This window comes from Rhizobium sp. CG4, assembly GCF_023701965.1.
Classification (GTDB): Bacteria; Pseudomonadota; Alphaproteobacteria; order Rhizobiales; family Rhizobiaceae; genus Agrobacterium.
Window position 1 is genome coordinate 1 of record NZ_JABAEG010000008.1, and the last position, 115,343, is coordinate 115,343.

Consider the following 115,343-nt stretch of genomic DNA (forward strand, 5'->3'; position numbering starts at 1 on the left):
CAGAGACGATCGTGCTTGAGGTTACCAACCAAGAAATTCGCTCCCTGTGTGATCGACTAAATAACACGCCACGCAAATGCCTGGGGTTTCAGACGCCAAAAGAGATGTTCAGCCGACATATATTGGCACTTGAACGGAACGGGGTGTAGATTTCCGACCAACGTTGCATTCAATCTGGAACCAACACGCCCATTTAGTAATGCGACAGTTGGGCCGGATAGAAATGCGACACTCTCCTCGCATGACGACGCTGGTCAATATCAACGTCGGGAGCAAGGATGCGACGATGTTCAGCCTGACTACGGTCAGAAGCGTTCGGAGTTGCCATGTCCTTTTTGATCACCATGTCGCAGAAAGAATTGCATCGCCTCGAAGTCATCCAAAAGATTCATGATCAACGCCTAAGCGTCGTCCAGGCCGCTAGTGTTCTGGGCATCAGCCGAAGCCAGATGCACCGGCTGTTAAAATCATATGAGACAGACGGCACACCTGGACTTGTTTCAAAAAAACGCCAACGCCCAAGCAACCGGCGTCACAACGAGGATCTTCGCAATGCAGTTCTTGATCTAGTCAGAGAACGATATGTTGATTTCGGTCCCACGCTGGCGCGCGAGAAGCTGATTGAGCTGCACCAACTGGCGATAGGTAAGGAAACGTTGCGCCAATGGATGACCGAGGCCGGCATCTGGATTTCTCGGAAAGAAGGCAAGAAGCGCGTCTTCCAACCACGCGGCCGACGCGACTGCTTTGGCGAGCTGGTGCAGATCGATGGATCGCACCACTGGTGGTTCGAGAACCGAGGACCAAAATGCGCCCTTCTCGTCTACATCGATGACGCCACCGGTAAGCTGCTGCATCTGCGTTTTGCCGGATCTGAGAACACATTCGACTATCTGCATGCGACAAAAGCGTATTTGCAGCAATGGGGTAAGCCGCTGGCATTTTACAGCGACAAGCACGGCGTGTTTCGTTCTACGCATGCGTCGCAGAAAGATCGAACGAGTGGGCTGACGCAGTTTGGACGCGCACTCTATGAGCTGAACATCGACATCATTTGTGCCAACACCCCGCAGGCCAAAGGCCGGGTGGAGCGTGCCAATCAGACGCTGCAGGATCGGTTGGTGAAAGAGATGCGGCTTCGTGGCATCGACACGATCGAGGCTGCTAATGCCTATGCACCTCAGTTCATTGCGGATTTCAACGCGCGTTTCGGCAAGCAACCACGCAATCCGAAGGACATGCATCGTCCCCTCGCCGCACATGAGAACCTCGACGGCGCCATGTGCCGCAAAGAAGTCCGCACGCTGTCTCAGTCTCTGACGCTGCGCTATGACAAGGTGATATTCATCCTAGATCCAACAGAACGGGCAACGTCGCTCGCAGGCCAGAAAGTCATTGTATGCGATTATCCCGACGGCCGGCTCGAGATCATGCACGAGAGTTTCACCCTGCCCTACAGGACATTTGACACGCTACGGTCGGTTCACCGCTCGCCTGTGGTTGAGAACAAGCAACTGGATGACATGCTGTCACTCGTTGCTCAGATGCAGGAAGGCCGCGATCTACAGCGGAGCAAACGTGGTCCACGCCGAACCGGACAGACCAACAGTATGTTCGAGATACCCGATGGTAGCCAGAGCAACGGTTATCAGAAGCGCGGGCGCAAGCCTGGGAGGCGGACGGATTTCATGAATGATCCGGAGGTTATCGCGAGACGACAGAGGGCGCTCGCTCGAATGGAGGCGGCTGAATAAGGCCGCTTTTGGCCCAAAGCGGACAAGCCAGGGTGTGCAAGCTGTCCGATTCATGCGGCGACTGTCGTCCTCATGATGCGATATACGCTTGCAGGTGGCAGGTTTGCATAGGTGGTGCTGATGCGAATAGCCTTGAGCCCCAGCCGCTGGAGTAAAGTATTAGCAATCCTCCACTAAGCAGGCGGCTGCATTAGCTCTATGGTGATACCATCCGGGCCGGAGATGTACGCGACCATTGTTCCGCATCGGGGGCCGGCTGGTATCGGCTGCGGCGAACCGTTCACTGCCCACCCCGCCGTCTCAACCCGCGCGATCGCCGTGCGGATATCCTTAACCGTGAAGGCGATATGAGCGGCTCCGATCGCACCCGCGCTACGAGGTGTCTGGCCCAGCGTACGGCCTGTCGAATACTCGAGAAGCTCGATAGGGTAGCCATTTGGAGCCGTCACCAGCGCCATTCGGCAACGGGGGTCGTCAACCCCCGTAGCCTCCCGTAGAAACTCCCCACCCATCTCTCCTCGGCGAGCAAGGTCGAAACCCATCGCCTCAGTCCAGAACTGGATCGCCTCCTCCAACGAGGCGACGGAGAATCCCGTGTGGTCCACAGCTATTACGCCGGCATCTTCGGCCATCTTTAATCCTCACATATCTACCAGTTACGTCTGCCCGATCTAGCGATCGTCTCGATAGCCTTACGAACTTTCTTTCGTCTCTCGACACCGTTCGGAGCATCACTTCACGTCAAATAATTCAGCAAAATGAAGATAATAAGTCGCATGTTCCGCCTACCATCGAAATGAGAATTAACCCATCCAGCAAAAGCAGGGACGGAGTATCCACCGGAGGGCTTTGGCCGGAATTCGTTATGCCAGGCCAAAAAACTACTCCCTTTGTCCTTCAGCAGGTCCAAATTTCTTTCTTCGATGAAAGGCAGAAAATATCGTTCTTTTTGAAGAGCGAAACTCTGATGTTCCCGCTCAGCCTTGTGCAGGCACCATCGCATCAGTGGTGGCTTTCTCTTTCCTCTGCTGCGTATCCAAACACAAGAACACACGACTATCTGTGCGACGACCTTCCAAATTAATGAATATCGAACGGTCCCGTGGAGCCGACGGCTTATTGCGAATGTCTCCTTTTGGCGCACAGCAGTCGTGACGACTGAGGAAGCTAAAGCCGAAGTGGTGTTCCTTAACCCGCCCCCTCCCTACCCTTGCAACCCGGGCCAGCCGGTCCGGTCGGGGGCTGATTGTTGGAGCCGGTGTCGCATTTCTAACGGGCCAGCGGCGTCGCATCTCTAATCAGTTTTGACAATGCATGTAGCCGGGGTACATTCTATTTCCAAGTGCGACATGCAATAAAGAACAGCAGGTACGCCATGATCCAATGCAGCGCCCGGCTGATCAATCCGTAACGGTGGCTTGAATCCAGCCAGATGTTTTCAGTCTTGAGGCGTGCTGTTTCGTTTATGCATTTTGTTCTTCTTAAGTTTGTAAGGCGGCTTGCTAGTATCGGAGAGACGAAACCTGTCATGCTCCAATCAATAAGAACGTCAGTTACACTCAACGTCCGAAGCCCAAAGAAGACTAACGAGAAACGAGTTTAAAGCGCGCCTTATTCGTTGATGTCGCACGACTGTCTTGTCGTCTCCGCCAGATCGCGATCAAGAGAGCTTACGGCGGTCATCACCAAGCTGTGCAGCCTCTCGGAGATCGCTGATCGATATTAGGCCGGTAGCCGTGTATTGAAAATTGCCTCGTGAATATCGACATTCAGGATAACCTGGAGGTCGAAATGTTCTACGTTATCGTTGCGATTTGCGCACTGGTCACAACATTCTTTGTCTGTCGCTACTACGCCGCCAAGACCCTCGTTGCCGAAAAGGATATCGAGAAGGTCATCGCAAGCAAATTTGCCTCGAGTGGCAAAGCTATTGAACTTGCAAAAATCCGTGAGGAAAACGCTGTGATGCGAAACCTGTTACTGGACCTTTTGGAGAACGAAGCGGTGTTACCGATGCATCAGTCCTCCGTATCGAAGGATGATCTAATCAGAATGAAAACGACCAAGATTCAGAGATATCGCGAGATACTGGCCGAAAGTCACCATGTCTTGCAACGTCGGGAAGCCAGCCATGTTTTGGCGGGCTCCAGTTCAACTGGCGTCGACAGGCGCGGAGCCTGAGGTTTTAAAGAGCCAAGTTGTGCCGAACGCCCTGTCGGCACTCACTTGCTCTCTGGTCCAGTTAGTCAGGCATGCATATGAAGCGCTTGCGCCGCATCCACTCACTTTGCGGTAAATCGCTTCAGAACGTCCTGATAATGTCACCAACTTTCGCGGTGAAATCTTCCAGCACCTTGCGTTGTTCGATCCGTTGACCCTCGATGGCAGTCAATTTGTCCTCCAGCACGTTGAGCTGTTTGTCGAAGCGGTTTTTCGTATCGCCATCGCCGACGGCCTGCAGATTCTCACGCACCCTCGCCTGTTCGTCTGACGTGCGGCTATAATCCTCATCAAGCACCTGCAGCTTCAATTGCGCGTCATTCTGGCTGCGGCGAGCATCGGCAAGTTCGATCAGTTTGGCCTTTGTCTCGTCATCTGCGGCAGCCTCCTGCCAAGCAACCAGCGTAAAGGCGTCAGCATCAATCAGTGAGACTGTCTCGTCATTGACCAACTCATAGCGGGTTTCGACCGTCTTTTTTTCCCCGGCCTTCAGGCTGGTTTTGATGCGGTAGTCACTGGCTGTCGCTTCGTCCTGTCCCTCAGCGCTAAACGTCCAGCCGCTGCGTTTTGGAACCTCGACCACGACTATGCGCTCACCGTCTTGCGCACCTGTTATGTCGTAGGTCGCTACCTCAACAGTCGAGGACTTAGTGTGGATCATGCCATCGACAACTTTCAGGCTGACAATGTTCTGGCTTGTTTTCACCGCAGTACCGATATTGACCTTCTGGTCCACGGCAAAGCTGACCGATTGCTTCTGGTCGCGTGGGAGGCCATTGATTTGGGCGTCCCCAACATAACCGACACTGTCGTCATAAACCGTCATGATGCCGGGCGGCAGGCTGATGCCGGCATTGTTTTCAATCAGTGCCGCTGCCACCGGATGTTCACCGGCCATGCTGGCCCGGTAAAGCGAAACCATTTCTGCCTTCACGCCCTGATCAAGGATCGGCACAGAGATCGTGTCGCCATTCTTGATGTCATAGCTGCCTTGCAGCGAGAAAGTCGATGTTACATCCTGCTCGGCAGCACTGGCCTCTTGGCCGCTTGCCATGGCAAACGGTGCCGGCGCTTCAGCAGCCATTGCCTCTGCCATGGGGGCGGATGCCAGAAAATCTGCACCGCCCATGCTGTTTCGCGCCACCGTGGGTTTTGCCATCGAACCCGCTGGCAGGCCAGCTGCGGCAGTATCAACCGGCACCTCTATGCGCTCACGCATGAAGTGCTGATGGAGCGCCTGTTTGAGAGTGACCGGCTTGCCGGACGACAGCGTGACGCCAACACTGTTCCAGTCCTCTCCAGAGGCATTTTCAAAAACCGCCCACGCCTGTAGGCGCACCTCACCTTCCTTGCTGGTGACAAGGCGATAAGATGTCTTCCAGATGGGCGCTGGCACGACATAGGAGATATCAACCTCCCTTTGGGCTGCGCCATCCAGTTTCAGGGTCACGGTTCGCGCGCCATCCGTTTTGCCCTTGGCAATCACATCCATTGCGGTCTTGAGTTTGTCTTTGACGGCAGCATCGAGAATTTCAACCTTGGTGCCGGGTATCGCCGCCATGGCGATTTCGCCGTCATCGGTCATCAGTGATAGTTGCCAGCTCTTTGCCGTCTTTTCATTTTCACTTGCCGTGACTCCAAGAACAACGCCGTGTTTGTCGCCCGCCTTCACCCGCGTTCCCTTGATGGCATCCAAAAGCTTCGGCATGGAGGAGAGATCGGATGCCTTGAACGGCAATGTGCGGAATGTCTCTTCCAGCGGGTTTGGGCCAGCCAGCGACAGGTTCTTGACCCTGCCCTCCTTGTCCCGAACCACAAGGCTTTTGAGAACATCATCGATCTGGTCGAGCGGCACCTCAATGGTGATCTCAGAATCCTGCCCCACCTCTGCGGACCGGACAATTTCCGCCAGTCCCCCGGACGACAGCGTCACTGACTTGACGGGTCCATTGACTGCAGCAAAGGCTGTGGTTGAAACAAGTGCGAAAAAGACGGCTGGAAGAACGCGTTTGGTGGTGATCATAAAAACTCCCCGACTGTGACTATGGCAAAAAGCCACGCAGCTCCCAGCTGCATTCATCGCATATGATTTTAGGTTTTGGCGCAATTTGAGGCAAATAAAACCGCAAACAGCTGTCATCGACCTGTTTTGATAACAAAGCATTGGTGCTCCTGCGCAAACAACGCTGCAGCTGTACAACCGGTGGAACAAATTGGTCGAAATTGCCGTTCTGTTTGGCGATAATTCCTTTGGAGACATCAGATGAAACTGAAGCTTGTTTTAAGCGTGGTATTGGGTGTTGGCTTTTCGGCAGCAGCGGCGCAGGCGCACAACAACTGGCATCTCTACGGTGCTGTTCCGGTGGCGGGTGATACCGTGCTTGAGGCCGCCTACCGCGCCGCCCTCGACCACTGCAGCTATGAGGGATATTACGGACACCAACGGGTTGGTTTTTATGGTGGAGACTATGGTTCTGCCGAAATACGCCGGTGCATGTCGCGCAAGGGCTTTATTTTGCAAGATGGCCAGCCCCACGCCTACCCCGCAAGTAAGGCAGCCTACCACGTGAGGTAAAAAAAACACGTAATTCGTGGTTTTGCATCTTCAGGGCATGTCACACTTGTCCAAATGGTTAGGCCACGTTTGGGCAGCAATAGTGTGCACACGACGGGGTCGTTGCGCGCATTTATAGACTCGTCAAATAGCTGGAGTATGATGACGCTGTTCGATCTCCATAAGTCGGGCGACCTTCTTAAGGGAATGGAATTTCAGATATTTTTGCGTTTCTGGTAGGGCATTGATAAAGTTTTAGCTTTTAGGTATGTTATTCCTACCACGTGTATATTCTGAAATTTTTGGGCGGCACGATGATAAAGTTACAGACGGCTGTTAGCAGGGCAGCTTTATGCCTTTCGACAGCAATGCTGCTTTCTGCATGCACGAGCGCACAGACCGTTTCTGTGGACACCAGTCACCAGTCGACCAAGCTGCCCGTTGAGGGTCAAAAGACGGTTTACAGCTATACGAACAAAGATCGTGAATGTTTGAAGCGCGCGATGTACTTCGAGTCGAAACGGTCAAGCGAGAACGGGTTCCTTGCTGTCGGTAGCGTCATTATGAACCGGCTCACTTCCGGCATCTATCCTGAGAGCATCTGTGGCGTTGTCAGCCAGAAGAATCAGTTTGCACCTGGTGTGATGACACGCAAAATGGATGAGTCCACCGCACCCAGCCTCAACATTGCTGCAGATGCTGTTCTTAAGGGCGCCCGCCATCCTGACGTGAAGAATGCCATGTTCTTCCATACCGAGGGGTACACTTTCCCCTATAACAACATGCATTACGTTGCTGCAGCAGGCGGTAATGTATTCTACGAGAAGCGAGACGAAGACGGCAATCTGCAAACCGTGGCGCCCAAGCCTGCCAACAGCTACATACTTGCCTACTCGTCCAATGATCCAGAGCAGAACCCTGCCCTATCTTCATCGATCATTGCAGAGGCGGCAGCTGGAGCGACGACAGGGACAGAAGTGGCCAGTGCGTCGCCGATACAGACACAGACACAGGCTGTGACATCATTGGAAAACAATGCTTCCGCTGATGCTGTGCAGGTTGCTTCTGCAGCACCGAATCCAGCGGCGGCGCCAGTCATTACCGAAGAAATTATACGTTCAGGCATAGAAGAGACTTTTGCGACCGATCACGCAGTGCCGCAGAATTCCTCCTATAATTCAGGTGGTCTTCGGCAGGTCAGCCTACAGAGCGGAGCTCGCGTTCCATTGCCGGCAGCACGCCCGGATGCGCAGAACCGGCCAGTTGCGGGAAGCGCAGCGGTAAATGGTTCACCACGCCTTAGTCAGGCAAATTGGGCTTTACGCACAAGCAACAGCTGGCAATAGAGTCACACCGTCTTCTATCGTGGCATGAAGGTGTCTTTGTCGTTGTGCTTCAAGACTGACGTGTTCTGTCAGGACGGTCAGTCCTGAACTACAGCTTGAAATTCTTACGGTCGTATGCGTGTCGAAATCCAATTTTTCTCAGGTTTTCGTAGGAAATGTTGGGTCTGCCGATTGATGGCGCCTCTGTTTCAACCACAAACGTAGACACGCCATTCGCGATACCCTTGTTAATGCGAGCCGCGATGAGCGCCTTTTGAGCGCCGCGATTTCGAAACTCAGGCACTGTCGTACCTCCTCCCAACCATGCATATGAACCTGACACATAGATGGCGCCGGTGCCGACAGGCGTTTCACCGTCCAGGGCAAAAAAACACAACCATCCTTCTTTCCCGACGATGGCCGACCAAAAGGCCGACAAAGTCGGTGGAAAGCTGAACCCGCTACACATCATTGATCCGAACTGCGGAGCTTCGGCGGCGCGCACCGTTCGGGTGCTGACACGAACTGGCATATCGATGCTGTGTAATGACGCGTCTAGGGTAAGCTTCGACCAGCCGGGACCATGTTCATGAAGTCCCTTTGTGCTCATCCAGCTTCTCACATCATCCGCAACGGCTTCAAGGTTCAATTGCAGATACCTGTTGCCGGCCCTGCCCTGCATCCAGTCATATGCCTTATCCAGATCATTGACCGTACCCAAGCCGAGAATACGATTGAGACCTATTGCAGGGGCATTTGGCAGAGAGATTGCGCATCCGCCGTTGATGGTGATGCAGTCAAAAACTTCCCTGGCACGGAAACTGTTCGGTGAGAGCTTGTGCAGGCTCAAGAAGGCCGCGGCCTCGATAGCCTCTTCAGCCGTTGGGACAAAGCTTTCTGAAGACTGAAAATTCAAGACAGGCTCCTTAAGCCGTAACGATTGGGGTCATATGAGCGTTAGCAGGGTACTTCGATTAAAAGCCAAGTTCACTGAGACTGGGATGGTCATCGGGTCTTCGGCCCAGTGGCCAGTGAAACCTGCGGTTCTGGATGCTGATCGGCAGGTCGTTGATGCTGGCATAGCGCTTTCGCATCAGGCCACGATCATCGAATTCCCAGTTCTCGTTGCCGAATGATCGGAACCAGTTGCCACTGTCGTCATGCCACTCGTACGCAAATCTAACCGCGATACGATTATTGTCGAAAGACCAGAGTTCCTTGATCAATCTGTAATCAAGCTCTCTCCGCCACTTCGCCGCTAAAAACGTCTGGATTGCATCCCGGCCAGTCACAAACTCCGCACGGTTCCGCCACCGGCAGTCTACGGTATAAGCCAGTGAGACCCTGATAGGGTCTCTGCTGTTCCAACCGTCTTCAGCCAACCTGACTTTCTGGGCCGCACTCTCTGAAGTAAAAGGAGGGACAGGTGGTCGTTCAACGTCGCTCATCTCAAAGGTCCTCCAGACGTGCCCGCAAGGCGGCGTTCTCCGCTTCCAGTTGCTGCAGTCGGTCGCGAAGTGGAGCGACGGCTTGTCCGACCTCGTGCTCGGTGTAGCGCGGGGTGATGTGCTGCGGGCAGTTCCAATCAAACGCCTCAAGTCGCAGCTTGAAGATACGCTCTGCCCTACCCCTGTAATCCGGATCGGACACAAGTTTTGTGAGTTGCTGGTCCGCATCCAGTTCCACTTGCTCCACATAGGCATAAATTTTGAGCCGGGCTTTCCGGACATAGTCCATTAGAAACAGGCAGGTGCGATCATTGGCTGCAAAATTGCCAGCACTGATGTACTGGCGATTTCCGCGATAGTCTGCGAATGCCATGGTCTGCTGGTCGACGACCTTTAGGAAACCAGCTTTGCCTCCTCGATGCTGAACATATGGCCAGCCCGTTTCGGAGACGGATGCCATATAGAAGCTGTCTCGTGTCGCGATGAAAGCGATTTCGGCGTCTGTCAGGATATCTGAAGGGCGGTCATGAGACCCCAGCCAGATCTGATCCGCGCCCATGTCAGCCTGAACTGCCCTGACACTCGGTGTCACGGCAACCTCAAGGAAATGATATGGCATGCCTGATCTCCCTGTTCAGCCAGGCACATATCGATTTAGAACGATTCGTGCCTGGATATGTCTTTCGGCAACCCCTTTCGTCAGGTACTTTCTGTCCTCCGAGGCTCCGAAAACAAAGATTACTCCTGCAAGGCCCAGTCTGCTACCTCCCAACGCATCTCCCCACGATCAGCCACGACGCGACCGAGACCGGGAAAAGGCATGTGGGTGGCGGCGATAAGCGCACCCTCCGATGCCGCAAGCGGAAAGAAACGATCGCGCATGGCTTTTGCTGCGACACGGTCCTGCTCAAACAGGAAGAACACATCGGTAGCGGCGGGATGTACAACCGGGAAAATCATGTCTGAAACCATGATCAGGCTCCTGCCGCCATCTTCGATCCGCACGCCGATGTGGCCCGGCGTGTGGCCGGTCAGGTCAACAATCGAAACGCCCGGTGTGATCTCGCGCTCTCCATCTATTGCCTGGAGTTTCGGATATAGCCGCACCACTTCTTCTGCCATGTTGAAACTTGGCTGCAGAAAATCAGGAGCACCGTTTTTCTTGGCTGGGTCGGTCCAGTGGGTAACGTCGCGACGATCTATAAAGAGTTCGGCGTCAGGGTAGTTGTTCTTGCCTGCCAGTACCAACCCGCCCATATGATCCTGGTGCATATGCGTCACGATGATTGCGTCGATCTGATCGGGTCGAAGACCATAGTTGGCGAGTGCTTGTGGCAGTTTTCCTGTCTGGCCGATAGAGCCTGCCGCACCGGCGTCAATCAGGATGCGGCGCTCACCATCCTCGACGAGATATTGATTGAACAGGAAACGTACGCCACTTGGCCTGGCGGTAAATTGTGCGCTTGCCGCCTTCTCGACCTCCGGGGCTGATCGTCCCGGGAAGTAGTCATAGGGCATGTCGGCATATCCATCCGTCAGCGCTGTAACAGTGAAGCGACCGATCCGTATCTGTGCGAATGGGGTTATTGCAACAGGAGTTTTGTCGGCTGCCTGCGTCGCGGCTTGCACAGATGAAGCACTAACCAATCCCCCGCTGAGGAGACTTCCTCCAACGAGGCCAAGAGGCAAGGCACTGGCAAATGCACGGCGTGAAAGTTGCGGCATGGCGTCTTCCTTCATATCGATTAAATGATGTCGTGGCGTCGGCAAATGTGCCGGTATATTGGCTGCTATTGGCAAACTGGTTTTCGCCCAAGCCGTCATTGTTCGGCGCCAGGTTCAACCATCCTTTTTTATGAATAGGTCGGTTCAAGCCCGCCCTCAATTGCGATCTAGGTCCCAGCAAACTAGACCAAGGCAGTGCGAAAATAGACCATCGTCTATCAATCTCGCCTAACACGGCGGCCAGAAACAGCGTAACCTGAGATGGGGCGTTTACGCTCAGCGAAATGGTAGGGGACCAAGTTGGACAAGCATAAGGACACCGATGCGATCATCGACCTTATCCCGGCAATGGCGTGGTCGACGACGTCTGACGGCATGCTCGATTTTGCCAATCAGCATTTTCTCGAATATGTCGGTTTGCCGCTTGCAGACATTGCTGGTGAAAATTTTTACCGGCTATTCCACCCCGATGACACAACTCGGCTTGCTTCCGAGTGGCGCGCTATCATGATCTCCAAAATAGGGAGGGAAGTCGAAGGCAGGTTGAGGCGTGCCGACGGCGAATATCGCTGGTGTTCGCTTCGGCAAAAACCCCGGTTCGATTCTGACGGAGGTGTCATCAAATGGTACGGTGTCGTTCTCGATATAGAAGATCGGAAACAGGCTGAAGACTCTCTCCGAGAGACCAAATCTGCGCTTGCTGCAAGTGAAGAGAACCTGAGGCTTATCATCAATTCGCTTCCAGTCCTTGTCTGGTCCGCACGCCCGGATGGAAGTGCGGATTTCGTGAACCAGAATTGGCTTGATTATGCCGGATTACCAGCCGCCGAAATTCTCGAATGGGGCTTTCTGGACCTCTATCATCCCGACGATATTCCAGAGATGGTGGAAATCTGGAAACGAGACCTCGAACATTCAGATCATACCCGATTGAAAGGTCGCATTCGTGGGGCAGATGGAACCTATCGCTGGTTTTATTTTGCGGGAAGAAAGCTGATAGATGCAAACGGTGTCGTGCGCTGGTTTGGTGTCAATATTGACATTGAAAACCTGCAATGCGCCGAAGATGCCCTTCGAAAAAGCGAAGCGGCGCTTAGGGAAAGTGAACATAAGCTCAGCCTCATCATCAACACCATTCCTGCCATGGCCTGGTCCTGTACGCCGGATGGCCGACTTGAATACTGGAACCAGAATCTGATCGATTTTGTGGGCCTGCCATTCGAAGAGATTGTCGGATTCGGTTTCTACCGCATGTTTCATCCCGATGATGTCGAACGGATGCGTGAGAGTTGGGAAGAGGTTGTCACGACAAAAAAACCCAAACCTGTTGACGCCCGGATCAGAAGATTCGACGGCCAGTACAGGTGGTTTAATCTGCGACAAAGCCCACTTCTGGATACTCACGGCAACGTCGTTCGCTGGTATGGCATCGTTGTCGACATTGAAGACCGCAAACGTGCAGAGGACTCGCTTCGTCAGAGTCAAAGTCAACTCGCACATGTTACCAGAGTGACGACGATCGGAGAGCTTGCCGTATCGATTGCTCATGAGATCAATCAGCCGCTCATGGCAATTGTAACGAATGCAGGCACCTGTCTCAGATGGCTTCAGGAGGGACACACCGATCTTGAACAAGCGCGATTGGCCGCCGGACGGATCGTTCATGACGGTCATCGTGCCGGCGAAATCGTAACAAGCATTCGCTCCATGGCGCAGAAGACGCCAGCACAAATACAACGCACGGATTTCAGCCTCGCGCTAAGGGATGTTTTGGATCTCTTACACGGCGAATTGCGGTCGCGTGGCTTGGGCGTCATTGTAGAACTGCCGGCTGAACCTATTGAGGTTCTCGGCGATCGTACTCAGCTTCAGCAGGTCCTGGTAAATTTGATCATGAACGGCGCTGAGGCGACATCACAACGTCCGGAAGCTGTTATCAAAATCAGTTGTAACGTGGGCCAGATCGGTGACGTTGAGGTCAGTGTTTCTGATTTCGGCAATGGAATACCTACTGACGAACTCGATAGAATATTCGAGCCGTTTTATACGACAAAATCCGATGGGATTGGGATGGGCCTTTCCATCTGCCGCTCAATAGTTGAAGCGCATGGAGGACGTATCTGGGCAACCCCTAACGATCCGTGTGGAAGCACGTTCACCTTCACGCTCTCTCATTTTAAGGAAACACCCGTTGATCGATGACCGGAAGAACCGGCAACCCACCGTCATCATCATCGATGACGATCAAAGCGTACGCGAAGCGCTGAAAGGGCTGTTCGAATCCGTGGGGCTTGCTGCCGAGACGCATGGTTCCGTCACGGAGTTCATGGCGGCAGATGATCCTGAAAAAGCCGGTTGTATCGTTCTCGACATCCGGCTTCCCGGGCAAAGCGGCCTGGAATTTCAGGAAGCGTTGGCGAAGAGCAACCTTCCGCGGTCGATCGTCCTGATTAGCGCCCATGTTGATGTGCCCATGGCAGTGCGGGCCATGAAAGCTGGCGCCATAGACGTTCTCAGTAAGCCGGTTCGAGAACAGGATCTTTTGGAGGCGGTAAACCGTGCGATCGCCAACGATGCTGCGCGCCGCGACGAAAGAAAAGCAAAAGCTTTGACCCATTCAAGATATATGACGCTGACGGAACGTGAGCGCCAGATCATGACATTTGTCATTGCCGGTAAGCTGAACAAGCAGATCGCGGCGGAGCTGGAGCTCGCCGAGCCTACGGTGAAACTTCACCGAGGGCACATGATGCGGAAGATGAAAGCGACATCGGTGGCACAACTGGTCAAAATTGCCGATGGGCTTGTATAGACCTAATAGGGGGCTGTCATGGGCTCCGGTGAAATCTAGCTTACAGCGGAAAGTACGGGGTCGACTACGGCGCCTCAGCGCCGACAATCGTTACTTCATGGTCGCAAACTCGTTCGCCAGGATACCGCTGGAGAAGGTGGCGAACCTCAGGCTCCTCGACCGACCACGCGTGACGGTTGATTTTCACCCCAGTGGGAAAGCAACTCACTCAGCGTGTCGATAAGAAAACCTACGTCGTAAGGTTTTGGAATAAATTTCACACCGTTTGGCAGCTCGTCAGCGCCGATAGATCGGCCACCCGAAGTCACGATAACGGATATGCTGGCTTTGGTGGACCTTATATGTCGGGCGAGATCGACGCCATTGATGCCGCAGGGCATTTCTACATCAGTAATAACAGCATCGACTTGGCGCGCTTCAAGGGCGACGATCGCTTCAAGAGCGTTTTTGGCTTGGATTACTTGGTAGCCCTCGTCTTCGAGGACTTCAGTGAGCATTATTCTAATCAGAGGCTCGTCATCGACGATAAGCACGGTACGCAGAAACATGGGTCGGCTCCATTGTGATCACGCATACAACGTGCGTGTTCAGATTAAGATCGCCCCCATGAGGTAGTCTTTGGGAACAAACTTAATAAAATACGAACAATCTCATCGTTTGTCCGTTATCCACAGCCGGCACCCTATTATTGCTTTCAAATATTTTGGTGGATTGACCCCTGCTCCACATTTCTCACGGATTATTGGCCAAGAACGTTATAACCAGACGAGATCAGCTGAGGATACGTTCGATCTGTGGCTCACCCATCAGCCCGAACTCAAGCCTGAAATTCTTCCTCGGCACGGCCCTCGCCCGAGATGTAATAATATCTGGTGCTTTGGATCATGATAGCTGGTCCATCAAGGCGGTGAAGCTCGCCATTCAAGTACCATTGTTGATCACCGTTAGGCCACTCTATTGCAGGCCCGTCCTTGCGATGGCGTTTTCCATCAAGCCACCATTCACAATAGCCATTTGGAGAAGATAGGGCTGGACCATCAACACGGTGATGTCGGCCGTTTACCAGCCATTCCTGTTTGCCATTATTGTAACTGATGGCAGGCCCATTCTCGTTATGGATCTGGCCATCTGCATTATACCATTCCGTTCGGTTCTGAAAAATCTTTCTGTTCAACCTGTTTCCTCTCCACGGATCCGCTTTACCGCGGTGTTTTAGAGATGAGTATGAATGGCCCGGAAACATTTGCAAGGCACGGATCATCTCAATCGGTCTCGGTACGTCAAAGGACAATCGACTGGCAGTATGCCAAGAATTGAGGGGAATGCCGCAATCGCGGCAATTGGCTGCGATCATCCTTATGCTTTACGCCGGGCGCTCGTAACGTGGCCTCCACCCGCGAACCATTCCATGGCTCATGACCTTAGAGGCTCGATATAATTGATCGCGCAAGAAGTCGGCATCTGCCATAAGGTTTCTGATTGCAGACAGCGCATCGCCGTCATGGGCCGCCAGCACGGCTGCAGCTAGATCGACTTCGCCGGAGACGGGCCTGGTGACGTCATCAGGATAGATATTAAAAGCGAGTTGTTGAGACATGGTGAACTCCCGAGAATAACTTCCGCGAATGTTCTCATTTTGTTCTATTTTCACGCAAAGTCAAGCCGGAGCAACTGGACGCCGATGAAGGGCAGGCAGCCGAAGCGGTCACCATCGACTTCGAATGTCACAAAGTAGTACCTCGGGGCGCAGTATTGACATTCGACAACCCAAACCTGTCAATGCTAGGCCTTTTAATTCGACAAATTATGGAAGTGCCTTAAGCACCGACAGCCTGTTACCCGGTAAAAAGGCAAGGACTTTATCTTGTTCGAGTGCATTCAGGACAGCCGTAATTTCGTCGTCGGTGAACCCATCGGCCTTTAATGGCTCAGCAATATCAGGCCGATTGAGCGTTTTGTCAGGCTTTGCCTTCAGTGCTTTAAGTCGCTGGGAAATGGCGATCTCAGTATCTTCAAACCGGCTCATAATTGGCTGTTGCCTTGTCGATTGTCCTGTTGTCGAGACAAGCTGATAATCTCGTTGTTGATATTGGATTCAAGGGATGCACTGTGGCTTTGATCTCTCATTACACACAATAGTGCAATACACGCCGATATAGATATAGCCACCCGCACAAGCTTATCTGCGGGTGGCTATACCATTGTGGCGGTGTTGAAAGATGATTAGCAACGATCGATGTAACGATTTCCGTTGCGGTCGCGGTAGTAGCACTGGCCTGGCTGGTCCGCGACGCTACCGATCAATGCGCCCGAAACACCGCCGACTGCCGCACCGACAGCCGCACCGCGCAGATTGCCAGTTGCTGCGCCACCTATAATGGCTCCGCCTGCTGCGCCGACGGTTGCACCGCGTTCAGTTGAGGAACATGCTGCCAGCGACAGAGCAACAAGAACTGGAATAATGATTTTTTGCATTGTGGTCTCCTTCTCTCAAAAACCAAACCATGCCAGCGGCGTTTTGTTCCGATTATTTTAGGTTTGGACTCGAAAGCAGCAGCCGATCATCTTCAAAAAAAATTTCAAAAACAAGGAAGTAGCGATATTCAAGACGTCTGGAAGTTTTCTCAACTTTGCCAGTTTAACCTGCTTGTAAGCAGCCATTCTCTCTTTTGTCGCAAGGCATGCGACTGGTTATCCTGTAATATTGAGATTTGCATGTGATCACTGATCGGAAGAGGGAACGATTTTGCTATTCTCCCGTTCACATCGCGGTCGTACGCGCGTGGGGTATTCACGCACGGAAGGTCTCTAATCGAGATTGAAGTCGAAGTGTCATTCCGGTCGTGACGAGCAGTTTATGTGTTAGCATTTTAAAAAGGTGGCAAAGTGTCGATTTTGGTGGCTGGCGAAACATGTTGGCGCTTGGATAAGGCAGATCGCGCTTCGGTGATCGTCGATGCGGACAAATTCTTCAGGCATGCACGCAATGCGATGCTGAAAGCCAAACGCAACATCATGTTGATCGGTTGGGATTTCGATACCCGGATCGAGCTTGCACATGACGGCAAGGATGATGAAGCGCCTGTGAAAGTAGGGCCGTTGCTGGATTGGCTGGCGGCGCGCAATTCCGATCTCGAAATACGGATTCTGAAGTGGGACCTCGGCGTGATCAATTCGCTGGCCCGAGGAGAGACGCCCTTCTACGTTTTGAAATGGATGTTTTCCAATCAGATCCACCTGAAGCTCGACGGTGCGCATCCCGCAATGTCGGCTCATCACATGAAACTTCTTGTCATTGACGATGAGCTCGCATTTTGTGGCGGGATCGATATGACTGTTGGGCGTTGGGACACAACTGACCACCGCGATAATGAACCTCGACGTCGATCACCCATGGGCTTCGCGCAAGGTCCTTGGCATGACGCCACGACGTGCGTGTCAGGCCCGGCGGCGGCAGCGCTGGGTGAATTGGCTCGAACTCGTTGGTATTATGCGACAGGTGAAAAGCTTTCGAAAAGCGAAGGTGCAGATCAAATCTGGCCGGATGGTCTCGATGTTGACTTGCGTGGTGTCGAGATCGCCATTTCCAGAACCGCGCCGCAGTACGAAAGCAGACCGCAGATCAGCGAAGTTGAGACAGTCAAACTTGCAATGATCGCGTCGGCGAGAAAATCTCTGTACATCGAAAGCCAGTATTTTGCATCGAGGCGCATAGCAGAGGCGATTGCTGCGCGTCTGGGAGAGCAAGACGGCCCGGAGGTACTGGTCATCAATCCTGAAGGCGCAGGAGGTTGGCTCGAGGCAAAAACGATGGATTCTGCTCGCGTTCGGTTGATGAAGCTTGTTACGGATGCCGATATTTTCGACCGCTTCCGGGTGTTGTACCCGGTGAATGAAAATCGCTCGCCGATCTACGTCCATGCAAAGATCATGATTGCCGATGAGAATATTCTGAAACTTGGTTCAGCCAATCTCAACAATCGTTCAATGGGTTTTGATACGGAATGTGACATCGCGATTGAAGCAAATGATCTCGCAACGCGTGCAACAATCTCCAGAATAAGAGACACGCTTATTGCCGAACACCTCGGATGCGCGGTTGAAAGGGTGTCTGAGGAGATCAAAGCCTCAGGCTCATTGATCAAGGCTGTCGAGACCCTCAATCAGCCTGCAGGCCGCGGCCTGATCCCTGTGCCTATCCGAGAACTCACCGCTGCCGATGAGGTGTTTGCTGAATCAGAATTTGCGGATCCGGAAAGACCTGCGGGAGTGCGGTACAAGACGGCAAGTTTTCTGCAACAACGTTTCCGTCGTCCTACACCGCTGCCGCTCAGTTAAGGTCGAGCGAAAAAAAAGAGGCACGTCCTGTTGAAAGACGTGCCGAGGTCGCATCGAGTGCCAAACCCCGGGGGGAAGACGAGGTTTGGCTGTGTCCAAACTTTCGTTTCGACATTTTGTTCCATGCGTTCCCAGGCGGATTTTTATCAAATCCTGGCATGATTAGTCTGCGGAGGACTGCGATGCGCTTTCAATGTAAGCGATGAGATTGTCGAGGTCTGCCGGTTTGCTCACCCCGGCTGAAGACATTTTGTTGCCAGGTATTTTCTTTTTGGGAGCGCTGAGAAACGCCTTCAATTCTTCCGAGGTCCAGATCTGGCCTTCTTCACCCGCCTTTTTCATGGCGTTGGAATAATTGAAGTCCGGCAAGCTGCCAGCAGTACGGCCAATGATAGCATTGAGTTGGGGGCCAACTTTGTTTTTGGCGCCCTCCCCGATGGCATGACAGGCGGAACAGCGTTTGAATACTGTTTCACCCTTGGCAACATCGCCCTCGGATCGCGCCGGCATAGCGCTCGCAGCCATCAACACCGCTGCCAACAATATTGAAATACGCATTTTTTCATCCTTGTCTTGCAAATAAAAAGTCCCGCACGCGGGGGCGCGCGGGACGAACGGACATAAACTCAGGTTGTGCCCCAGGCGGGCGTACCCTTTTTATAAGGGACGCAGGTTTCGTATTCTCCCGGGATTTCGTCATAGACAAGAACTTCGGTTGCACCGATTTTCGATGTGAAAAAGCCGAACAATGTCAGCTGTTTGACGAGGGTGAATGCCTGTGGATTGGTTGGGGTCTGTTCTGCCCTGGCCTTTTTGTCCAAAGCCAGAATGACATCCTCCCGCTCTTTAGCTGTCAGGCTGAGGAATGGCTTTTTATGTTTTTCCTGGCTGCTGCCTTCAATCTGGGAAATTGCAGAATGGAAGAGCTTCTTTTGGTCTTCCGTATAACAATCGGCAGCATAAACAGCCATGAAGGCGCCGACCTCGGCGTCTTTCGCGCCGGGGGTGGATGTCCGAGGAATGATGGTTTCAGCAACCTCATCCAGAAAACGGATGTCTTCCGGAGTAAACAGTTGGTCGGGCTTTGCCGCAGCGGCTTTATCCAGACTGAAGGCGACATCAGCGCCGACCAGGGAGATGCCTGTCGCAACCGTGATAAGTCTTAGCAGTTCACGTCTGTTCATTACAGATTTCCCTTCTTGAGCTCTGACACCGCAAAATCGGCAGCACGTGCCGTCAGTGCCATGTAGGTGAGAGACGGATTTACACAGGCGGCAGACGTCATGCAGGCACCATCCGTCACGAACACGTTAGGGGCATCCCACACCTGGTTGTTGCCATTCAGAACCGACGACTTTGCATCGCGGCCCATGCGCGCCGTTCCCATTTCGTGAATACCCATACCGGGTGCGTAGCTGCCTCGGGTCGGTTTGACGTTCTTGATGCCGACGGCCTCAAACATTTCGACAGCGTCATTCACCATGTCTTCACGCATATCGAGTTCGTTTTGTTTCAACTCGACATTCATTGAAAGGACCGGCAGCCCCCATTTATCCTTTTTGTTTTGATCAAGCTTCACGCGATTTTCGTGGTAGGGCAGCATCTCGCCAAAGGCTGTCATGCCGATTGTCCAGCCGCCTGGTTCGGTCAATGCGTCTTTATAATCTGCTCCAATATTCATCTCGGCGATTTCGCGCTCCCAGCGGGAGCGGCTTGCCGAACCCTGATAACCAAAACCACGCAGATATTTACGCTTTTCATCGCCGATGTTACGGAAGCGAGGAATGTAGAAACCTGCCGGGCGGCGTCCCTTGAAATAGAACTCGTCAAATCCTTCGACTTCACCCGTCGCACCCATGCGGAAATGATGGTCCATGACATTGTGGCCGAGTTCGCCGGAACTGCTTCCCAATCCCCCTTCCCACACGTCGGTGGCTGAGTTCATCAGGACCCAGGTCGAATTCAACGTCGAGGCATTCAGGAAGATAATGTCTGCGGTATATTCATAGGTCATGTTGGTTTCGGCATCGATGATCTCGACACCGCGGGCCTTCTTCTTGTCCTTGTCGTAAAGGATCTCCTTGACGATTGAGAACGGCCGCAGGGTGAGATTGCCGGTCGCGACGGCCGCAGGCAGGGTTGATGATTGTGTGCTGAAATAACCGCCGAACGGACAGCCCAACCGACACTTGTTTCTGAACTGACAGCGTGTGCGATCCTGGTCAGGAAGTTCCTGTGTGATGTTGGCGCAGCGGGAATTGATCAGGTGACGCGTGCCCTTGAACCTGTCCTTCAGACGACGCGCCACATCTTCTTCGACGCAGTTCAAAGGGATTGGTGGAAGGAATTCACCATCAGGAAGGATATCGAGCCCTTCTTTGCTGCCGGAAATGCCAGCAAACCGTTCAACGTAGTCGTACCATGGCGCAACATCCTGGTAACGAATAGGCCAATCAACAGCGATGCCTTCTTTTGCATTGGCCTCAAAATCGGTCTGTGACCAACGATAGGTTTGACGGCCCCAAAGGAGAGAACGACCACCCACGTGGTACCCACGGAACCAATCGAAACGTTTTTCTTCGACGTAAGGCGTTTCTTGTTCGTCAGCCCACATGCCGAGTGTGGCTTCTTCCAACAGATAATCGCGGCTCAGAACCGGATACTTTGCCTTCATTTCCTGCGTGGCACGATTGCGGTGAGGGTAGTCCCACGCTTCCTTGTCTGCATTCTGGTAATCGGTGATGTGTTCAATGTTTCTGCCACGTTCAAGAAGAAGAACTTTTAGACCCTTTTGTGTGAGTTCTTTTGCGGCCCAGCCTCCGCTGATCCCCGAACCGACAACAATCGCGTCGTAATGATTGTTAGCCATGATAATCCCTCTAACTGTTGTTTGGAAAAAAGGCGCAACTCACCGGTCCGGCCGAGATATCGACGGGAAACATTATGTTGATCAAAAGCGCCTGTTATTCCCCGGCAGTGTCACCACCGGGGAATGGTTGTTGCATTACTGAATTGTTGGCAGGTGTTCGTTGAGGAAGGCATTGCCCTTGGTCAGGACGGCTTCGGCATCAAGCGGCATGTCATGCTCAAGGATGAACCATTTCGCGCCGGCCTTTTTGGCCGCTGGCAAGATTGTTTTCCAATCCAGGACGCCGGTGCCGAGGGTGGCAAAACCACGCTCATTTTCCGCGGTCCCCGCAGGTGCATTATCCTTTGCATGGATCGCAAATACTCGGCCATTCAACGTGCCGAGAAACTCTGCCGGATCCGTGCCGCTACGTGCTACCCAGGCGACATCAAGCTCGCTCTGCAGCTTTGGACCGGCAGCATCGAGCAGAAGCTCAAGTGCTGTCTTGCCGTCAAACTTGACCAGTTCAAAGTCATGATTGTGGTAGGACATGGCCAAACCGGCAGCAGCCAACTTGTCTGCGTAACCGCCAAGCTCCTTGCCAAATGCCGTCCATGCAGCAGCATCAGTCGGGCGATCTTCTGGTTTGAGGAAAGGCACGGTCACAACCGGGTTACCAACGGCCTTCTGCTCGGCAATGACGTCGTCCAGATTGCCGCGCAGCTTGTCGATCGGCACATGTGACGAGATCACCTTGATCTTGTGTTTCTCAAGCAGTGCAGACAGTTCTTCTGCGCTGACCTTCTGCATGTCGACGGTTTCCACAGCTGAGACACCGGCGCGATTGAGAATGGCAAACTGCTCTTCGAGCGTGCCTGCGTCGCGCAATGTGTACATCTGCGCTGCGATTGGCAGGGTTTTATTGTCTTCAGCCAGAACAGGGTTTGCGATACCTGCCGCCATTGCTGCGACCAGTGCCATACCTGTGAATGTTGATTTCAAGGATTTCAAACGCGTAACTCCCTTTTCGTTTGAGCGATAAACGACACGCAAGCGCCACCCTCCCCGGCCCTGCAGCCGGAGGTGCAAAAGCAGCCTCGAATGTGTGGTGTCGTCTGTTTCAGATAGACTCCGGGTTAGATGTCGATCCCGACCCAAGACGTGGTCTGGCTGGATCGTACTGCCGCATCAATGAACAAACGTCTGCCCCAGCTGCCATTACATCGAGGACGAAATGGAAGAAGTTGGGACAACAATGTCAAAAGCGGACGTTAGTCTGCACAAACTTTCGTTGCAGCAAACCTCAAGTGAATAGACATGAAAATTTTGCTCCTCCAAGCAACGGATTTTCCAATGAAACCGTTTACATCAATAAATGTAACCGGTTTCATACATGTGTCAATCTACAAATTTTGGTTTATCAGTTCTTGGCTCATAGACCGGGAGCCGACGTTGTACAGAAAATCGGCTCTACACACTGAGTTTCAAGGGATAATCATTAAGATGGCTTGAGCACATTTTTTGGTCGCTCGTTGCTCAAAGTTGCATTCCAGTGGGCCACGGTTGCTCCCAATTTTCAATGCGCCGACCTATTTTGAGCTGTGCCAGATGATCACATAATTGCCTATGTCGCTAATGCGGATCTAAAGTCGTTAAAAGACCGCGCCAACGTCAGTTGTCACGGTTTTCCTTCTGGCGATGGGTGTTTGGACTGTTATATTTTTTCGGGATTTGACGCCTGATGCATCAAGAGATTGCCTTTCTCACCCCGGCAGAAATCGATTCAGACACAACCACGGTGGCAAGAATGACGACAAAGATCGTTATGACTTGTGGCCATGCCAGCATATTCAGTGATGACTGCAGCTTTAGACCGAGACATAGGTCTGAATGACAACTTCTGGGGATCAAAGCCAACCGCGTCTGAGGGTGAATAGGCCAACAGCCGCGCCGAGCGAACAAAAGACAAGGAAAACCCAGCCAGAGACAGCGCCTGCCTGAATGCCGGAAAGCAGAACGCCGATTGTGCAACCCAGTCCGGTCATCGCCCCCCAACCCATCAGCACCCCACCAATGAGCCGACGCGCCAAGCCCTTTGCATCCGGCCAGGACGGTTGGAACTGTCTGGCATTTACTGCGCTTGCAAAAGCACCGATGACCAGACCGATGACAAACACGCCATTGGGAGACAGGAGTGTGCTTTTAACGGCCGAAACACAGCCTCGTAATGTATCGAGACCGCTGAGTGTTTCCGGCACGAAACCGGCAGGTGTTGCGGCTGTGCGGACCAGGCTGCCGAGTTCTGCGGTGACGCCGATAGGCGCAATTCTGAGATAGGCGAACGCGCCGATTGCGGCAACGAGGATGCCTGTCAGGACCGGCGGCCATCGGCGTGAGAAGACCGCCTGTCCTGCTAATGACACGTAGTTTTTGTTGTCATCGGAAGGAGGCTCTGGTTGCCGTTTGCCAATCCACAAGGTGATGATGATGAGTGCAACCACGCCGATAAGTCCGGCGATGAGTGCGCCGCCATGCCCGAATATATGGGGTAGCCACAGAGGAGGATCATCATACACCGCCAATGTGAACAGACTGTTCCATGTCAGGAAGCCGATCAGAAAACCCAAGGCAGCGCCAAGGATGGCAATAATGGAGCCGAAAGCACCCTCGCCAATCCGGTAGAGATGTCCTGACAGGCAAGAGCCTGACAATCCTGCGCCGAAACCAAAGGCAGTAGACGCAAGTGCCATAACCCAGCCAACCGGACTGATGTGGGCGTTAGGAGGTAGACGATCTGGCTGAGGCACAGGCACCCAGGCCATGATGATCACAGTGTAAAAAACGATGCCAAAACCGAGGGCGATCAGAATGGATAGAACACCATCTATTTTACGGCGCTCGATAAAGTCTCTGAAATTGCAGAGAAAGCAGAAACGTCCGCGCTGAAGGACGATGCCAAAAAGCAAGCCAAGAATAAGAGACAGCGAGAGTATTCGGCCAGTGGCATCTGTTGCAAGAGAAATGGACCACCAACTGACCATAGCGATCAGCAACAGAGAAATGGCCGCCCGGCCGATTGATGGGCTCATAAACACTCTCATTATGCTTTCAGAGCCACTTTACTGCATCAGGTCCGCGTAGACCGCTCTGATCAATCGAATTTACACATTGACGAGCGGCGCAGAGATCACTCCGCTCGTCGTATTGAAACGTCCGTAAAAAGCTCAGGCCGAAATGTGTTTATTTGCCAGTCCAGACGGTGCCGGATGGATTGCTGATGGGAACGCCAACGGCATTGCCATATTCCGTCCAGGAGCCGTCGTAGTTTTTGACGTCGTAACCGAGGATCTTTTTCAGCGCGAACCATGTGTGGCTGGAACGCTCACCAATGCGGCAATAGGTAATGATGGGCGCACTGCCATCAACACCTTTGTCTGCGTAAATCTTTTTGATTTCATCAATGCTTTTGAAGGTGCCGTCCTGATTGACGATGCTGCCCCAAGGCACGTTGACCGCGCCGGGAATATGACCGGCACGTACGGACAACTCTTTAACGCCTTCGGGGGCGAAAATCTTCCCGGAATACTCATCCGCCGAGCGGATATCGATGAGCTTGATGTCGTGCTTTCCTTCGGCCACGGCGACGACGTCTGTAAAGCGGGCACGAATTGCGGTGTCACGCTCCGGCAGTGCCAATGTCGTTGGTGTCTGTTCCGTCGCTGCAGTATCTAGAGGCAGGCCCTTGGCTTCCCAGAGTTTGCGACCACCATCGAGCAATTTTACCTGCTGACCAAGACCGTAGGTTTCGAATATCCATGCGCCCCAGGCTGCAAACCAATTGTTGTTGTCGCCGTAGAGGATGATCGTTGTGTCCTTGTCGACCCCGGATGCTTGCAGAAGCTTTTCAAAGTCCTCTTTCTTGGCGATGTCACGACGTTCCTTGTCGACCAAATCTGTATGCCAATTGATATTCAAAGCACCGGGGATGTGACCACGTTCATAAACGCCGGTATCAACACTTACTTCGAAGACACGCACCTTTGGATTGTCGAGGTTTTTCTGTAGCCAGTCGGCGTCAACCAGTGCGTCTGATGCGGAAGCCTGTCCAGCCAGCAAGAGCGCGGCAAGAGTTGTCGTTGCGATGATGCTCGGCTTCGTAATTGTTGTCATGGTGTCTCCTCAATGTGCGTGGTGTGATTGGTCAGTCCTCCAAAGCATCGATGAAACATGGTGCAGGTTGAAGTTATAAAATTCTATAGTTTGTATCGATTTTGAACATTCATGATGCACAAGTGACGTTTTGCGGAAAAACACGCAATGATAGCAAAAGTGACAAAAAGTTTGATCGGTACGATATATGGCTTACGAATTACAACTTATTCTTGATTTCCTGATGGACTGTTAGCTGCACAGGGTGATGGCAAAGAACATACCTTGCCCGTTCTGGGCACCGTGACAAACTGCCCTCTTGTCTGGTCATCAAGGCCAATTTTCCAATCGATATACGTTTGCAACTTGACAGTTCGTCAGGTTCGAATAATTAAATGTAACGTTATAACATTTTAGCGAGATAGCCGATGCCCACAGCAAATATCATTGATCGCAGACTGCCGGTGACAGTGCTCTCCGGCTTTCTTGGTGCGGGAAAGACGACACTGCTTAATCACATTCTCAACAACCGTGAAGGAAAGCGCGTTGCGGTTATTGTGAATGATATGAGTGAGGTAAACATCGACGCTGAACTGGTTCGTGAAGGCGGTGGCAACCTGTCGCGTTCGGAAGAAAAGCTGGTCGAGATGACGAATGGCTGCATCTGTTGCACATTGCGTGACGATTTGCTTGTTGAAGTTCGTCGCTTGTCAGAGGAAAAACGTTTCGACTATCTTCTAATCGAAGGGACAGGGATTGCAGAGCCTTTGCCGGTTGCTGCAACCTTTTCATTCCGCGACGAAAATGACTCCAGCCTATCGGATATTGCGCGGCTGGACACCATGGTTACGGTTGTTGATGCGATCAACCTGCTGAAAGACTACGGATCGAATGATTTTCTGCGCGAACGCGGTGAATCCAACGGCGATGCTGATGAACGGACGATTGTGGATTTGCTGGTTGAGCAAATCGAATTTGCCGATGTTATCGTCCTCAACAAAGTTTCCGATATCAGCGAAGAGCAACGCGATGTCGTGCGCAAGATCATCATGGCCCTTAATGCTGATGCACGGATTATTGAAACCGACTTCAGCAAAGTCGCATTGAGCGACGTTCTCGACACCGGCTTGTTCAACGAGGAAAAGGCCGAGACACATCCTTTGTGGTTCAAGGAGCTGTATGGCTTTGCCGATCATGTGCCTGAGACTGAAGAATATGGCATTCAGAGTTTCGTCTATCGTGCACAACAGCCCTTTCACCCGGAGAAATTTCAAGAATTTGTCGACAAGACATGGCCCGGTTTGATCCGTGCCAAAGGACATTTCTGGCTGGCGACCCGCCCGGAATGGGCTGGCGACTTTTCGTTGGCCGGCGCCATTGCCCGCGTGTCGCCCATGGGGCGTTGGTGGGTGTCGGTGCCAAAAAACCGCTGGCCGGACCATCCCGATTTTCTCGATGCAATGGAGAAGCGCTGGCATCCGGTTTGGGGTGATCGCCGACAGGAATTGGTATTTATTGGTTCGGGTATGGATGAACAGGCCATTCGTGCTGCGCTTGACGCCTGCCTTGTCGGAACGGATCTGCAGCATTTTGAAGCCGAGATGTATCGCGACCTGCCCGACCCGTTCCCGATCTGGGGGCGTCCGCAGGCTGCGTGAGCCTGCGGTTACCTGAAATTTCAGGCGTCAAACGGCTCCGGTCACCGCAACATAAACCGAATAAAGCGATTTGGTTGCGGTGATGAACAGGCGGTTCTTGCGGGGGCCGCCGAAAGTGACATTGGCAACCGTCTGCGGCACCAAAACCTTGCCGAGCAGTTTTCCTTCTGGCGAGAAGCAGTGCACGCCATCGGCAGCGCTCGTCCAGACATTGCCGAGCGTATCGAGGCGGAACCCGTCTGGCAGACCATTGTCCAGTGCGCAGAATTCCCGGCCATTCGCCAGGGTCTTGCCGTCAACAACGTCAAAGACGCGGATATGGCGCGGGCGAGTGATGTCGTGGCTGGATGATGAATCCGCGACATAAAGCTTTGTTTCATCTGGCGAGAAGGCCAGGCCGTTCGGCTGGCCAAAGTCATCCACCACGATGGTGATTTCACCGGACGCCGGGTCGAGGCGGTAGACATTACGTGTCTGCTGTTCGGGTTCTGCCTTGTAACCCTCGTAGTCGGAGAGGATGCCGTAGGTCGGATCGGTAAACCAGATCGTGTCATCTGAGCGGACGACGACGTCGTTGGGTGAGTTGAGCCGCTTGCCGTTATAGCTATCAGCCAGAACGGTAATCGATCCGTCTATTTCGGTGCGTGTGACACGTCGGCCGCCATGTTCGCAGGATACGAGCCTGCCCTGGCGATCACGGGTGTTGCCGTTGGTGAAATTGGACGGCTGGCGGAAAACCGAGACATGTCCATCTGGAACCCAGCGCAGAATGCGCTGGTTGGGAATATCGCTCCACAACAGGCAATCCATGTCGGCAAACCAGACAGGGCCTTCTGCCCAGCGGCAGCCGGAGTAGAGTTCTTCCAGTCCGGCATTTCCAACAATGTACTGGCGGAAACGCTCGTCACGGATGTCATAGGGGAACGAAGGGTCGAATTGCATGGCTTTATCCATATTGTCTTTCGCAGTCAGTCGCGCAGGGTCGCCTGATCAGCGGTTAGGTTTGGGCCCGCCGGCCAGCAGGATGACGGAGATGATGATGAGACCTGTCAGAATGAGGCGTATGCCAGCCCCGAAACCATAGGTGTTGAGCATCGAGACCACGAGGAACATAAACAGCGAGGCTCCCCAGATGCCCGGCACGTTGGAATCTCCACCTGCCACGGCAGTGCCACCAATCACCACGACGGCAATCGACATCAGCAGATATTCCGAGCCCATATTGAGGGCCGCGCCACCGGAAAAGCTGGCAAGCAGGTAACCGGCGACAGCGGCCAGAACGGCGCAAAGCACATAGGTGACAAAACGTGCGCCATCGACGGGAATGCCGGTCATGCGCGCTGCAAAGGTGCTTTGACCAATGGCAGAAATCCAGCGGCCATAGAAGCTGCGATCTAGCAACAGCCACGCAATGATGGAAAGCAGAAGCGCAACAAGCGCGACATTCGGAATGGCAATCGTGCTTCCTGTTGCAAAGCTGGCAAGGCTTTCCGGCGGCTTGATGCGAAGGCCCCGGTTTGACCAGATGGCAATCGACTGCACGATAAAGCTCATGGACAGTGTCGCAATGATTGGCGGAATGCGCAGCGCCTTGATGAGCAGGTAGTTGCCAATGCCAACGCCGATGCCGATCAGCACGGCGATCAGCAGACCTGGGAGGATCAGACTGTCGGAAACATCCATGAATTTCAGGGCAAGCGTGCCTGACAGTGTCATAGTCGCGGGCACGCAGAGGTCGATATTGCCGGGACCGAGCGTGATAACAAACATCTGGCCAATACCGACAATCACCGAAAATGCAGCAAATGTCAGAGCCGCGTGCGACAGGCCGAATGAACTAGCACCGCCAGTGAACATGACCGTTGCCAGCCAAACCACGATTGTTGCCGCAAAAGACCAGATCCAGGGTTTGCGTGAGATGGTTTGAAAAGCACTCATTGATTTTTCTCCCGCTTTTCAAGCCGGTTGAGCAGAATACGCAGCGCCAGGACAACGATCAGGATGGCGCCCTGTGCACCGATCTGCCAGTCCGGCGAAATGCGCATGAAGGACAGGAAGGAGCCGGCAAGTGTCAGGGTCAGCGCGCCAATAACCGCACCAACCGGCGACACGCGGCCGCCCACAAATTCACCGCCTCCGAGGATCACACCGGCAATCGACAACAGCGTATAACGAAGTGCGATATTGGCATCGGCCGACGTCGTCAGACCGACAAGTGCGATACCGGCCAACACTGCGAAAAAACCGGCAAGCGCGAAGGTTGCAGCGCGAATACCAACCACGGACCAACCTGCCCGTTCCACCGAGCGGAAATTGCCGCCCACACCGCGCATCAGCACGCCGAAGGACGATCGGCTGACGATCAGATGGGCAATGATGGCGATCAGAATACTGGCAACCATCGCCACTGGAATGAGCGGTGGCTTTGACGTCATCAGCCAGCGGATCCAGCCCGGTGCCGTGCCGCCGGGAGACGGGAGGATAAGAACAGCAAGGCCACCCCAGACGAAACTCATACCGAGTGTCACCACGATGGATGGCAGCGAGCGTATGTGAATGATGGCGCCGATTGCCGCGTAAACCGCGATTGCGCCTGCGAAAATCAGAATGCCGACCACAGGTGATGTTTGCAAAAAGGTCGCGGTGACGCAGGCGCAGAAGCTGACAAATGTGCCCATCGACAAATCAAGGTCATTAACCGACATGATCAGCATCTGGGCGATGGTCGCCAGAATGATTGGAACGGCCAGATTGAACAGCAGGTTCAGGCCTGTGTAGCTCATGGCCCGCGGCTGCATGTAAAAGACTGCGGCCAGCAGCACGGCAAGGGATGCCGCCGGAATGACAAGACGCATGGTATTGGCAGAAATTTTCATCAGTGGCCTTCCCCTGCAAAGGACGCTGCAAGCACGTTCTGTTCAGTGATGTCGTCACCGACGAGTTCCGCGTGGATGACGCCGTCGCGGAAGACGTAGACGCGATCACAAAGCCGGATTTCGTCCATCTCGGTCGAGTACCAGACGAAGGTACGGCCATGGCGCGCTTCGGTACGCAGGATTTCATAGACTTCCTGTTTGGTGCCGATATCGACACCACGCATCGGGTCATCCATCAAAACGGTTTCGGCTGTCGTGGCTAGCGCGCGGGCAAAGAGCACTTTCTGCTGGTTGCCGCCGGACAGCGACAGGATCTTGTTGCCCATGTTGGGCGTGCGAATTTCGATGCGCTTTTTCCAGTTGTCGCCAAGTTCGTCCTCACGCTTGTGGTTGACGAGACTGAGACTGGAGAGGTCGCGTAGCGATGCAATGCTAAGGTTTTTCAGAATGCTCCACAGCGGGAACGTGCCATTCAGGCTGCGATCGCCGGCAACAAAGGCAATGTCCTGCTGTCTGGTCGGAAACCAGTTGCTGTTGCGCGACAAATAAAGATCGAGCAGTGCTTCGGTCTGGCCGTGGCCGCCCAATCCTGCGAGACCAATGATTTCACCTCTATAGGCTTCGAACATATGCCCCTCTCCCTTGCGGGCAGGCATGGATAGAACAGGTTGTCCGGTTCTTTGAATTGTCGATCGCTCCCAGCCGCTTTCCTTCACCACGCTGCCCATGGTTTCGACAAGGCTGCGGGTGCTGAATTCTGGTGCTGGACGATCGGCAACGACCTTGCCGTCCTTCATCACAACGATGCGGGTGGCGGTTGAGAGGATTTCTCCAAGGATATGGGAGATCAGCAGAACAGAGCCGCCGGAGCGCACAAAACGACGGACATAATCCATAAGCTGTTCTGCAAGGCCGGCATCAAGTGACGAGGTCGGTTCATCGAGAATGACCAGCCTTGGCTTGTTTTCGACACCTGCGAAATTGATGGCGATTTCGACCATCTGCCGTTCGGCAATGGAAAGTTCGCTAATGGTTGCCGTGCAGTCAATGCCGCTGCCGGGGAAAATATCGTCGAGTTGCTGCTGAATGAGGTTGGTCGCGCGACCGCGCCATCTGCTGCCTTTCATATCGGCATGCATGATGCGGACATTCTCGCCAATCGTCAGATTGGGACAAAGAGACAATTCCTGAAACACGCAGCGTACGCCATTGGCTCGTGCCACGGCGATACCGTGTTCTCCCTGACCACCACGATAAGACAGGGTGCCTTCATGAGGCGTAAGATTGCCGTTGATGACGTTGACGATGGTGGACTTGCCGGCACCGTTGTGACCGACGAGACCAAGACATTCGCCAGAATGAATAACGAGGTCGGCACCATCCAGTGCCTTTACGGCACCAAAGGTCACCTTGACGCCACGTGCGGCGACAACCTCTTCTCTCGACAGGATTTCGTTCATCAGCACGACACAGATTTATTGGGATAGGCGGTACACGGCGCCTTCAAGCGGCGCCGTGCGGTGATATCGCGGTATCGAAAAAGTTATTGAGCGATAACTTTCTGGGCGTCTTCCTGCGAATATTCGATGTTGGAAACGCCGCCCTTTTCGGTCTTTGCCAGACCGTCTTCAAGGTTTGCCTGATCGATCCGCAGAACCGGAACAACCAGATCCTTCTTCACGTCCTTGCCGTCGAGGATTTGCTGTGCAACCCAGAAAGCAAGTGTGGAAACGCCCGGTGCGATCGAAACGGACATGGTTTCATAACCGCTGGCATCCTTCTGCTGTTTCCACCAGACCAGCTCGTCTTCACGGTTACCCATGACGATGGTTGGTGTCGGGCGTTTTGCTGCTGCAAATGCCTGTGCTGCACCGTAACCATCACCACCCTGTGTCACCACAGCGGTGATTTCCGGCAGGCTTGGCAGAATGCCAGCAACGGCACGCTGTGCAACGTCCTGCGCCCAGTCACCGTTTACAGAACCGGCAATTTTGAAGTTTGGATGCTTGGCAATGCCGGCCTGGATACCTGCGTGGATTTCATCGTCCACGAACACCCCGGCCAGACCGCGGATTTCGAGGAGGTTACCGCCATTAGGGTACTTTTTTGCCAGGAAGTCGACCTGGCTTTCGCCCATGGACTTGAAGTCAACGGCGATGCGCCATGCGCAAGGCTCGGTCACCACACCGTCAAAGGAAACGACGGTAATGCCGGCATCACAGGCTTCTTTTACGGCACCGTTGAGCGCAGTTGGCGAAGCCGCGTTGATGACGATTGCGTCATAGCCCTGAAGAATAAGGTTCTGAATTTGCGCGGCCTGTTCGGTCGCCTGGTTTTCAGCTGTTGTGAAAGCGTCTGCAGCAGCAACCGTTCCCTTGGATACAGCCTCTTTGGTGATCTTGTCCCAGCTGGTCAACATGGCCTGACGCCAGGAGTTGCCGGCGTAGTTGTTGGACAGTGCGATTTTCTTGGCGGATGTGTCCGCCTGTGCCACCATCGGCAAGGCAGCGCATACAAGCGTGACTGAAGCCACAAGCATTTTTTTGATAGCCATTGATTTCCTCCCTGATGGCTCACAAAACTATAACCGGGGCATAGAGATCCCTCCGCAAAAGTCGCGGATTTTCAACGGATTTTTATGGCCCTGAGGCTCCTCCCCCAGTAAACGCCAGCATGACCAACAAAGGCGCAGTTGTATAGGCTGATCTTGGCAAACCATTTGCGGGAACCCGCACATAATGTGCGCAAAAATGCAGGACGAGGCTCGTTACAAGGCGCACAATGACGGATAGAAGCATGGTTCTTCGCATGTGTTGAAAACTGTGCCGCAGGTGCTTGGGAGGGCGCCGAGAATGCTTAATTCCCTACGTAGTTCGTTATTCGAGCATTATCTCGGTATTTCCCGTTTGCTGGCGGGGCAGTTGGAGTTCAACTCCATCATTCAGGCTGTTGCGACGGAAATATCCCATATCATTCCGCATGATCATCTCGACGTCTGTATCAAGCTGGTCGATGATAAATATCACATTGCCTATGAAAGCGGTCTGGAAAGCGACTGGAGCAAACATCCGCCCGCGCTGTTGACCGGGAGTCCAATCCGTTCGTTGCTGGCTGGCGAGGTAGAGTTTCTGCTGAGTGGCAATGCTTGTGTCGATCCGCGCTTTCATTTCGAAGGAGCGTTTTCCAGCCCGATCATTACGCTGTCGCTGCACAGCCGATTGCATGTTCCCTTGAAAGTGCATGGCGACATCATCGGTGCGTTGAGTTGTTCGTCTCACACGACAGACGCTTACACGATGGATGATGTGTTTAACGCCCGTGCGGTGGCAGACCTGTTGGCGCCCTATTTCTTTGCAATTCGCGCTGCCGAACAGGCAAAACGGTCTGCCATTGAAGAGGCAGAAGCGACCGCACGTGAAGAAGGACTGCGCTCCGGTGCCTTGAAACTTACCCAGGCATTGGAAGCGGAAAGGCAGCGCATCGGCATGGATTTGCATGACCAGACGCTGGCGGATTTGACACGGCTCACCCGGCGTGTCGAGCGCATGACCCATCTGCCTGAAGTAAGCGGTGAAATGCTGGAGCCGCTGGCGCGCAGTCTGCAATTTTGCATGCATGATCTGCGTCAGATCATCGAAGAGGCAAAACCTTCGATCTTGCAACTTTTTGGAATGGTCCAGGCGATAGAAACATATTTGGATCGCTCCGTCCGCGATAGCGGTGCGTCAATCCATTGGGAAATTGTCGATGACAGCAAGGGCATGGTGGATGAGCTGGAGCAAGGTGTCGCGACCTCATTGTTCCGGATCGTGCAGGAAGCCATCAATAATGCCATACGACATGGGCAGCCGGATCGTATTGTGGTGACGCTTCGCCGTCGCGAGGACTGGCTGACGGTTGAGATAAACGATGACGGAGCCGGTCTAGATGCATCTGGCAACTCAACTGGCCATGGCATTGGCAACATGAAAACCCGAGCGAGGCTGATATCGGCCCGTTTCGGGATTGGAAAGAATCGCAATGGCCCGGGGACTTGCGTCAGTGTCAGCGTAAAACCTGGTTTGGCGGGAAAAACGGCGGAGGAGAGTTAAATGGACGTGCTGATCGTTGAGGATGATGTTCTGCACCGTGCTTACTTGAATGAAGTCGTGCGCAATGCCCTGCCGGAATGCGCCAGGGTGCTGGAGGCGGAGAACGGTAAGGTGGGCGAAAAACTGGCGCGGGAAAACCGTACAGCCCATATTGTCATGGATTTGCAGATGAATGAACGCAATGGGATCGAAGCTGCCCGCACAATCTGGAAGGAACGCCCCGATACCCGCATCCTGTTCTGGTCGAACTATGCCGATGAGGCCTATGTTCGCGGCGTCTCCCGTATCGTTCCGGAAGGTGCGGCTTACGGATATGTTCTTAAATCCGCATCTGACGAACGTTTACGTTTGGCATTGCGCGGTATCTTCATCGAAGCACAATGTGTCATCGACCGTGAGGTGCGTGGCCTGCAGGAAAAGAGCCTTGGCAAGGTCAATGGCGTCAGTGATTCCGAATATGAAATTCTGATCGATATCGCGCTGGGTCTGACCGACAAGACGATAGCGCGGCGGCGTAATCTCTCGCTTCGCAGTGTGCAGAACCGTCTTCAGGCGCTGTATGAGAAGTTGAACGTCTATCAGGCAACCGGTGAGGATGAGCCCGACGGTCGCTATAATTTGCGCACACGTGCTGTCACCATCGCAATCCTGCGCAAGCTGTTGAATTACAACGCCTTGGAAAAAGCAGAAAAAGAACTGGCGGAATGGGTCAGCCATCACTGATGGCGTGAATATCCGCCATCTTCTATGAAATCATGATGATGAGAGGCATAAAGCCCCCACTCCAACTCCAGCCATATTGCCCAACATGGCTGGATATGCCCCTCATCACCTTCCCGCCCCCCTTAAGTGGCAGGAATTCCATACATACCTTCAATCACCGCGATTGAAAGTGTTTTTTACAACTTAACGTGCCATCCACCCGCCATCAACGGCAAGAATTTGGCCTGTGACGTAGCTGCTTGCTGGTGCAGCAAAGAACAACAGTGCAGTATCGAGATCAGAAGGGGTGCCCCAACGTGCGGCGGGGATACGCTCCATGATGCTGCGGTTTCTGTCAGGGTCGTTACGCAGTGCTTCCGTGTTGTCTGTTTCCATATAACCCGGTGCAATGGCGTTGACGGTGATGCCTTTGACAGCCAGTTCGTTGGCCATCAGGCGTGTAAGACCGGCAACCGCATGTTTGCTCGATGTGTAGGAGGCGACTCGAATGCCGCCCTGAAATGACAGCAGCGAAGCAATGTTGACGATACGGCCAGCAATTTTCTGATCCGTCATATGACGCACGACCGCCTGCGAGAGCATGAAGATGCTTTTGAGATTGATGTTCATCACATCATCCCAATCCTGTTCGGAAAATTCCGTAAAGTCGGCGCGGCGGATTTGGCCTGCATTGTTGACCAGGATGTCGATATTGCGGCCGTCCGTGGTGAGAGATGTGACCACATCCGCCAGTCCCGACGGGTTCGTGAGGTCGTAAACGACCTCCTCAAACTTGCGCCCGAGTGCCTCAACTTTTTTACGGGTTTCAGGCATTTCCTGTGAGCCAAGCGCAATGATGTCAGCGCCAGCTGAAGCCAGGGCAAGAGCCAAGCCCTGGCCCAATCCCTTGCGCGCGCCCGTCACAAGCGCACGCTTTCCGGTGAAATCAAACAGGGTCATTCGACGCTCCTTACTTTAGGTCGCCCATGGGCACGAAGTCCATGTCCTTGAAGGACTGGTTGTCACCGGCCATGCTCCAAATGAAGGCGTAAGAGCCGGTGCCGGCGCCACAATGGATGGACCAGGACGGAGAAACGACAGCCTGCTCACTGCGAACGATCAGGTGGTTGGTCGCCTGTGGGCGCCCCATCAGATGTACAACAAACGATTCTTTCGGAATTTCGAAATAGAGATAGGCTTCCATGCGGCGGTCGTGCAGGTGGGCTGGCATTGTGTTCCAGACGCTACCACCTTCAAGACGTGTCAGACCCATCAGCAATTGGCAGGTTGGGAGAACATCCGGGTGCAAGTACTGGTAAAGTTTGCGCTTATTGGATGTCGCGCTATCGCCGAGATTGTTTTCGATGGCTTCCGTTACGCTGACGGTCCGCGATGGATACGTTGCATGGGCTGGTGCGCTGTTGATGTAGAACTTTGCGGGTGCTGCTGCGTCAACGCTTTCGAAGCTGATTTCCTTGGTGCCCATGCCCAGATAAAGCGCATCCTGGAAACCGATATCGTAGGTCTTTCCGTCGGCAATCACGCGGCCTGCGCCACCGATGTTGATTAGGCCAAGCTCACGGCGTTCGAGCAGGAACGAGGTGCCAACCGTTTTGGCAATCTCTTCGCCAAAGCTCAAGGACGAGGCAAGCGGAATGACACCAGCCAACAGAAGGCGGTCGTAATGGGTGTAGACGGCATTGACTTCACCGGCGACAAACAGGCTTTCCATCAGGAAGTTTTCGCGTAGTTCGCCGCTCGTCATGCGTTCCGACTGGGTGTAGTGAACGGCGTGAAGTGTTTCGATTTTCGTTGTCATGGGTTTTGAACCTCCCTTGGTTTACTCAAAAAGATCAGGATGTTTTGCTTCCAGCCTTGGCAGGTCACGAAGCAGTTCGGAAAGGTGGGCTGTCATCGCTTTTTCTGCAGCCATTTCGTCTCGCGCATCAATTGCGGTGAGAATGGCGCGATGTTCGCCGATGAGCCGCGTGAAGGAGGACGCATCGTGGATCGACAGGCTGCAGGCCCGGTCGATATGTGCCTTCAAATCCTCGACGACCGGCCAGGCCATTGGAATACCGGCGCCCTCGGCTAGAATTTTGTGAAACAGATCGTCGTATCGGCGAAATTCGACATGGTCGCCAATCTCGGCCGCCCTTTCTTGCTCCCGCAGACAGTCTTCGATTCGTGAACGGGCATGGAAGTGAAAGGTACGGCTGGCGGTCTTTGCGACGGCTGTCTCTATCGTTTCGCGAATGAAGGCGGCTTGCATCAGCTTGGCGACCGAGATTTTCGCGATAACAGCGCCACGCTGCGGCAAAACCTCGACCAAGCGGCTTTTGGTAAGTGCAATCAGCGCTTCACGCCCCGGTTGGCGTGAGGAGCCGTACCGCTCGCCGATTTCCTGTTCGGAAATACGGGAGCCCGGCGGCAGGGCAAGCGAAAGAATATCTCCACGCAATTGCCGCTCCACCTTGTGAGCCATGCTTTCTGACGCTGTTTTTCCGCTCATGGCGTTCGCTTTCGATGAGGCCATCAATAATTGACGACACTTCCATACAATGAACGACAATACCATGCAACTGCGGTTGAACGCATTTTGCACGGCCCGCCGCTTTCGGCGTGCGTGCCCAGTCTCGAGCACCTTTGCCTTTGGGATTTCAATCGTGACTAAATTTATCGGCCATTTGCAAATCCTGTAGCGATGGCTGTGTTCGATTTATTTTGGGGTAATTGACCTGCCCATCTTCTTCGCCGCGCGGGAACTGTCCGTCCCTGTTGCGTCGTTCTGCGGCCTTGTAGCCGGCTGGACTGACACCGATATATTGGCGGAACATGCGTGAGAAATAATAGCTATCGCTATAGCCAACCAGTTCTGCGGTTTTTTTGACCGAACTGCCACCCGCCAGAAGCCCCATGGCACGTTCCATGCGCTTGAATTCCTGATATTTTGCCGGCGTTAGCCCTACTTGTTTCCTGAACATTCGGCGGAAATAGTCGGGATTGTATGGCGTTGCCGTCAGCGATTTTTCCACGATCTCATCGTCGAGTGGCTCAGCTGCGATCTGGCTGGCAGCCACCATGATCGCCAGTGACAATGCATCCGGATTGTCTACGGGAGCCTGTTTCTGCTGTCGCCAGCCGGTAAATGCTGTTTCGAGAAAGTCGATCAGAAAAACCATAAACTGGTGATGCTGAACAAGTGTGGTCGATGACAGTGGAACGGTTTCGCGAAAGTGCCGGACCAGCGGTTCCAGCATGTGCCAGCGTGGCATCATCACCCAGCGGCGCTTTTCCATCTGTGAAATCATATCGATGCGGCCAAACACATCCAGCGTGAAATGCTGCGCGACGCCGGTGTACAATTCCCGCGACAAGGTTTGACCGACGAAACGGGTATTGGCCTCAATCAACATGGCGCAGCCGGGCTCCATCACCACTCTTTCGCCCTCGATTTCATACTCCGCACGACCGGTCAGGCAGATGACAAGGTCATGAACACTATTGGTTTTATCGATCCGCCAGCTTGATGAGTGCTCCATCTTGATGGCGGAGCGCGTCAGGGAAAGGCTGAGCGCCTGAACAGGAATGCTGCCGAGAATGCCTTGTTCGCTTTTGTCCATCTTTTTGTCCTGAAGAATCTATTCTTTTTCGCAAAACATCGGCTGATATTACCCGCCAAGTGTCAGATTGACCAGATTGACGGCCTTTTCAATGGGAGGAGCGAGGCTGTTCTGGGAAATTGCCCTGTGTTGGGTGATTCTCCTTGTTCAGCCATCGATGTGAGGATGCACAATTCGGAATATAAAAAACCTGTCCGTATCGTCTATGTAGGCGGCGGATCTCTCAACTGGGCGACGAAACTGATGGGCGACCTCGCCCATGACGGTACTGTCCCGGCAACAATCAAACTCTATGACATCGATCACGCGGCAGCTGGGCGAAACGCGGCAATCGGCATGCGATATTCTGCGGCGTCGGACGGCGCGAAGGTCGGATATCACGCAGAGCGTGCCGAGGACATTCGTGCGGCAGATGCTCTTTCCGATCAGCTTGCCCAGCCTGTCGGGCTAGACAAGACCACTACAATGTTCCGGGAAAGGGTGGACGCTACACGTCACTACCTGCCGGAAGAACTGACCTCCGGAGTTGCTGCATGAGTGGAGACAACCGTTTTCTCGGGCTGTTCTATCTGACGCCCTACATCATCGGGTTGCTGGTCTTCACGACCCTGCCCTTCGTTGCATCGCTCTATTTGAGCTTTACCAACTACAACCTGCTGGACTCGCCGACGTTCACCGGACTTGCCAACTACATCAAGCTGTTCACCAGTGACCGCACGTTCCGCAAGTCGCTGTGGGTGACACTCATTTATGTGTTCACCACGGTCCCGCTTAAGCTGGCGTTTGCGCTCTTCATTGCGGTGATCCTGAACTACAAGCTGAAGTTCATCAATTTCTTCCGTACGGCCTATTATGTGCCGTCTATCCTCGGCGGCTCCATAGCTATCGCCGTTCTGTGGCGTTACATCTTTGCCGACACCGGTCTGGTTAATATGGGCCTTGCGGTATTTGGTATGGAGCCGATCAATTGGTTCGGTGACCCCACAAATGCGTTGTTCACCATCACCATGCTGCGCATCTGGCAATTTGGTTCAGCCATGGTGATCTTCCTTGCTGCCCTTCAGAGCGTTGATAATTCGCTTTACGAGGCGGCATCGATTGATGGAGCGGGCAAGTGGAAAACCTTTGTCCACATTACCCTTCCACTGATCACGCCGGTCATTTTCTTCAATCTAATAATGCAGATGGTTCAGGCATTCCAGGAGTTCAACGGCCCCTACATCATCACACAGGGCGGCCCGTTGAAGTCGACTTATCTTCTGCCGCTGTACATCTATGACGAAGCCTTCAAGCGGTTCGATATGGGGTATGCCTCGGCAATCGCATGGGTGTTGTTCGTCATCATCATGGTTCTTACGGTTGTTGCCTTCTGGTCCTCGCGCCACTGGGTCTACTACGCCGGCGACAAGAGGAGCTGATTATGGTCGATCAGACTGTTTCAAATATTCAGGGTGTCACGGAAGCAGAACGCATTCGCGATAAGGAAGTCCGTCGCCAGCGCATCGGTGCAGTCCTTCGTTATGCCATGTTGGGTGGCGTTGGTTTGCTTATGCTTTACCCGCTGATCTGGCTGGTTGGTGCATCCTTCAAGACCAATGCCGAGATTTTCAATAATCCAGGTTTTTGGCCAGAAAACCCAACCCTTGATGGCTATATCAATGGCTGGAAGACATCGACGCCGTACACATTTGGCACGTTCTTCCTGAATACGCTGTGGATCGTATTGCCAAAGATGATTGGTACCGCGATCTCCTGCACGGCGGTGGCTTACGGCTTTGCCCGGTTTGATTTTCCGTTCAAGAAAATCCTCTTCGCAACGCTGATCGCGACACTGCTTTTGCCGAATGTCGTCACGCGCATTCCGCAATACCTGCTGTTTCGTGACCTCGGCTGGCTCGACACTTACCTGCCGCTTTGGGTGCCATCCGCTTTTGCTGGCGACGCATTCTTTGTGTTCATGCTGGTGCAGTTCCTGCGCGCCATCCCGCGCGATATGGAAGAGGCTGCGCGTGTTGATGGTGCGTCCACCATGCAGACATTGCTGTTCATCGTCGTACCACTTCTGATGCCGGCGCTGATATCGGTGTGCCTGTTCCAGTTCATGTGGACAATGAACGACTTCCTCGGTCCGCTGATCTATCTGTCATCGGTCGAAAAATACCCCGTCTCGCTAGCCCTTAAACTATCGATCGATACGACAGAGGCGTTTGACTGGAACCGTATCTTGGCCATGTCGGTCCTGGCCATCACCCCTGCACTCGTCGTGTTCTTCGTCGCGCAGAAATACTTCATCGACGGCATCTCTGCTGGCGGCATCAAAGGATAACAAAATGGCTCGTCTTCAACTCAGAAATCTCGAAAAAGACTACGCTTCTTTCCGCGCCGTGCATGGCATCAACCTCGACATCGAGGACGGTGAATTTATGGTGCTGGTGGGTCCTTCCGGCTGTGCCAAGTCGACGACCTTGCGGATGATTGCCGGTCTGGAACGCATTACCGGCGGGGAAATTCGGATCGGTGGTGAACTTGTCAACGACAAGCCACCGGGCGAGCGTGGCATTTCGATGGTGTTTCAGAACTACGCGCTTTATCCGCATATGAAGGTGCGGAAGAACCTGTCGTTCAGCATGCGTTTGAAGCGTCGCCCGAAGGACGAAATCGAAGAAGCAACGCAGGATGTTTCCAAAACGCTGGAAATCGAAGCTTTGCTGGATCGCCTGCCCAAACAGCTTTCCGGCGGTCAGGCGCAGCGCGTGGCGGTGGGCCGCGCATTGATCAAAAAACCGCAGGTCTTCTTGTTCGATGAGCCTTTGTCCAATCTGGACGCGAAGCTGCGTGCCTCGATGCGGGTTCGTATTACCGATCTGCACAAGCGTCTGAAGGCTGAGGGGCAGCAGGCAACCGTTGTTTACGTGACCCATGATCAGACCGAAGCCATGACGATGGGTGACCGGATCTGCGTCATGAAGGAAGGCCACATCATGCAGGTGGCTGATCCGGTGACGCTGTACAACAAACCGGCCAACTCATTCGTGGCAGGTTTCATCGGTAGCCCGGAGATGAACCTGATCGAAGCGACGCTTGATAGTGACAGGTCGATCAATATTGCCGGTCAAAAACTGCAGCTTGGTCCGCAGTTGATGGATCGCCTGGCAGCAAATGCGCCAAAGGACATCATTCTGGGCATACGTCCGCAGCATTTCAGCCTTGCTGCACCAGATACCGCCAACGCGTTGTCCGGCAAGATCAGCCATGTCGAATTCATGGGTCATGAAGTCTATCTGCATGTGCAGGCCGGTAAAAATCGTCTGATCGCGGTTGTTCCGTCTCATGCCTATGACCGCAAAAGCCTTCGCGATGATCAGGTTTGGCTGAGCGCCGATGCTGCATCTGCCCACATTTTCAATCGCCAGTCCGGTGACAACATTAGCCTGGACTGACCCATCCATCACTCAACAGTCATTCCTTGGGAGGAGTTATTATGAAAAGAGTACTTATTACAGCGGTGCTGTTTGCTGCCACGAGCCTGAGTAGCGCCTATGCTGCCAATCTGCGCATGTCGTGGTGGGGCAGTGATGACCGCCATCTTGCGACGCAGGAAGCGCTGAAGGTTTGCGGCGCGAAGTTCGGTCACACGATTTCGCCGGAGTTTACCGGTTGGGGCGGGCACCAGGAAAAGATTGCAACTCAGCTAGCTGGACGCACTGAAGCTGACATCATGCAGATCAACTGGCCATGGTTACCGATTTTCTCCAAGGGCGGTGAAGGTTTTACGGACCTCAACCAGTACAAGGATGTAATCGACCTTAGCCAGTGGACCGATGCCGATCTGGAAAGTGGTACCGTCAAGGGCAAGCTCAACGGCGTGCCGGTTTCTACCACCGCCCGCATCTTCATGTTCAACAAGACCACCTATGAAAAAGCCGGTGTTACCCTGCCGACAACTTGGGATGAGCTGTTTGCTGCCGCCCCTGTCATGAAGGAAAAGTTGGGAGCGGACTATTATCCGTTTGAGGCTGCTCCTTCTGAAGGAAACGGTCTGAATGCCCGTATCGTCGTTATCCTGCGCGCAACACAGATGACCGGCAAGAGCTTCATCGACCCTGAAACCAACAAGGTCGCATGGTCGCCTGAAGAACTGACCGAAGCGCTGAACTTCTACCAGTCGATGGTCGACAAGGGTGTTATCGAGTCCTGGAAGAGTTCATCGGCTGGGGGCAACCGCCCGCTGTTTGAAAACCCGAAATGGGCGGATGGTCGTTATGCCAGTTCCTACCAGTGGGACAGCACCTACGGCAAAATTGCCGGTCCGCTTGAAGCGGGTCAGGAACTGGTCCCAACCAAGTCGCTGACCTCAGAGGGCGGCAAGACCGAGGGTATCTACCGTAAGCCGTCCATGCTGCTTGCCATTTCCAAGAACAGCAAGGAACCAAAGGCCGCTGCAGAGATCATCAATTGCCTGCTCAACGATCCTGAAGCGGTCACTATCCTTGGCGCGACACGTGGTATTCCTTCCAGCAAGGTTGCAATCAAGACGCTGACCGATGCGGGTAAGATCAAGCCCGTGCAGGCCGATGCCTACAAGATCGTGATGGAATCGGAAGGCCCGAACGTTTCACCTCTCAATGAACATCCGCGCGTGACGGATGCCTTCGATACCAACCTCGAAGCCTTCGCCTATGGCCAGCAGTCTGCGGAAGACACGGCGGCAGAAATTATTGCAAGCGTCGATGACGCCCTTGGCGGCATCTAATGCAGAAATTGCGGTGGGCTGAGATAGCCCACCGCATTGAATGAAAAGGAATTTAAACAGCATGGCGCGCATCGATCTGTTAACCGCAACGGCACGCACCGCCAGTTTCGCCTTTGGTGCTGGCCAGTATCTGCATGCGCTGACCCAACCGGTGGTCTGGTCTTTGCTGGGTGGTGATGGTCAACCGCTCGCGAAGGGCGAAAGCAATACCGTTGTATTCACTCTGTGCGATCTTGAGCCGAAATCGACATACTGGCTGGAGATGGGCGGAGAGAAAATCACCTTTGACACGGCTGCGGAAAGCCGTGTGATCGATATCTCCAAATTCGGCGCCTCACCCCACTCGCCCGACAATACAGCAGCCATCCAGGCAGCAATCGATGCTCTGCCGGATTATGGTACTTTACGAATTCCAGCTGGAGAATGGCAAAGCGGACCATTGTTCCTGAAAAGTCGCATGACGTTTATGATCGACGATGGTGCTGTTCTCAAAGGGGTTTCTGACCGCTCAACCTATCCAATCCTGCCACCAAGACATGATGATGGACGTGTGCTTGGCACATGGGAAGGTGTTTCCGAAGCCTGTTACGCAAGCCTTGTTACGGCCATCGATTGTGAAGACCTGACAATTACCGGTGCCGGTGTGATCGATGGCGGCGGGGATAGCGGCGACTGGTGGACATGGCCCAAGGAAACCCGTGATGGCGCACGCCGTCCACGCACCATTTTTGTCTCCGGCAGCACCCGCGTAACGATTTCGGGCATCGTGGTGCGCAATTCCCCTGCATGGACGGTTCATCCGGTGTTGAGCCGGGATGTCAGAGCCATCGGGCTGACGATACAGAATGATCCCAACTCACCCAATACCGATGGTCTTAACCCGGAATGCTGCACCAATGTTCTGCTGCAGGGGATTCGTTTCTCGGTCGGTGATGATTGCATCGCCATCAAGGCTGGCAAACGTGACCCAAAAGGTGGACTGGACCAGCCGTGCGAGGATATCTGCATTGAGAACTGCCTTATGGAACGTGGGCACGGCGGTGTCGTCATAGGGAGCGAAATGAGCGGTACGGTCCGCAACGTTCAGGTTCGGCGCTGTGAGATGGTCGATACTGACCGCGGTCTGCGCATTAAGACGCGCCGCGGGCGTGGCGGCCTTGTTGAGAATATCAGCGTTGAGGACTGTGCCATGCGCGGTGTTCAGTCGCCGCTGGTCATCAATGCATTTTATTTCTGTGATGAGGATGGACGATCGGACTACGTACAGAGCCGGGAGGCTTTGCCGATCAATGATGCGACCCCGCGTATTTCTGGAGTTACCGTGCGCAACGTCGTGGCCGATCGTGTTGCAATTGCCGCCGCCGCTTTCTACGGCCTGCCAGAGGCGCCGGTGGAGAATATCACCATCGAAAATTATCGCGTGACGTTTGACCCTCACGCGGTCGCCGACGCCCCCGACATGGCTTGCCATATGGAGCCTGTCCGCCATGCGGGCATCATTAGTGAAAACGCTGCATTCCTGAAAAAGGAAGGCATCGTCTTGTCGACTATCAGCCAGAGTATTGCCGTATGACCCTCAATCTTGATGAATATTTCAACGCCTATGCCAGTGACTACAGCTATTACAAAGGCGGAAGCTGGTGCTACGAGGATGGTTGCCTCTATCGCGGGCTGATCGCCCTTTATGGGGCAAGCGGAAACCGGCAATGGTTCAGCCATATGAAACGTCTGGTCGACGGTCAGATTACTGACAATGGAGAACTGCGTGGCTATTCCATTCCCGAATATAATATCGATCACATTCTGCCAGGCCGCGCCCTGAATACACTCTACAAGGCAGATCCGCAGCCCCGCTACCGTACGGCGCTGGACCACCTACTTCGCCAGTTGCAAAGTCATCCGCGCACATCCGCCGGTCCGCATTGGCACAAGCTGCGTTATCCGCATCAGATCTGGTTGGACGGCCTTTATATGGCCCTGCCCTTCAAGGTCGAATATGCCGGGCTTATAGGTGACAATGCCTTGGTGGATGAGGCGCTGGATGAAATGTTGACAGGGCTCGAATTGACCTTCGATGCGCAGAGTGGTCTTTTCCGTCACGGCTATGATGAGGAACGTCTGCAAGCATGGGCAAACCCGCAAAGCGGACTTTCGCCGACCCATTGGGCGCGGTCGATTGGCTGGCTCTGTATGGCGCTTGCCGACACGATCGAGGTTGCGCCGCCCAGTGAAAAGCGCGATGCCTTGTCTCAGTGGTTTGCAAGCCTTTTGGTGCGGCTTGAGGCATTGCGGACAGTCGATGGTCGTTGGCTGCAGGTTATCGATCAACCGCAACTTGACGGCAATTATGCCGAGAGTTCCGCAACGGCAATGTTCGCCTATGCCTTCATCAAGGCGGCACGCCTGGGCGTCAAGAATGGTGACGCGGCGGTTGGGATAAAGGCACTCACAAGTCTGGAAGAGAATGCCCTGAAGCCAAATGCCAGCGGCCGTATTGTTCTTCAGGATATATGTTGTGTGGCGGGTCTTGGTGGTTTCGAAGGCAACTACCGTGACGGGACGCCTGCCTACTATGTTTCTGAAACCCTGAGGGATGACGATATCAAGGGTGTTGCTCCGCTAATGATGGCACATGCGGAGCGTTTGCTTGCAATGGTTGGTGTCTCGGAACAGACAGCACGTATAGCCAGCTAACCCTACTGTTCGTCACACAATAGCAATCTATACAAAACGCCGGTGAAGAACCGGCGTTTTTTTGCCTATTTATCATACTTTTAATTCGTGACCGCGTAGGTTTTCGTGCTGTTGTCGTTGAAGGTTTTTGTTACAAAAGTCATACTAAATATCTGTTTTTATGTTGTTTTGTTTTGCATTTCTTTGAATTGTCGCAGGAATTGTTTGGAGGCACATAAAAACTTCTTCCCAAGAGTAATACTATATGCTCATATGGTTGTGTCATTGCTACTATCATCTCTGGGAGGATTTAAGGTGAGAAAAGCACTTGCGGCATTTACTGTCGCTTTTTCCGCGTGCCTTGCATCAGGCGTTTCGGCTCAATCGCTTACAGTTGGCTTCTCGCAGATCGGATCTGAATCCGGTTGGCGTGCTGCAGAAACTACCGTCACCAAGCAGCAAGCGGAAAAGCGTGGCATCACACTGAAGTTCGCTGATGCCCAGCAAAAGCAGGAAAACCAGATCAAGGCCGTGCGTGGCTTTATCGCGCAGGGCGTTGATGCCATCCTTATTGCGCCGGTTGTTGCAACTGGTTGGGATGCTGTTTTGAAGGAAGCCAAGGAAGAAAAGATTCCGGTAATCCTTCTTGACCGTCAGATCGAAGCTCCGGATGACCTTTATCTGACTGCCGTCACCTCGGATCAGGTTCATGAAGGCAAGGTCGCCGGTGAATGGCTGGTCAAGGATGTTGGCTCCAAGGACTGCAAGGTGGTGGAGCTTCAGGGCACAACCGGTTCGTCCCCTGCCATCAACCGTAAAAAAGGCTTTGAAGAAGCCATTGCTTCGCAGGCAAACATAAAGATCGTGCGTTCGCAGACAGGTGACTTTACCCGTACCAAGGGTAAGGAAGTCATGGAAAGCTTCATCAAGGCTGAAGGCGGCGGCAAGGACATCTGTGCCGTTTATGCGCACAATGATGACATGGCTGTCGGTGCCATCCAGGCAATCAAGGAAGCTGGCCTCAAGCCGGGCACGGACATCAAGGTCGTGTCGATCGATGCCGTGCCTGATATCTTCAAGGCAATGGCTGATGGTGAAGCCAACGCGACAGTCGAGTTGACGCCTGACATGGCTGGCCCTGCCTTTGATGCGCTGGATGCGTACCTGAAGGACAAGAAAGAGCCTGCAAAGTGGATCCAGACGGAATCCAAATTGTACACCGCTGCTGATGATCCCATGAAGGTCTATGAAGCGAAGAAGGGCCTCGGCTACTAAGTCGCAGGACCTTCCCGTCGAAACACAAGACAAAAGATAGGGCATTCCCCGTGATACGGTTTTGAGCGGGAGTGCCCTACCTGCAATCGAGAGAGATGCGGTGGGTCAGCTCACCGCGTCTTCCCTACAGTGCGAGGACAATGCCGCGCCGTTTGTGCGTGCCGCAGTCCTGACTCTGTAACGTGTTCGAAATGCTGCGTAATCCCTGGTTATCCGCGTTCCCAAGGGTTTGATGCAGGCAGTTGGCAGGAACCTGATATATGGCAGTAAAGGCCCCACTTCTTGAAGCGCGCACCATTGGAAAATCATTCCTTGGTATTCCCGCGCTGGATGGAGTTGACTTCACGCTGAACGAAGGTGAAGTCCATGCCCTTCTGGGTGAAAACGGTGCAGGAAAATCCACTCTCATCAAAATTCTGACTGGTGTTTACACGCGTGATCGCGGTGCGATTTTTTTGGATGGCGATGAAATCTCCCCCTCCAATGTCGGTGAGGCCCAGCTTCTGGGGATCGGTACGGTCTATCAAGAGGTAAACCTTCTTGAGAACTTGACTGTCGCCGAAAACCTGTTTCTCGGACGCCAGCCACGACGTTTCGGTCTGGTTGACCGCAAGGAAATGAACCGCAGAGCGACTGTTTTGCTGGCCCGCTACGGTCTGTCGATTGATGTCACGTCATTGCTTTCCAGCTATTCTGTCGCCGTACAGCAGATTATAGCCATTGCACGTGCTGTTGACCTCTCAGGGAAAGTGTTGGTGCTTGATGAACCGACTGCCAGTCTCGACAGCCATGAGGTCGAGATGCTGTTTGCTGTGCTTCGCCAGTTGCGTGATGAGGGCCTTGGTATCGTTATCATCACCCATTTTCTTAATCAGGTATATGACATTGCTAACCGTGTGACCGTTTTGCGCAATGGTCGTCTGGTTGGCTCTCGCGAGATTGCCAGTCTGCCGCGCTCGGAACTTATTTCCATGATGCTGGGCCGCGAGTTGCAGCAGGTCACACATCACAGCCATGCGACGGAAGAAACCGTTGCGGATGGCACGGCGCCGATCCGGTTTGAAGGATATGGAAAGCGCGGCAGTGTTGCGCCGTTCAATCTGTCCATTCGCCCCGGCGAGGTTGTTGGCATTGCCGGTTTGCTAGGATCAGGCCGTACTGAAACGGCATTTCTACTATTTGGCGTGGATAGACCCGATAGTGGCACTGCCACGGTTGACGGACAGCAGATCACCCTTTCGACACCGGAAACGGCGATTACACATGGCTTTGGCTTCTGTCCCGAAGAGCGCAAGACCGACGGCATTATTGGCGATTTTTCAGTGGCTGATAACATCGCGCTTGCCTTGCAGGCACGGCAGGGTTGGGCAAAACCATTGTCGCGACGCCAGAAGGCTGCCTTGGCAGATGATTTTATCAAGTCACTGGACATCCGCCCTGCTGACCGTGAGCGCCCGATCAAGTTTTTGTCCGGTGGCAACCAGCAAAAAGCCATTCTGGCACGGTGGCTTGCCACCAATCCACGGCTGCTGATTCTGGATGAGCCGACACGCGGCATCGATATTGGTGCGCATGCGGAAATCCTGAAAATGATCGAGAGACTCTGTGAGCAGGGCATGTCTCTGGTCGTCATTTCCTCCGAGCTGGAGGAGCTGACGGCGATTGCGCATCGTGTCATCGTTCTCTCTGATCGCAAGCACGTCGCCGAATTGAGCGGTGATGCTGTCAATGCGGATGCCATCATGCAGGCGATTGCAGATGCCGCTGCCGCATCTAGAACGGAGGCCGCGTGATGACCATGATCGTTTCGCGCTTCAAGCGTCTTGCGCCGCAGCTTTGTGCGCTTGCCATTATCCTCGCAGTCATTGCGGTCCTATCACCTGGTTTCCTGACGATCTCATTTCAGCAGGGCCGCCTTTATGGCAGCTTGATCGATATTCTGGTGCGTGCTGCGCCTGTCGCACTTCTCACCATTGGCATGACGCTCGTGATTGCGACGCGTGGTATCGATCTTTCGATTGGGGCAGTGATCGCGATCTGCGGCGCAGTTGCCGCCACGCTGATCAGTGATGGCCACTCGTTGCCTGTGGTTATCATCGTTTCATTGGCGGTCGGCATTGCTTGCGGTCTCTGGAACGGTCTACTCGTGGCGGTTTTCGACATCCAGCCGATCATCGCCACCCTCATCCTGATGGTTGCCGGGCGTGGCATTGCACAGCTGATTACCGAGGGTGTTATTCTAACCTTCAACAACGACACTTTTGCAGCCATCGGATCCGGGTCATTTGCAGGCGTTCCACTGCCCGTGTTGATCTGGATCGGTGCGGCGCTCATCATCGGCATTCTTGTGCGGCGAAGTGCGCTTGGCTTGTTGATTGAAGCGACCGGCATCAATCGCCGGGCTGCTTCACTTGCTGGCGTCAAAGCGCGTGTGTTGTTGTTTTTTGTCTATGCTATTTCCGGGCTTTGTGCGGCACTGGCAGGACTGATTGTGACCGCCGATATCAGAGGTGCGGACGCTAACAATGCCGGCCTGTGGCTGGAATTGGATGCAATCCTTGCCGTGGTTATTGGTGGCACCTCACTGAATGGCGGTCGTTTTTCTATCGCTGCGTCATTGATCGGCGCCTTGATTATTCAGGCGATCAACACCGGCATTCTGGTTTCCGGTTTCCCGCCGGAATTCAACCTGATCATCAAGGCCGGGATCATCATCATCGTCCTGACGCTGCAGTCGCCGGCGATCTCGACTTTCATCAGTTTTCTGAGACCTGAAAAGCCAAAACAAAAGACAACGACATCAAATGTTACCAGAGAAGGGCCGGCACAATGATCCACACCCGCAATCTGCCCTTTCTGGCTGCTCTGGTAATCTTTCTCATCGCTTACGCGCTTTGCGTGGCGCAGTTCCCCAATATGTTGTCGACCCGAGTTATCGGTAATCTTCTGACGGATAATGCGTTTCTCGGCATTGCCGCTGTTGGCATGACCTTTGTCATTCTGTCCGGCGGTATCGACCTGTCCATCGGCTCTGTCATTGCCTTTGCCAGTGTCTTTGTCGCGGTGCTGGTTGGATCGTATGGCGTTCATCCGCTGGTCGCTTTCGCAGCGGTTCTGGTTATCTCGACGCTGTTCGGATGCTTGATGGGCGGCATGATCCGCTTTCTCGGCATTCCCCCGTTTGTTGTAACGCTGGCTGGCATGTTTCTGGCGCGTGGTGCTGCCTATCTCATCTCCACCCAGTCGGTGCCGATCTCACACCCGGTTATTGATGCCATTCAGGGCTTCTATTTCCGTTTTCCTGGTGGCGGCCGGCTGACTGCACTGGCAATCGTCATGTTGCTGGTGTTTGCAGCTGGCATCATCATTGCCAGCAGAACCCGCTTTGGCGCCAACGTTTATGCGCTGGGCGGCAATCAACAGTCGGCGGAATTGATGGGTGTGCCGGTTGGCGCTACCACCATTGGCATCTACGCTCTGTCCGGCTTCCTGTCGGGTTTGGCAGGAATTGCCTACACGCTTTACACATCGTCCGGTTATTCACTGGCAACCGTTGGTGTTGAGCTGGATGCTATTGCGGCCGTAGTGATTGGTGGCACACTTTTGACAGGCGGGGCCGGTCTGGTGGCGGGCACCTTCATTGGCCTGCTCATTCAGGGATTGATCCAGACTTATATCGTGTTCGAAGGGACGCTGTCGTCGTGGTGGACAAAGATTGTCATCGGCATTCTGCTGTTTGTCTTCATTGTCTTGCAGCGAGGAATTGTCTGGTACTCCAACCGCAAGCTGACTGCAGCAGCGCATGCCTGATAGGTAACGTTCCCGTTGCAGGCCCTTACTCTTGACAGTTGAAAATTAAGGCCGTCCAGCCGTATAAGGCTGAATGCATGAGCGGGGTGCTGAATAAGGGCTAAAAAGGCAACCCAGGCCATGATTTGCTTCAAATCTGGAGATGGCACATGGGAACGGCAACTCGGCTTCCGCCGCTGGAGGCTCTGGTGGTTTTTGAAACCGCTTCGCGGCTCGGCAGCTTTTCCCGTGCGGGCATTGAATTGGGCCTGACGCAGAGTGCCGTCAGTCGCCAGATCAGCAAACTGGAGGCATTCATTGGTTCCAAGTTGTTTGATCGCGTACCGACTGGTGTCCGTCTGACGACGATGGGTGAAAACTATTCGATCGACGTCTCACGGCTCATTTCCGAAATAGCCAGTGTGACGGATAGTGTGCGCTCATGGTCTGGCGCACGACAGATCACCATTGCCTGTTCACGCGGTATTGCTGACCAGTGGTTTTTACCCCGCCTCTCGAAACTGAAGCAGGACATCGCCGGTGTCGAACTTAGACTGCGGGTGACCGATGATGTCGCGCATCTGCGTCTTGATGAATTTGATTTGGCAATTTTCTACCGCAAGGAACGCCCGATCGGTGTCTGGTTGTCCGAACTTGGGCGGGAGGAAGTGGTGCCGGTTTCCAAGGGGGGGATGCCTGACCTCATGGACCAGAAAGCGCCCGTTCTGATCTCGATTGAAGATTCGATGCGCGAATGGCAGGACTGGCGCGACTGGTGGCATTCATCACAGATCACCCCACCGCAGGACGCTATTCAATGGCGGCTTGGCGACTATGGTCTTTGCGTTGCTGCGGCATCGCAAGGGCTTGGAGTAACCTTTGGCTGGACATGGCTTATCCGCGATCAGCTGGATAGCGGCGCGCTTGTTCCCATGCATTCGCACACGATGCGCTCTGAGGGAAAGTTCTATCTTATGCGTCCGTCAGATCGCCATCAGCGCAAAATTGTGCGCGAGGTTTCAGATTGGCTTATCGCCAATAATCAGGAAACTACACGGGAAAATTTGTAATACGGCACAGTTGCGCTGTTTGCTAAAACCATACGTAGAAACCAAAGCGCACCATGTCTTTGACGCGCTTTGGTGGCGGTTGACATACGTCAACGATCAATCCTAGACAGGCACAACACGGGCTTTACGACGCTTTTCCATCAGGAAACGCGTGTAGCCGATAATCGTAAAAATCAGCCACGCTACCTGCGAGATGAGTGAGCCGATATTGAAGTTCCACATCAGCGAATAGATGAGTGCAACACCGCCCAGAACGTTGAGAAGCGTGTAACGCCCGTCTTCAATCGTCAGGAAACGCAGCTGCAACAGAGCATAGGCGAAGAGATAGAAAAAAGCTCCTGCAAGGCCAACAAAATCAGCAAGCCCCATGGTTCACTCCATACGCGATAACCCCTGTGTCTCAGGGGAATAATGACACCGGACAGGCTCCGGCGTTGCTCATCTACTCCGCTTGAAAAAGAAACCAATACATTGAGATTTCATGCCCCCATGCATAAAAATCATACCCCCTCGGAGCGTCGTTTAGCTAGTACCGAACGATGGAGTACGATAGGGCAATGGCCTCGGCCGAGCCTTGCTGCGGCTTGGATAAAAACAGGGAACCCATAGTATGACGTCTTCACCCTTTTCCTTTGCAATAAATCGGCGAGGCTTCCTTGCTGGTGCCGCCGGTTTGACTGCGCTTTCTGCCGGTTTCATCACCGATGCGCGCGCCCAAGGTGCCGAAACCCCGAAAAAAGGCGGTGTTTTGAAGCTTGGTATCGGCGGTGGCAGCACGACTGACAACCTCGATCCGCGCATTCTGAAAGACTGGGTTCCCGTCAACCAGGCCTTCATGATCATGAACGGCCTTGTCGAAATCGATGCCAACAATCAGGCTGTTCCTGAACTGTTTGAAAGCTGGGAAGCGCAACCTGGTGCGGTTGAGTGGACCTTCAAACTGCGTCAAGGTGTCACGTTCCACAACGGCAAGGCCCTGACAGTTGAAGACGTCATCTACTCGATCAACCTGCACCGTGGTGAAACCACATCAGCTGCTCGCTCGGTTGCGGCAGCCTTGAAGGCAGTCGAGAAGGTTTCCGAAAGCGAAGTGAAGATCGTGCTGGAAAGCGGCAACGCTGACCTGCCTTACATTCTGTCCGATTACCACTTCCTGGTCGTTCCCGATGGCTGGACGGATTTCAGCAAGCCTGTTGGCACTGGACCGTTCGTTTACGAGAGCTATGATCCAGGCGTCCGTTCGCGCTTCACCCGCAACCCAAACTACTGGAAGCCGAATGCTGCCCACGTCGATGCGGTAGAAGTTATCGTTATCAATGACATTTCGGCCCGTACCAACGCCATGATGTCCGGTCAGGTTCATGCGATCAACCAGCTCGACTTCAAGACCGTTGACCTGCTGCGCCGCAACCCGAACCTCAATATCGTTCAGTCGGCCGGTGGCCAGCACTTCACATTTTTGATGGATTGCACACAGGCGCCTTACAAGGACAACAACGTCCGTCTGGCACTGAAGCACTCGATCGACCGTGAGCAGTTGCTGAAAACCGCGCTGCGTGGGTACGGCCGCATCGGTAACGACCATCCGATCCCAAGCTCGGACCGTTTTTATGCGGCGGACCTGCCACAGCGCCCTTACGATCCTGAAAAGGCGAAGTTCTACCTCAAGCAGGCAGGTCTCGACAGCCTGAAGGTTGAGCTTTCTGCGTCTGAAGCTGCCTTCTCTGGTGCTGTTGATGCGGCTGCGATCTTCCGCACAGCTGCTGCTGCAAGCGGAATCGAAATTTCGCTCAAGCGCGAACCGGCTGATGGTTACTGGGATAACGTCTGGATGAAGGCGCCGTTCTGCATGTCCTATTGGGGCGGCCGTCCGACTGCAGACCAGATGCTGACCATCGCCTATGCCTCGACCTCGGCACAGAACGATACGCATTGGAAAAATGACAGCTTCGACAAGAAGCTGGTCGAAGCGCGCGCATTGCTCGATGATGCAAAGCGCAAGGAAATCTACGCCGAACTTCAGGGCCTGATTTCCGATGACGGTGGCGCGGTTATCCCGATGTTCGGCGATTACCTTGACGCTGCTTCCAAGAAACTGAAGGGCGTGACCACCCACCCCATGTTCAACTTCATGGGCGCACGCCTTGCTGAAAAGGTCTGGTTGGAAGAATAATGACAAAACTTATCCTGAAGCGCGTTGCTTTGGGTATTTTGACGCTACTGCTGGTGTCGGCGCTTATTTTCGCCGGCACTCAGCTTCTGCCCGGTGATGTGGCGTCAGCGATACTCGGCCAGAACGCTACGCCTGAATCCCTTGCCGTCCTTCGCGCCGATCTCGGTCTGGACCAGCCTCTCCTGCAACGCTATTTCACTTGGCTCGGCGGTTTTGTAACCGGCGATCTCGGAAACTCTTTGGCCAACCGTCAGCCTGTCGCGGATCTTCTGTGGCCACGCTTTTGGAACACCATGGCGCTGGCGCTTTATGCCGCTCTCGTCAGTGTACCTGTTGCCATCCTTCTCGGCCTCCTCAGCGCTATCTGGCGCGGTAGCCTTTTCGACCGGATCGTCAATGTTGTTGCGCTGGGGTTTGTTTCCCTGCCGGAATATTTCCTCGGCCTGTTGTTGATCCTGTTCGTATCGGTGCATTACAACCTGCTGCCAAGTCTCGCTGATATCTATCCTGGCATGAGCTTTACCGATTGGTTGAAGGCGACAACATTGCCAGCCTTGACGCTGGTCCTGGTTACGGTTGCCCAGATGCTGCGTATGACCCGTACTGCCGTTCTGGCGGTTATGGATCAGGCCTACGTGGAAACGGCATACCTCAAGGGTTTGCGTACCAAACGTGCTGTGATGCGTCACGCACTTCCCAATGCTGCGGCTCCCATCGTCAATGTTGTCTCGTTCAACATTGCCTATCTCATTACCGGTGTTGTGCTGGTGGAAGCGGTGTTCAACTATAACGGCCTTGGCCGGTTCATGGTTGACGCTGTTTCGAAACGCGATTTGCCTCTGGTTCAGGCGGCTGCATTGGTCTTTGGTGCCGCTTACGTCATTCTGAACATCATCGCCGATGTTTCGGCAATCGCCCTCAACCCGCGTTTGAGGCATCCACGATGAAAACCATTCGTTCCATCACTCCGACCGCATGGGTCGGTCTGTTTATCATTTCCGTCAACATCATCCTGTTTGTTCTGGGGCCAAGCATTGCACCATTTGGACAGGAAGAAATTGTCGGCGCACCGTTTGACGCTCCGTCGGCTGCCCACTGGTTCGGCCTTGATCAGAACGGTCGTGACATGCTGTCGCGTCTGCTCGCCGGTGCACAGATTTCGATCGGTGTTTCCCTGGCGGCTTCACTTCTGTCCTTCACCATTGGCATCACCTTCGGTTTTATTGCTGCGATTTTCGGTGGCTGGCTGGATACCGTGCTTTCGCGCATTGTCGATACGGTCATGTGTATACCGGTTCTGATTTCGGCACTGGTGGTTCTTCAGGCGCTTGGTTCATCCATTCCGGTGTTGATCATCACGATCGCTCTGCTGGATTCGACCCGTGTGTTCCGTCTGGCCCGCATCGTGGCGCAGGGTGTTAACGTGCTTGAATATGCCGAAACGGCGCGTCTTCGTGGTGAAGGTCTGTTGTGGCTGGTTTTCAAGGAAATCCTGCCCAATGCCTTGCCTCCATTGATTGCTGAATTCGGTCTGCGTTTCTGCTTTACCTTCCTGTTCGTTGCGGGTCTGTCCTTCCTTGGACTTGGCGTGCAGCCACCATTCGCCGACTGGGGCGGTATGGTGAAGGATAACCAGCAGGCTATTCTTTATGGTCTTTACGCGCCGCTCTATCCGGCTGCTGCCATTGCCATTCTGACGATTGGCGTCAACCTCGTGGTTGACTGGTTGCTGGCTGGCCGCAGTTCAGTTCAGGGAGCAGACAGATGAGCGATAGCAATGTTCTGCAGATCCGTGGCCTCAAGGTTGCGGCTCCGAATGGCGCCATTCTCGTCGACAATGTCGATCTCGACCTGAAACGCGGCGAGGTAAAGGGACTGATCGGTGAATCCGGTGCGGGTAAATCCACCATTGGCCTTGCGGCCATGGGTTATGGCCGTAACGGTTGCCGTATCGCAGACGGCGAAATTCTCGTCGACGGCGTGTCGCTGATGAGGGTAACGCGTGCAGGCCGCGAGGCTGTGCGCGGTGCACGGATCGCTTACGTGGCACAGAGTGCTGCTGCGGCTTTTAATCCGGCCATGAAAATTGGCGAGCAGATCATGGAAGGTCCGCTTTATCACGGTATCATGAACCGGCAGGAGGCGCAGGCCTGGATGCTGGAACTGTTGCAGACGCTGCAACTGCCGGATTACCAGAACTTTGGTAACCGGTATCCGCACCAGGTGTCCGGTGGTCAGTTGCAGCGTGCCATGGTTGCCATGGCCATGTCCTGCCGCCCGGATATTCTGGTTCTGGACGAGCCGACCACAGCGCTTGATGTAACGACGCAGATCGAGGTTCTCGCGCTGCTACGTAGTCTGATCCAGCGGTACAACACCGCGGCACTTTACATTACGCACGATCTGGCTGTTGTTGCGCAGATTGCCGACAGCATTACTGTTCTTCGTCATGGAAAACAGGTTGAAGCAGGTTCTGCCGAACAAATCCTAGAGCATCCGCAGGAGGACTACACGCGTCGTCTTGTCTCGGAGCGTGAAGCCAGCATTGCCGGCAGTGGTGCGCACCACAAGGGCGGTGAAGTGCTGCTTGATGTGCGTGACGTCACAGCCTACTACGGCAAGAAGAAAGTGCTGACTGACGTAAATTGTCAACTTCGCAAGGGCGAAACGCTTGCGGTCGTGGGTGAATCCGGATCGGGTAAATCGACCCTCGCCCGTGTCATTGCTGGCCTGCCTCCACACTCCTCAGGTGTTATCTCTCTCGCTGGCCAACGACTTGCCGACAACTACACCAAGCGCAGCCGTGAAGAATTGCGTCGCATCCAGCTGGTTTACCAGCTTCCGGATGTTGCGCTGAACCCGCGTCAGACTGTTGGTGAAATCATTGGTCGTCCAATGTCGTTCTACTTCGGCATGAATGAAGAGCAGCGCAAAGCAGAAGTGGCGCGCATACTCGACCTGATCGGTCTGCCGCAGGATTTTGCCGAGAGACTGCCAAAGGCGCTGTCGGGTGGCCAGAAGCAACGTGTGTGTATTGCACGTGCTCTTGCTGCACGGCCTGACCTCATCATCTGCGATGAGGTTACGTCGGCCCTTGACCCTCTGGTGGCTGAAGAAATTCTGAGACTTCTGCGATCCCTGCAGGACGAGTTGGGCGTTTCGTACCTGTTCATCACCCATGACCTTGGTGTTGTTCGCCGTCTGGCTGATCGCACCATGGTGATGCAGCATGGCCGCATCGTTGAAACCGGTACGACGGAGGAAATCTTCAAGCCTCCTTACCAGCCTTACACCGAACAGTTGATTACCTCTGTTCCGGAACTGCGCCGCGACTGGCTCGATGACGTGCTGGCAAAACGTGACGGCGTCACTGCGGCCTGATTTTAAGTGGCGGCTGATCTGAGGATCGGCCGCCACTTCTGCTCTCCTTTCGCGGTGGCAAGCGCCTGACCGCAACAGCTTCAATTGGAATATCCCATGACAGTACGTGTTGAAGAACATATCTGGATCACGATGAGCGATGGTGCGCGCCTTGGTGCCCGCCTCTGGCTGCCCGAAGATGCAGAAACGTCGCCCGTTCCGGCAGTTCTCGAATATATCCCTTACCGAAAGCGTGACGGCACCCGCGGTCGTGATGAGCCGATGCATGGCTATTTTGCAGCACAGGGTTATGCCGCCATTCGTGTTGATATGCGCGGAACGGGTGAATCCGACGGCCACATGGCGGACGAGTATCTGAAGCAGGAACAGGATGACGCTCTTGAGGTGATCGACTGGATTTCGCGTCAGCCATGGTGCAGCGGCAATGTCGGCATGATGGGCAAAAGCTGGGGTGGCTTCAACAGCCTTCAGGTTGCCTCCCGCCGTCCACCGGCATTGAAGGCAATAATTACGGCCTATTCGACGGATAACCGTTACACCGACGACATCCACTACATGGGTGGTCTGTTGCTCAACGACAATCTGTGGTGGGGCACGATCATGCTTGCCTACCAAAGCCGTCCGCTTGATCCAAAAATCGTTGGTGACAGCTGGCGTGACAGCTGGCTGGAACGGCTTGAAAAGCTGCCGTTTTTCCCGGCTTTGTGGCTCGAGCATCAGCGCTACGATGACTACTGGAAGCATGGTTCGGTTTGCGAAGACTGGAACGATATCCAGTGCCCTGTTCTGGCAATCGGTGCGTGGGCGGACAGCTATACAAACCCGGTATCTCGCCTGCTTGAAAACCTCACAGTTCCGCGCCGCGGCATCATCGGTCCATGGGGTCACATCTATCCACAGGACGGGGTGCCTGGCCCGGCAATCGGTTTCCTGCAGGAAGCGACACGCTGGTGGGATCATTGGCTGAAGGGCAAAGAAACCGGCATCATGAATGAGCCGATGATGCGCGCCTTTGTGTGCGACACCATTGAGCCGACCGGCACCCGCACCACAACCAATGGTCGTTGGGTTGGTGAAGCCGAATGGCCGTCGCCAGCGATTTCACCCAAAAAACTGCATCTTGGTGCAGATCGCAGCCTGACCGAAGCGGCGACAACAGAAGGTGTTCTGTCCATTCGTTCACCGCAGAGCCACGGCAAGGCTGCTGGCGAGTGGATGTCGACCGGTTGCCCGGGTGAACACCCTACGGATCAGCGCCTCGACAATGGCGGCGCGCTTGTTTTTGAAACCGCGACATTGCAGGACGATCTCCACGTGCTTGGAGCGCCTGTTGTGCGCCTGCGCATTGCTGCAGATTGCCCTGTTGCGCAGATCAACCTGCGTCTTAACGATGTCCTGCCGGATGGGCGCGTCTCCCGCACCAGCTATCAGGTGTTCAACCTGACCCACCGTGACAGCCATGAAAATCCGGAAGCGCTTGTCCCAGGTCAGTTTTATGACGTTGCTATCAAGCTGAATGATTGCGGTTATCGTTTCGCCAAGGGGCACAAGATCCAGCTGGCAATTGCAACGGCCTATTGGCCGATGGTCTGGACCGCTCCTTATGATGCCACCTTGAGCATTTCGGTTGCCGAAAGCGCGCTGGAACTGCCGCAGCGTGCTGTAGGAGACGGCCTGCCTGTGCAGTTTGAAGCTCCAGCCCATGGACCCTTCACACCGGTCACACAAACAGATGCTGGCACGGTTCGCCGTTGGACCGAGCAGGACCATGAAACCGGCATCAATACCTACATTACTGAGGGTGTTGGTGGTCTGTTCGGAGAAGGTGTGCTGCGGTTCGACGAGATCGACACCGAGTTGAGCCATAGCTTGCGCCGCGAGTTGACCATTCAGGATAACGACCCGCTGACTGCAAAATATGTGCTGACACAGACCTATGAAATGGGTCGTGATGGTTGGCGCGTCAAGGTTGAAAGCCGCACAGCAATGACCTCCGATAGAGACAATTTCTATCTGACAGGCACACTGACGGCTTATGAAAATGGAGCTGCGGTGAAAACTCGCGAGTGGGACGAGAGTTTCAAGCGCGATCTGATGTAAATGAATATCCCCGGACAGTTCCAGAAACTGTCCGGGGATTTTTTAAGGACAAGTGTTGGTTGGCGCAGCCTTAACCAGCGGAAAACAGCCTTTCCATCGCTCGGTACGAGGTGGCCATGGCGTCAAAGTTTCAGGGCTTTCTTCAAGCTGCAAAACGCCCTGCGCCTGCAGGTCTTTGACCCGTCCGTCGAGATATTCCTTGATGACGCTGATCTTGCCGTTCTTGACGTGGGCGATCCAGACATCATTCACCACCTGGCGGTTGCCACGCTGAAACGTGCGGAACTGCAATTCGGCTGCGATACGACCCTTTTCCATGTCGATGAAGAATGCATCAGCCGGAAGGTAGATACTGGTATCCTTGGCATTTTTGCAGAACTGTGCGAGATCCTCCAACATCTTGTCACGGCCGGAAACATGATTGGTCGGGTAGGAAAACTCCACATCCTCGGCCACCGTGTTTTTCATCAGACTTGCGTTGCAGGATGCCCAGGCTGCGGCTAGGTCGAAAATGAGGTTCTGCATGGCAGCGCGGCCCGCATTCTTCTCGACCTCTCCGGCATATGTAACACCAGTGCGCACTTCAGCGGCAATGCCCATTGCAGGCATAAGCAGGCATACGACCGTAGCCGCTGCCATTGTTTTTATTGTCCCAAACATGTCGTATTCCTTCCAGCCTCACCCGCGAGCCGGGATATGCTCGACATAAGAATACGTTTCTTCGCTACAAATCAAACGATACTCGAAGCTGTTTCGGCGGCTTCCAGAATATTTCGAAACAGGCATGCAGTGGTGACGGGACCAATGCCATCAGGCACATGTGTGATGACGGAGGCGATGCCACTGAGTGCTGCCTGATCCGCATCTCCGACGAGCCCTATTGCGGTGCGATTGATCGCAACGTCGATGACAATGGCGCCTTTGGCAACGTGGTTTGCATCAAGCAATTTTGGAACGCCAGCGGCCGTTATGATGATGTCAGACCGGAGTGTGTAAGACGGTAAATCCCGGGTCGCTGCATGTGTGATGCTGACGGTTGCTTCCTGATCGAGCAACATCTGTGCAAGTGGCCGCCCGACAATGCGAGACGCACCGATGATGGTGACGTTTTTCCCTTTTAGAGAGCCCGCCAGTTCCTGCGCCATAAGCAGGCAAGCTTGCGCTGTTGCAGGAGCGCGGGATGGAACCCCAAGTGCGAGTCTGCCCGCATGAAGTGGGTGCAGACCGTCTATGTCCTTGTCGGGACCAAGGGCCAATGCCAGATCGACAGGTTCAACGCCTGATGGCAGTGGATAGAGAGTGGCAACGGCATCAACAACAGGGTCGTCCCTTAAAACGGTGATGCGTTCAAAGAGGTCCACCGCATTTGCCGGATATGTTTCGGTTTCCAGCTTTATGCCCGCTTGCAGTGCCATCGAACGTAAGCGTTCTGTATAGGCATTCATGCCGGCATTTGTCTGATCCAGCAGGATCGTGCAGCACGGTGGCCTTGCCATTGCAGATGAGCGCTTTAGCGTTTCCGCATTGATCCCTGTAGCGATTTCGAAACCGGTGACAATACTGGTCATGAAATTGGGCCCCACTTTATGCCTGCCACGGCTTCTGACGCGGTTTTAATCTCTCGCGCAACAAAATTTATATCAGCCCTCAGAGGGACATTTCTTTTTCCGGGATAATTTCTTAAAGCTTCGGCAATGAAAGTACATGTCATCTATGCTCACCCGCTGAAAGACAGCCTGAATGCCAGGCTGCATCAAGTCGTTGTCGAAAGTCTCAAGGCCGCCGGCCATGAGGTTGACGACCTCGATCTCTATGCTGAAGGCTTCGACCCCGTTTTATCGGAAGCCGATCGTCGGGACTATCATGATGTCACCATCAATCGCAGCCGCGTGGCACCTTATGTTGACCGGCTGAAAAATGCCGATGCGCTGGTACTCTGTCATCCAATCTGGAATTTTGGCTGGCCTGCCATTTTGAAAGGCTATTTTGATCGTGTGTTTCTGCCGGATGTGTCCTTTGTATTGAAGGATGGAAAACTCGGTCCCGGTCTTGCCAATATCAAGAAACTGGCGACGGTGACGACCTACGGATCACCGCGCTGGCGGGCAATTTTTCTCGGTGATACACCGCGTCGCAATGCGACCCGTTTTCTACGTGTTGTGTGTAATCCCCGCGTAAAGGTGAGTTATAATGCCCTTTACAACATGAACAACGCCAAGCCTGAACGGGTAGAAGCATTCATTGAAAAAATACGCAGGGACATGTCACGGTTCTAAGCGATAACAAGGCTATCCACCCATGAACCCATCAATGCCATGACGACAGGAGACAGCACCTTCCCGTCACATTTGCCACAGGCCAATACCGCTCTCGCCTTCGATAAGGTCTCGCTGCGCTTCCCTGATGGTGTGCAGGCGCTGCAAGATGTCACATTGTCCGTAAAGACCGGTGAGTTCGTTTCGATTGTCGGACCATCGGGTTGCGGAAAATCGACATTGTTGCGCTTGGCGTCCGGTTTAATCCGGCAGACGGCTGGCGATGTTTGGGTGGACAGGCAACAACTGGGTTACACCTTCCAGGATGCTACACTTTTGCCTTGGCGAAAAGTTCAGGCCAATGTCGAATTGCTGATGGAACTGAGGGGCTATTCCCTGACGGATCGCCAGAAGATTTCCCGTGAACAAATTGATATGGTTGGCCTTTCCGGTTTTGAGGATTATTACCCCAAAAGTCTTTCCGGCGGCATGCGTATGCGCGTTTCACTGGCCAGATCGCTTGCACTCAACCCCAATGTCTTCTTGTTCGATGAGCCCTTTGGTGCATTGGATGAGATCACCCGCGAACGCCTGAACGATGAGGTGATGGCCCTTTACCTCAATCAAGGTTTCAGTGGTCTGTTCATTACACATTCCATTGCGGAGGCCGTCTATCTCTCCAGCAAGGTTGCGGTGATGTCGAATAGACCCGGCCGCATTGTCGAAGTTTTCGATGTGGACTTCGCCTATCCACGCGAACCGGATTTGCGTTACACGCCTGAATTTTCAGCTTTGTGTGGCGAGATTTCCAAATCCCTGCGCAAGGTGATGGAAGCGTGATGAAGCCCCAAAAACCTTTGTTGGAACGCCAATCGGCCATATCACCGGCCAGACCGTCGGGCTTTGCACGTCAATTGCTGAAGGCCTTCTTGCCGCCCCTGATCATGGGTGGCGTCCTGTTCTGTCTATACGTTTTTGTGCGTGGCAATCTTGAGCCGCATCGACAGTTCCTGATGCCAGGTGTCAGCGAACTCTGGTCACAGGCATTTGGAATTGCCGCTGTGCGCGAAGAGCTGCTGGAGCGTTCCATCACCACCATGTCGATTGCGCTTGCAGGATTGGGTATTTCGATACCGACAGGTATTTTCCTCGGCATCATCATGTTCCGGTTCTATGTGATGGAACGAGCGGTTTTCCCTTACCTTGTTGCCTTGCAGTCCATTCCGATCATGGCAATCATCCCGCTCATTCAAAGCGCGCTGGGGTTCGGCTTTTTTCCGAAAGTGCTGATTGTTGCGCTGTTTACTTTCTTTGCCATTCCAACCACGCTTCTTCTGGGGCTGAAAAGCGTTGACCGTGGTATCATCGATCTGTTTCGCCTTCAGGGCGCCAGCTGGTTTGTCATGTTGCGCAAGGCTGGACTGCCGTCAGCGGCCCCTGCCCTGTTTGCGGGGTTGCGTATTTCGGGCAGTCTGGCGGTTATTGCGGCAATCGTTTCAGAGCTGTTCTTCCTGTCTGGACGCGGTGGACTGGGCCAGATGCTGATGAACACCAAGATCGACTTCAAATACGAACAGATGTATGCGGCGCTTATCGTAGCGTCGATCCTGTCGATCTGCGTGTATGTGTTCTTCAACTGGCTGGGAAACCGGCTGTTTTCACAGTGGCATGAATCGGCGCGCCGCAATAAATAGACTGGCCGCTGCGGAGGCGAACGGGATGAGGGAAACGACCATGAATAAAACAAGCGCATTTTTTCTGTCAACTGTGATTGCGGCGACCGCAGCCACATCGCTGCGGGCGCAGGAGCCCGGCGCATTTGCCAGAGAACATTACACGACCTCGCTGAAGGACGTGTGCCCCAGCCCGCTTTACATTCAGAAGGACTGGCTGGCGCAGGCCGAACATGGCGGGCTTTACCAGTTGATCGGTGCCGGTGGTAAAATGGAAACCGGTCGTTATTCCGGTCCACTCGGCGCAACGGGCATCGAACTCGTGCTGCTGGAAGGCGGCAGCGGTGTTGGTCTTGGCGATGGCGAGACCGCCTATTCCGCGCTTTACAACGGCAACTCAAAAGCCGGCGTGACACCGCAGATCGGTTTTCAGGAACTGGACAACGCGTTCATTTTTTCCAAGCGTTTTCCTGTCGTCGGTGTGATGGCGCCGCTTGATAACTCCCCGACCGCGCTCTTCTGGGATAAGGCAACCTATCCAGACGGCTTCAAGTCGATCGCCGATCTGAAGGCCTTTGCAGAAAGCGACAAGGGCAAGATCTATGTATCCACCATCAAGCGGACATTCGGGCTCTACCTTGTCGAACAGGGCGTGCCGAGCGATGTTTTTGTTGAGGGCTATCGAGGTGACGGCGAAAACTTCGTTACGAACAACGGTACATGGCTCAATCAGGGTTTTGTGACCAACGAGGTCTACAAGTTCAGCCACGGCAATAACTGGGGCAAGCCGCTTGACTATCTGCTGATCGATAGTCTCGGTTACCGCAATTATACCGGAATGCTGTCGGTCGCGACAAACCGTCTGGAAGAGCTGGCGCCATGCCTCGAAAAACTGGTTCCTTTGATCCAGCAGGCCCATGTCGACTACGTGAAAGATCCGGCCGAAGTAAACAATCTGATCTTTGAATTCAACCAGGCTGGGCTTGCCGCCAGCTGGTGGAAAACACCTATGGACCTGATTGATAACGCGTCCAAGGTCATGGTGGAAACCGGTGTCATCGGCAACGGCCAAAATGCGACCATTGGGGATTTCGACATGGAGCGCGTTGCGGAAATGTTGAAGATCGTCAAGTCACGGCTGGATGAGCGTGCCAATCCAGATGTTACACCGGAGCAGATCGTTACAAATCGCTTTATCGATCCGTCCATTGGTCTGAAGTAAGGTTTTGCAGATGGCTGGCAGAGCAATCGTCCTTGATGGTGATCTTCTTGCCATTGAACTGCGACGGGAGATGAGGAGCCGCGTTGCGGCTTTGCGAACTGCCGGAGTGACACCAAAGATCGCCACTGTGCTGGTGGGGGATGATCCCGCCAGCCACAGCTATATCGCCCGCAAACATGCCGATTGCATTGACTTGGGCATTGAATCCATCGATTTGAGGATGCCCGGCGACGTCGACATGTCCGGTTTGCTTGCTCAGGTGTCCGATCTCAACCGGGATAAAAGCGTTCACGGTTTTCTGGTACAGCTTCCATTGCCATCCCACCTGGATGGGGAGGCAATTCTTGCAGCTGTTGATCCTTCAAAAGACATTGATGGTCTGCATCCAGTCAATCTCGGTGCGCTATGTGCCGGTTTTCCGAAAATCACCGCCTGCACACCCTCCGGTATTCTGACACTTCTTCGTCACTATCAGGTGCCGTTGGTGGGGAAAAACATCACAATCATCGGCCGTGGCATGTTAACCGGACGACCGCTTGCCATGTTGCTGTCGCTTCCGGGCATTGATGCTTCGGTCACGCTGTTGCACAGCAAATCGGCGGACATTGGCAGCCACACGAAACGCGCAGATGTGGTGATTTCGGCGGCCGGAAAGCCTGATCTGGTGACCGCTGATATGATCAAACCGGGCGCTGCTGTTGTCGGTGTCGGCATTTCTTATAATGCCAATTCCGAAGCAGTTTCAGATATTGCTAATGATGTGGCCGATGTTGCCGGTTGGGTTACGCCCCGACACGGTTCTGTTGGCGCGTTGACGCGCGCCAAGCTGCTTTCAAACCTCATCGATTGTGCGGAACGAGCCGGTTAAAGTTTTGCCAGTTCGGCATTCACCTGATCCCGCCAGGAACGGGCATTCACCAATTCCGGCGGGAACAATCCCGGTATCGCGAAGTATAGTGCGCTGGCATCTGTCGGATCAGTAATCGCAGCCGCGGCGAGAATTTCTTGGCCGCGTGGATCATCGAGATCACCACGTTTCTGGATTGATTTGATCCAGAGGGCGATCACATAGGCAAAGGTGGTTGCATCTCTGCCTGCTGCCAGTGTTTCAGATGTAGCTGACAAAATGCGTTGTGGCAGTTTCTGGCTGGTGTCCAGCGCAATCTGTTCGGTGCGGTGGGCGATGGTTGGATTGGCAAAACGGTCTAACAGTTGTTTGCGGTAGAACGGCAGGTCGATGCCGGGAACCGGATCGAGCGTGGCGACAACAGCCTCCATATGCCGTTCAACCTTTGCAACGAATTCCGGCACGGCCATCACGTCGCGGACAAATTCCAGGTCATGCAAAATGCCCAGATGGGCAATCAGCGTGTGAGAGCCGTTGAGTAACCGCAGCTTCATTTTTTCATATGGTTCAACATGGGTGGCAAATACTGCACCGCCGGCCTCCCATGCCGGGCGTCCGGAAATGAAATCATCTTCGATGATCCACTGCATGAAGGGTTCGGTTTCAATGGCCAACCGATCATCGACACCAAGCAGAGAGATCGCCCGCTGCCGTGTTTCTGCTGTTGCCGCGGGCACAATACGGTCAACCATGCTGCAGGGGAATTTGCCTTCTTCTGTAATCCAGCGCGCGAGCTCTGGATCTCGTTGCTCAGCCATTTCCAGCACCAAGCGACGCACCACATGGCCGTTGGATGGCAGGTTGTCGCAGCACAGGATCGTGAAAGGCAAATGGCCGCGCTCCCGGCGTCTGACGAGGCCTTCAACCAGAAAACCGACCACGCCAACTGGTGTATGCGGGTTGGCCATATCGGCTTTGATTGCAGGATGTTGCAGGTCCAGACCGCCCGTTACAGGATCAAGTCCGTAGGCCTTTTCACTGACGGTGAATGTTACGATACGGGTGTCCGGGCTTGATAGGTAAGCGATAACATCGCCTCCCCGTTCTGCCGCACAAATCCAGTCAACCGTCACGCCAATGATGTCAGCCTTGTCGCCATCTGCGCTACGGGTGATGACCGAGTAAAGGCCTTCCTGTTGTTGTAGTGCCTTGACCGGCTCAGGCGACCGCAAATTGACTGCGACGATACCCCAGGGGCCAAATGTCTTCTCAATGGCTTTCTGGGTGAAAACCGCCTGATGGGCGCGGTGAAATGCGCCAAGGCCAATGTGGACGATGCCCGGCTTGAGCAATTTTCGATTGTAAGTTGGTTGCGAGACGTTGTCCGGTAGAAGGCTGGATGACGAGAGTGTCTCCATTGTCATACACGCCCATACTGCGAGTGAAGCAAGGTCCGCTCGATGCCGCGCAATTCGGCCAATCCCTTCAGGCGGCCAATCGCTGGATAACCCGGTTGCGCACCGCGTGTTAGGTCATCGAGAATTTCCTGGCCGTGGTCAGGGCGCATAGCGATCCGGTGGTCTTCACGCCCCTCCTGCTTGCGTTTCTTTTCCTCCGCCAGCAGCGCTGCAATGACGGCGACCATATCCGTGCCACCCTCAAGATGTTCGTCTTCAAAGAACGAGCAAGGCACAGTGTCAGTGTCGCGTGTCACATTGCGCAGGTGAACGAAATGGATACGGTCTGCAAAACGTTTGGCGATAAACGGCAGGTCATTATCCGCTCTTGCTCCCAGCGATCCCGTGCACAGGGTTACGCCGTTGGCGCGGCTGTCGACCTGTTTCAGCATATGCGCGTAATCGTCTTCAGTAGAGAGAATGCGTGGCAGCCCCAGAAGTGGCCAAGGTGGGTCGTCGCCATGGGCACAAATGTTGATGCCGACTTCTTCAGCCACAGGAACCACTTGTGACAGGAAATCGATCAGATTGGATTGCAGCTTGGTGCGATCAATGCCCTGATAGGTCCGCAACTTCTCCAGCAATTGCTCAAGCGTGTAGCCATCGGCAGACCCCGGAAGGCCCGCGCCGATGTTCTTGCCAAGTGCAGTAATCTTGGTGTCGGGCATATCTGCAAAACGTTTTGCCGCATCGTCGATCAACCATTCCGGATAGTCATTCTTGGCGCTTGGGCGTTTGAGGATATGGATGTCAAATGCTGCAAAATCGGTCAGGTCAAAACGCATGGCCTTCGCGCCATGACGGGTTTCCCAACGCAGGTCGGTGCGTGTCCAGTCGAGTACGGGCATGAAGTTGTAGCAAACGGTACGGATGCCGGTGGTAGAAAGTCGACGCAGTGTTTCCTGCCAATTGGCGATATGATCTTTCCAGTCACCTGTCTGTGTCTTGATTTCTTCCGACACTGGCACGCTTTCCACGACGTCCCAATAGAGGCCGCCAGCCTTGATTTCTTCGTGCCGTTTGCGGATTTCATCGATTGGCCAGACGGAACCGGTTGCAATGTGGTGCAAAGCACTGACAATGCCTTCTGCACCGGCCTGAGCCGCATCCCGAACGGTTACCTTGTCAACGGGGCCAAACCAACGCCATGTATGTTTCATTGCAATATTCCTTTAGAAATCAGTGAGGTCAGCTGAAGGTGATCTGCACCTTGCAGGCAACGGAACGGTCGCCAGCCTGTTCAAACGCTTCAACAGCGTTTTCCAGCCGAAAGTGGTGCGAGATAATCGGCCGAACGTCGATGGAACGCGATGAAATGGCCTGAACGGCTTGCGCGAACTCTTGGTCAAACCGCTGTGAGCCACGCCAGATGACCTCCTTGCCGACAAGTGCATTGAGTGGAATGGTCATGTCTCCAGTAACGCCGACCTGCACAATTGTCCCACGCGGTTTGATAACGGCGAATGCGGAACGCAACGCCGGGCCAGCGGCTGAGCAATCAAACACCACGTCGAATGTGCCCTTGCCTTCCTGATAAGGTGCAAGGCCCTGCGGATTGGAGATGACGTTTATTGTCTGGGTGGCGCCCATGGCAGGCGCGCGGGACAGTGCTGCGTCGGCAAGATCTGTCACGAAAATTTCACTTGCGCCGGCGTGTTTTGCGGCTGCGACAGTCAGCAGCCCGATGGGGCCGGCACCGGTCACCAGTACTTTTTTGCCAGTGAGATCTCCGGCCTGGGCGACCGCATGCAGGCAAACGGCCAGCGGTTCGGCGCAAGCTGCTTCTGCTGGCGTGATGTCACTTGGAAAAGCGAAGCATTGTTTTGTGGGAACGACCAGCCAATCCCGGAACATGCCCTGTTCGTGCGGCAGGCGCATGGCGCTGCCCATGAAACGCATGTCGAGGCAATGAATAGGTTCGCCATTATCGCAATACTGGCATGTTCCACATGGTTGGGATGGATTGACGGCGACCAGGGCGCCAATCGTCAGTTCGCTTACGCCATCTCCCAGTTTGTCTACGTAACCGGAAGCTTCGTGGCCTGATATGATGGGTTCTCGCACCTGAATGGGTCCAAAGCCACCATCCTGATAATAATGCAGATCCGAACCACAAATGCCGCCGACGGCCATACGAAGCAGCACGTTGCCGGGTCCGGGTTCGCTGAACTCCTGGGTTTCGACCTTGAGATCCTGTTTGCCGTAAAGACGCGCAACGCGAGTGAGCATTCAATCTGCCTTTAATCTTAAAAAAGGAAATGCCGCGCGGCTTTCACCGCGCGGATGGTGTGTTAGCGGATCAGGCCCATCTGGGTCGGCAGCCACAATGTGATTGCGGGTATGAAGGTAATCAGCAGAAGGGCGATAAACAGTGGGATCATCCAGGGAAGGATAGCTAAGGTAGTTCGTTCGATAGACATTTTTGATATGCGTGCCAGAACGAACAGCACCATGCCGACAGGTGGGGTAAGCAGACCAATCATCAGGTTCAGCGTTACGATGATACCAAGATGAACCGGATCAATTCCGTACCGTGCTGCAACAGGCATCAGGATCGGAACAAGGATACTGATGGCGGCAATTGTATCAAGAAATGCACCAACAATCAGCAGCAATACGTTGACAAGAATGAGGAATGTCCACCAGTTGTCTGTCAGGCTGAAGATGAAATCCGAAAAAATCTGCGCTGCCTGGCTAACGGTGAGCAACCATGCAAAGATCGACGCCGCAGTCACGATGAACAATACGGACGCGGTGGTTTCAATCGTGTCGAAGGATGCCTTGGCAAGGGTTCTGAACGTCATTGTGCGATAACGGACAAGTCCGAGGAACATAGACCACATCACGGCCGCAACAGCCGCTTCAGTCGGAGTGAACCAGCCCATGGTCATGCCACCGATCAGCAGTACTGGCGTCATCAAAGCCATAACCGCCGAGAAGTCGAAGTACCAGTCGAGTGCAACCAGAGCTACGAGACCGATAAGAACAGCAAGATTGACAGACAGACCGGCAAGAACAAGGAGATAGACTGCTGCCGGGAAGGAAAGGACTATCACGACCTCGAGTGATGCACCCATAAGCTGCTTCAACTCGAAAGGCGTGTCCGAACCCCAGCCCTTGCGGCGTGCAAAGACATAAACGGTCAGCATCATCAACACAGTCATGACGATGCCAGGCACAATACCGGCCATGAACAATGCGCCAATCGAGGCATTGGCCATCATGCCATAGATCACGAAAGGCAGTGATGGTGGAAAGATAGGGCCAAGCGTTGCAGATGCTGCAGTTACGCCGACGGCGGCTTCGACGGGGTAACCATGGTCCTTCATCGCCTTGATTTCGATGGTACCAATACCGGCCGCATCAGCGAGTGCTGTGCCGGACATGCCGGAGAACACCACAGAACCGATGATATTGACCTGCGCCAGACCACCCTTCATCCAGCCGACGAGCGACAGGGCGAAGTGATAGATACGACCGGTGACGCCAGCGCTGTTCATGAGGTTGCCAGCCAGAATGAAAAAAGGCACGGCGATAAGCGGAAAACTTTCCACGCCGGCGATCATGCGCTGGGCGGCGATGATATCAGGTGCAACGCCATAGAGGACAAGATACAAAAGCGAGGAGACTGCCATGGATACGGCTACAGGTGTGCCGATGATCATGAGCAGCAGAAATGAGCCAATCAGAAGCAGCATTGATTAAATTCCCTGTGTATTGATGGCTTCATCAGCCTGCTCGCGGACGGTTTTTTTGCTTGTCATGTCCTTGATGAAGTTCTGAAGCGAACGCAGGAACATCAGCACGTAGGCGGCAAATACGGTGTAGAAGACAATGCCGCGTGGCAGATCGACGGTGACCATACGTTCGTCGCCAACGATTTCGAGGTAACGCCACATCAACCAGGTGATGTAGGCAAAGAATCCGATGTTGATGAGGTCGACAACGACCTCCAGCACCCGGCCAGTTTTTTTCGAAAGAAAACGATAAATCAGGTCGACCTGAATGTGCCGAACCTGGCGTACACACATGACGGAGCCGAGAAACACCACGACCACAAGGCAGTTGGCGGCAATCTCTTCTGTCCAGGCAAGGCTGTTATTCAGGGCGTACCGTGTGAAAAACTGCAGGAAGACACTGGTTGCCATGCCCCAGAACACCAGCATGGTCAGCCAGTCTTCAAATGCGTAAGGAGACAGGTCGACATCGCTGACCTCGTCCTCGAAGGCATGCGCCATCTCTTCCACGCTGATGGGCGCGTTTTTTTGATCTGTCATTTGGAAAGCTCCAGTGGACTAGGCCAAAGGGATGTCCGGTGCCGGGTGGGCACCGGACGGTGCAATTACTGGATGGCGCGAATGGCTTCCCAGTCAGCTTTTTCGTAACCGAACTCTTCGAAAGTCACTTTGTCCAGCACGTTCTTTTCAAAGTCGGCCTTGTCAACTTCAGTCACGGTGAGGCCACGCTTTTTGAAGTCTTCGACGAGGGCGTTTTCACGTTCTTCGATGATTTTGGTTGTGCGTTCTGCCGCCTGCTGCATGACTTCCACGAAGATTTTCTTGTCTTCGTCCGACAGGCTGGCCCAACGGCTCTTGGAAATCAGGGTGTTGAGGTGGTCAACGATATGGCCGGTCAATACGATGTTTTTCTGAACTTCGTAGAACTTCTTGGCATCTATGGTTGTCAGCGGATTTTCCTGGGCGTCCACTGTGCCGTTCTGGAGCGCAAGATAGACTTCCGCAAAAGCAATCGGCGTAGTGTTGGCACCGCATGCACGTGGCATGGCGAGGTAAGCGGGAACATCAGGCACGCGCATTTTCAGGCCAGCCATGTCACCGCATTTTTCAATAGGCGTATTGGATGTGGTGTGGCGTGTGCCGTAGTAGCTTACAGCGGCGATGATGTTCCCGGTCTTGTCTTCGTAGCCCTTTGCCAGACGCTTGAACACATCGCTTTTCGTGTAGGCAATGAGATGCGCTGGGTCGCGGAAAATATAAGGGAAATACGTCACGCCAATTGGCTTGTAATCACGGGCTGCAAAGCTTGAGCCGGAGATGATCATATCAACAGTGCCGAGCTTCAGGCCTTGGTTGATGTCGGCTTCCTTACCGAGCTGTGAAGCTGGGAACACGTCGATCTTGTAACGTCCGTCGGTGCGTTTTGCGATTTCCTCAGCGGCCCATACCGACTCCGTATGGAAAGGCTCTGTTGTTTCATACACATGCGCCCACTTCAGGGCCGTCTGTGCCTGCGCCGCGAGTGCCGATGCCATGATCAGAGCAGTTGCACCCAGCAACGTTTTTAATCCGAATTTCATCCTCAAATCCTCCCAAATTGATTTCAGATTTCGTATGTTCATGATCCCGTCGCAAGAAGCACGACAGGGTTATTCTTCTCCTCCCAACTCCTCACCGAAGCTCTCAGAGAATCTCTTTTGCGCCCGTATCATGTGCAGGCGCATGGCCTCACGCGCGGCAGATGGGTCATTGGTCGCAATTGCGTTGCGGATCGCCACATGTTCTTCCATTGCCAGCTGCCAGGTATGCGGGCCCTCAAAGTAACCTGCCAGCTTCTCGAAGTAAGGCGTCATCCGCTGATCGTAGATCAGGCCCGTGAAGCGGTTCAGTGTCGCGTTGCCGATGATGTCGGCGATGGCCGTATGGAACTCCCGGTCCACGGCCAAGGCACGTTTTGCATCATGAAGCGACTGCTGCATGCGCTTCAGATTGTCGTCGAGTATCGCCACATGCTGTGGGGTCGCCAGGCGTGCGGCTTCTTCAGCAATTGCACTTTCGATGATGCAACGCGCCTGCAAAATTTCGAATGGGCCGTCACTGTCATCTGCGGGCAAGACAACCTTCGTTGGGCTTGTCTTGCGGCTGATATAAACGCCTGAACCCATGCGGATCTGGATGTATCCCTCCACTTCCAGAACTATCAAAGCCTCGCGAACGGTCGGGCGCGATACCGAAAATCTCTCTGCAAGCTCGCGCTCGGCAGGCAGGCGGGCTCCATCGGAAAGCTCGCCCGTTTCGATAAGCATACGTATCTGGTCCGCGACCTGCCGATAAAGGCGGCGCGGTTCCAATGCCACAAACATTTAGATCCTCCCATGCGCCACTCCCCTGGCGCACACCTGGTAAGATGGCCTTACCAATTTTTTTATTAAAGCTGCTTCAGTCGATAAGTCAAGCGATAAAGTAAATAAATATTACAATTAAGTATGTGTTTTTAAACGCAAAAATTCTTGGCGGCAAACTGGTTGCCGCCGGTATTTTCCAGCGATGGAGCTATGGTTGCCTCTCAGATCAGAGGCATTTCCAAGCCATATTTTTCGGCAAGCTCTTCGAAAGCCTGCCTTGTGGCGGGGTCAACAGTAACCCCTTCTCGTTCTCTTTGCGCTGCGACAAGCCATTCCCGGTCGCCGGGCGCCATGACCTTGCAGTCTTCACGGGTTGGTGACGTGCGCAGCACCTGCAGATAGCGCTGCATGCCCGACTCAAATGTCTGCCGGTCGACGAATGCTTCCGGCTTGATAGCCAGTACGAATGCGCCCATGCCGCGTGGCTTGGAAAAATCAGGGCCACCCATCGGGGCAATATCGAAACTCAGTTTCATTCCGGTCAACACCGCGCTGAAAATTTCTGCGACGCCTGCCAAAGCAGCGCCCTTGAAGCCGAATTCGCCACCGAGCGGCGCGAGCATGTCAGCAGCATTGGCATCCGTGGTGTCAACGCCCGTTTCATCAGATGCAGTAGCGTTTGGTAGAGCTTGGCCGAGGCTGCGATACAGCAGAACACGGTTATAGGGGACGGAACTGGTTGCCATGTCGAGCAACCACGGATCATCCCCGGAAACTGGCACGCCAACTGAAATCGGGTTTGTGCCGTGGAAACGCATCGCACCGTCATGCAGGCGGACAAAGCTGTCCGAGTTGCAGAATGTGATGCCGATATAACCTTTGCGGGCCGCTTCGATGGAGTAGGCGCCAGCCGGACCAAAATGTGAGGTGTTGCGGATAGCAACTGCGCCAATTCCGAACTTACTGGCGAGGTCGATCGCGTTGTCCATTGCCGTATATGTGGCAAGGGCACCGTGCGCGTCATCTGCATCCAGCGTTTCGATGGCGCCAAAGCTTGTTATTTTTTTGATATCAGGTGCGCCGTTGATGCGGCCGCCGTTCAGCGCTGTGATGTAGTGGGCAAGAAGGCGGACACCGTGGCTGTCGACGCCGTGACGGGTGCCATGCATCATGGCTCGCGTTGCAGCGTCTGCCGTTGCCGTGTTTGCGCCAGCGGCGACAAACACGGCACGACAAAACCGGTCGAGCTCGTCCAGCGACACATTGTTCTGTGCGTTGGTTTGCAACATCCCGGTTCCTCCCCTCCAAAATGTACGATGTGTACACTAGACATTATTTTTGAGTCACGCAATGCCGCTATCTGCAAAAATCTGTTGTCAAAGCTGTTGCAAGGCAAAGCCGCTTCCCGCATCTTCGAACCAGAAAAACCAGAGCAATATCATCCATGTCCACCACCGGTTCCGGCACAGCTCCCAAACTCTACCAGCGCGCTTGCGAGGTTTTGGCCTTGGATATCAGTAATGGCGCCATCAAGGTTGGCAGTCGACTGACGGAGACAGGGGTGGCTGAACGCTTCGGAATCAGCCGCGCACCTGCCCGGCAGTCGTTGATGGAACTTGAGCGCATGGGGCTGATACAAAAAGCCTCTTCGCGTGGTTATGATGTATTGGCACTCGCCAATCCAGCGGCTGTCAGTACGGCCCCCAAAGCTGCGGCCAATGATGATCCCAAGATACATTTCCTGCCAAGTTGGGAGTTGATCTACTCTGAAATCGAAATGGAGATTGTCTCACGGACAACCTTTGCCAGCTGGCGCATCAATGAAGCGATCCTGGCGAAACATTACGGTGTCAGCCGAACGGTTGCACGCGATGTGGTGGCCCGCCTGCAGCAGCGTGGCATTGTTCAGAAAGATGACAGTGCGCGGTGGTTTGCACCCGCGCTGACCATGCAACATATTGATGAGCTCTACGAGTTAAGATGGGTTCTGGAGCCACTGGCGTTGGAAAAAGCCGTACCCAATTTGCCTGAGGGGTTTCTCACCCGGGTTCGCGGCAATATCGAATCAGCAATAAATTGCCAAGTGCCGCAAGTCGGCAGCACGCTGGACAGGTTTGAGCAGGAACTTCATGTCGAGCTTTTGGGGTATTGTGGCAACAGTTCACTGATGCGGGCGATCAGCCTGCCGCAGTCACTGCTGATTGCCCACCACTTCCTCTATCCCCGCACCACCGATCTGTTCGAGACGGAGCCGTTTCTGCCGGAGCATCTGGAGATACTCACCCATATTCAGGACGGAAATATCGTCGGCGCCAAGGACGCGATGACGGCACATCTGCAGATTTCCCGCGAAAGAGCCATGATGCGTATTCAGGCGGTGACTCATTCAATGACGCCAGATGAGCTTCCCTATCTAGACCTCATGGAGCCGCTGTGACGCTGTGACGATTTCGGGTTGCCACTTGGTTTAGATTGATACTTCGCAAGCCGCATCAAACGTCGTGCTTGTGCCTTAATTCATTCAGCATCCATTCAGGCAGAGGGAACTATTTCTTATGCCATGATGTTTTAACGGGTGACAAAACACCCTCTGGATGGACGAAGACAATGTTCACAGTTGCAAAGAAAACAGTCCTGGCACTCGCGGTCGCTGCCACAGTGATTGTTCCGCTGCAGTCAGCGAATGCCGGTGACTGGAACCGCCGTCACCGCAACGAGGCAGCTGCCCTCGGCGTGATTGGTCTTGCGGCTGGCTTGGCCGTCGGTTCAGCGCTCGCACGTCCATCTGAACCGGATGGTCCTGTTTACATTGACCCGCCGCGCCGTGGTCCGGTTTATGCCGAACCTGAATATGTGTATCAAGACCCATACGCGAACGACGGTTATTATCCTGAGCCTCCGCGGACCGTTTACCAGCGCCCGCGCCCAGTTTACGAGACACGCCCGGTTTACGAAACGCGTCCTGCCTATCAACCGCGGACAGTTTACCGCACGATCGAACCATGGTCGCAGTCTTGGTATGACTATTGCTCGCAGCGTTACAGAAGCTTCAACGCTCGCACCGGTACCTACACCGACTATAGTGGCCAGCGTCACTTCTGTACTGCTGGCTAAACAGCGGTCTCAAACATGTCAAAAGGCCCGCAGGCTGACGTCTGCGGGCCTTCCTTGCGATTAAAGCACTGCCAATTCGAAACCCTCATCCAGCCAGCCGGTAATGCCGCCAGCCATGATCTTTACCGGCCGCCCCAGTTGAGCAAGTCGCAAGGCACCTTTTGCTGCGCCGTTGCAATGCGGCCCCGCACAATATGTCACGAAAATAGTGTCTTCAGGCCAAGCTGCCATTTTCGATGCAGTCATTTTGCCATGAGGCAGGCTAATGGCACCGGGAACATGTCCCTTGGCGTAGAGCGCTGGCCCGCGCACATCGAGGAGCACAAAATCTGCGCCCTTTGACAGCGAGTCGTGGACATCCCAGCAATCGGTTTCAAAGCTGAATTCGGCTGCGAAATGTTCAACGGCCAGATGGCTGGGCGCGGGTTTTACGATGGTAACGGCAGTGGTCATTGATCTGTCTCCTTTGCATGGCCCATTTTGCAAAGATGGCTCTGATTGCAAATTGGCGTAAATGCCAATAAACGTAAAAATCATGCCAAATGTAACAGATAGTCTGCAGCCTCCAAACGGCCCTCTCGTTGTAGCCTTGCTCTATGACCAGCTTTGCACGTTCGAATTTGGTATCGTTGCCGAAGTTTTTGGTCTGTCGCGCCCGGAGATGGGGGAGAACTGGTATCGGTTCGCCAGTTGCGCGGTGGAGGACGGGCCGATGCGTGCCCATGGCGGGCTACGTGTAACGGCGGATGCGGGTCCCGAGCTGCTGGACATCGCCGACATCATCATTGTGCCGGGCTGGAAGGGGGCTGATGCTGCTGTCCCGCCGGAGTTGTGTGATCGTTTGCGAGCGGCGCATGCGCGGGGAGCGCGTTTGGCATCAATATGTTCGGGTGCATTTGTGCTTGCTGCAACGGGCTTGCTGGACGGCGGGGTCGCGACCACCCATTGGCGTTACGCGGAGGCGCTGCGATCGCGTTATCCGGACGTGTCCGTGGATGATGCGTCCCTCTATCGTTCCCATGACCGCATCTATACTTCGGCCGGCAGTGCCGCTGGTATCGATTTGATGATTGAAATTGTACGTCAGGATTTTGGTGCCGTTGCGGCCAATTCAGTGGCAAGGCGTCTGGTGATGCCGGCACACCGTACCGGAGGGCAAGCACAGTTTCTCGAACGCCCGGTTGCGAGACGTGACGGTGTTGAGATTTCTCCGCTTTTGGACGCCGTGCGGTCCGATCTCTCCCGCTCGTGGACCATCACCGAGATGGCGCGTTTCTGCCGAATGAGCGAGCGGACGTTTCTCAGGCGTTTTACTGAAGCAACGGGTGCTGCACCAGGCCAATGGCTGACACATGTGAAGGTTGATGCAGCAAAACAACGCCTTTGTCAGGGGCGCGAGCACATGGAAGACATTGCCATGGCGGTCGGGTTTGGAAGTGCGCACACACTTCGTCATCACTTCCGGCAAACCATGGGCATCAGTCCGGCGGAATATCGTGCCCGGTTCATGAACGAACAGGTTCGCTTGCCGGTGTAATCAGGCAGAGACATTTTTTTTGGCCGTGTAATCGGCGCGATTTATGCCATGCCGTTGCAGCTTGTCGTAGAATGTCTTGCGCGCAATGCCGAGCGCGGCGATGGTTGAAGCGACGTCACCATCATTTTGCACGAGAGTTTCATGAATGATCTGTGCCTCATGCCGATCAATGCGCTCTGTTAGCGTGCCAGACGCTTTGGCTTCTTCTTTCGGAGGGATGCCAGACAGTGTTCCACTTTCCAGCCCAAGAGCGACGCGTTCGGCGAAATGGCCAAGTTCCCGGACATTGCCCGGCCAGTCGTGATCTGCCAGATGACGCGAGACGCTGGCGGAGATTTGCGGAACCGGCATGTTGAAGCGTTTGGTGGCGCGCGACAGAAAATGGGAAAACAACATCGGAATATCCTCCCGACGCTCCCGTAACGGCGGGATGGACAATGTGACAACGTTCAATCGGTAATAGAGGTCGTCCCGAAACTGGTCGCGGCGTGCCGGATCGCCAAGATCGACCTTGGCGGCTGCAACAACACGGATGTCTACGGATCTTTCGTCATTGGAGCCTAGCGGAGAAACCTCCCGCATTTCAAGGACACGCAGCATCTTCACCTGCACCGCTAGCGGCATGCTCTCAATTTCATCCAGGAACAGCGTACCACCACTCGAGTGCTCAATGCGGCCGACGCGTTTTTTCTGCGCGCCGGTGAAAGCCCCTGCCTCATGACCGAAAAGCTCGCTTTCAATGACGCTTTCCGGCAGTGCACCGCAGTTCAACGCGACGAAGTTGCCTTTCGAGCGCTTTTTGCTCCAGCGGTGCAGGGCCGTCGCGACCACTTCTTTACCGCTACCGGTCTCTCCCGCCACGAGCACGTCGACGTCGGCATCGGCGATATGGCGGATGGTGTCGCGAAGACGCTGCATGGCAGGCGTTTGGCCAATCAGCGGCAGGTCGCCTTCCGCCTGTTCGGCGGCCATCTTCAAGGCGCGGTTTTCCATGATGAGTTGACGTTTTTCCAGCGCCCGCATTGCGCTTTCCACCATGCGCTCGGCGGCAAATGGTTTGGTCATGAAATCATAAGCGCCGTTACGCAACGCTTCGACGGCCATCGGGATATCGCCGTGGCCCGTCATCAGGATGACGGGCAGATCGGCATCGACAATGCGGACTCGCTCGAAAAATTCCAGTCCATCCATTCCAGGCATACGCACGTCACTGATAATGACACCGTCAAACTCGGCAGATAACGCATCCAATGCCAGTTTTGCACCGGGAAAGGACGTTACCTCAAGGCCTGCCAGCTCCAGTGTTTGGCGCATTGCCTTGCGCAATGCGGAGTCGTCATCGACGAGAAATACCTTGCCTGAAATGCCCATGATCATGCCTTTTTGAGATAGACGGAGAAGCAGGTTCCACTCGGATTGCTTTCCACCTCGATACGTCCGCCATAGTCAGCGGCAATTTCGCGGGAGATAACCAGCCCAAGCCCAAGTCCGCCGTCTTTCGATGTGTTGAAGGGCGTGAACAGGGCCTCAAGAATGTCTGGCGCAATGCCCGGTCCGTTGTCTGCAACGCTCAAGACCACCTGATCGGCAGCTTCGCGCACGCTGATCGTCACCTGACCACCGGCCTTGTCTTCAACTGCTTCGAGCGCATTCTGGAGAAGGTTGATCACGATCTGCTCCAGCCGGATCGGGCTGCCAGACACCATCAAGGTTTCAGCGGGAAGAGCGATATTCAGCGCCTCCATATGACCTGCGAAACGGCTGCGCAGCAGCACGACTGCACCTTCGATGACAGCCTTGACTCTGACAGGCTGTGCAGCCGCCCTGCCCTTGCGGGCCAATATCTTAAGATCACTGGTGATGACACCAATGCGCTCCGTCAACGCAGCAATGTCTTTCATGTTTTCGTCGGCTTCTTCCAGCCGCTGGCGGTTCATGAGAGTGCGTGCATTATCCGCAAAGGCGCGGATCGTCGCGACAGGCTGGTTGATTTCATGAGCGACGCCAGCTGCCACCTGTCCGAGAATGGCCAGCCGGTTTGCCTTTACAAGTTCCTGCTGGACAGTTTGCAATTCTCGGCCGGTCTGCTGGTGGCCGCTGATTTCTGTTTCCAGCTGGTCCATGGCACTTTGCAGGTCACGTGTTCGTTCATCCACCCGGCGTTCCAGCTCAGCGCGGGCCTTGGCGGCAACTTCTTCCGCTTGTCGGGCTTTTTGGCGCCGTCGCAACCACAAACCAGACAATACGATAAGCGGCATCATGCCGGCCAGCATCAGGAGACGCATCCTCTGCACCTCTACCATCAAGGTAGGTTCAACCGGCAAAAGATAATGCAAGTGCCATGAGGTGGTGGGTACCGGCAGGATGAAACGTAGATAGTCACCACTGTTGACGGCGGGTGAATTGATGTGGATCAGCTCCGTCGAATTGTCGATAAAGCGCAACGAGGAAAATGGCAGCAGATCAAGTGTCTCATTACCAAATTGCAGGCTGTCGGCAATGGTGCGGCGGGTCTGTTGGTCTATGGGTTTGATTGTGTCAAAGCGCCATGCCGAAATACTCGTCATCAGCACAACGCCGTTGGCATCAGCGACATAAACCGGTTTGCCACCTATTCTCCAGTCAGCCTCCAGACGGTTGAATTCGACCTTCGCGATGACAACACCAAGTGCTTTGCCGTCTTCAGAATCCACACGTCGTGATATGTATAGGCCGGGTTTGCGGCTGACATTTCCCAGGGCGTAGTGCTCGGCCATGCCTGTGCGCATTGCAAGGCTGAAGTAGTCCCGGAAGGAATAGCTGGTGCCGACAAAACTGTCTGCGGCACGCCAATTGCTGGATGCTATTGCGACGCCATTCGGGCCTGTCACGTAAATCACCGAGGCCTGTGTGCCTTCGATCAGTCCCTCCAGTTTGCGGTTAAGCCGATCTACTGCGGCACCGCCAGTTTCCAGAGCGGCAACGAGGTCCCTGTCGCCTGATAACACAAGCGGCAGGGCGCGGGGCCGCTCCAATGCAACATTCAGAAGCGCGACTTTCAATTGCCCGTCAGTTGAGGCGTCCTGCTGTAAGGCCTTGATGGTTTCTGTTCGGCCAAGTTCGCCTGCGACATAAATCGCCACCACCACAATTACAGCCCAGATAAACGCAAACAGCCACCACGGCCTTTGAGCGGCATCGATATGTTTGAACCGGGATGCGGTGAATATAGTCATCGTTTACCTTGTGCGTATTTTCACACAAAAGGCAATATTTCTGCGCGGGATTCTACACGATTCCAAATTTCGTGAAGCTGCTTCAAGAAATTAAATCGATTTATTTCAGTTGTTTATCTGATTTTTTCTGTCTTGGCACGGTGTTTGCAGAAGCGTCATCAAGCGGTCGCGAGGCCCCAGACCAAACAAGGCTGACCGGGAGGCCCCTATAAAAGGCAGGTCCAGCCGAGGAGGAGAAAATCATGATTGATAGTACAGCTGTGGCTGCAAGCCATGTCCGCATGCCATTTTACCGTCACCTGTATTTCCAGGTGCTGGTTGCCATTCTGGCCGGTATTCTTCTGGGCCATTTTTGGCCGTCCATCGGTGAGCAGCTGAAGCCATTGGGTGATGGTTTCATTCGTCTGGTCAAGATGATCATTGCACCTGTTATTTTCTTGACCGTTGCGACCGGTATTGCCGGTATGAACGACATGAAGAAGGTCGGACGTGTTGCCGGCAAGGCGATGATCTACTTCCTGACCTTTTCCACGCTTGCGCTGGTCGTTGGTCTGATTGTTGCAAACGTTGTTCAGCCGGGTGCCGGCATGAATATCGACCCTGCGTCTCTCGATGCGACGGCGGTTGCGACCTATGCCGACAAGGCGCATGAGCAGACGATCACCGGCTTTTTGATGAACATCATCCCGACCACCATTGTCGGCGCATTTGCCAGCGGTGACATTCTCCAGGTGCTGTTCTTCTCGGTGCTCTTCGGTATTTCACTTGGTGTCGTTGGTGAGAAAGGCAAGCCGGTCGTCGACTTCATGCATGCCATGATGTACCCGATCTTCAAGCTGGTCGCGATCCTGATGAAGGCTGCTCCTATCGGTGCATTCGGCGCCATGGCTTTCACAATCGGAAAATATGGCATTTCGTCGGTCACCAATCTGGCGATGCTCATTGGTACCTTCTATCTGACATCGCTGATCTTCGTGCTGGTTATCCTTGGCGCTGTCGCCCGTTACAATGGCTTCTCCATTCTGGCGCTTATTCGCTACATCAAGGAAGAGCTGCTGCTGGTTCTCGGTACATCGTCTTCGGAAGCTGCGCTTCCGGGCCTGATGAGCAAGATGGAAAAGGCCGGCTGCAAACGCTCGGTTGTCGGTCTGGTTATCCCGACCGGTTATTCCTTCAACCTTGACGGTACCAACATCTACATGACGCTTGCGGCTCTGTTCATTGCGCAGGCAACAGGTATTCACCTGTCGTTCGGTGAGCAGATCCTGCTGTTGCTGGTTGCGATGCTCAGCTCGAAGGGTGCTGCTGGTATCACCGGTGCCGGTTTCATCACGCTTGCTGCAACGCTGTCCGTTGTTCCTTCCGTTCCGGTCGCTGGCATGGCGCTCATTCTCGGTATCGACCGCTTCATGTCCGAGTGCCGCGCACTGACCAACTTCGTTGGTAATGCCGTTGCCACTATCGTCGTTGCTCGTTGGGAAGGTGAACTTGATCAGGCTCAGCTTCAGCGGGTTCTGAACGGTGAAGAAATTGCCAGCATCGATGTGATCGACAGCACGCCGATGCCGCAGCCTGCCGAATAAAATCGCGCAAGGCGAAAGAACAGAACCCGGCTTCCTCAGGTGGCCGGGTTTTTCTTTGCCCTGAAAACAGACTTGCGGCGGCTGCGTTGCGGTGCAATGACTGAACCCGAACCTTCTGCTGTTTCCGAGATCAAAAAATGAAAAGTGTTTTTGCTTCATGGCCTTTCTGTGCATTGCTGTCGGCTGCTTTCGCCGCCTTGACGGCGATTTTTGCCAAGATTGGTGTCGAGAATGTCAATTCCGACTTTGCAACATTCATTCGCACCATTGTCATTTTTTGTGCCGCCGGTCTGATGGTGTACATCACCGGTAACTGGCAGCAACCATCCGGCATTTCCGGACGGACCTAGCTGTTTTTGGTGCTTTCCGGCCTTGCGACCGGAGCCTCGTGGATTTGTTATTTTCGTGCACTGAAGCTCGGTGATGCCGCTCGTGTGGGACCGATCGACAAACTCAGCGTCGTGTTTGTAGCCGTATTTGCAGTTATGTTTCTGGGGGAACGATTGTCGCTGCCGAACTGGCTTGGCGTTGCTCTCATCGCGTGCGGCGCGGTACTGGTCGCTTACCGAGGATAAGGCAGTGAGGGCGCCATTTCAGAGCCAGCCGAGTGCGGTGGCGGCTCTGATTGCTTCGGCGCGGCGGCTGCAGTCGAGCTTTCGAAACAGGTTTCCAAGGTGGAACTTGACGGTGACTTCCGAAATATTAAGGGCTTGAGCGATTTTTTTGTTGGACATGCCGCCAGCCAGAAATTGCAGCATCTGTACTTCGCGTTGAGACAATCCGCCATGGATTGCGCGGGCTTGCGGGGAGTTCACTGAAGCTGCAAAAATCGCCAAAGCAGCGCGCACATCAGACGAGGTTTCGATGAAGCTGCGTATTCGACGATTTTCGAGAAGCGGCGACAGAAAGATTCGTTCTTCGGAAAGAACGCCATTGCAGCCGAGGCGCGTTGCAGTTTCCAGTGCCAGCAAGATATTGGCGCGTGCCGCGGCATTGTCACGGCGTTGATGGGCCGTATAGCTTTGCCAGATCAGCAGCGCCACCCTCTCGCGATTGGTGACTTTCGGATTGGCAATTAGTGCATCGATCTGTCGTGGCAGATAGTTGCGGGGCGTCCAGACGTGAACCGCATCTCTAAGCCAGGCCATGACGTAGGTGATCTCGTCACGCCGCGTCAGTCGGGTCAGTTCTTCTTCGGCACTTTCGACCCAGTTTTTACCCATCGGCATACGGATGGAAGTCAGTGTCGCAGCAGCTTCCGACCAGCGGTTGGTATTTTGGTAGGCTATCGCGGTGCGGATTTCCATCATCGCATGAAACTGCAATCCTTCAGACAGGTGTATCCACAAGCCATCCAGAAATCCCGGCCTTATGGTCATCGGGAAATGGTCCATGACGATCTGGGTCGCATAATGCAGAGCAAACTGCATGAGGCTCGGCCAGATCTCAGCGGCCGCGAAGTGCTCAAAGTCTTTCTGGATGAATTCCAGCAGATCGCGTGGGCGGCCTGATTCGTAGTTTATGCAGGCTTCCGCCAGCCGCAACATGCGCCTTTCTTGCGGGACCTCGTGCGTGACCTGCTCCAATCGTTCACGTGCATCTTGCGCTGCCCGCCGTGCCATCAGCGCATCGCCGCTCATCAATCGCAGCACGATCTGGTGCAGGTGGATGAAGAATTCGAGAAGTGGTTGACCGCCCATTTTGCGCAGATAGATAAGCGCTCGGGCAGCCGCAGCTTCCGCCTCACGGAAGTTACGGCGGCGGATTTCGAACTCAAGAAGGGCGTTGTAGTAGCCGGCCCATTTGCCATGGTCACCCATTGGGTAATCCGCCATGAATTCACCAAGGCGGGTAATCATCGCATCGTTGGGTGTCAGGTCTTCCGTAATCATCAGATTCAGACGGAAAGTGCGGGCAGCAAAGGAAAAGCGCGAACCGTTTGCCAGAGCCTTGAATGGATCAAGGTAATCTGAACCAAGATGCTTACCGACGAGATGGCGCACGCGCTGCAACTCACCCTGCTTGAGCAGTGCTCTGCATACCGCAAACAATACCGTTTCGTTAGAGGCAATCATGTCATGCGAGAAGTGCATGATGATGTTTTGAAACGCATTGACACTGCTGCGATAGATAAGTTCACGCCCATGAGCGCGCGCTAGAATTTGCGCGGCATGTGTTTCGTATCCCTTGTCCAGCAGCAGAGCCATGGCTTGTAGCGCGCGGCCCGCCTTTTCCAATGCGGAAGCCAATTCGACGACTGCGATGCTGTTTTCCAGAACTTGGAGACGTTCCTGCACTGCAATCGTCAACAGTCGTATCAGGTCTTTGTGCTGTTGCGGATGACGTGTCAGAAACGGCGGTAACTGACTTGCCCAGGGTTGATGCGCGGCGCCATCAGGCGCTTCAAGCCATATCGAAAGCGCCATGGTCTGTTCCGGCGAGAGATGGCTTAAGAAGGTTTCGCGCAAATAGTCGCAACAGGTGTCATCATCGATGTTGCCCTGAAGTGGCAAAAAGGCTGGCCAACCGGCGTAACCTTCCCGCATCGATGCTGCGCTCGCCGCTGGTAGCGCATTAAGCTCTTCATCGGAAAAGGTCAGGTCTTCAGCGCCGATCGTTGTCGAGCCATGATGCAATATCTGCCGACCAAGACCGCTGATACGTTGTTCGGGGCGACAGGCGATAATGACCGTGGTCACGGTTTGAAGGGTTGCGGCCGGTATCTTGGCTGTTCGTGCAGCGACCGGGACATCCCATAAAAGCCAACCGTCTTTTACATCCTCAGTTTTGGGATGTGTTGACGTGCAAACAGAACGTTCCGTCAAGCCGGCGAACAGTTTTAACAGGCTGGTTTTCCCCGCTCCTGCCGGTGCCCGCAAAAAGATGACGCTTGCAGTTTCCTGCAGGATGCGTTGGCACAGATGAGGGCGTGGAAGCATGACATTCATGCCGAATGGATAGGCTATAGGCATGCAAAAACCTATACCATAACGACAAAAAACTATACTTTTTTAAGGTTGCTGATCCCTTGTTATCTGGTGATGTTGATGCATCAAAAAGCCGATGCACAAGGAAACACCCGCTGATGCAGCAACATCCGTTGATCGCAATTATGACCCGGCTTGGTACATTCGTGCTTGTCATGATTGCCCTGTCCATCATGATTTTTGCATTGGCGCGTGTGGTGCCGGGCGATCCAGCCCGTATGGCTCTCGGCCCTGCTGCCACGCAGGAACAGGTTGAGGCGCTACGCCTGCAGATGGGTCTGGATAAGCCTCTAGCCCTGCAATATGTCGATTATGTCAAAAATGCTCTGCACGGGGATCTCGGCATGTCGCTGGTGTCGCAGCGCCCGGTCACGACGGACCTTGCTCAGACTGTTCCCGCGACCGTTGAACTGGTGCTGGTATCCGTCATATTCATGTTTCTGGTCGCAATACCCCTTGGGGTCATCACCGCGCATTATCGCGATAGAGGGCTCGATCATCTCGGACGCATTCTGTCCCTGACCGGGGTCACCATTCCGAGCTTTCTGTTTGCCATTACCCTGCAGCTGCTGGCTGCCAGGTACATCAGTGGCTGGCCAATCATTGGGCGGCTGGACCATTCACTTGGCTGGCAAGGTGGACCAACCGGTTTCATTCTGGTCGATGGTCTACTGGCCGGTCGTTTTGATGTGGTCGGCGATGCTCTCAAACATCTCGCACTGCCAGCATTTGCGCTGTCCATGGCCGGTATCGGACAGATCACCCGCATTACCCGCTCCTCGATGATCGAAAATCAGCGCAAGGATCACGTGCTGACGCTGCAGAGCTTCGGCGTGCCTGAACGGGTCATCATCTTCCGTTACCTCTTGAAGCTGTCATCCATCGCACCCTTGACAATCATGGGCCTGGAATTCGCCTCGCTGATCGGCAACGCCTTTGTTATTGAAATGGTTTTTGCCTGGGGCGGTTTTGCTTCCTACGGCCTGAACTCGATCCTTCAGAAGGACCTCAATGCCGTTACCGCCGTGGTTCTGGTCGCCGGTCTGTTCTTCATCGTTGCAAACATGATCGTCGACGTTCTGATCTCGATCATCGACCCACGCCTGCGTCACAAGGAGGCACGCTGATGGCCGATATGAAAATGCTCGACACATCCGACAAGGCGCTGAGTGCCGGTTACATTCTGTGGTACAGGTTTAGCCGCAACCCGGCTGCCGTTATCGGCGCGCTCATCCTGCTCTCGGTCGTTATTCTTGCTGTCTTTGCACCATTTTTGACGCCTTATCCGAAGCATGTTGGCGCAGTGGTTGATTTTCGCGCCAGACACCTGCCTCCCGATGCCCTGCACTGGTTTGGCACGGACAAGGCGGGCCGCGACATCTTTTCGCGCACTGTTTTTGGTCTGCGCATCTCGTTGCTGCTGGTTATCGGCGTGCTGGGTATCTCCGTACCAGTGGGCACAATTCTCGGGTTGGTGGCTGGCTACGTCGGTGGCTGGACAGAGAAATTCATCACCGGCCTTACCAACGTCATGCTGGCGATGCCACCTTTGGTAATGGCGCTTGCCGTGTCTAACCTTCTCGAACCGACACTGATGAACGCGATGATTGCCATTACGCTGTTGTGGTGGACATGGCACGCGCGCCTCATCTATTCGGTATCGAAGTCGATTGCCTCTGAGGATTACATTGAGGCGGCACGCCTTGCCGGCGCCGGTCCCATGCACATTCTTTTCCGGGAAATATTGCCGAATTGCGTGTCGGTTATCTCGGTCAAGACTACGCTTGATGCGGCATTCGTCATCCTGTTCGGCGCGACGCTCAGCTTCCTCGGTTTCGGCGTAAAACCACCTATCCCTGACCTTGGTTCGATGGTGGCCGATGGTCGTCAGTTCATGCCTGAATTCTGGTGGGAAGTGCTCTGCCCCGGTGCCGCTGTTCTCTACGTTACTCTTGGTTTCAACCTGCTGGGCGATGGCCTGCGCGACATGTTCGACGTGGAGAATTGATTGATGACTGAACCGCTTCTTCAGGTTGAGAACCTCAACGTTTCCTTCACGACATATGGTCGTTCGCGTCAGGTGTTGCGCAATGTGGGCTTTACCGTTGCTGCTGGTGAACGTGTTGCACTGATTGGTGAGACAGGTTCGGGAAAATCCGTAACCGCCAAGGCAATCATCGGTACCTTGCCGAAAAATGCTTCGATCACATCCGGCTCGATTGTGGTGGGTGGAAAAGATGTTCTTACCCTGCCAAAAGCAGAACGTGAGGCACTGAAGGGTACGGCATTTTCCCTGATCATGCAGGACCCGTTGTCGTCCTTCAATCCGGTTTTCAGGATTGGTACGCACCTAGATGACGTCATGCGTTTTGCAGACAAACGCAATGGCATCTCGTCATCGAAGTCAGAGCGTCGCAACCGTATCGCCGAGGTGTTGCGTCGCGTGCAGCTGGCAGACACCGAACGTGTCATGAATGCCTATCCGTCGGAACTGTCCGGCGGCATGCGCCAGCGTGTTCTGATCGGTCTTGCCTTGCTGCACCGTCCAAAGCTGCTGATCGCCGATGAGCCGGGTACGGCTCTCGATGTGACCACGCAGGATGAAATTCTCAATCTGATCAATCGCCTGGTCATTGAAGAGAATATGGCCCTGCTGATGATCACCCACAATCTTGGCGTGGTTCGCAAGGTGGCAGACCGCGTGGTGGTCATGCACCATGGCGATATTGTCGAAACCGGCCCATGCTCGGAAATTCTTCATGCGCCGCGCGAGCCCTATACCAACTCTCTACTGAATGCTGTACCGCCGCTTTACGGCCCACGTGTTGTTGATGCGCCGGAAAGTGATCGCGAGCCGATTGTCCGGCTCAATGATCTCAACAAGATTTTCGGCAAGCGCAATGGTTATCACGCCGTTCGTGACGTCACCCTGACATTGCGTGAAGGTGAGATTTTTGGCCTTGCCGGTGAATCCGGTTCCGGCAAGACGACCGTTGCCAGAATGATCATGGGCCTGTCGTCACCGACGTCTGGCAGCCTGTCCATTGATGCGCCAGCACCGGCGCGCGGTAAACGCCTGACCCAGATTGTTTATCAGAACCCGGGCACATCGCTGAACCCCAAACGGTCTGTCCGACAGACGCTGACCTTGCCTTTGAAATCGATTGGCATGGACAAGACCGCCCGCGAAGCACGGATGCTGGAGTTGATGGATCTGGTCCGTCTGCCACAATCTTATCTCGCCAAGTATCCTCACGAATTGTCGGGTGGCCAGAAACAGCGTGTCGCGATTGCACGCGCTTTGGCGGCCGAACCGAAGATACTCATTCTGGACGAGCCGACGGCCGCTCTTGATGTGTCTGTTCAGAAAACGGTCATCGAATTGCTGGAGCAACTGCGACAGGAACTCGGACTGACCTACCTGATGATTTCCCATGACCTTTCGCTCATGCGCAACTTCTGTTCGCGCATCGCAATCATGCTGCGTGGTGAAATCGTCGAAGAAGGTTCAACGCGCGAGGTCTTTGCCGATCCGCAACACCCTTACACCCGCGCACTAATTGCCGCGATCCCTGTCGTTACCGATGAGGAAGAGCGCGAAAAACCCACCGTCACCGAAGAAGAGCGCTTGCGCTTTCTGGTGAAAACAACGGACTGATGAGAGGAGCTGACGTGTATCGCGTTGGAATTGATGTAGGCGGCACCAATACGGATGCTGTAGTCCTGAAGGATAAAACTGTACTGGCGGGAGTTAAGGCTTCCACCACGGAGGATGTGACATCCGGCGTTCTCGAGGCGCTCGAAAAGGTTATCGAGGCGTCGGGTATTGATCGCAGTGTGATCTCCGCTGTGATGATCGGCACGACACACTTCACCAATGCCGTCATTGAGCGACGTCATATGGAAGAGGTGGCCGCTATCCGTCTTGGCCTGCCATCGGGCGCAGGTTTGCCACCGATGGTGGATTGGCCAGAAGATCTGCGCAAGATCGTTGGCAATCATGGCTATCAGGTCAAGGGTGGTTATGAGTTCGATGGCCGCGAAATCTCGCCGTTGGACGAAGATGCCATCGTGCGGATCGCCAGCGACATTCGCGTCAAGGGCCTGAAGGCTGCTGCCGTGACTTGTGTGTTCAGTGGTATCAACGATGCCATGGAACTGCGCACCAAGGAAATTCTGCAACAGCATTGCCCAGGTCTTCCTGTTGTGATGTCGAAGGACATCGGTCGCCATGGCCTGCTGGCGCGTGAAAGCGCCGCGATCATGAACGCAAGTCTGCTTTCTCTGGCAGACCGGACTGTCGCGGCATTTGGCAAGGCGCTTGCCACTGCTGGCATCACCTGCCCGTTTTACATCACACAGAACGACGGCACGTTGATGGCTGCCGACGTTGTCCGGGCTTTCCCTGTTCTGACATTTGCGTCTGGCCCAACCAACTCGATGCGTGGTGCGGCATTCCTGACTGGTCTCAAGGATGCAGTTGTGGTTGACGTTGGCGGTACAACATCGGATGTCGGCTCCCTGTCGCACGGTTTCCCGCGTCAGGCCTCGACAACTGTGGACATCGGTGGCGTACGCACCAACTTCCGTATGCCAGATGTGTTCTCCATCGGCTTGGGTGGCGGTTCGCTGGTATTGAACGGTGCTTCTGAAATCACCGTAGGGCCGAAGTCAGTTGGTTACCGTGTCCGTGAAGAAGCTCTGTGCTTTGGCGGTGCGATATTAACCGCGACCGATATCGCTGTTGCTTCCGGCAAGGCCGATGTTGGCGAAAAGGCACTGGTTGAAACGCTCGACAGCAAGTTGGTCAAGGCTGCTGCTGCCAAGATCAATTCCATGCTGGAAGCCTGCGTTGAGCGCAGCCGTATTTCCTCTTCTCCAGTTCCGGTTATCGCCGTCGGTGGCGGTTCCATCCTGATGCCAGAGCGGATCGGTGATCTTGAAGTGATCCGCCCGGACAACTTCGCAGTTGCCAATGCCGTTGGTGCAGCGATTGCGCAGATCAGCGGCGAAACCGACCGCGTTTTCTCGCTGGTTGAAGGCCGTACACGCGAAAGTGCACTTGCAGAAGCGGAAGCTGAAGCCCGTGAAAAGGCAATTGCTGCCGGTGCCCTGCCAGAAACGCTTGAGGTTATCGAACGTGAAGACATGCCGCTGGCCTACCTGCCGGGTAACGCCACCCGCATTCATGTGAAAGTAGTTGGAGAAATGGGAGGCCATCATGGCTGAGACGCGCAAGTTGAAATATGACGAGGCCAACCTGCGCACGCTGACGGTTGAAGATCTTGACGCGCTTGAAATCGGCTCGGGCATTCTAGGTACGGGCGGCGGCGGTAATCCTTATCAGGGCAAGCTGCTGGTGCTTGAAGCGATGAAGGCCGGTTATGAGATGAAAATTCTCGCGACCGACGCCATTGAGCCCGACGCGCTCTGCATGTCGCTTGGCGGTATCGGTGCACCAGTGGTTGGTGTCGAGCGCATTCGTGAAGGCCGTGAAGGTCTGCGTTGCCTGCGGGCCATGGAAGAACTTATCCGTGCGCCAATCGACGCAATCGTCTGTGAAGAAATCGGCGGTGCGAACTCCATGAACCCGCTGGTTACAGCGGCACTTGGCGGTTTGCCTATTCTGGACTGCGACGGTATGGGCCGCGCCTTCCCAGAAATGCAGATGACAACCTTCTCGATCTATGGCCACAGCTCAACGCCGTCTGTGATGTGTGACCTGCATGGCAATGCAGTGATCTTCAGTCACGCGGTATCGGAAGTCTGGCATGAACGTATGGCGCGTGCCTGCGTTGTCGCGCAGGGTGGCGGCGCCATGTTGGCCACCGCGCCGATGCAGGCGCACTATGTGCACCAGTACGGCATTCCGAAAAGCTACACCAAGGCAATCGCCATTGGTGAGGCGGTTATCCGTGCCCGCAAGGCACAGGAAGACCCGATCGAAGCCGTTTGTGAACTGGAAGGCGGTCGCCGCATCTTCAACGGCAAGATCACCGATTTGAAGCGTCACCTGCGTGGTGGTTTTGCAGTCGGTGAACTGGAACTGGCAGGTTTCGACGACTTTAGTGGCCAGACGGCTGGCGTCGCAATCCAGAACGAATTCCTGATTTTCCGTCGTAACGGCGAGGTCGAGGTTTGCGTGCCTGACCTGATCGTTCTGCTGGACGTCGACACCGGTTATCCGATCACCACTGAAATGCTGCGTTATGGCCAGCGTGTCGCGGTTATTGCCATCCCTTGCCATGATTTGCTGCGGACTGCCCGCGCCCTTGAGGTCGTTGGTCCTGCTGCATTCGGCTACCCGGACATTGCCTATTCACCCCTGCCTGCGCCGGTTCGTGAGGCTGCGGAATAACAAGCGGGATTTTCCCGCATTACAAAGAGGAGAACTTCCATGAAACTGCATTCCAGATATTCGCGTTTTGCGGCATTAGCGCTTGGCACGGCAATCGCCCTGCCTTTGGGCTTCTCCGCGCAGGCGGCCGATGCAAAGGTGTCGATTGCCGTCAACACCATGCAAATCTTCAGCTCGCTCGACCCTGCCAAGGTCACCGACTACACCGGCTACATGGCCGTTGTGAACATGTATGACGGTTTGACCACCGTGAGTCCATCGGGTGAAGTGGTTCCGCATCTCGCGAAGTCCTGGGACATTTCGGAAGATGGCCTCACCTACACATTCCACTTGCGTGATGACGTAAAATTCCAGGATGGCACGGCCGTTAAGGCATCCGATCTGGTCTGGTCCATCCAGCGGCTGATTGGCATCAACAAGGGCCCATCGAACCTGCTGGTTGGTCTGGTAAACCCTGACAACGTGACCGCGCCTGATGACGCCACCGTCATCGTGAAGCTTGACCGCCAGTTTTCTCCTTTCATGTCGGTCACACCCTTGATGGTTGCGCTGAACGAGAAGCTTATCACTGCCAATGCCAAGCCTGACGACAAGTGGGGCGAAGCCTATGTCGGCGAGCATTCATCTGGCTCTGGCCCATACAGCCTTGTCAGCTACAACCGCTCAGCCGACATGGTCATTGCCCGTAACCCCGATTATTTCGGCGGCTGGAACAAGGGCAAGCCGATCGACGAAGTTCGTTTTGTCCAGACAAGCGACGATGCCACAGTAAAAGCTCTGGCTGAGAAAGGTGAACTTGGCCTGACGTCGCACGGTCTCGGTAACGACACCTACGAGTCCATCGGCAAGATGGATGGTTACAAGATCATCCAGACCCGCACGGCTGGCGGATTTGTCATCAAGCTGAACACCAAGGCATACCCGACTGATGACGTTCATGTTCGTCGCGCCATTGCCTATGCAACGGATTACAAGACGATTCAGGAAGTTATCTATCCGGGCTTCGACATGCAGGGTCCGCTTTCGGACGCCTTCAAGGATGCCCATAATGATGGCATCGAGCCGGGCGTTTTTGATCTGGAAAAGGCCAAGGAAGAACTGGCAAAGTCCAAATATGCCGGTCAGCCAATCACGCTCGTCAACAGCTATGTTGCCTCTCTGGCTTTCGAAGCTGAAGTGGCTTTGATGCTGCAGGCCAATCTGGAGCAGATCGGCATCACGCTTGATATCAAGCCAGAGCCATGGAACCGTATTGTTGAGCTCTCTTCGAAACCGGAAACCACTCCAGCCTCAACACAGGTCAACATTTCGCCGACCTACCCTTCGCCGGACGCAATGTTCTACAACCAGTACCACTCGAAAGCGTCTGGCACATGGATGTCGATGGAATGGTTGCAGAACCCGGAAATCGATGCGCTGATCGACAAGGCGCGTGCGACAACCGACGTTGCTGAACAAAATGCAACCTACAAGGAACTGCAGACGAAGATTGCTGAGCTGCAGCCGGATGTCTGGGCTGTTGCACCTAACCGCCGTTACGGTGCGAACAAGTGCCTGCAGGGTTACGAGTTCGTGCCGATGCAGAGCTGGGATCTGAACTTCTCCAATTTCCATTGGGATTGCTCGGCTAACTGATAGGCATACAGAAAATCCGGCCCCGTACATGCGGGGTCGGAAACACAATTTCCCAGAGCATTTACGCATGTTTTGATTGCGAAAATCGCTCTATCTCCTTGTTTTCACGCAATTCCTGAATGCGAGGCGCGCTGCGCTATTTTGCCGGAATTGCTCTAGGGTGAGACATGCTTCAGGAATTCGCAGAAGAAAACATTGAACCGTTGGCCACCGGCGCATGGATTTTGGGTACTGGAGGCGGAGGCAATCCTTACATCTCCACCCTGAACCTCAGACGTCTCTATGCCGAAGGTCGCCGCGTTCAGGTCATGGACCCGATGGCACTTGAAGATGACGACATGGTTGCAGTTGTCTCCAAGATGGGCGCGCCGCTGGTTGGTCAGGAGCGTCTTGGAGACCCTGTCCATCTTGCCCGTGCGGTGGAGGTGATGGAAGATTATCTGGGTAAGCCGTTCCGCGCCATCATGAGCGTGGAAATTGGCGGTTCCAATGCTTTGTCGTCCTTCCTCGCCGCTGCAATGCTGGACCGACCAGTTGTCAATGCCGATGCGATGGGACGTGCCTATCCCGAAGCGCAGATGACGTCATTTGCGATTGGCAATCTACCGATGTTTCCGCTGTCACTGGTTGATGTGCGCGATAACGAGGTGATTGTTACCCGTGCCGCATCGTGGAAGTGGATGGAGCGGATTTCCCGTAAAGTCTGCACCGAGGTTGGCTCGACGGCGGCGACTTGCAAAGCGCCACGCACCGGCAAGGAAGTCAAGGAGTGGGGCATTCACTACACCGTCACCAAGGCGGTGGAACTTGGACGTGCCGTTATGGATGCGCGTGCACGGCATGCTGATCCGGTACAGGCGGTTCTTGACCACGAAGGTGGCAAACAGCTTTTCCGCGGCAAGGTAATTGACGTTGCGCGCGAAACTACCGGTGGCTTCCTGCGCGGTAGCACGGTGATTGAAGGCATGGATGCCGACAAGGGTTCGCGTATGGAACTGGCCTTCCAGAATGAATGGGCTGTCGCCTTCCGCGACGGTTCGCCTGTCGCCATGACGCCTGACCTGCTTTGCCTGCTCGATACGGTTTCCGGCAGTGCTATCGGCACTGAATCGGTGCGCTATGGACAGCGCGTGACGGTCGTTGCTCTGCCCGCACCGGAACTTCTGACAACACCCGCTGGTATTGCTGCGGTTGGTCCCCGCGCCTTTGGCTATGATATAGATTTCAGATCGGTATTTCCATGAAACGCATCGGTATTGACGTAGGCGGCACCAACACGGATGCCGTGCTGATTGATGGCGAAACAATTATCTCTTCCGTCAAGGTTCCAACCACACAGGACGTGCTTTCGGGTGTGAAGGCGGCGTTGGCACATGTCTCCGGGCATCAGCAGGCGGCCGGCACGCCAATCGATGCCGTAATGATCGGAACAACGCATTTTACCAATGCGGTGGTCGAGCGTGCGCGGCTTGAGCGAGTTGCCGCTATTCGCATCGCGCTACCAACCGGCCGTTCCTTACCGCCGATGTGCGATTGGCCGGATGATCTGCGCAGCGCTGTTGATCCGATGATCTTCATGGTGCATGGCGGCCATGAATATGATGGCAGCCCGCTTGTGCCGATGATCCCTGAGGAAATACGTGAAGCGGCAATGAAGATCCGCGACGCGGGCATCACTTCCATTGCGATCTCGGCTACATTTTCGCCGTTGACCACCGAGTGTGAAATCAAGGCCGCAGACATTGTCCGTTCGGTTATTCCGGATGCGCGGATCACGCTGTCGCACACGCTGGGTCGCATTGGCTTGCTGGAACGTGAGAACGTTGCACTTTTGAATGCCGCGTTGCAGACCCTGGGGAAAACGACAGTACAGGCATTTTCGGACGCATTACGCGAAGCGGGCGTAACGGCTCCGTTCTTCCTGACGCAGAATGATGGCACAGTCGCTCTGGCAGATGTCGCTTCGGCAAACCCCGTGCACAGCTTTGCGTCCGGGCCAACCAATTCCATGCGTGGCGCGGCTTTCCTGACCGGATTGACCGATGCGATGGTGGTGGATGTCGGCGGCACGACATCGGACATTGGTTGCCTGATTGGCGGCTTCCCGCGCGAGGCGAACAACATCGTTCATATCGGTGGCGTACGTACGCTGTTCCGCATGCCAGACCTGTTGCCGGTGGCGCTTGGTGGCGGCACCATTATCGACCCTGAAACAGGAACCATTGGTCCTCGTTCGGTGGGTTACCGTATCCTGACAGAAGCACGAGTGTTCGGCGGCAATACGCTGACCACGTCGGATATTGCCGTTGCCGCAGGTCTGATCGAAATGGGTGACAAGGATCGGGTCAAGGATCTGGATCCGACTTTCGTCAAGTCATGCCTTGGCCGCATCCGAGACATGGTCGCTGATAATTTCGATCAGATGAAAACCTCTGCTGAAGATGTGCCATTGATCGCCGTTGGCGGCGGTGCATTTCTGATCCCGGAAAGCATACCTGGTGCGTCGGAAGTGTTGCGTGTTGAAAATGCCGGTGTGGCCAATGCCTTGGGCGCTGCTATGGCGCAGGTATCTGGCGAAGTCGATCAGGTGTTTTCCGGCATGAGCCGCGATGAAGCGCTGGCAAAAGCGGAAGCTGAAGCGCAGGACGCCGCAGTTGCCTCCGGTGCTGGCCGCAGTACTCTCAAGACACTGGAAGTTGAGGATATTCCGATTGCCTATCTGCCGGGCGGCGCACGTCGCGTTCGAGTGCGGGTTATCGGCGATATCGACTTCACCTGAACCTCTTCACCCGCTGATAGCAGGGTATGATCGGAGCATGACATGACTAAAATCGCACTGGCCATACATGGTGGTTGTGGCGTGCTGCCACAGGATAGCATGACGGCGCAGGAATGGGCTGAGGCGCGGCTGGATCTAGGACATGCCTTGCGTGCCGGCTACGCCGTGCTGAAGGCGGGTGGACGGTCGGTTGACGCTGTTGAAGCTGCCGTCGTCGTGATGGAAGACAGCCCGCACTTTAATGCCGGGCATGGCGCGGCACTCAACGAACATGGCCTACATGAACTCGATGCGTCGATCATGGATGGGCAGACGCTGGAAGCTGGAGCGATCAGTGCTTCGCGCGTCATTCGCAATCCGATCAGCGCGGCCCGCGTGCTGATGGAAGACGGTCGCGCCGTTTTCCTGACCGGTCCTGCGGCTGACACCTTTGCTGGAGAAAAGGGTCTGGCCGTTGAACCACAGTCCTACTTCACAACCCCGAAACGCGTTGAGGCCCTGAGAGCGATGAAGGCCCATGCGGCTGCTGGAACTGAAGCAACCGAAAACGAAAAACACGGCACCGTCGGCGCCGTGGCACTGGACGCTGACGGGCATTTGGCCGCCGCCACATCAACAGGTGGTTACACCAACAAACCGGATGGCCGTGTGGGCGATAGTCCAGTTATCGGTGCGGGCACCTATGCCCGCGATGGTGCCTGCGCTGTTTCTGGTACCGGCAAGGGCGAATTTTTTATTCGCTACGTGGTTGGTCATGAAGTGGCGGCGCGCGTGTCTTATCTAGGGCAGGACCTTGAAACCGCAGCCGGTGGACTGATAAACGACGATCTCGCCGCTCACGATATTGGCGCCGGATTGGTTGCTGTTGATGCCACAGGCAATGTGACTGCACCATACAACACGCCGGGCATGTTTCGTGGCTGGGTGACAACGGAAGGCAAGGCCTTTGTTGCCACGCATGAAGAAGTTTATGAGATTACATTGTAAGGACGCTGTGAATGACTGCTGATCTCGTACGTGTGCCCGTATTTGACGGCCACAATGATATCTTGTCCCGCTTGATGCGTGAGGGTGTCGAAGGGGCTGAACAGCGCTTTCTGCAAGGGCAGAACAATGTCCATATCGACATTCCACGCGCTCGTGAAGGCGGTCTGGTCGGCGGGCTTTGTGCCATCTACGTTCCATCACCTGCGGGCGGTCTTGATGCCAATGGTGATCTGCCACGTGTAGAACTGCACAGTGCGATCGACCAGACGATCAGTCAGGCGGCACTCCTCGGGCGGATAGAGGCGCAGTCAGAGGGTGCTTTCACCATCTGCCGGACAGCTGCAGATATCCGCAAGGCCATGGAAAAAGGCAGCTTCGCCGCGGTGTTCCATATCGAAGGCATCGAGGCCGCAGGCCCAGACCTTGATATCGTCCACGTTCTCCACGCAGCAGGCCTGCGGACGCTCGGACCTGTCTGGAGCCGGCCAAACATATTTGCACACGGCGTTCCTTTCCGCTTCGGTCACGACCCCGATATCGGACCTGGTCTGACGGACGCTGGACGTGATCTCATTCGCCTCTGCAATCGTCTAAAGATCATGGTCGATCTTTCGCACATGAATGATGCCGGTTTCCGTGATATCGCAAAAATTTCCGATGCGCCGCTTGTTGCGTCTCATTCAAACGCATTTGCCGTTTGCCCGCACAGCCGCAATGCCACTGACTGGCAGCTTTCGGCCATTCGTGAGACCGGTGGTCTGATCGGCCTGAATTTCGGCGTCAAATTCCTGCATCCGGAAGGTAAGGCCGACCCGAATATGGATATTTCCGTGATGGTGCGGCACATCGACTATCTGGTCGAACATGTCGGTATCGATCACGTCGCATTGGGGTCTGACTTTGACGGTACGTTGATCTCACAGAAGATTGGTGACGCCACGGGCCTGCCGCGCCTGCTGACCGCATTGCGTGATGCCGGTTATGACGAGGAAAGCCTTGTCAAAATTGCGCATGGCAACTGGATTGCGTTGCTCGAACGGACTTGGGGCGCTTGATCCTGCCCTTTTAGCAGGTGTGTCCAATATTCATGTCCCGCACGATAATGTCGTGCGGGATTTTTTGTTTATTACGCTCAGGCAAAAATACGTTTGAAACGCGATGCCGCAAGGGCTGCGATATGCTGCGAGGTTGGTCTACCCGATATGATATCAGCGACGATGCGCCCACTGGCCGGGCCTGTTGCCAGACCGACATGGCCGTGCCCGAATGCATAAATGATGTCACTGGTAGCAGAGGACGGGCCAATGACCGGCAGTCCGTCCGGCGTTGATGGGCGATGCCCCATCCACCAGTCGATACGGTTTTCATCAAAGGCTTTTGTAAGAGCTGGATAGGCACGTTTGGCGTGGCCAAGCAGAATGTCGGCGCGGCTCTTGTCTGGTGACGTGGCTGTACTTGCCAATTCCACCTGCCCGGCAATGCGAAGACCCGCCAATGTCGGGTTGTTTCCCATTTTCCCATCACCAGGCATGATAGGCATAGCACCCGTTACGACGTCATGCGGAATGACAACGTGATAACCGCGCTCGCTTTCCAGCGAAACCTTGTCACCGGCTTCGGCAGCCAGTGTCTTGGAGTGGATGCCAGCGGCGATCACCGCTCGATCGCAGGCGATGCTGCCGGCGTCTGTTTTCACACCTTTCAAGCGACCAGCCGATATATCAAAACCGATTGCCTTGCCATTTACCCTGACGGCCCCGAGCGCAACTGCATGGTCAACGAGGGAGCCGACATATCCACCGGGATCGATGCAATGCCCACCCTGTTTTACCAGCACGCCGAAAGAGTAGGCTTTTGACAGTGCCGGTTCCAACCGATGCAATTCGTCAGATGAAAGCTCGCGGTAAACTACGCCATTGTCGCGGCGCAAACGCCATGCAAGCGCTTCTGCTTCAAACCGCGACCTGTCTGGATATGTGTAGATAAGTCCTTTGCGGACAATCAGATCAGAACGACCAGCCTCCTTGGCAAGCGCTTCATGTCGTGCCGGTGCGTCATGCAGCAGCGATGACAGAATGCGGGCTGTTCGCTCGACTTTGGCAATGGTGGCGCCAGCCGATACGAAGCGCAAAAGCCATGGCGCCAGACGCAGGATATGGCGCCAGCGAATAATCAGCGGGCCGTTGGGGTCAGAGATGAGGCCGGGTACTTTTTTCCACAGGCCGGGCATCGACATGGGGATAATCGAGGCGGGGCTCAACCAGCCGCTATTTCCATAACTTGATGCCTGACGCCCGCCCGGCTGTTCCGGTTCGATGATGGAGACCGAATGCCCATCTCTCAGCAATTCAATAGCGGTTGCTGCACCAACAATGCCTGCACCGATAACGACGACATGCGAGGTCATTCCTGGAACGCCTCCTTGCGCACCGAGCCGAATTTCGGCAGCACGATCAATGCCAGGACGACAACGGCGGCCACCAGAAGACCAGCAGAGATTGGCTTGTCGACAAAAATGCTGAGACTACCGCGTGACAGGAACATGGCGCGACGGAAGTTTTCCTCCAGCATCGGTCCGAGAATAAGGCCCATGACCAACGGCGCAGCGTCGCAATCCAGCTTGGTGAAGATATATCCGAGAATGCTGAAGATCGCCAAAAGCCACAGGTCGAACACCGAGTTACCAAGCGAAAACGCACCGATGGCACAGAACACGATAATCGCAGGATAGAGGTATTGGAACGGCAACGTCAGCAGTTTTGTCCAGATTCCGATCAGTGGGAGGTTCAAGACCAGCAGCATGAAGTTGCCGACCCACATGGAGACTATAACGCCCCAGAAGATTTGCGGGTGATCGCTGATAAGGGTCGGGCCCGGTGCGATGCCCTGCATGATAAGCGCACCGAACATCAGTGCCATCACGGCATTTGCCGGAAGACCAAGCGTCAGAAGTGGTACGAAGGATGTTTGCGCACCCGCATTGTTGGCGCTTTCAGGTGCGGCAACACCCTCGATAGCGCCGTTACCGAACCCTTCCGGTGGTTTGGCAACACGTTTTTCAATCGCGTACGCGGCAAAGGCTGCAAGCAGTGCGCCACTACCGGGGAGTAGACCAAGCAGAGAGCCAATACCCGTGCCGCGCAAGATCGGAGCGGCCATGCGGCGCCAATCCTCACGCGATGGCAACATGGAAAAGAATGGTGCCTTGATCGCGGTTCGGTTTTCTGTGTGTTCAAGGTCCTTGATCAGTTCGCCTATGCCGAAGAGGCCCATGGCGACCACCACGAAGTTCACGCCTGTTGCCAGCTCTTCATAGCCCAGCATGAAACGCGGTGCAGCCGTCTGCACATCCTGCCCGATCATGCCGATCAGAATGCCGGTGAATACCATCGCAAGAGCTTTGGGCAACGATCCGCGCGCAAGAACGATTGAGGCGATAAGGCCGAGGATCATCAGTGAGAAATATTCAGCCGGACCAAAAAGCAGACCAACTTCAGCCAGCGCTGGTGCAAACATTGCCAGCAGCAACGTCGCAACCGTACCGGCAAAGAACGAACCAATGGCAGCCGTCGCCAAAGCCACACCAGCGCGGCCTTTCCGGGCCATCTTGTAACCATCAATGGCTGTGACCACCGATGATGCTTCGCCCGGCAGGTTCAAAAGGATTGCCGTGGTCGAGCCACCATATTGCGCGCCGTAATAGATGCCCGCCAGCATGATCAGCGATGTCACCGGTTCGAGACCGATGGTGAATGGCAGAAGGATCGACATGGTCGCCGCAGGTCCAAGGCCGGGCAAAACGCCGACCAGTGTGCCGAGCAAGGCGCCAATCAGACACCAGAAAAGGTTGACCGGCATGATAGCCTGATCAAGACCGAGGAGAAGAGCGTTGATTGTTTCCATTGGTCTTTCCTCAGTAACCGAACCACGGACCGATAATGCGTACCGGCATGCCCAAACCTAGGATGAATGCGGCACTGCACGCCGCACCCAGACACAGGCCGTATAGCCCCATGGCAATTGGTCGAAACGGACGCGAAGCGAAGGATGCAATCAGACTGCAAAGCGCGACGGATATAAGCAGGCCAGCGCCGCGAACCGTAAGGCCGAATATCACGATCGATGCGATGATGATGACGACGCGCGAAGGATTGACGCGCAAGGCTTCACCAGCCGTGCCCATCCTGATGCCTTTCAACGCAACGATCACCCCCATGATGATAACGCCAACTGCGACCATCGCTGGAAAGCCACCGGGGCCAATTCTGCGCAGTGTGCCAAACGACAAATCGAGGCTGCCAATCAGAAACAGACTGCCGATCAATATGAACAGCAGACCTGAGAGTAATTCGGTGTTCAGACGTGAGGACATTATCTTACCTCGTTTTTTCTGGTGGTCTTGCGCAGATCTGGGACCAGATCCGCCGGTCGGTAAGCACGGACTGGTGGTGCGATACCGTCAAAACGTGCTATTTCGACGAGGCACGAATTGGGGCTTGGCCCCTGTGCCAGACGTGAGGTGCCGTGATCAGCCGTGAGGACATTCGGGTTGCCGTTTAATTCTAGTGAACCGGCAACGGAAGGCTCGGACGGGTCAAACCATGCGCCAGTTGCGAGTTGCACGACCCCTTCCATCACAGCGTCCGTTATCGAAACGCTCGCAAGGCATGCCCCGCGTGGGCTCGTGATCGTGACTGTGTCGCCATCTGCCAGATTTCGTTTGGCGGCATCTTTCGGGTGGATGCGCACCGGTTGACGACCTGAAGCCTTAGTACGACGCGACGGTTTGGCATGGTCCCACTGACTATGCAGCTTGTCATGCGGCTGGCATGACAAAAGATGAAGTGGGAACTGCTTCGCAACCGGTGATCCCAGCCACTCCTTCGGTTCGAACCATGCCGGATGTCCGGGGCAATCATCATAAGCAAAGCTGGCAATTGTCTGTGAGCCCAGTTCAATGCGGCCTGACGGTGTGCGGAGTGGATGCGCCTGCGGATCGGCTCTGAAATCTGCAAGCAGCGCGCGTTCCGGGGACTGTGCTGCCACTTCAACGATGCCGGTATTCTGGAATGTCTGGATATCCGGCATGCTGATGCCACGTGTGGCGGCGTTCACGCATGCTTGCCCATACAGGCGCTCAAGCCACTGGTCCTCGCTCAGGCCCTCAGTAAACTCAGCCTCAACTCCCAATCGGACAGCAATGCGCCGCAGGATTTCGTGGTCGGTCACAATGCCCTCAGGCGGCGCTGCAAGACTCGAAGACCAGCCGATAAAGCTGTCGCGACCGCTGGCGATGACGTCATTGCGTTCCATGAACGTCGAGGCCGGAAAAACGATATCCGCATGGCGCGCATGTGCGTTCCACCAGTGCTCATGCGCAATGATCGTGTCAGGCTTTTGCCAAGCTTCGACAAGACGGTTGAGGTCCTGGTGATGATGGAATGGATTGCCGCCAGCCCAATAGACAAGCTTGATATCCGGATATGTACGGCGGGTGCCATCATGGTCGTATTCGGTGCCGGGATTAAGCAGCATGTCTGCAATACGGGCGACCGGAATGTAGTCGGTGATTGGGTTTTTGCCCTGAGGCAGGGATGGCCAGTTGATCGGCGATGCGGGCTGGCCGATGCTGCCGACTGATGCGTAACCGAAACCGAAACCCTGACCAGGCAAACCAATGCCACCCAACAGACTTGCGAGCGCAATTGCTGCCCAATAGGGCTGCTCGCCGTAATCGGCGCGTTGCAGCGACCACGACATCATGATGAAGGTCTTTTTTCTGGCCATCATCCGCGCCAGATCGGAAATCACTGCTGCATCTACATCGGTTATCGTGCTGGCCCAGACGGCATTCTTTACGATGCCATCCTGCTCACCCATCAGATAGGCGCGAAATGTCTCAAAGCCTTCTGTGTAGCTTGCAAGGAAATCCTGGTCGTGCAAATCCTCGGCGATCAGCGTGTGGGCCAATGCCAGCAGCAATGCCGTGTCGGTACCGGGTCTAAGTGGCTGCCACTCGGCAGATAATTCGGCTTCTGTATCATCGCGCACCGGCGAGATATTCAGCAAACGTGCACCGGAATCCCGGCAGGCAAGAAGTGCACTGCGTGCGGTATGGCGTGTGATGCCACCGGCATTAACCTGCGCATTGCGCAACGGGGTGCCGCCAAACATCACAATAAATTCGGAATGCCCGGCGATCTGTTCCCACGGCGTATGGCCGCTGACAAGGCCGTTCAGATTGCCGATGACATGCGGAAGAATGACTTCACCCGCTGCGTAACTGTATGTCTGAACTGAGCGAACCGAGCCGCCCGCCATGTTGAAGAAACGCTTGAGCTGGCTCTGCGCATGATGGAAACGTCCTGCACTCGACCAGCCGTAGGAACCTGAAAAAATCGCGCCATTGCCGTAGGTTTGCCGGACACGGCTTATCTCCGAGGCGACGAGGTCAAGAGCCTCGTCCCAGGATACTTCGACGAATGGCTCGGCGCCCCGTCGACCATGATCCGTTCCTGGGCCATGTTCGAGATAGGAGCGCCGTATTGCGGGCCTAAGGATACGCGATGGCGACAGCCGGTCTTGCGTCAGTTCCGTGCCGAACATGGCCGGATCCGGATCTTCACGAAAAGGCTTCAGGTCTCCCGACTTGCTGTCATGTTCGTAAAAACCCCAATGGCTCCCGACAAGATTCCGCTGTCGGGAGGGCTCCGAAAAATCCGTATTTTTCATTGGGTTTACCGGAGCCTTGCTCATTTTACTCGACCTTGATGCCAGCCGAATCTACGATTTCGCCATAACGCTTGGTTTCGTCGACAACGAAAGCCTTCAGGTCTGCACTGTTCTTATACATCGGCTCGAAACCGAACACAGTGAGTTTTTCCTTGAACTTGTCGGAGTTGACGACCTTGGACACTGCGGCGTCGAGGTATTCGGTAGCCTTCGGATCAAGGTTCTTCGGCGCCCACACGCCGTACCAGGACACCATGTCCAGTGGCTGCATGCCACTTTCTTCAACGGTCGGGATTTCTGGAGCAAGAGCCGAACGCTTGAGGCTGGTAACAGCCAGAGCCTTCAGGCGACCTGCCTTGACGTGTGGCAGCGACGACAGCATGGGGTCAGCCATCAGCTGAACCTGACCACCCATCAGATCGGTAAGAGCCGGACCTGCGCCCTTATAGGTCACGACATCAGTATCAACGCCAGCCTGTGCCTTCAGCACTTCGACGGCAAGGTGGCCAGCAGAGCCGTAGCTCGATGTTGCGAAGTTGAAACCTTCTGGATCAGCCTTCACTTCTTCAAAGAATTCCTTGAGAGTGTTGGCTTTTGTGGATGTCGGTGTAACGACCAGCAGCGGACCTGCGGCGATACCGGCGATGTGGGTGAAGTCGTTGAGGACGTCAAACGGCACGTTCTTGTTGATCAGCGGCGTGACCACATGGATCGATGCATTGAGAAGCAGCGTGTAGCCATCCGGCTCTGCCTTGGCGACTTCTGCGGAGCCAACAACACCACCTGCACCACCGGCACGGTTATCAACGACAAATGTCTTGCCTGTTGATTCAGACAGTTCAGCGGCAAGCACGCGGGCTACACCGTCAACGGCGCCGCCTGGTGGATATGGCACAACGATGCTGATTGCGCGTGCAGGGAATTCCTGTGCAACGGCAACGCCACCGGAGATGGCAGCGAGCGATGCGGCAAGAAGCAATGATCGAATATTTTTCATGTCTGGTGGCTCCTTCTGAATTCAGGATACAGATGTACGTTCGCCGCGGAAATGCGCAGCGTTAAACAGTGCGGTGGCTTGTCAGCTACCGTAGAATGGGATGTGCCGAAACCCTAGTAGGTTCCGGGGTATTGACCTCCGTCAACGAGCAGGTTTTGCGCGGTAACAAAACCGGCCTTCGTTGAACACAGGAATGCAATATAAGCACCGATCTCGTCCGGATCGCCGTAACGACCGGCCGGGTTCTGTGAGGCGCGTTCTTTCCAAATGTCATCGAATGGGCGGCCACTTTGCTCTGCCAGTACTCTGACATGCTCGCGCTGGCCATCCGAGGCAATAATGCCGGGAAGAACATTGTTGATCGTCACATTGTGACTGACGGTCTGGCGCGCCAGGCCAGCGACAAAGCCGACCAAGCCAGAACGCGCAGCATTCGATAGGCCAAGTTCTGGCTGTGCGATCTTGACGCTGCGCGATACGATATTGACGATGCGACCGAAACCCCGGTCCATCATGCCATCGACAGTCAGACGTATCATGTCGATCGGCGTCAGCATCATGCGGTCCATGCCGCGCAGCCAATCTTCGCGTTTCCAGTTGCGAAAATCGCCAGGCAATTCCCCATCGGCATTGTTGACCAGAATATCCGGGTTGGGGCATGCCGCGAGCGCGGCTTGCCGTCCTTCAGCACTTGTTATGTCGGACGCAACGGTCGTGACGCGGGCGCCGGTCTTGGAGCGGATTTCCGCAGCCGTTTCCTCAAGCGTTTCAGCAGTGCGGGCAACAATCGTCAAATCCACATTTTCATGTGCAAGCGTCATCGCGGCTGCTTTACCCATGCCACGGCTTGCACCGGTGACGAGAGCTTTTCTGCCAGAAATCCCGAGGTCCATCTGTCTCTCCTTAGGCGGCGAGAGCTGCGGTGTTGATCTTCCAGCCGTACACCTTGTCGAGGCCAAGTTCCTGCACGATGCGAACGCCGCGTGCCAGTGCTTCACCTTCGAGGCCAGTCAGCGGGCGGCGCAGTTCACCGGCAGGCAGACCAACAGCCTTCATCAGCGACTTTACGGCAACCGGGTTGATGGCCGAGTAGTTGTAGTGCAGCAGCGGCAGCAGGCGCAGGTAATTGTCACGGAAACCTTCTGCTTCAGTGTAGCTGGTCCATGGACGCGACATGACGGCCACTTCAGCAGGCGCAATGTTGCCACCCATGTTGGCGGTGCCGTGGCCGCCGAGGCTCATTGTCGGAACGACGAGGCCGAGGTTGGGGCTATCGCAGCACATGACAGAAACGTCTGGGCGTGCCGCGAGAACCTGGGCAACCTGACCAACACGTGCCGTCGATTCCTTGTGAATGACGTAGTTCGGGTGCTTGAAGATGCGCAGCAGGTGGTCCCAATGCAGGTCGCTCTTCACGCGTGGCGGGTTGTTGTAAAGGCCAAGTGGCAGGTCTGTTGCATCAGCAATTTCAAGGAAGTAACGCTCGATGTCAGCTTCCGGTGCGCAGATATAGGCCGGCGCCGCGAGGATCGCGCCATCGGCACCGTTATCCTTGGCGAACTTGACGTTGTCGATTGTTGTGTCGGTGTTGTTGCCCGTGCAGCCAAAGAAAATTGGCATCTTCTCGGACTTCATCTTGGACGTCTCGACGATGATCTTGCGCTTTTCGTCCTGCGACAGCATCGACACTTCACCGGTCGAGCCCATGATGAGGACGGCAGAGGTGCCATTGGCCTCATGGAACTGCAGCAGTTCACGGAATGCGCCGATATCGACAGCGCCAGAGCGATCAAATGGCGTGATAAGCGCGACGAAAGAACCGGTAATTTTCTTGGCTGCTGCGGACATTGAGGCTGCTCCATCGGAGAATAAACAATGTTTCAAACATAGTTTTAATTCCAATTCAGTCAACGACTATAAATGGTCAAAATGCCCATGAATGCAGCATGGTTTGCTCAATATATTATCAGAAATAGAAAACTATTCCGATTGAGAGAGAGCTGCGTCTTTTTGCTTGGTTTTGACAGCTGGCGCCAGGAATCCGGCGCAGACGAACGCAGTCAGTTGCGCGATGATCTGTTCATCATCGTCAGTGTCACAAAGGCCGCCGGACAAGTTCTTGAGACGGTAGGTTGCGTGGTCTGAATCCGTCAACACCTGCATGACAGAGCCGATTGAAAAATTGTAGCGCCAAAAGATGTCGCGGCGCTCGAGCGAAGGTACAGCGTGCCCGAAGGCATCGATAAAACGAAACACCGCCGGGTCGACACGGCGCAGGAAAAACCGTGTGGTGATTTCTCTTGGACGTGAGCGAACCTGCTGGATCATTCGGATCAGCGGACGATCACCAACGGCGTCGCGGCTGAACTGCACCATCGGGCGCACCAGCGCCTCCGCAACATCCTGCAGTGTTGGCAGGTTTGGATGCGCCGATTTCTGACAGGCCTCCAGTGCGGCGATACGCGCAGTGGTATAAGGCTCCATCATGATACTCAGCACTTCGCTGATCAGCTCATCCTTGGAGCCGAAGTAATAGTTGATGGCGGCGACATTAACGTCGGCGCGCAAAGTGATTTCGCGCACGGTAGCCAGATCGAAGCCCTGTTCGATGAAAACGGCGCGTGCTGCGGCGATAATACGCTCGCGCGGATCCTCGGCACGCTCGACCGGCCCATTGGATGACGCTGGAGTCTTGGCTTTTTTTGCCATCTGTTTTGGCTCTCTCGTTCCGTCTGGCACCCGGAATCGGAATTGCCCACTCTATTGAATGCTCTGTAGCATGTTACAACAAATAGGTGCGACCCCCATAATTTGACGAAAAATCTGTGTCGCGCACAGATTTGGGGCAAGTTGTTATCTTGTCCGTATCTCGGGTGCAGGTACGATCGACTTGTTACGAATGCGCGATGCCGTCCTGTAGTCACGCGGCGTCAAGCCCGTCTCCATGCGGAAATAACGGTTGAAGTTGGACAGGTTATTGAAGCCTGCTTCAAAGCAGATGTCTGTAATCGGCATCTCGGTTTCGGCAAGCAAGGTGCGGGCGCGCCAGACACGCACCGAGCGAATATAGGTTGAGAAGGTCATGCCGGTCAGCCGTCTGAATGCGCGGGAAAATGCCGAAGGGTCTAGCCCCACAGTCTCGGCAACCTCATGCATCTGTGTATCCGGTCTGGATTGTAAAATCTGAATTGCCTGGTCAATGCGGCGATGGCGTTTGTCGGATAGCTCGCCATAGAGCGATATGAAATGTTCTGTCGCCAACGCGCGCTTGCGCGGTGCAGCTTCAATGGCATTCAGAATTTCCAGAAACAATCCAAGACCAACGGCACCCTTGTGGTCATTTAACTCAACAATCATCTCACCAATATCAATGGCTTCCGGACCCAGAATCTCTATGCCTCTGCGAGACATCGGTTTCAGACGGTGCAGCACGTCGAGTTCCGGGCAGATAGCGCGTGCCTGCATCAACGTATCCGCATCGAATTGCAAAACGAGGTCACGACCCGGCAGGTTTGGGGCGCCGGGGGTGATCCAGTTATGCGGCAGGTTGGTCCCGGTCAGAACAAGGTGACCCGGTTTGAACGGACCGACATAATCGCCGACATAGGCAAAGCCTGCTGCATCAGAGATGTAGTGAATTTCCCACTCCGGATGATAGTTCCAGATACAGATTGGGTTGGGATAATCATCCCGCCGGATGAGGTAGGACATGTTGTCCGGAAGGATGATTTGTTCGCGCGTCGCGGTGTAGGTATCTGACACCGAGTGGGGAAAATCTGATGATATACGCATGTGTATCTCTCATCATTGGCTTAATAATGTCAAAATAGTATCAGTTAACGGTAAAAAGCCAACTAGTTCCCAACCAATGTTTTTCGAAAATAGGTGCGTGGGCTGTACAGGAGTGCAGCTTCTGAGGGAGGAAATCATGTTTAAGACTTTACTCCGCACTGGTTGTGCGGCGATTGCGCTTTTTGCTGCGTCCAACACTTTTGCTGCTCAGTGCAGCGCGGATGTGCGTATTCTTGCACAGCCACGTGATGGTCTGACGCTGCTGGAGGACTATGTTGATGAGTTCGAGAAGCTGTCCGGTGCAGGATTTGAAATCAGCTATCTGAATGAAAATGACCGCCGCGCCAAGTCGCAGGCCGATGCATCGACTGTTGGTAGCTTCAACGTTTATTACGTTGATGAGGCAAACCTTGCGCTCTTTGCATCTTCTGGCTGGATTGTACCGCTTGATGGCCTTTATCCGGCTGAATATGACTACAACGACTTCGACGCAGGTATGCGCGCTGCTGCGTCCTATGACGGCAAGCAGTGGTTTGCACCGGTACAGGGGGGCGGCGACCTGATGGTTTACCGCACAGACCTGCTTGAAAAGGCTGGCATCCAGCCACCAAAGACATGGGACGAATATCTCGCCGCTGTGAAAAAACTGCATGATCCGGCGAATGGTATCTACGGTACAGCACTGCGTGGTCAGCGCGGTTCGGGTGCCAATGTCTGGCGCTGGATGCCACTGTTCAAGGCCAATGGCGGTGAATGGTTCAAGGATGGTCAGCCTGCATTCAACTCCGAAGCAGCTGTAAAGGCCACGCAGACATATCTTGATCTGTTCAAATATTCCGCTCCAGGCACTCAGACCGGTTCGTGGGATGAATCCACCGGCGCCTTCCGCGCTGGCAAGGTTGCTATCCTGGTAGAATCCGCACCACTTGGCGGCATGTCCGTCGACAAGGCGCAGAGCCAGGTTGCCGACAAGGTTGCATTCTCCGTTCCACCATCTCCACTGCCAGGCGCTGGTTATGCGCATGGTTTCGCAGTGGCCTCCAAGGCAAATGCGACGGATGAGGAAAAGGCTTGCGCCGGTCTGTTCGTTGCATGGGCGACCTCCAAGGAACAGGAAGCTCGCCGTCTCGCTGCCGGTCAGCCGGGTGAGTTGACCAGAACCAGCACCTACCAGAGTGCAGAATATGCCAAGACATTCGGTCAGAACCTTTCTGACGCGATGGCAGAGACCGGCAAGCACACGCAGGTGACGTTCTGGCAGGATGCTCGCTGGCAGGAGCTGGGCAATCAGTGGGGCATCATGCTTGAAGAGCTGATCACCGGCAGCCGCACCGACATCAAGGGCACTCTGGACGAACTTGAAGCCTTCGCCCGCAAGCTCTGATGCTGCATAATCAAAAACAGGGCGCGCTTTCATGCGCGCCCATCTTTTCAGCCTAGGATCTGCTGTGATGCGACGCGGACGTTCACTGCCCTATGTATTTCTGGGGCCGACCCTTTTGATCCTGGTCGTGCTGGCACTGGTGCCCACGGTCTATGCGGTCAATATTTCTTTGCAGAACCGGACACTTTCCCAACCGGTGGCCGACTACATCTGGTTTGCAAATTACATTGCTCTCTTTTCGGATGCGCGTTTTCTCAATGCCCTCTGGGTATCGGTAAAATGGGAAGTCATCAGCGTCAGCTTGACCATGTTGACAGGCATCGGACTTGGTATTGCGATGTTTGAAGCTGCTGGACCGCGCATGCGCAATGTGCTGTGTCTGCTTTTCATCATTCCGGTTTTGCTGCCGCGCGTTTGTGCTGCATTCGTCTGGAAATTCGGCTTTCATCCGCTTTACGGTGCGTTGACCTGGCCGGTGCGTGAATTGACGGGCAGCACCCCGGATATTCTCTCGACACCTTGGGGTGCCCTTCTGGCTGTTGCCTTCGTTGATGTTTGGCAATGGGGATTGTTCTTCGCGGTTATCATCTTGAAGCTGCTGGAATCTCTGCCGCCGCAACCGCTGGAAGCTGCGCGCATTGACAAGGCAAGTCGTTGGGAAATTCACCGCTTCGTGACATTACCGATGTTGAAGGCGCCATTGATCAGTCTTCTGCTGGTGAAGGCGATTGAAAGCCTGCGCTCTTTCGATCTCGTCTACGTCATGACCCGTGGTGGTCCGGGCATTTCAACCGAAACGCTCGATATGTACGCCTATTCGCAAGGCTTTATTGAATCCGGTAAGATTTCCTATGCGTCTTCAATGGCGGTCATCATGATGGTGCTGACAGTCGTAACCTTTACCTTTACCTGGAAGAGGTTGAACCGATGAAGATTTCCACCATTCTCCTTCGGCTGGTGCTGGTCGTTGCTGCGGCGTTTGTCGTCCTGCCGCTTCTCTGGACGCTACTGAATGCGTTCAAAACCAATGCGGATCTGCTGGTCAGTACACCAAAGGTGTTTTTCCAGCCGGTCTGGGACAATATGAGTTACGTGTTGAACCGTCGTTCGGTGGCACGGGCCTTGACCAACTCGGTCATTATCTGCTCGTCCGCCGTGGTGATCGGTGCCATCATTGGCGTTCCCGCGGCCTATGTTATCGCCCGTTTCAAGAACCGACTGACCGCAGAAGCGCAGTTCTTTGTTCTGTCGCTGCGTTTCCTGCCGCCTGTCGCGATTGCTATTCCGATGCTGGTGATCTGGCTTGGCCTTGGTCTTTACGATTCACGCCTGTCGCTGATCGTAACCTATCTGATCGTTACGGCGTCGATTACGATCTGGTTGTCCGTTCCTGCCTTTGAGCGTGTGAGCATTCACGTCGAAGAAGCGGCCCGGGTTGATGGGCTTGGGCCTTATGCAACATTCTTCCGCGTGGCATTGCCAATCGCTCGGTTCCAGATTTTCGGCGCGATCGCCTTTTCTTTCGTGCTCGTCTGGAACGAGTTCCTTCTGGCCATGATGCTGACCACATCAAACGCGAAAACTTTGCCAATCATCGCATCCGAAATGTCCCAACTCGGCATGAATGTGCCCTGGGGTATTCTAAACGCAGCCGTCGTTCTTTTGTCCCTGCCCCCTCTTATCCTGCTTGGATTGCTGGCGGGCGGTCTGAATGCCGCATTCTCGAAAAAACAAAATCAGGGTTGATTATTCAATGAAAGCACTTGTCCTGGAACGCGTTGGCGAATTGAACCTGCGCGATATCGATCTGCCCCAGACCATGGGACCGGATGACGTCCGTATCCGCCTGCATACGGTTGGTGTGTGCGGCAGCGATGTGCACTACTACACACATGGTCGTATTGGTGATTTCGTGGTCAACGAGCCAATGGTGCTCGGTCATGAAGCTGCCGGTACGGTCATCGAGGCTGGTGCCAATGTCACCCATCTCAAAGTCGGGGACCGTGTCTGCATGGAGCCTGGCATTCCTGACCCGATCTCGCGCGCCTCGCGTCTCGGTATCTATAACGTCGACCCTGCCGTTACATTCTGGGCCACACCACCTGTTCACGGCATTCTTTGCCCTGAGACCGTGCATCCCGCCGGTTTCACTTACAATCTGGCTGACAATGTTTCCTTCGCGGAAGGTGCGATGGTCGAGCCTTTTGCTGTTGGTATGCAGGCAGCTGCCCGCGCCCACATCACGCCCGGCGATACAGCCGTCGTCATGGGCTGCGGCACCATCGGCATCATGGTTGCTCTGGCGGCACTGGCTGGCGGTTGCTCGCGCGTATTGATTTCGGATTTGTCCGAAACCAAGCTGAAATTGGCGGAGACCTACGAAGGCATCACCGGCATCAATCTGCGCGAAACAGATATTGTCAGCGCCGTGAATGAGGCGACAGAAAATTGGGGCGCAGACATCGTGTTTGAGTGCTCCGGTGCACCTGCTGCCATAAGGGACCTGTTCAAGGTCGTGCGTCCGGGCGGCACTGTCGTTCTGGTTGGTTTGCCACCGGAGCCGGTTCCTTTCGATATCGCTGCTGCCTGCGCCCGTGAGTGCCGTATTGAGACCGTGTTCCGCTACGCAAACGTCTTTGACCGTGCGCTGGCGCTGATTGCTGCTGGCAAGGTCAATCTCAAGCCGCTCGTTTCGGACACATATAATTTCGATCAATCGATTGCCGCTTTTGAGCGGGCTGCCGAAGGGCGCCCTGAAGATGTGAAGCTGCAAATCGTGCTGGATAAGGAAACGAGCTGATGGCTACAGTCGAATGCCGTTCCATCCGTAAGGTTTATGGTTCGCTTGAAGTCATGCGAGACTTCAACCTGTCGATCAATGACCATGAATTCGTGGTTTTCCTCGGCCCATCGGGCTGCGGAAAATCCACCATGCTTCGCATGATTGCCGGCCTGGAAGATATCTCTGGCGGCGATCTTCTCATCGGCGGTCAGCGTATGAATGACCGCGATCCCGGTGATCGTGGTATTGCCATGGTGTTCCAGAACTACGCGCTTTATCCGCATATGACTGTTCGCGAGAACATCGTATTCGGTCTTGAACGTGCGGGTGTTGCAAAGGATGCCATCAACGCACGTCTGGCACCGGTCGTCGAAGCGCTGGGTCTCAACGTCTATCTGTCGCGCAAACCGACAGAGCTCTCCGGTGGTCAGCAGCAACGCGTGGCGATTGCGCGTGCTATGATCAAGACACCGGAAGTGTTTCTGTTTGACGAGCCGCTTTCAAACCTCGACGCCAAGCTGCGCGGAAGCCTGCGAGTTGAAATCGCCCGTCTGCACCATGACCTGAAAACCACCAGCATCTATGTGACGCATGATCAGCTTGAGGCCATGACGTTGGCTGATCGCATCGTGCTGATGAAGGATGGTCATATCGAACAGATGGGTACGCCAGAGGAGATCTATCAGACGCCTGCCACATTGTTTGCAGCCGGTTTCATTGGTACGCCGAACATGAACTTCCTGGAGCTACAGGCATCAGATGGGGTTTTGGCTGGTGATACAGTCAACCTGGGCGCACCTTTCAATGTCCGCCCCGGTGCTGTGACAGTTGGTATTCGTCCTGGCGCTTTTCGCCTGAACGAAACGGCCGGAACCTTCCGTGGACAGGTTGATCGCAACGAGTTTCATGGCGAAACACGTCTGGTAACACTGAAGAATGGTCGCCATGAATTCAGCGTCGCACTTCCAGCTGAAACGCGCCTGAATGTGGGGCAAAACATCGGCTTCGACGTTGATCCTGCAAACCTGCATCTGTTCGATACGACGAGTGGACAGCGTCTGTCAGCCTGATCGATTACGCCATGTCTGGCAAGGCAGGTATTAAAACGTTTACCCCCACCCGACGTTTTGTCAGGTGGGGGTATTTTGTTACCAAGTCCGGCGCAGTGTGACGGCGAACGACCGGCCCGGATTGTAGAAGTCAGCTCCAAAACCGCCATAAGCGACGTACTTCTTGTCGAACAGATTGCTGACATTCAGATCCAGCGATGTGTTTTCCTGAATCTTGTAGTTGAACGACGCATCGAAAACGACGTTGTTTCCAGTTTTTTGCGTGTTTGCATCGTCGAAATAGTAAGATCCAATGTAACGAGCACCCAAGCCAAAAGTCATGTCGCCAATGGTGTCGTTGCCCTCGAGAGTATAATTACCCCACAACGAAGCTGAATGATTGGGTACGAATTGCAGTTCGTTGCCAATGTTCCCGCCAGTGCCATTCTCAGTGATCTCTGATTTCAGGTACGAGTAGGCTGCTGTCAAACTGAAGTTGTTTGTCACCTCTGTTTTTGCCTCAAGATCCAATCCCCGAACCCTAACTTCACCGATGGTCGACGGAAGATTTGTCACTGGGTTCGTGACAGTAATATTTGACTTGGTCAGGTCGTAAATCGCGGCAGTAAATAGACCCGGAAAATCTGTCGGTTGATATTTTACACCCAATTCAATTTGGTCGCCGCGCTCGGGTTGAACGCCTACTGTGGGTGGTGCCACCGACTCCGCGTAGCTTGCATAGGCGGCAAACGCATCAGTAAATCGATAGGTGACGCCAAAGCGCTTAGTAAGCTCACTCACGCGGTCTTCATCATTGCTAACCACTTCGGACCCTGTCCAATACGAAGTGGAGTGTTGCTTCAAATCAAGCCAATCATTTCGAAGCGCGACGGTGGCTATGAGTTTTTCGGAGAACGTCAAATCTTGTTGTGCATATATAGCCGTAGTGTATTGGCGATTTCGCGTTATTTCACCCAGAGGAACTGATGTTGGCGCGCCCGAATATATCGGGTTGGTCCAATCAATGCCGGGTGCGTCACCGAAGTTGATCTGACCATCAGAGGATAGGTTATTGTATTCGACGCCAAACAGGGTCGTACTTTCGACTGCGTCAAAGTTCGCCTCGTATTGCAGACGTGAATCAACGATGAAATTCTCATCTGATGAATCGTCTGCGAAGAATGAACGCTTAGCAGTCGTAGAGCCATTCGTTGGCGTCGACGCAATATATGCGTAACCAAAATCGGTGTTTGCTTTACTATATCGGGCATTTGTACTGAAGCTCAGACCTGAGCCAAAATCATGATCGAACATGACGCTCAAGGAGTTTCTGTTGACTCCGCGATAATTGAAATCCGGCTCGCCGAAGAAACGACTTCTGCTGAAATCCGTCCCAACAGGATGACCACCACTTCCCGGTACGCCATCAGTATTAAGATGATCGTAAACGACGGTCAGGCTGGTGACATCGGTAGGACGCCATGTAAGGCCGCCCATAAAAAACTTCTCGTCATCATTCGAGAAATCGAACTCGGCCTT

General features: G+C 54.5%; 102 protein-coding genes and 4 pseudogenes (1 of these 106 running past the window's edge). 53 read left to right on the forward strand and 53 right to left on the reverse strand.

The genetic code is table 11. From position 1 onward, the window contains the following. Positions 1-149 (forward strand): annotated as a pseudogene (locus HGO37_RS20035) (IS30 family transposase); the annotation flags it as partial. Positions 150-326: 177 nt separating this feature from the next. Continuing rightward, positions 327-1,754: an ISNCY family transposase gene (locus HGO37_RS20040; RefSeq protein WP_250984887.1), complete on the forward strand. Its 1,428-nt coding sequence runs from the start codon at positions 327-329 to the stop codon at positions 1,752-1,754. A gap of 50 nt (positions 1,755-1,804) precedes the next feature. Here the strand turns inward: HGO37_RS20040 and HGO37_RS20045 are convergent. Both HGO37_RS20045 and HGO37_RS20050 read right to left on the reverse strand, forming a co-directional pair. Then, a pseudogene (locus tag HGO37_RS20045) lies at positions 1,805-1,909 on the reverse strand (phospholipid methyltransferase); the annotation flags it as partial. A gap of 18 nt (positions 1,910-1,927) precedes the next feature. Beyond that, the gene (locus HGO37_RS20050) at positions 1,928-2,386 is read right to left on the reverse strand and encodes a VOC family protein (protein WP_110737755.1); all 459 of its coding nucleotides are present in this window, start codon (positions 2,384-2,386) and stop codon (positions 1,928-1,930) included. 1,123 nt (positions 2,387-3,509) lie between these two features. On the opposite strand from HGO37_RS20050, the gene HGO37_RS20055 reads away from it, so the two are divergent. After that, positions 3,510-3,935: a hypothetical protein gene (locus HGO37_RS20055; protein WP_250984888.1), complete on the forward strand. Its 426-nt coding sequence runs from the start codon at positions 3,510-3,512 to the stop codon at positions 3,933-3,935. 121 nt (positions 3,936-4,056) lie between these two features. Here HGO37_RS20055 and HGO37_RS20060 read toward each other — a convergent pair whose 3' ends face one another. Continuing rightward, positions 4,057-5,997: a DUF4139 domain-containing protein gene (locus tag HGO37_RS20060; protein ID WP_250984889.1), complete on the reverse strand. Its 1,941-nt coding sequence runs from the start codon at positions 5,995-5,997 to the stop codon at positions 4,057-4,059. A gap of 240 nt (positions 5,998-6,237) precedes the next feature. Between HGO37_RS20060 and HGO37_RS20065 the strand changes: the two genes are divergently transcribed. Together HGO37_RS20065 and HGO37_RS20070 are read left to right on the forward strand one after the other, a co-directional pair. Next, the gene (locus tag HGO37_RS20065) at positions 6,238-6,549 is read left to right on the forward strand and encodes a hypothetical protein (protein WP_250984890.1); all 312 of its coding nucleotides are present in this window, start codon (positions 6,238-6,240) and stop codon (positions 6,547-6,549) included. A 347-nt stretch (positions 6,550-6,896) separates the two neighbouring features. Then, positions 6,897-7,874, forward strand: a complete 978-nt coding sequence (locus tag HGO37_RS20070; RefSeq protein ID WP_250985116.1) for a cell wall hydrolase — start codon at positions 6,897-6,899, stop codon at positions 7,872-7,874. An 88-nt stretch (positions 7,875-7,962) separates the two neighbouring features. Here HGO37_RS20070 and HGO37_RS20075 read toward each other — a convergent pair whose 3' ends face one another. From HGO37_RS20075 to HGO37_RS20090, 4 genes are all read right to left on the reverse strand, one after another. Continuing rightward, positions 7,963-8,769 carry a GNAT family N-acetyltransferase gene (locus HGO37_RS20075; protein ID WP_250984891.1) on the reverse strand — a complete coding sequence of 269 codons (807 nt, stop codon included), beginning with the start codon at positions 8,767-8,769 and terminating at the stop codon, positions 7,963-7,965. A gap of 58 nt (positions 8,770-8,827) precedes the next feature. Further along, positions 8,828-9,301 (reverse strand): nuclear transport factor 2 family protein, encoded by a 474-nt coding sequence (locus HGO37_RS20080; RefSeq protein ID WP_250984892.1) that lies wholly within the window; start codon positions 9,299-9,301, stop codon positions 8,828-8,830. Position 9,302: 1 nt separating this feature from the next. Beyond that, positions 9,303-9,920 (reverse strand): pyridoxamine 5'-phosphate oxidase family protein, encoded by a 618-nt coding sequence (locus tag HGO37_RS20085; RefSeq protein ID WP_250984893.1) that lies wholly within the window; start codon positions 9,918-9,920, stop codon positions 9,303-9,305. A 119-nt stretch (positions 9,921-10,039) separates the two neighbouring features. Next, positions 10,040-11,026, reverse strand: a complete 987-nt coding sequence (locus HGO37_RS20090; protein WP_250984894.1) for an MBL fold metallo-hydrolase — start codon at positions 11,024-11,026, stop codon at positions 10,040-10,042. Positions 11,027-11,374: 348 nt separating this feature from the next. Here HGO37_RS20090 and HGO37_RS20095 point away from each other — a divergent pair, with 348 nt between their 5' ends. Together HGO37_RS20095 and HGO37_RS20100 are read left to right on the forward strand one after the other, a co-directional pair. Continuing rightward, positions 11,375-13,228 carry a PAS domain-containing sensor histidine kinase gene (locus HGO37_RS20095; protein ID WP_502941444.1) on the forward strand — a complete coding sequence of 618 codons (1,854 nt, stop codon included), beginning with the start codon at positions 11,375-11,377 and terminating at the stop codon, positions 13,226-13,228. Next, a complete protein-coding gene (locus HGO37_RS20100; RefSeq protein ID WP_250984896.1) occupies positions 13,218-13,838 on the forward strand; it encodes a response regulator transcription factor in 621 nt (206 codons plus the stop codon). The genes HGO37_RS20095 and HGO37_RS20100 overlap by 11 nt, the downstream gene beginning before the upstream one ends. Positions 13,839-13,984: 146 nt before the next feature. Here the strand turns inward: HGO37_RS20100 and HGO37_RS20105 are convergent, their stop codons facing one another. From HGO37_RS20105 to HGO37_RS20125, 5 genes are all read right to left on the reverse strand, one after another. Then, entirely contained in the window at positions 13,985-14,386 is a 402-nt protein-coding gene (locus HGO37_RS20105) for a response regulator (RefSeq protein WP_192489145.1), read from the reverse strand. A gap of 269 nt (positions 14,387-14,655) precedes the next feature. Continuing rightward, positions 14,656-15,012 carry a hypothetical protein gene (locus tag HGO37_RS20110; RefSeq protein ID WP_250984897.1) on the reverse strand — a complete coding sequence of 119 codons (357 nt, stop codon included), beginning with the start codon at positions 15,010-15,012 and terminating at the stop codon, positions 14,656-14,658. Positions 15,013-15,201: 189 nt separating this feature from the next. Beyond that, positions 15,202-15,435, reverse strand: a complete 234-nt coding sequence (locus HGO37_RS20115; protein WP_250984898.1) for a hypothetical protein — start codon at positions 15,433-15,435, stop codon at positions 15,202-15,204. Between the two features lie 207 nt (positions 15,436-15,642). Next, complete coding sequence (locus HGO37_RS20120; RefSeq protein WP_250984899.1) at positions 15,643-15,864, reverse strand: hypothetical protein; 222 nt, start codon at positions 15,862-15,864, stop codon at positions 15,643-15,645. A 197-nt stretch (positions 15,865-16,061) separates the two neighbouring features. Then, the gene (locus HGO37_RS20125; protein WP_192489141.1) at positions 16,062-16,313 is read right to left on the reverse strand and encodes a YMGG-like glycine zipper-containing protein; all 252 of its coding nucleotides are present in this window, start codon (positions 16,311-16,313) and stop codon (positions 16,062-16,064) included. Positions 16,314-16,760: 447 nt separating this feature from the next. On the opposite strand from HGO37_RS20125, the gene HGO37_RS20130 reads away from it, so the two are divergent. Next, the gene (locus tag HGO37_RS20130; protein ID WP_250984900.1) at positions 16,761-18,176 is read left to right on the forward strand and encodes a phospholipase D-like domain-containing protein; all 1,416 of its coding nucleotides are present in this window, start codon (positions 16,761-16,763) and stop codon (positions 18,174-18,176) included. Positions 18,177-18,338: 162 nt separating this feature from the next. Here HGO37_RS20130 and HGO37_RS20135 read toward each other — a convergent pair whose 3' ends face one another. From HGO37_RS20135 to HGO37_RS20165, 7 genes and pseudogenes are all read right to left on the reverse strand, one after another. Next, positions 18,339-18,734 (reverse strand): c-type cytochrome, encoded by a 396-nt coding sequence (locus HGO37_RS20135; RefSeq protein ID WP_250984901.1) that lies wholly within the window; start codon positions 18,732-18,734, stop codon positions 18,339-18,341. 68 nt (positions 18,735-18,802) lie between these two features. Beyond that, positions 18,803-19,360, reverse strand: coding sequence for a gluconate 2-dehydrogenase subunit 3 family protein (locus tag HGO37_RS20140; protein ID WP_250984902.1), 558 nt, complete (start codon positions 19,358-19,360; stop codon positions 18,803-18,805). Further along, positions 19,360-21,045 (reverse strand): GMC oxidoreductase, encoded by a 1,686-nt coding sequence (locus HGO37_RS20145; RefSeq protein WP_250984903.1) that lies wholly within the window; start codon positions 21,043-21,045, stop codon positions 19,360-19,362. Before HGO37_RS20145 ends, HGO37_RS20140 begins: the two co-directional genes overlap by 1 nt. A gap of 135 nt (positions 21,046-21,180) precedes the next feature. Further along, complete coding sequence (locus tag HGO37_RS20150) at positions 21,181-22,035, reverse strand: sugar phosphate isomerase/epimerase family protein (protein WP_250984904.1); 855 nt, start codon at positions 22,033-22,035, stop codon at positions 21,181-21,183. A 735-nt stretch (positions 22,036-22,770) separates the two neighbouring features. Further along, a pseudogene (locus HGO37_RS20155) lies at positions 22,771-22,902 on the reverse strand (phosphonate ABC transporter, permease protein PhnE); the annotation flags it as partial. A 29-nt stretch (positions 22,903-22,931) separates the two neighbouring features. Then, complete coding sequence (locus HGO37_RS20160) at positions 22,932-24,113, reverse strand: YeeE/YedE family protein (RefSeq protein ID WP_250984905.1); 1,182 nt, start codon at positions 24,111-24,113, stop codon at positions 22,932-22,934. Between the two features lie 151 nt (positions 24,114-24,264). Next, positions 24,265-25,194 carry a sulfurtransferase gene (locus tag HGO37_RS20165; RefSeq protein ID WP_250984906.1) on the reverse strand — a complete coding sequence of 310 codons (930 nt, stop codon included), beginning with the start codon at positions 25,192-25,194 and terminating at the stop codon, positions 24,265-24,267. Between the two features lie 407 nt (positions 25,195-25,601). Here HGO37_RS20165 and zigA point away from each other — a divergent pair, with 407 nt between their 5' ends. Further along, positions 25,602-26,831, forward strand: a complete 1,230-nt coding sequence (zigA, locus tag HGO37_RS20170) for a zinc metallochaperone GTPase ZigA (protein ID WP_250984907.1) — start codon at positions 25,602-25,604, stop codon at positions 26,829-26,831. 27 nt (positions 26,832-26,858) lie between these two features. On the opposite strand, the gene HGO37_RS20175 is transcribed toward zigA, so the two are convergent. The 5 genes from HGO37_RS20175 to HGO37_RS20195 all read right to left on the reverse strand — a co-directional run bounded on the left by HGO37_RS20175 (position 26,859) and on the right by HGO37_RS20195 (position 32,261). Next, positions 26,859-27,773: an SMP-30/gluconolactonase/LRE family protein gene (locus tag HGO37_RS20175; RefSeq protein WP_250984908.1), complete on the reverse strand. Its 915-nt coding sequence runs from the start codon at positions 27,771-27,773 to the stop codon at positions 26,859-26,861. A gap of 48 nt (positions 27,774-27,821) precedes the next feature. Beyond that, positions 27,822-28,769 (reverse strand): ABC transporter permease, encoded by a 948-nt coding sequence (locus HGO37_RS20180; protein ID WP_250984909.1) that lies wholly within the window; start codon positions 28,767-28,769, stop codon positions 27,822-27,824. Next, positions 28,766-29,707: an ABC transporter permease gene (locus HGO37_RS20185; RefSeq protein ID WP_250984910.1), complete on the reverse strand. Its 942-nt coding sequence runs from the start codon at positions 29,705-29,707 to the stop codon at positions 28,766-28,768. The genes HGO37_RS20180 and HGO37_RS20185 overlap by 4 nt, the downstream gene beginning before the upstream one ends. After that, the gene (locus HGO37_RS20190) at positions 29,707-31,167 is read right to left on the reverse strand and encodes an ATP-binding cassette domain-containing protein (RefSeq protein WP_250984911.1); all 1,461 of its coding nucleotides are present in this window, start codon (positions 31,165-31,167) and stop codon (positions 29,707-29,709) included. The genes HGO37_RS20185 and HGO37_RS20190 overlap by 1 nt, the downstream gene beginning before the upstream one ends. An 83-nt stretch (positions 31,168-31,250) precedes the next feature. After that, on the reverse strand, positions 31,251-32,261 hold the full coding sequence (locus HGO37_RS20195) for an ABC transporter substrate-binding protein (RefSeq protein WP_250984912.1): 1,011 nt from the start codon (positions 32,259-32,261) through the stop codon (positions 31,251-31,253). A gap of 298 nt (positions 32,262-32,559) precedes the next feature. Here HGO37_RS20195 and HGO37_RS20200 point away from each other — a divergent pair, with 298 nt between their 5' ends. Then, a complete protein-coding gene (locus tag HGO37_RS20200; protein ID WP_250984913.1) occupies positions 32,560-33,798 on the forward strand; it encodes a sensor histidine kinase in 1,239 nt (412 codons plus the stop codon). Next, positions 33,799-34,521: a response regulator transcription factor gene (locus tag HGO37_RS20205; protein ID WP_250984914.1), complete on the forward strand. Its 723-nt coding sequence runs from the start codon at positions 33,799-33,801 to the stop codon at positions 34,519-34,521. Between the two features lie 183 nt (positions 34,522-34,704). Here the strand turns inward: HGO37_RS20205 and kduD are convergent, their stop codons facing one another. The 4 genes from kduD to HGO37_RS20225 form a co-directional block, all read right to left on the reverse strand. After that, positions 34,705-35,460 carry a 2-dehydro-3-deoxy-D-gluconate 5-dehydrogenase KduD gene (gene kduD / locus HGO37_RS20210; RefSeq protein ID WP_250984915.1) on the reverse strand — a complete coding sequence of 252 codons (756 nt, stop codon included), beginning with the start codon at positions 35,458-35,460 and terminating at the stop codon, positions 34,705-34,707. Positions 35,461-35,470: 10 nt separating this feature from the next. Continuing rightward, positions 35,471-36,319 (reverse strand): 5-dehydro-4-deoxy-D-glucuronate isomerase, encoded by an 849-nt coding sequence (kduI, locus tag HGO37_RS20215; RefSeq protein ID WP_250984916.1) that lies wholly within the window; start codon positions 36,317-36,319, stop codon positions 35,471-35,473. Positions 36,320-36,340: 21 nt separating this feature from the next. Next, a complete protein-coding gene (locus HGO37_RS20220) occupies positions 36,341-37,012 on the reverse strand; it encodes a GntR family transcriptional regulator (RefSeq protein ID WP_250984917.1) in 672 nt (223 codons plus the stop codon). Between the two features lie 148 nt (positions 37,013-37,160). Beyond that, entirely contained in the window at positions 37,161-38,123 is a 963-nt protein-coding gene (locus HGO37_RS20225; protein WP_250984918.1) for a helix-turn-helix domain-containing protein, read from the reverse strand. Between the two features lie 165 nt (positions 38,124-38,288). Here HGO37_RS20225 and HGO37_RS20230 point away from each other — a divergent pair, with 165 nt between their 5' ends. From HGO37_RS20230 to HGO37_RS20285, 12 genes are all read left to right on the forward strand, one after another. After that, entirely contained in the window at positions 38,289-38,660 is a 372-nt protein-coding gene (locus tag HGO37_RS20230) for a family 4 glycosyl hydrolase (RefSeq protein WP_250984919.1), read from the forward strand. Next, complete coding sequence (locus HGO37_RS20235) at positions 38,657-39,541, forward strand: carbohydrate ABC transporter permease (protein WP_192489122.1); 885 nt, start codon at positions 38,657-38,659, stop codon at positions 39,539-39,541. The genes HGO37_RS20230 and HGO37_RS20235 overlap by 4 nt, the downstream gene beginning before the upstream one ends. Positions 39,542-39,543: 2 nt before the next feature. After that, positions 39,544-40,449, forward strand: coding sequence for a carbohydrate ABC transporter permease (locus HGO37_RS20240; RefSeq protein ID WP_192489121.1), 906 nt, complete (start codon positions 39,544-39,546; stop codon positions 40,447-40,449). A 4-nt stretch (positions 40,450-40,453) separates the two neighbouring features. Next, positions 40,454-41,563, forward strand: coding sequence for an ABC transporter ATP-binding protein (locus HGO37_RS20245; protein ID WP_250984920.1), 1,110 nt, complete (start codon positions 40,454-40,456; stop codon positions 41,561-41,563). A gap of 41 nt (positions 41,564-41,604) precedes the next feature. Next, on the forward strand, positions 41,605-42,876 hold the full coding sequence (locus HGO37_RS20250; RefSeq protein ID WP_250984921.1) for an ABC transporter substrate-binding protein: 1,272 nt from the start codon (positions 41,605-41,607) through the stop codon (positions 42,874-42,876). Positions 42,877-42,937: 61 nt separating this feature from the next. Beyond that, positions 42,938-44,449, forward strand: coding sequence for a polygalacturonase PglA (gene pglA, locus HGO37_RS20255; RefSeq protein ID WP_250984922.1), 1,512 nt, complete (start codon positions 42,938-42,940; stop codon positions 44,447-44,449). After that, complete coding sequence (locus HGO37_RS20260) at positions 44,446-45,570, forward strand: glycoside hydrolase family 88/105 protein (RefSeq protein WP_250984923.1); 1,125 nt, start codon at positions 44,446-44,448, stop codon at positions 45,568-45,570. Before pglA ends, HGO37_RS20260 begins: the two co-directional genes overlap by 4 nt. A 252-nt stretch (positions 45,571-45,822) precedes the next feature. Then, a complete protein-coding gene (ytfQ, locus tag HGO37_RS20265; protein WP_250984924.1) occupies positions 45,823-46,824 on the forward strand; it encodes a galactofuranose ABC transporter, galactofuranose-binding protein YtfQ in 1,002 nt (333 codons plus the stop codon). Positions 46,825-47,084: 260 nt separating this feature from the next. Beyond that, complete coding sequence (locus tag HGO37_RS20270) at positions 47,085-48,617, forward strand: sugar ABC transporter ATP-binding protein (protein WP_250984925.1); 1,533 nt, start codon at positions 47,085-47,087, stop codon at positions 48,615-48,617. Then, positions 48,617-49,657 carry an ABC transporter permease gene (locus tag HGO37_RS20275; protein WP_250984926.1) on the forward strand — a complete coding sequence of 347 codons (1,041 nt, stop codon included), beginning with the start codon at positions 48,617-48,619 and terminating at the stop codon, positions 49,655-49,657. The genes HGO37_RS20270 and HGO37_RS20275 overlap by 1 nt, the downstream gene beginning before the upstream one ends. Further along, positions 49,654-50,634, forward strand: coding sequence for a galactofuranose ABC transporter, permease protein YjfF (gene yjfF / locus HGO37_RS20280; RefSeq protein ID WP_076846325.1), 981 nt, complete (start codon positions 49,654-49,656; stop codon positions 50,632-50,634). Before HGO37_RS20275 ends, yjfF begins: the two co-directional genes overlap by 4 nt. A 149-nt stretch (positions 50,635-50,783) precedes the next feature. After that, entirely contained in the window at positions 50,784-51,683 is a 900-nt protein-coding gene (locus HGO37_RS20285) for a LysR substrate-binding domain-containing protein (RefSeq protein ID WP_250984927.1), read from the forward strand. A 102-nt stretch (positions 51,684-51,785) separates the two neighbouring features. Here HGO37_RS20285 and HGO37_RS20290 read toward each other — a convergent pair whose 3' ends face one another. Continuing rightward, entirely contained in the window at positions 51,786-52,052 is a 267-nt protein-coding gene (locus tag HGO37_RS20290) for a CBU_0592 family membrane protein (RefSeq protein WP_192489112.1), read from the reverse strand. Between the two features lie 241 nt (positions 52,053-52,293). On the opposite strand from HGO37_RS20290, the gene HGO37_RS20295 reads away from it, so the two are divergent. The 5 genes from HGO37_RS20295 to HGO37_RS20315 all read left to right on the forward strand — a co-directional run bounded on the left by HGO37_RS20295 (position 52,294) and on the right by HGO37_RS20315 (position 59,337). Next, the gene (locus tag HGO37_RS20295) at positions 52,294-53,856 is read left to right on the forward strand and encodes an ABC transporter substrate-binding protein (RefSeq protein WP_250984928.1); all 1,563 of its coding nucleotides are present in this window, start codon (positions 52,294-52,296) and stop codon (positions 53,854-53,856) included. Next, positions 53,856-54,803: an ABC transporter permease gene (locus tag HGO37_RS20300; RefSeq protein WP_192489110.1), complete on the forward strand. Its 948-nt coding sequence runs from the start codon at positions 53,856-53,858 to the stop codon at positions 54,801-54,803. Before HGO37_RS20295 ends, HGO37_RS20300 begins: the two co-directional genes overlap by 1 nt. Further along, positions 54,800-55,624, forward strand: coding sequence for an ABC transporter permease (locus HGO37_RS20305; protein ID WP_192489109.1), 825 nt, complete (start codon positions 54,800-54,802; stop codon positions 55,622-55,624). Before HGO37_RS20300 ends, HGO37_RS20305 begins: the two co-directional genes overlap by 4 nt. Beyond that, positions 55,621-57,237 carry an ABC transporter ATP-binding protein gene (locus tag HGO37_RS20310; protein ID WP_250984929.1) on the forward strand — a complete coding sequence of 539 codons (1,617 nt, stop codon included), beginning with the start codon at positions 55,621-55,623 and terminating at the stop codon, positions 57,235-57,237. The genes HGO37_RS20305 and HGO37_RS20310 overlap by 4 nt, the downstream gene beginning before the upstream one ends. Positions 57,238-57,333: 96 nt before the next feature. Beyond that, entirely contained in the window at positions 57,334-59,337 is a 2,004-nt protein-coding gene (locus HGO37_RS20315) for a CocE/NonD family hydrolase (RefSeq protein WP_250984930.1), read from the forward strand. A gap of 42 nt (positions 59,338-59,379) precedes the next feature. On the opposite strand, the gene HGO37_RS20320 is transcribed toward HGO37_RS20315, so the two are convergent. Next, positions 59,380-59,976 carry a nuclear transport factor 2 family protein gene (locus HGO37_RS20320; protein ID WP_250984931.1) on the reverse strand — a complete coding sequence of 199 codons (597 nt, stop codon included), beginning with the start codon at positions 59,974-59,976 and terminating at the stop codon, positions 59,380-59,382. Between the two features lie 92 nt (positions 59,977-60,068). Then, positions 60,069-60,905, reverse strand: a complete 837-nt coding sequence (locus HGO37_RS20325) for a bifunctional 5,10-methylenetetrahydrofolate dehydrogenase/5,10-methenyltetrahydrofolate cyclohydrolase (protein WP_250984932.1) — start codon at positions 60,903-60,905, stop codon at positions 60,069-60,071. A gap of 126 nt (positions 60,906-61,031) precedes the next feature. Between HGO37_RS20325 and HGO37_RS20330 the strand changes: the two genes are divergently transcribed. From HGO37_RS20330 to HGO37_RS20350, 5 genes are read left to right on the forward strand one after another with little or no spacing between them, the layout of a single operon-like run. Then, entirely contained in the window at positions 61,032-61,613 is a 582-nt protein-coding gene (locus HGO37_RS20330) for an NAD(P)H-dependent oxidoreductase (RefSeq protein WP_250984933.1), read from the forward strand. Positions 61,614-61,652: 39 nt separating this feature from the next. Next, entirely contained in the window at positions 61,653-62,432 is a 780-nt protein-coding gene (locus tag HGO37_RS20335) for an ABC transporter ATP-binding protein (protein WP_250984934.1), read from the forward strand. Further along, positions 62,432-63,286, forward strand: coding sequence for an ABC transporter permease (locus HGO37_RS20340; RefSeq protein ID WP_250984935.1), 855 nt, complete (start codon positions 62,432-62,434; stop codon positions 63,284-63,286). The genes HGO37_RS20335 and HGO37_RS20340 overlap by 1 nt, the downstream gene beginning before the upstream one ends. Before the next feature lie 40 nt (positions 63,287-63,326). After that, the gene (locus HGO37_RS20345) at positions 63,327-64,487 is read left to right on the forward strand and encodes a hypothetical protein (RefSeq protein WP_250984936.1); all 1,161 of its coding nucleotides are present in this window, start codon (positions 63,327-63,329) and stop codon (positions 64,485-64,487) included. A 10-nt stretch (positions 64,488-64,497) separates the two neighbouring features. After that, on the forward strand, positions 64,498-65,355 hold the full coding sequence (locus HGO37_RS20350) for a bifunctional 5,10-methylenetetrahydrofolate dehydrogenase/5,10-methenyltetrahydrofolate cyclohydrolase (RefSeq protein WP_250984937.1): 858 nt from the start codon (positions 64,498-64,500) through the stop codon (positions 65,353-65,355). Here HGO37_RS20350 and HGO37_RS20355 read toward each other — a convergent pair. The 8 genes from HGO37_RS20355 to HGO37_RS20390 all read right to left on the reverse strand — a co-directional run bounded on the left by HGO37_RS20355 (position 65,352) and on the right by HGO37_RS20390 (position 74,162). Further along, positions 65,352-66,758, reverse strand: a complete 1,407-nt coding sequence (locus HGO37_RS20355) for a mannitol dehydrogenase family protein (protein ID WP_250984938.1) — start codon at positions 66,756-66,758, stop codon at positions 65,352-65,354. The two genes, HGO37_RS20350 and HGO37_RS20355, sit on opposite strands and share 4 nt — an antisense overlap. After that, complete coding sequence (gene uxuA, locus HGO37_RS20360) at positions 66,755-67,951, reverse strand: mannonate dehydratase (protein ID WP_250984939.1); 1,197 nt, start codon at positions 67,949-67,951, stop codon at positions 66,755-66,757. Before uxuA ends, HGO37_RS20355 begins: the two co-directional genes overlap by 4 nt. A 28-nt stretch (positions 67,952-67,979) precedes the next feature. Then, on the reverse strand, positions 67,980-69,020 hold the full coding sequence (locus tag HGO37_RS20365) for an L-idonate 5-dehydrogenase (RefSeq protein WP_250984940.1): 1,041 nt from the start codon (positions 69,018-69,020) through the stop codon (positions 67,980-67,982). Positions 69,021-69,082: 62 nt separating this feature from the next. Further along, the gene (locus HGO37_RS20370) at positions 69,083-70,489 is read right to left on the reverse strand and encodes a TRAP transporter large permease (RefSeq protein WP_250984941.1); all 1,407 of its coding nucleotides are present in this window, start codon (positions 70,487-70,489) and stop codon (positions 69,083-69,085) included. A gap of 3 nt (positions 70,490-70,492) precedes the next feature. Then, positions 70,493-71,068, reverse strand: a complete 576-nt coding sequence (locus tag HGO37_RS20375; protein ID WP_250984942.1) for a TRAP transporter small permease — start codon at positions 71,066-71,068, stop codon at positions 70,493-70,495. A 65-nt stretch (positions 71,069-71,133) separates the two neighbouring features. Beyond that, entirely contained in the window at positions 71,134-72,108 is a 975-nt protein-coding gene (locus tag HGO37_RS20380) for a sialic acid TRAP transporter substrate-binding protein SiaP (RefSeq protein WP_405049418.1), read from the reverse strand. 69 nt (positions 72,109-72,177) lie between these two features. Further along, on the reverse strand, positions 72,178-72,891 hold the full coding sequence (locus HGO37_RS20385; protein ID WP_250984943.1) for a FadR/GntR family transcriptional regulator: 714 nt from the start codon (positions 72,889-72,891) through the stop codon (positions 72,178-72,180). A 203-nt stretch (positions 72,892-73,094) separates the two neighbouring features. Next, the gene (locus HGO37_RS20390; RefSeq protein ID WP_250984944.1) at positions 73,095-74,162 is read right to left on the reverse strand and encodes an Ldh family oxidoreductase; all 1,068 of its coding nucleotides are present in this window, start codon (positions 74,160-74,162) and stop codon (positions 73,095-73,097) included. 155 nt (positions 74,163-74,317) lie between these two features. Here HGO37_RS20390 and HGO37_RS20395 point away from each other — a divergent pair, with 155 nt between their 5' ends. Continuing rightward, positions 74,318-75,310, forward strand: coding sequence for a GntR family transcriptional regulator (locus HGO37_RS20395; RefSeq protein WP_250984945.1), 993 nt, complete (start codon positions 74,318-74,320; stop codon positions 75,308-75,310). Between the two features lie 170 nt (positions 75,311-75,480). Further along, positions 75,481-75,987, forward strand: a complete 507-nt coding sequence (locus HGO37_RS20400; RefSeq protein WP_250984946.1) for a BA14K family protein — start codon at positions 75,481-75,483, stop codon at positions 75,985-75,987. Between the two features lie 60 nt (positions 75,988-76,047). Here the strand turns inward: HGO37_RS20400 and HGO37_RS20405 are convergent, their stop codons facing one another. Continuing rightward, positions 76,048-76,440 (reverse strand): rhodanese-like domain-containing protein, encoded by a 393-nt coding sequence (locus tag HGO37_RS20405; RefSeq protein WP_250984947.1) that lies wholly within the window; start codon positions 76,438-76,440, stop codon positions 76,048-76,050. 82 nt (positions 76,441-76,522) lie between these two features. On the opposite strand from HGO37_RS20405, the gene ftrA reads away from it, so the two are divergent. Continuing rightward, positions 76,523-77,524, forward strand: a complete 1,002-nt coding sequence (ftrA, locus tag HGO37_RS20410; RefSeq protein WP_250984948.1) for a transcriptional regulator FtrA — start codon at positions 76,523-76,525, stop codon at positions 77,522-77,524. On the opposite strand, the gene HGO37_RS20415 is transcribed toward ftrA, so the two are convergent. Together HGO37_RS20415 and HGO37_RS20420 are read right to left on the reverse strand one after the other, a co-directional pair. Beyond that, positions 77,525-78,895: a sigma-54-dependent transcriptional regulator gene (locus HGO37_RS20415; protein ID WP_250984949.1), complete on the reverse strand. Its 1,371-nt coding sequence runs from the start codon at positions 78,893-78,895 to the stop codon at positions 77,525-77,527. A 2-nt stretch (positions 78,896-78,897) separates the two neighbouring features. Then, positions 78,898-80,739 (reverse strand): sensor histidine kinase, encoded by a 1,842-nt coding sequence (locus HGO37_RS20420; RefSeq protein ID WP_250984950.1) that lies wholly within the window; start codon positions 80,737-80,739, stop codon positions 78,898-78,900. A gap of 242 nt (positions 80,740-80,981) precedes the next feature. On the opposite strand from HGO37_RS20420, the gene HGO37_RS20425 reads away from it, so the two are divergent. Together HGO37_RS20425 and HGO37_RS20430 are read left to right on the forward strand one after the other, a co-directional pair. Continuing rightward, complete coding sequence (locus HGO37_RS20425) at positions 80,982-82,322, forward strand: dicarboxylate/amino acid:cation symporter (protein ID WP_250984951.1); 1,341 nt, start codon at positions 80,982-80,984, stop codon at positions 82,320-82,322. Between the two features lie 137 nt (positions 82,323-82,459). Continuing rightward, positions 82,460-82,897 (forward strand): annotated as a pseudogene (locus HGO37_RS20430) (EamA family transporter). A gap of 18 nt (positions 82,898-82,915) precedes the next feature. Here the strand turns inward: HGO37_RS20430 and HGO37_RS20435 are convergent. Continuing rightward, positions 82,916-85,270, reverse strand: a complete 2,355-nt coding sequence (locus HGO37_RS20435; protein ID WP_250985118.1) for a helix-turn-helix transcriptional regulator — start codon at positions 85,268-85,270, stop codon at positions 82,916-82,918. A 137-nt stretch (positions 85,271-85,407) separates the two neighbouring features. Here HGO37_RS20435 and HGO37_RS20440 point away from each other — a divergent pair, with 137 nt between their 5' ends. From HGO37_RS20440 to HGO37_RS20485, 10 genes are all read left to right on the forward strand, one after another. After that, positions 85,408-86,436 (forward strand): ABC transporter permease, encoded by a 1,029-nt coding sequence (locus tag HGO37_RS20440; protein ID WP_192489084.1) that lies wholly within the window; start codon positions 85,408-85,410, stop codon positions 86,434-86,436. Next, positions 86,436-87,317 (forward strand): ABC transporter permease, encoded by an 882-nt coding sequence (locus HGO37_RS20445; protein ID WP_192489083.1) that lies wholly within the window; start codon positions 86,436-86,438, stop codon positions 87,315-87,317. The genes HGO37_RS20440 and HGO37_RS20445 overlap by 1 nt, the downstream gene beginning before the upstream one ends. A gap of 3 nt (positions 87,318-87,320) precedes the next feature. Continuing rightward, positions 87,321-88,967 carry a nickel ABC transporter ATP-binding protein NikE gene (nikE, locus tag HGO37_RS20450; protein WP_250984952.1) on the forward strand — a complete coding sequence of 549 codons (1,647 nt, stop codon included), beginning with the start codon at positions 87,321-87,323 and terminating at the stop codon, positions 88,965-88,967. A 14-nt stretch (positions 88,968-88,981) separates the two neighbouring features. Continuing rightward, positions 88,982-90,538: a hydantoinase/oxoprolinase N-terminal domain-containing protein gene (locus HGO37_RS20455; RefSeq protein ID WP_250984953.1), complete on the forward strand. Its 1,557-nt coding sequence runs from the start codon at positions 88,982-88,984 to the stop codon at positions 90,536-90,538. Continuing rightward, entirely contained in the window at positions 90,531-91,667 is a 1,137-nt protein-coding gene (locus HGO37_RS20460; protein ID WP_250984954.1) for an S-methyl thiohydantoin desulfurase family protein, read from the forward strand. The genes HGO37_RS20455 and HGO37_RS20460 overlap by 8 nt, the downstream gene beginning before the upstream one ends. Positions 91,668-91,706: 39 nt before the next feature. Then, positions 91,707-93,302: an ABC transporter substrate-binding protein gene (locus HGO37_RS20465; protein ID WP_250984955.1), complete on the forward strand. Its 1,596-nt coding sequence runs from the start codon at positions 91,707-91,709 to the stop codon at positions 93,300-93,302. Positions 93,303-93,469: 167 nt separating this feature from the next. Continuing rightward, positions 93,470-94,546 (forward strand): S-methyl thiohydantoin desulfurase family protein, encoded by a 1,077-nt coding sequence (locus tag HGO37_RS20470; RefSeq protein ID WP_250984956.1) that lies wholly within the window; start codon positions 93,470-93,472, stop codon positions 94,544-94,546. Beyond that, positions 94,543-96,081 (forward strand): hydantoinase/oxoprolinase N-terminal domain-containing protein, encoded by a 1,539-nt coding sequence (locus tag HGO37_RS20475; RefSeq protein WP_250984957.1) that lies wholly within the window; start codon positions 94,543-94,545, stop codon positions 96,079-96,081. The genes HGO37_RS20470 and HGO37_RS20475 overlap by 4 nt, the downstream gene beginning before the upstream one ends. A 42-nt stretch (positions 96,082-96,123) precedes the next feature. Further along, positions 96,124-97,068, forward strand: coding sequence for an isoaspartyl peptidase/L-asparaginase family protein (locus tag HGO37_RS20480; RefSeq protein WP_250984958.1), 945 nt, complete (start codon positions 96,124-96,126; stop codon positions 97,066-97,068). Between the two features lie 11 nt (positions 97,069-97,079). Beyond that, positions 97,080-98,123 (forward strand): dipeptidase, encoded by a 1,044-nt coding sequence (locus tag HGO37_RS20485; protein WP_250984959.1) that lies wholly within the window; start codon positions 97,080-97,082, stop codon positions 98,121-98,123. 77 nt (positions 98,124-98,200) lie between these two features. Here the strand turns inward: HGO37_RS20485 and HGO37_RS20490 are convergent, their stop codons facing one another. From HGO37_RS20490 to HGO37_RS20530, 9 genes are all read right to left on the reverse strand, one after another. Next, the gene (locus HGO37_RS20490; protein WP_250984960.1) at positions 98,201-99,475 is read right to left on the reverse strand and encodes an NAD(P)/FAD-dependent oxidoreductase; all 1,275 of its coding nucleotides are present in this window, start codon (positions 99,473-99,475) and stop codon (positions 98,201-98,203) included. After that, positions 99,472-100,971, reverse strand: coding sequence for a tripartite tricarboxylate transporter permease (locus HGO37_RS20495; RefSeq protein ID WP_250984961.1), 1,500 nt, complete (start codon positions 100,969-100,971; stop codon positions 99,472-99,474). Before HGO37_RS20495 ends, HGO37_RS20490 begins: the two co-directional genes overlap by 4 nt. A gap of 10 nt (positions 100,972-100,981) precedes the next feature. Next, entirely contained in the window at positions 100,982-101,440 is a 459-nt protein-coding gene (locus HGO37_RS20500; protein WP_250984962.1) for a tripartite tricarboxylate transporter TctB family protein, read from the reverse strand. After that, on the reverse strand, positions 101,440-103,800 hold the full coding sequence (locus tag HGO37_RS20505; RefSeq protein ID WP_250984963.1) for a molybdopterin-dependent oxidoreductase: 2,361 nt from the start codon (positions 103,798-103,800) through the stop codon (positions 101,440-101,442). The genes HGO37_RS20500 and HGO37_RS20505 overlap by 1 nt, the downstream gene beginning before the upstream one ends. 25 nt (positions 103,801-103,825) lie before the next feature. Beyond that, complete coding sequence (locus HGO37_RS20510) at positions 103,826-104,797, reverse strand: Bug family tripartite tricarboxylate transporter substrate binding protein (RefSeq protein ID WP_250984964.1); 972 nt, start codon at positions 104,795-104,797, stop codon at positions 103,826-103,828. A 113-nt stretch (positions 104,798-104,910) separates the two neighbouring features. Beyond that, positions 104,911-105,690 carry an SDR family oxidoreductase gene (locus HGO37_RS20515; protein ID WP_250984965.1) on the reverse strand — a complete coding sequence of 260 codons (780 nt, stop codon included), beginning with the start codon at positions 105,688-105,690 and terminating at the stop codon, positions 104,911-104,913. Between the two features lie 10 nt (positions 105,691-105,700). Next, positions 105,701-106,645 (reverse strand): 4-hydroxy-tetrahydrodipicolinate synthase family protein, encoded by a 945-nt coding sequence (locus tag HGO37_RS20520; protein ID WP_250984966.1) that lies wholly within the window; start codon positions 106,643-106,645, stop codon positions 105,701-105,703. A 132-nt stretch (positions 106,646-106,777) separates the two neighbouring features. Continuing rightward, on the reverse strand, positions 106,778-107,506 hold the full coding sequence (locus tag HGO37_RS20525) for a TetR/AcrR family transcriptional regulator (protein ID WP_250984967.1): 729 nt from the start codon (positions 107,504-107,506) through the stop codon (positions 106,778-106,780). A 144-nt stretch (positions 107,507-107,650) separates the two neighbouring features. After that, positions 107,651-108,589 carry an AraC family transcriptional regulator gene (locus HGO37_RS20530; protein WP_250984968.1) on the reverse strand — a complete coding sequence of 313 codons (939 nt, stop codon included), beginning with the start codon at positions 108,587-108,589 and terminating at the stop codon, positions 107,651-107,653. A gap of 136 nt (positions 108,590-108,725) precedes the next feature. Here HGO37_RS20530 and HGO37_RS20535 point away from each other — a divergent pair, with 136 nt between their 5' ends. The 5 genes from HGO37_RS20535 to HGO37_RS20555 all read left to right on the forward strand — a co-directional run bounded on the left by HGO37_RS20535 (position 108,726) and on the right by HGO37_RS20555 (position 113,825). Next, the gene (locus tag HGO37_RS20535) at positions 108,726-109,973 is read left to right on the forward strand and encodes an ABC transporter substrate-binding protein (RefSeq protein ID WP_250984969.1); all 1,248 of its coding nucleotides are present in this window, start codon (positions 108,726-108,728) and stop codon (positions 109,971-109,973) included. 67 nt (positions 109,974-110,040) lie between these two features. After that, positions 110,041-110,904 (forward strand): carbohydrate ABC transporter permease, encoded by an 864-nt coding sequence (locus tag HGO37_RS20540; protein WP_192489064.1) that lies wholly within the window; start codon positions 110,041-110,043, stop codon positions 110,902-110,904. Continuing rightward, complete coding sequence (locus tag HGO37_RS20545) at positions 110,901-111,719, forward strand: carbohydrate ABC transporter permease (RefSeq protein WP_250984970.1); 819 nt, start codon at positions 110,901-110,903, stop codon at positions 111,717-111,719. The genes HGO37_RS20540 and HGO37_RS20545 overlap by 4 nt, the downstream gene beginning before the upstream one ends. Before the next feature lie 7 nt (positions 111,720-111,726). Next, positions 111,727-112,773, forward strand: a complete 1,047-nt coding sequence (locus tag HGO37_RS20550) for an NAD(P)-dependent alcohol dehydrogenase (RefSeq protein WP_250984971.1) — start codon at positions 111,727-111,729, stop codon at positions 112,771-112,773. Further along, the gene (locus HGO37_RS20555) at positions 112,773-113,825 is read left to right on the forward strand and encodes an ABC transporter ATP-binding protein (protein WP_250984972.1); all 1,053 of its coding nucleotides are present in this window, start codon (positions 112,773-112,775) and stop codon (positions 113,823-113,825) included. Before HGO37_RS20550 ends, HGO37_RS20555 begins: the two co-directional genes overlap by 1 nt. A 78-nt stretch (positions 113,826-113,903) precedes the next feature. Here the strand turns inward: HGO37_RS20555 and HGO37_RS20560 are convergent, their stop codons facing one another. Then, on the reverse strand, positions 113,904-115,343 hold the 3' portion of the coding sequence (locus HGO37_RS20560) for a TonB-dependent siderophore receptor (protein ID WP_250985119.1). It continues 702 nt past the right edge of the window; only the last 1,440 of its 2,142 coding nucleotides appear in the window; its start codon lies off the right edge, out of view — the gene reads right to left on this strand; it ends in the stop codon at positions 113,904-113,906.

Excerpts from the sequence above, each read along its gene's own strand:
- HGO37_RS20380 (WP_405049418.1), bottom strand. The coding sequence starts at position 72,108 with ATGAAATTCGGATTAAAAACGTTGCTGGGTGCAACTGCTCTGATCATG.
- HGO37_RS20540 (WP_192489064.1), top strand. The coding sequence starts at position 110,041 with ATGCGACGCGGACGTTCACTGCCCTATGTATTTCTGGGGCCGACCCTT.
- HGO37_RS20270 (WP_250984925.1), top strand. The coding sequence starts at position 47,085 with ATGGCAGTAAAGGCCCCACTTCTTGAAGCGCGCACCATTGGAAAATCA.
- HGO37_RS20465 (WP_250984955.1), top strand. The coding sequence starts at position 91,707 with ATGAAACTGCATTCCAGATATTCGCGTTTTGCGGCATTAGCGCTTGGC.
- HGO37_RS20295 (WP_250984928.1), top strand. The coding sequence starts at position 52,294 with ATGACGTCTTCACCCTTTTCCTTTGCAATAAATCGGCGAGGCTTCCTT.
- uxuA (WP_250984939.1), bottom strand. The coding sequence starts at position 67,951 with ATGAAACATACATGGCGTTGGTTTGGCCCCGTTGACAAGGTAACCGTT.
- HGO37_RS20420 (WP_250984950.1), bottom strand. The coding sequence starts at position 80,739 with ATGACTATATTCACCGCATCCCGGTTCAAACATATCGATGCCGCTCAA.
- HGO37_RS20355 (WP_250984938.1), bottom strand. The coding sequence starts at position 66,758 with ATGACAATGGAGACACTCTCGTCATCCAGCCTTCTACCGGACAACGTC.
- ytfQ (WP_250984924.1), top strand. The coding sequence starts at position 45,823 with ATGGTTGTGTCATTGCTACTATCATCTCTGGGAGGATTTAAGGTGAGA.
- HGO37_RS20290 (WP_192489112.1), bottom strand. The coding sequence starts at position 52,052 with ATGGGGCTTGCTGATTTTGTTGGCCTTGCAGGAGCTTTTTTCTATCTC.
- HGO37_RS20230 (WP_250984919.1), top strand. The coding sequence starts at position 38,289 with ATGCACAATTCGGAATATAAAAAACCTGTCCGTATCGTCTATGTAGGC.
- HGO37_RS20260 (WP_250984923.1), top strand. The coding sequence starts at position 44,446 with ATGACCCTCAATCTTGATGAATATTTCAACGCCTATGCCAGTGACTAC.
- HGO37_RS20090 (WP_250984894.1), bottom strand. The coding sequence starts at position 11,026 with ATGCCGCAACTTTCACGCCGTGCATTTGCCAGTGCCTTGCCTCTTGGC.
- pglA (WP_250984922.1), top strand. The coding sequence starts at position 42,938 with ATGGCGCGCATCGATCTGTTAACCGCAACGGCACGCACCGCCAGTTTC.
- HGO37_RS20225 (WP_250984918.1), bottom strand. The coding sequence starts at position 38,123 with ATGGACAAAAGCGAACAAGGCATTCTCGGCAGCATTCCTGTTCAGGCG.
- HGO37_RS20065 (WP_250984890.1), top strand. The coding sequence starts at position 6,238 with ATGAAACTGAAGCTTGTTTTAAGCGTGGTATTGGGTGTTGGCTTTTCG.
- HGO37_RS20125 (WP_192489141.1), bottom strand. The coding sequence starts at position 16,313 with ATGCAAAAAATCATTATTCCAGTTCTTGTTGCTCTGTCGCTGGCAGCA.
- HGO37_RS20535 (WP_250984969.1), top strand. The coding sequence starts at position 108,726 with ATGTTTAAGACTTTACTCCGCACTGGTTGTGCGGCGATTGCGCTTTTT.
- HGO37_RS20530 (WP_250984968.1), bottom strand. The coding sequence starts at position 108,589 with ATGCGTATATCATCAGATTTTCCCCACTCGGTGTCAGATACCTACACC.
- HGO37_RS20205 (WP_250984914.1), top strand. The coding sequence starts at position 33,799 with ATGGACGTGCTGATCGTTGAGGATGATGTTCTGCACCGTGCTTACTTG.
- HGO37_RS20545 (WP_250984970.1), top strand. The coding sequence starts at position 110,901 with ATGAAGATTTCCACCATTCTCCTTCGGCTGGTGCTGGTCGTTGCTGCG.
- HGO37_RS20240 (WP_192489121.1), top strand. The coding sequence starts at position 39,544 with ATGGTCGATCAGACTGTTTCAAATATTCAGGGTGTCACGGAAGCAGAA.
- HGO37_RS20175 (WP_250984908.1), bottom strand. The coding sequence starts at position 27,773 with ATGCAATTCGACCCTTCGTTCCCCTATGACATCCGTGACGAGCGTTTC.
- HGO37_RS20120 (WP_250984899.1), bottom strand. The coding sequence starts at position 15,864 with ATGAGCCGGTTTGAAGATACTGAGATCGCCATTTCCCAGCGACTTAAA.
- HGO37_RS20340 (WP_250984935.1), top strand. The coding sequence starts at position 62,432 with ATGAAGCCCCAAAAACCTTTGTTGGAACGCCAATCGGCCATATCACCG.
- HGO37_RS20330 (WP_250984933.1), top strand. The coding sequence starts at position 61,032 with ATGAAAGTACATGTCATCTATGCTCACCCGCTGAAAGACAGCCTGAAT.
- HGO37_RS20375 (WP_250984942.1), bottom strand. The coding sequence starts at position 71,068 with ATGACAGATCAAAAAAACGCGCCCATCAGCGTGGAAGAGATGGCGCAT.
- HGO37_RS20325 (WP_250984932.1), bottom strand. The coding sequence starts at position 60,905 with ATGACCAGTATTGTCACCGGTTTCGAAATCGCTACAGGGATCAATGCG.
- HGO37_RS20050 (WP_110737755.1), bottom strand. The coding sequence starts at position 2,386 with ATGGCCGAAGATGCCGGCGTAATAGCTGTGGACCACACGGGATTCTCC.
- HGO37_RS20060 (WP_250984889.1), bottom strand. The coding sequence starts at position 5,997 with ATGATCACCACCAAACGCGTTCTTCCAGCCGTCTTTTTCGCACTTGTT.
- HGO37_RS20220 (WP_250984917.1), bottom strand. The coding sequence starts at position 37,012 with ATGAGCGGAAAAACAGCGTCAGAAAGCATGGCTCACAAGGTGGAGCGG.
- HGO37_RS20460 (WP_250984954.1), top strand. The coding sequence starts at position 90,531 with ATGGCTGAGACGCGCAAGTTGAAATATGACGAGGCCAACCTGCGCACG.
- HGO37_RS20550 (WP_250984971.1), top strand. The coding sequence starts at position 111,727 with ATGAAAGCACTTGTCCTGGAACGCGTTGGCGAATTGAACCTGCGCGAT.
- HGO37_RS20495 (WP_250984961.1), bottom strand. The coding sequence starts at position 100,971 with ATGGAAACAATCAACGCTCTTCTCCTCGGTCTTGATCAGGCTATCATG.
- HGO37_RS20305 (WP_192489109.1), top strand. The coding sequence starts at position 54,800 with ATGAAAACCATTCGTTCCATCACTCCGACCGCATGGGTCGGTCTGTTT.
- HGO37_RS20470 (WP_250984956.1), top strand. The coding sequence starts at position 93,470 with ATGCTTCAGGAATTCGCAGAAGAAAACATTGAACCGTTGGCCACCGGC.
- HGO37_RS20515 (WP_250984965.1), bottom strand. The coding sequence starts at position 105,690 with ATGGACCTCGGGATTTCTGGCAGAAAAGCTCTCGTCACCGGTGCAAGC.
- HGO37_RS20080 (WP_250984892.1), bottom strand. The coding sequence starts at position 9,301 with ATGAGCGACGTTGAACGACCACCTGTCCCTCCTTTTACTTCAGAGAGT.
- HGO37_RS20145 (WP_250984903.1), bottom strand. The coding sequence starts at position 21,045 with ATGGCTAACAATCATTACGACGCGATTGTTGTCGGTTCGGGGATCAGC.
- HGO37_RS20385 (WP_250984943.1), bottom strand. The coding sequence starts at position 72,891 with ATGTTTGTGGCATTGGAACCGCGCCGCCTTTATCGGCAGGTCGCGGAC.
- HGO37_RS20190 (WP_250984911.1), bottom strand. The coding sequence starts at position 31,167 with ATGAACGAAATCCTGTCGAGAGAAGAGGTTGTCGCCGCACGTGGCGTC.
- HGO37_RS20315 (WP_250984930.1), top strand. The coding sequence starts at position 57,334 with ATGACAGTACGTGTTGAAGAACATATCTGGATCACGATGAGCGATGGT.
- ftrA (WP_250984948.1), top strand. The coding sequence starts at position 76,523 with ATGCCAAATGTAACAGATAGTCTGCAGCCTCCAAACGGCCCTCTCGTT.
- HGO37_RS20555 (WP_250984972.1), top strand. The coding sequence starts at position 112,773 with ATGGCTACAGTCGAATGCCGTTCCATCCGTAAGGTTTATGGTTCGCTT.
- HGO37_RS20475 (WP_250984957.1), top strand. The coding sequence starts at position 94,543 with ATGAAACGCATCGGTATTGACGTAGGCGGCACCAACACGGATGCCGTG.
- HGO37_RS20345 (WP_250984936.1), top strand. The coding sequence starts at position 63,327 with ATGAATAAAACAAGCGCATTTTTTCTGTCAACTGTGATTGCGGCGACC.
- kduD (WP_250984915.1), bottom strand. The coding sequence starts at position 35,460 with ATGACCCTGTTTGATTTCACCGGAAAGCGTGCGCTTGTGACGGGCGCG.
- HGO37_RS20335 (WP_250984934.1), top strand. The coding sequence starts at position 61,653 with ATGACGACAGGAGACAGCACCTTCCCGTCACATTTGCCACAGGCCAAT.
- HGO37_RS20480 (WP_250984958.1), top strand. The coding sequence starts at position 96,124 with ATGACTAAAATCGCACTGGCCATACATGGTGGTTGTGGCGTGCTGCCA.
- HGO37_RS20390 (WP_250984944.1), bottom strand. The coding sequence starts at position 74,162 with ATGTTGCAAACCAACGCACAGAACAATGTGTCGCTGGACGAGCTCGAC.
- HGO37_RS20275 (WP_250984926.1), top strand. The coding sequence starts at position 48,617 with ATGACCATGATCGTTTCGCGCTTCAAGCGTCTTGCGCCGCAGCTTTGT.
- HGO37_RS20140 (WP_250984902.1), bottom strand. The coding sequence starts at position 19,360 with ATGAACAGACGTGAACTGCTAAGACTTATCACGGTTGCGACAGGCATC.
- kduI (WP_250984916.1), bottom strand. The coding sequence starts at position 36,319 with ATGACAACGAAAATCGAAACACTTCACGCCGTTCACTACACCCAGTCG.
- HGO37_RS20400 (WP_250984946.1), top strand. The coding sequence starts at position 75,481 with ATGTTCACAGTTGCAAAGAAAACAGTCCTGGCACTCGCGGTCGCTGCC.
- HGO37_RS20250 (WP_250984921.1), top strand. The coding sequence starts at position 41,605 with ATGAAAAGAGTACTTATTACAGCGGTGCTGTTTGCTGCCACGAGCCTG.
- HGO37_RS20300 (WP_192489110.1), top strand. The coding sequence starts at position 53,856 with ATGACAAAACTTATCCTGAAGCGCGTTGCTTTGGGTATTTTGACGCTA.
- HGO37_RS20185 (WP_250984910.1), bottom strand. The coding sequence starts at position 29,707 with ATGAAAATTTCTGCCAATACCATGCGTCTTGTCATTCCGGCGGCATCC.
- HGO37_RS20525 (WP_250984967.1), bottom strand. The coding sequence starts at position 107,506 with ATGGCAAAAAAAGCCAAGACTCCAGCGTCATCCAATGGGCCGGTCGAG.
- HGO37_RS20485 (WP_250984959.1), top strand. The coding sequence starts at position 97,080 with ATGACTGCTGATCTCGTACGTGTGCCCGTATTTGACGGCCACAATGAT.
- HGO37_RS20510 (WP_250984964.1), bottom strand. The coding sequence starts at position 104,797 with ATGAAAAATATTCGATCATTGCTTCTTGCCGCATCGCTCGCTGCCATC.
- HGO37_RS20520 (WP_250984966.1), bottom strand. The coding sequence starts at position 106,645 with ATGTCCGCAGCAGCCAAGAAAATTACCGGTTCTTTCGTCGCGCTTATC.
- HGO37_RS20490 (WP_250984960.1), bottom strand. The coding sequence starts at position 99,475 with ATGACCTCGCATGTCGTCGTTATCGGTGCAGGCATTGTTGGTGCAGCA.
- nikE (WP_250984952.1), top strand. The coding sequence starts at position 87,321 with ATGACTGAACCGCTTCTTCAGGTTGAGAACCTCAACGTTTCCTTCACG.
- HGO37_RS20095 (WP_502941444.1), top strand. The coding sequence starts at position 11,375 with ATGGCGTGGTCGACGACGTCTGACGGCATGCTCGATTTTGCCAATCAG.
- HGO37_RS20135 (WP_250984901.1), bottom strand. The coding sequence starts at position 18,734 with ATGCGTATTTCAATATTGTTGGCAGCGGTGTTGATGGCTGCGAGCGCT.
- HGO37_RS20040 (WP_250984887.1), top strand. The coding sequence starts at position 327 with ATGTCCTTTTTGATCACCATGTCGCAGAAAGAATTGCATCGCCTCGAA.
- HGO37_RS20200 (WP_250984913.1), top strand. The coding sequence starts at position 32,560 with ATGCTTAATTCCCTACGTAGTTCGTTATTCGAGCATTATCTCGGTATT.
- HGO37_RS20105 (WP_192489145.1), bottom strand. The coding sequence starts at position 14,386 with ATGTTTCTGCGTACCGTGCTTATCGTCGATGACGAGCCTCTGATTAGA.
- zigA (WP_250984907.1), top strand. The coding sequence starts at position 25,602 with ATGCCCACAGCAAATATCATTGATCGCAGACTGCCGGTGACAGTGCTC.
- HGO37_RS20285 (WP_250984927.1), top strand. The coding sequence starts at position 50,784 with ATGGGAACGGCAACTCGGCTTCCGCCGCTGGAGGCTCTGGTGGTTTTT.
- HGO37_RS20235 (WP_192489122.1), top strand. The coding sequence starts at position 38,657 with ATGAGTGGAGACAACCGTTTTCTCGGGCTGTTCTATCTGACGCCCTAC.
- HGO37_RS20085 (WP_250984893.1), bottom strand. The coding sequence starts at position 9,920 with ATGCCATATCATTTCCTTGAGGTTGCCGTGACACCGAGTGTCAGGGCA.
- HGO37_RS20415 (WP_250984949.1), bottom strand. The coding sequence starts at position 78,895 with ATGGGCATTTCAGGCAAGGTATTTCTCGTCGATGACGACTCCGCATTG.
- HGO37_RS20505 (WP_250984963.1), bottom strand. The coding sequence starts at position 103,800 with ATGAAAAATACGGATTTTTCGGAGCCCTCCCGACAGCGGAATCTTGTC.
- HGO37_RS20115 (WP_250984898.1), bottom strand. The coding sequence starts at position 15,435 with ATGTCTCAACAACTCGCTTTTAATATCTATCCTGATGACGTCACCAGG.
- HGO37_RS20370 (WP_250984941.1), bottom strand. The coding sequence starts at position 70,489 with ATGCTGCTTCTGATTGGCTCATTTCTGCTGCTCATGATCATCGGCACA.
- HGO37_RS20350 (WP_250984937.1), top strand. The coding sequence starts at position 64,498 with ATGGCTGGCAGAGCAATCGTCCTTGATGGTGATCTTCTTGCCATTGAA.
- HGO37_RS20320 (WP_250984931.1), bottom strand. The coding sequence starts at position 59,976 with ATGGCAGCGGCTACGGTCGTATGCCTGCTTATGCCTGCAATGGGCATT.
- HGO37_RS20070 (WP_250985116.1), top strand. The coding sequence starts at position 6,897 with ATGCTGCTTTCTGCATGCACGAGCGCACAGACCGTTTCTGTGGACACC.
- yjfF (WP_076846325.1), top strand. The coding sequence starts at position 49,654 with ATGATCCACACCCGCAATCTGCCCTTTCTGGCTGCTCTGGTAATCTTT.
- HGO37_RS20365 (WP_250984940.1), bottom strand. The coding sequence starts at position 69,020 with ATGCTCACTCGCGTTGCGCGTCTTTACGGCAAACAGGATCTCAAGGTC.
- HGO37_RS20395 (WP_250984945.1), top strand. The coding sequence starts at position 74,318 with ATGTCCACCACCGGTTCCGGCACAGCTCCCAAACTCTACCAGCGCGCT.
- HGO37_RS20160 (WP_250984905.1), bottom strand. The coding sequence starts at position 24,113 with ATGAGCCCATCAATCGGCCGGGCGGCCATTTCTCTGTTGCTGATCGCT.
- HGO37_RS20445 (WP_192489083.1), top strand. The coding sequence starts at position 86,436 with ATGGCCGATATGAAAATGCTCGACACATCCGACAAGGCGCTGAGTGCC.
- HGO37_RS20310 (WP_250984929.1), top strand. The coding sequence starts at position 55,621 with ATGAGCGATAGCAATGTTCTGCAGATCCGTGGCCTCAAGGTTGCGGCT.
- HGO37_RS20440 (WP_192489084.1), top strand. The coding sequence starts at position 85,408 with ATGCAGCAACATCCGTTGATCGCAATTATGACCCGGCTTGGTACATTC.
- HGO37_RS20405 (WP_250984947.1), bottom strand. The coding sequence starts at position 76,440 with ATGACCACTGCCGTTACCATCGTAAAACCCGCGCCCAGCCATCTGGCC.
- HGO37_RS20165 (WP_250984906.1), bottom strand. The coding sequence starts at position 25,194 with ATGACAACAATTACGAAGCCGAGCATCATCGCAACGACAACTCTTGCC.
- HGO37_RS20500 (WP_250984962.1), bottom strand. The coding sequence starts at position 101,440 with ATGTCCTCACGTCTGAACACCGAATTACTCTCAGGTCTGCTGTTCATA.
- HGO37_RS20195 (WP_250984912.1), bottom strand. The coding sequence starts at position 32,261 with ATGGCTATCAAAAAAATGCTTGTGGCTTCAGTCACGCTTGTATGCGCT.
- HGO37_RS20245 (WP_250984920.1), top strand. The coding sequence starts at position 40,454 with ATGGCTCGTCTTCAACTCAGAAATCTCGAAAAAGACTACGCTTCTTTC.
- HGO37_RS20435 (WP_250985118.1), bottom strand. The coding sequence starts at position 85,270 with ATGAATGTCATGCTTCCACGCCCTCATCTGTGCCAACGCATCCTGCAG.
- HGO37_RS20425 (WP_250984951.1), top strand. The coding sequence starts at position 80,982 with ATGATTGATAGTACAGCTGTGGCTGCAAGCCATGTCCGCATGCCATTT.
- HGO37_RS20180 (WP_250984909.1), bottom strand. The coding sequence starts at position 28,769 with ATGAGTGCTTTTCAAACCATCTCACGCAAACCCTGGATCTGGTCTTTT.